Raw genomic sequence first — 114,214 nt, 5'->3', positions numbered from 1 at the left:
GCCCGATAATGGATTTTGGCGGCCACTATATTATCGCTGCGCCACGGCACGAAGTCTGGGCAGCGCTCAACGATACTGCCATGCTCAAGGCCGCCATTCCGGGCTGCCATAAAATCGAATGGTCCAGCGAAAAAACGCTCGATCTGGAGATCAAGGTCAATCTCGGCGTGGTCCACCCCCTGTTCAGGGGCGAATTGAGCCTCTCCAATGTCATGCCGTCGAAAAGCTATACCCTGTCCGGCCGGGGCAAGGGGGGGCTGCTCGGGCTGGCCGAGGGCGCGGCCGATATCGTGCTGAGCGATGCCGATGAGCACAAGACCGACCTGATTTTCACCGCCCGGGGCGGTGCCTCCGGCCAGATCATGAGACTGGGCAAGGCCATTATCGGCAATTCCGCCCAGAAGGTCATCGATGGTTTCTTCGAGCGCTTCGCTGCCGCCATGGGCGCTCAGGGTCACGCCCCTGCCGCTGGATTAACACATCCCTAACCACGCCCCGATCTGCCGCAAAACCATCACAATCGGCCGTCGTTTTCCGGGTTACTGAGAGTCTAACAAAGCCCCTCAAATACCAGCCAAATTGCAGCCATGACCGCCCCCACTCGTGATACGCTCGCTCTGTTCGCCATTGCCGCGCTTGCCGTGCTGGCGGTCCTTTATGCCGATCTCAACTTGGCCGACCTCTTCGCTTCCCTGCTGAGCCCTGGCTAGGGGCGCGTTCCGGCAGGCGGAATCACCCACGCCGCCTAGCCTGTGGACTATGCGCCCAAATTTTGACCAATCGGAAAAAATTGCCTTTTTCCCTCTTGCGGGCGCCTCATTTGCACGATTGTATCCCTTTTAGCGCACAGGGATTGTCCGTTGGCTGCAAGCGCCTTCGCTCATGTGCGATACAGGGAGACTATTCATGAAATTCAACATGTTCACCAAGGCCCTTGCAGGCGGTGTCGCGCTGAGCGCCATGCTGACCGGCGCCGCGCTGGCCGATCCGGCCGTGATCTACGATCTGGGCGGCAAGTTCGATAAGTCCTTCAACGAAGCCGCTTATAATGGTGCCGAGGCCTGGAAGGCCGAAACCGGCGGTTCCTTCCTCGATCTCGAACTGCAGAACGACGCCCAGCGCGAACAGGCCCTGCGCCGCTTCGCCGGTCAGGGTGCCAATCCCATCGTCATGGCAGGCTTCTCCTGGACCGCTGCGCTCACCGCCGTTGCTTCTGAATTCCCCGATACCAATTTCGTCGTGATCGATACCGTCGTGGAAGCACCCAATGTGCAGTCGATCATTTTCGATGAGCACACTGGTTCCTACCTCGTCGGCGTGCTCGCTGCCCTCAAGTCCGAAACCGGCACTGTTGGTTTCGTCGGTGGCATGGACGTTCCGCTGATCCACAAATTCTATTGCGGTTATGCCCAGGGCGCCAAGGCTGCCAATCCCGACGTCAAGCTGATCGAAAACTATACCGGCACCACTCCCGCCGCCTGGAATGACCCGGTTACCGCCGGCGAATTGGCCAAGGCTGGCGTCGATGCCGGCGCCGACGTGATCTTCGCCGCCGCTGGTGGTTCGGGTCTGGGCGTGCTGCAGGCGATGAAGGATGCCGGCAAGTTCTCCATCGGCGTCGACAGTAATCAGAACTATCTGCAGCCCGGCTCGGTGCTGACCTCCATGGTCAAGCGCGTCGACGTTGCCGTCAAGAATGCGCTGACGGAAGCAGCCGACGACGCCACCTTCAAGCCCGGCCTCACGGTTCTGGGCCTGGCCCAGGATGGTGTCGGCTATTCGGTCGACGACAACAACAAGGCCCTGCTGACCCCCGAAATGATCGCCGCTGCCGAAGACTACAAGGCCAAGATCATTGCCGGCGAGATCACGGTCCACGACTACACCACCGACTCGACCTGCCCGCTCTAAGCGACGCTGGATGAGTGAGGACCACATGAACCCGCAGCGGCCGGAAACGGCCGCTGCATCGGCACCAGCCAATGGCTGGGCGATCGAGCTTGAAAAGATCAACAAGCGATTTGGCGCGGTTCACGCCAATAAGGACATCGATCTATCCGTCGCCCGCGGCACCATCCACGGCATCGTGGGAGAAAACGGCGCCGGCAAGTCCACGCTGATGTCCATTCTCTATGGCTTCTACACCGCCGATAGCGGCACCATCCGCGTCAACGGCCAGGTGCAGGCCATTACCGATTCCAGTCATGCGCTGTCGCTGGGCATCGGCATGGTGCACCAGCATTTCATGCTGGTCGACAATTTCTCCGTGCTCGAAAACATCGTGCTCGGCGCCGAGGATTCCGGCTTCCTCAAGCCAAGCCTGGATCGCGCCCGCAAGGAGCTCGAACGGCTCGAGCATGAATACGACCTCGAGGTCGATCCCGACGCCATTATCGAGGATATCTCGGTAGGCCAGCAGCAGCGCGTCGAAATCCTCAAAGCCCTTTATCGCGGCGCTGAAACGCTGATCCTCGACGAACCCACGGGCGTCCTCACCCCCAAGGAAGCCGACGACCTGTTCCGCGTGCTCCGCACCCTGCGCGAACAGGGCAAGACGGTGATCCTGATCACCCACAAACTCCGCGAAATCATGGCCATTACCGACAATGTGTCGGTCATGCGCCAGGGCCAGATGGTCGCCACCGTCAAGACCAGCGAGACCAGCCCCGAGCAATTGGCCGAACTCATGGTCGGCCGCCGCGTGCTGCTGCGCGTCGAAAAGGGCGAAGCCAAGCCCGGCAAGACCCTGCTTGAAGTGCAGAACCTCGTCGTCAAGGACGATATGGGCATTACCCGCGTCAAGGATGTGAGCTTATCTGTCCGCGCCGGCGAAATCGTCGGCATTGCCGGCGTCTCCGGCAATGGCCAGACTGAATTGCTCGAAGCCGTGTCGGGCATGCGCGACCAGAAATCGGGCAATGTCATCCTCAATGGCAATGCGCTCTCGCTCAAGGGCGATGACGGCGCCGCCCGCGCCCGCGCCGCCGGCCTTGCCCATGTGCCCGAGGATCGCCAGCGCATGGGTCTCGTCACCAATTTCTCCGAATGGGAAAATGCCATTCTGGGCTACCAGAACAGCCCCGATTACGGGCAGGGGCCCTTCCTCGATATATCAGCCGCCAAAAAGCGCGCCGCCGAACATGTCAAACTGTTCGACGTGCGCCCCGCCAATATCAATCTGAAAACCTCGCTGTTTTCCGGCGGCAATCAGCAAAAGATCGTGCTGGCCCGCGAGATGGAGCGCGATCCCGACGTGCTGGTCATCGGCCAGCCCACCCGTGGCGTCGATATCGGTGCCATCGAATTCATCCATAACGAAATCATCAAGATGCGCGACGAGGGCAAGGCCATCCTGCTCGTCTCGGTCGAACTCGACGAAATCCGCTCGCTGGCCGACCGTATCATCGTCATGTTTGACGGCGTCATTGTGGGCGAAGCCGATCCCGCCACCGCCACCGAAGGCGAGCTGGGCCTGATGATGGCCGGCATCCACCATAACGAGGCGGCAAAATCATGAGCGCCCGCAGACCCATTCCCCGCTGGGCCGACGTCGCCCTCTTGCCCGCCATCAATCTGCTGCTGGCGCTGATCGTCTCCGGCCTGGTCGTGCTGTTTGTCGGCGAAAACCCGTTCCACGCCATCCAGGTCATCATTTACGGCGCCTTTGGCTATGGTGAAGGCGTCGGCTACACACTCTATTACGCCACCAATTTCATCTTTACCGGGCTGGCCGTGGCGGTCGCCGCCCATGCGGGCCTGTTCAATATTGGTGGCGATGGCCAGGCCTATGTCGCCGGCCTCGGCGCCGTGGTCGTGGCCTTGGCGCTTGACCAGACCCATTGGCTGCTGGCCATGCCTCTGGCGGTGATCGCGGCTGGTGCCGTGGGTGGTTTCTGGGCTTTCGTGCCCGGTTGGCTGCAAGCCAAGCGCGGCAGCCACGTGGTCATCACCACCATCATGTTCAATTTCATCGCCGCTGCGCTCATGGTCTACATGGTCAATCGCGTGCTCAAGCCCGCCAGCACCATGGCCCCGGAATCGGCCACCATCGCCGTTGGCGGCCGCGTGCCGCAGCTGCGCGAGTTCATGGGCTTTTTTGGTTATTCGCCGGTCAATCTTTCCATAGTCATCGCCATTGCCGCGTTGATCGGGGTCTATATCCTCGTCTGGCACACCAAGTTTGGCTATGCCATGCGCGTCCTGGGGCAAAACCCGACGGCCTCGCGCTATGCCGGCATTTCCAATTCCCGCATGATCATGATCACCATGACCATATCAGGCGCGCTGGCCGGCATGGTGGCCATCAATGAAGTCATGGGCGTACAGAACCGGCTGGTGCTCGATTTCGTCGCCGGCGCCGGTTTTGTCGGTATCGCCGTGGCGCTGATGGGCCGCAATCATCCCATCGGCATTGCGCTGGCCGCCGTGCTGTTCGGCGCGCTCTATCAGGGCGGGCAGGAGCTGCAATTCGTCATTCCCGGCATTACCCGCGAAATGATCGTGGTGATCCAGGCTCTGGTGATCCTGTTCACCGGCGCCATGGAAGGCCTGTTCCGCCCCTCGCTCGAACGCGCTTTCATGTTGTTCTCGCCTGAACAAAAGGCCGCCGCCGTCGCCGCCTCAACCACCAAGACGGAGAGCTGATATGGATCTTGCTGCCATCCTCTCCATTCTCGACGCCACCATCCGCCTCTCTACACCTCTGCTTTTGGCGTGTCTGGCCGGGCTTTATTCCGAGCGCGCGGGCCTGTTCGATATCGGTCTCGAAGGCAAGATGCTGGCCGCCGCCTTTGCTGCTGGCGCCGTTGCCGCCATTACCGGCTCCGCCTGGATCGGGCTTGCCGCCGGCATGGCCGTCTCGCTCTCGACCGCGCTGCTGCAGGGTGTTGCGGCCATCACCCTCAAGGGTAACCAGCTCATTGCCGGCGTCGCCATCAACATGCTGGCCGCCGGCATGACCACCTTTCTGGGCCAGACCTGGTTCTCTCAGGGCGGCCGCACCCCGCCTTTGGGCGAAGGCGGGCGCTTCGTGCCCATCACCCTGCCTTTCGCCAATGAACTGGCCGGCATTCCCATCATCGGCCCGATCTATTACGAGCTGATTTCAGGCCATTATATCCTGGTCTATATCGCCTTCCTCATGGTGGCCGTCACTGCCTATGTGCTCTATCGCACCCGCTTCGGCCTGCGCCTCCGCGCGGTGGGCGAAAGCCCCAAGGCCGTCGATACGGCGGGCATTTCGGTGGTGAAGCTCCGCTATCAGGCGGTGATCATCACCGGCCTGCTCTGCGGCATTGCCGGCGCCTATTTCTCCATCGCCCAGGGTTCCGGCTTCGGCAATAACATGACAGCGGGCAAGGGCTATATCGCGCTCGCCGCGCTGATCTTTGCCAAGTGGAAGCCGGTGCCCGCCATGTTCACCTGCCTGCTCTTCGGGTTCCTGGATGCCCTGCAGATTCGCCTGCAAGGCGCGCGACTGGGCGGGGTGGAAATCCCGGTCCAGGCCATCCAGGCTTTGCCCTATGTGCTGACCGTGATCCTCTTGGCCGGTTTCATCGGCAAGGCCGTGGGGCCCAAGGCCGGCGGCGTCGCCTATACCAAGGAGCGCTGACATGCCCTTACTGCCGGCCGACCGCACCCTGTTCGACGCTGCCGAAGCCGTTCGCGCCAAGGCCTATGCACCCTATTCGAACTTCCATGTCGGCGCCGCCATCCTTGCCGATGACGGCAAGATCTATGCCGGCTGCAATGTCGAAAACGCCGCCTACCCGGTGGGCAATTGCGCCGAACCCAGCGCCATCGCCGCCATGATCGCTGGCGGCGGCAAACGCATCAAGCGCATCTATGTCACCGGCCCCGGTACTGCCCCCGTCACGCCCTGCGGCGGCTGCCGCCAACGCATCCGCGAATTCGCCGATCTCGATGTCGAAGTCATCTCGCACGGCGTCGAAGGCACCCCGCTGGTCATGACGCTAGGCGAACTGCTGCCGCACAGTTTTGGCCCCGAGTTTCTGGGCAAGTGACCGGGCGGCTGATTAATCACTGAGCCCCCTTCTCCCCTTGTGGGAGAAGGTGCCCCGCAGGGGCGGATGAGGGGTCCCTTTCTTTTGGAATTCACACCATGACCAAAGCCTCCAAGACCATCAAGAAAATCGCCGGTGACGAGCCCATCGCTGCCGCCATCGTACTCGGCTCGGGTCTCTCCGCCATTGGCGACCTGCTCGCCGACAAGGTCACCATTCCCTATTCCGAGCTCAAAGGCTTCCCTGGCGGCGGTGTCTCCGGCCATGGCCGCGACCTGCTGATCGGCACCATGGGCGGCAAGCGCGTCGCCATCCTCACCGGCCGCCAGCATTATTACGAACACGGCAATGCCGCCGCCATGCGCCCCGCGCTCGAAGCCATGGCCGAAATCGGCGCCAAAACCTTGCTGCTGACCAATTCGGCCGGTTCCCTCGACGAGCGCTTCCGCCCAGGCGATCTGATGCTGCTGTCTGACCACATCAATTATGCCGGCATGAACCCGCTGATCGGCGAACCCACCGACCGCCGTTTCGTCAATATGGTCGATTGCTACGCCCCCGACCTGCGCGCCAAGGCTTTTGGCCTGGCCGAGCGGCTCGATATCAAGCTCGGCGAAGGCATCTATCTCTGGTATTCTGGTCCCAGCTTCGAAACCGTGGCCGAAATCCAGATGGCCATTCGCCTGGGCGCCAATGCCGTTGGCATGTCCACGGCACCAGAAGTCATTCTCGGGCGCTTCCTGGGGATGAAAGTGTGGGCCTGCTCGTCCATCACCAATATGGGCGCGGGTCTCTCGACCGAAAACATCAGCCATGAGCATACCAAGACCATGGCGGTACAAGGCGCTGAGAAGCTGAAAAAGCTCATACCCGCGCTGGTGGAGGAACTATGAGCCTACGCGTCGTCGATACCCCGGCGCCTCATACGCCGCATAAGCGCAATCCCGGCTACCCACTTGATCTCGATTGGGTTGAGCGCGTCCGCATGAACCGCTCGGCCCTTGAACGCCGCGCCGGCTCCATTGGCGCGCGCCGCACCGTCAAAAAGGATTATCAGCTGGCCTGGCTGCTCAAGGCCATCACGCTGATCGATCTGACCACGCTCAATTCCGACGACACCGACGGCCGCGTCGAGCGCCTCTGCGCCAAGGCACGCCACCCTCTGCGCACCGACATTCTCGAAAAACTCGATATCGGCGGCCTGCGCATCCTGCCCGGCGCGGTCTGCGTCTATCATAGCTTCGTCAAAACCGCGGTGAACGCGCTCGAAGGCACCGGCATCCCCGTCGCCGCCGTTTCCACCGCTTTCCCGCATGGCCTTGCCCCGCTCGAGACCAAGCTCAAGGAGATCGAGCTATCGGTCGCTGACGGCGCCAAGGAAATCGACATCGTCATCGAACGCGGCATGGTCCTGCGGGGCGATTGGCAGGCGCTTTACGATCAGGTCAAAGCCTTCCGCAAGGCCTGCGGCGACGCCCATATCAAAACCATTCTGGGCACCGGCGAACTCGCCACCCAAACCAATATCGCCAAAGCCTCGCTGGTCTGCATGATGGCCGGCGCCGATTTCATCAAGACCTCGACCGGCAAGGAAAAGGTCAACGCAAATCTCGTCACCAGCCTGACCATGATCCGCATGATCCGCTGGTTCGCCGAAGAAACCGGCATCGAAATCGGCTACAAACCCGCCGGCGGTATCGCCACTGCGGGCGACGCGCTGAAATACATGGCGCTGATGAAGGAAGAGCTCGGAACGCGTTACCTTCAACCCCATTTATTCCGCTTCGGCGCTAGCAGTCTGTTAACCGATATAGAGCGCCAGCTGGAACACGGGCTAACCGGACACTACGCAGCGGACTACCGCCAGCCGATGGTTTAGGCGTCGCAGGTAATCCCGCCGCCACGGAATGCAGGCACTCTGAAGGAGGCCAAACATGAACAAGATCGCCCAGATTTTTCAGACACTTGACTATGGCCCGGCCCCCGAAATGCCCGACCAGGCCAACGCCTGGCTCGATAGCCACGGCCGAAAGTTCGGCCATTTCATCGATGGCAAATGGACCAAGCCCGGCAAGACCTTCGCGTCAGACAATCCCGCCAATGGCGAAAAGCTGGCCGACATCACCGAGGGCACAGCCGAAGACATCAACGCCGCCGTCAAAGCCGCCCGCGCCGCCTTCAAGCCCTGGAGCGCTCTCTCCGGCTACGAGCGCGGCAAATATCTCTACGCCATCGCCCGTGCCATCCAGAAGCATTCCCGCCTCTTTGCGGTGCTCGAAACCATGGACAATGGCAAGCCGATCCGCGAAAGCCGCGATGTCGATATCCCATTGGTAGCGCGTCATTTTTATCACCACGCCGGCTGGGCTCAGCACCTCAGTCGCGAATTCCCCGATGCCGTCCCCTATGGCGTCTGCGGTCAGATCATCCCGTGGAATTTTCCGCTGCTCATGCTCGCCTGGAAAATCGCCCCCGCACTCGCCGCCGGCAATACGGTCATCCTCAAACCCGCCGAATTCACCTCGCTGACGGCACTGCTCTTCGCCGAAATCTGCGACCGCGCCGGTCTGCCCAAGGGCGTGGTCAATATTGTGACGGGCCAGGGCGAAACCGGCCAGGCCATCGTCGCCCATGAAGGCATCGACAAGATCGCCTTCACCGGCTCGACCGAAGTCGGCAAAGCCATCCGCGCGGTCACAGCCGGCACCGGCAAGGGCCTCAGCCTCGAACTGGGTGGCAAGTCGCCTTATATCGTCTTTGAAGACGCCGATATCGACAGCGCCATCGAGGGCCTGGTCGACGCCATTTGGTTCAATCAGGGCCAGGTCTGCTGTGCCGGCTCGCGCCTCCTAGTGCAGGAAAGCATTGAGGAGCGTTTCATCGCCAAGCTCAAAACCCGTATGGCCAGCCTGCGGGTCGGCGATCCGCTCGACAAATCCATCGATATCGGCGCCCTGGTCGCCCCGGTGCAGGTCGAACGCATCCGCGATCTGATGAAGCGCGGCGTGGCCGAAGGCGCATTGGTTTACGAGGCCGACGGTCCCGTGCCCGCCAAGGGCTGCTTCCTCAAGCCGGCTCTGGTCACCAATGTTTCCCCCGCCAATACGCTGGTGGCAGAAGAAATCTTCGGGCCGGTGCTGGTCGCCATGAGCTTCCGCACCCCCGAGGAAGCGGTGGCCCTCGCCAACAACACCAAATACGGCCTCGCCGCCACCATCTGGAGCGAGAACATCAATCTCGCCCTCGATATCGCCCCCAAGATCAAGGCTGGCGTGGTCTGGATCAACGGCACCAATAATTTCGACGCCGCAGTCGGCTTCGGCGGCTACAAGGAATCCGGCTTCGGCCGCGAAGGTGGCCGCGAAGGCATGAGTGCCTATTTGAAGCCCGCTTGGATCGCTGAGGTGACTTCAGCCACTCAAGTACCCGGTATGACTGGCCATAAGAAGCCGATAATGCCCGTTCAGGCCCTCCTCGGTGACCACTCCATTGATCGTACTGCAAAGCTTTATATCGGCGGCAAGCAGGCAAGACCGGATAGCGGCTATTCCCGACCGGTCTACAATACGATGTCAGGCGAGCTTGTTGGCGAAGTGGGTGAGGGCAACCGCAAGGATATTCGTAACGCTGTTGAAGCGGCACGCGCGGCAAGCCCCGCATGGAGTGGTCTATCTGCGCATGCTCGTGCCCAGTTGCTCTACTACCTCGCTGAAAATCTCGAATACCGCAAAAACGATGCTTTCACCTCGCTGATGTTGCAGACCGGTCGTGGCGGCGAACTTGAAATGGCGCGATCACTTGAACGACTGTTTGCCTTCGCAGGCTGGGCCGATAAGTATGATGGCGCTGTGCACAATCCGCCCGCAAGGGCGATAGCCGCTGCGATGGTTGAGCCTATCGGTGTTATCGGCATTGTGGCGCCAGATTATCTGCCGCTACTTGGCTCGATTGCCCTTCTGGCCCCAGCCATTGCCATGGGTAACACGGTGGTTCTTGTGCCATCGCAGGTCAGCCCCTTGAGCATGACCGATTTCTATCAGGTCATTGAGACGTCGGACATTCCCGCAGGTGTCATCAATATTGTCACCGGTGACAGCAATACGCTCGCCAAAACCTTGGCCGAACATGACGGCGTTGATGCCATGTGGTTCTTCGGGTCGCATGAGGCCTCCACGATGGTTGAAAAGGCGTCAGCAGGCAATGTGAAGCAAACCTGGACCAGCCGAGGTCTCAACTACGACCTCTCCGATCCACGCTTCGAGGGCGACTATTTCCTCGCCAAGGCGACGCAGGTCAAGAATGTGTGGATTCCATACGGAGCGTGATCGGGCATCGGAGTACCCCCACCTAACCTCCCCCTGATAGGGGGAGGGACGGCCCAGAGCTAAAAACGCGATCCCGCCCCAAGCGTGGAGAGATCCCTCCCTCTATCAGGGGGAGGTTAGGAGGGGGTATCCCCTAAACAAAAAGAGCCATCCATGGTCTTCCTCCCCCAAGAAGTCATCGCCAAAAAGCGCGACGGCCAGGCCCTCTCCGCCGACGAAATCGCCGCCTTCATCCATGGCTTCACCCATGGCAGCGTCTCCCACGCCCAAGCCGCCGCCCTCGCCATGGCCGTCTATTTCAACGACATGACCATGCCCGAACGCGTCGCGCTGACCCTGGCCATGCGCGATAGCGGCACCGTGCTCGATTGGTCCGATCTCGATGGCCCCGTGGCCGACAAACACTCCACCGGCGGCGTCGGCGACAATGTCAGCCTCATGCTCGCGCCGATCCTTGCCGCCATCGGCATTTACGTTCCCATGATCTCGGGCCGAGGCCTGGGCCATACCGGCGGCACGCTCGACAAATTCGACGCCATTCCCGGCTACACCACCAGCCCCGACAACGCCCTGTTCCGCCAGGTCGTGAAGGACGCCGGCTGCGCCATTATCGGCCAAACCGCCGACCTCGCCCCCGCCGACAAGGCCCTCTACGCCATCCGCGACGTCACGGGGACGGTGGAATCCATTTCTCTCATCACCGCCTCCATCCTTTCCAAAAAGCTGGCTGCTGGCCTGGGCGCACTGATCCTCGACGTCAAAACCGGCTCCGGCGCCTTCATGCCCACGCTGAAAAAATCCCGCGATCTGGGCCAAAGCTTGGTCACTGTCGCCAATGGCGCGGGCCTCAAAACGTCAGCACTGATCACCGACATGAACGAGCCGCTCGCTTCTGCCGCCGGCAATGGTCTGGAAGTCCGCAACGCCGTCGACTTTCTCACTGGCAAGCACCAGGACGCCCGCCTGCGCGAAGTCACCCTCGCCCTTTGCGCCGAACTCGCGGCCATGACCGGTATTGCCGAAACCGTCTCCGCCGCCCGCAAGCTGGTGGATGATGCGCTCGACAGCGGCCGCGCCGCCGAGCGCTTCGCCCGCATGGTCACCGCCCTTGGCGGTCCCGCCGATTTCGTTGAGCACATGGACACCCATCTCGCCCCCGCCCCCATCATCCGCGACGTCTTCGCGGCAGGGCAGGGCACTATCGCCGCCATTGACACCAAGGGCGTTGGCATGGCCGTCGTCGCCCTTGGCGGCGGCCGCACCATGCCCAGCGACAGCATCGATCACACTGTCGGCTTCGACCGCCTCCTGGGCCTCGGCGCCCATGCCGACGCACAGACCCCTATCGCCTGCATCCATGCCCACGACGAAGCCTCGGCGGCCGATGCCACCGACCGCCTCAAATCCGCCTATCGCCTCGGCGACGCCGCCCCGCGCCACGATCTCATTGCCGCGCGTCTCGCACCAACGGAGTAAGCCCCATGCCCCGCGCCATTCTGTGCATTCTCGATAGCGTCGGCATTGGCGGCGCACCTGACGCTGCCGCCTATGGCGATACCGGCTCCAATACGTTCGGCCACATCGCCGAACACGCCGCCGCCGGCAAAGCCGACCGCGCTGGCCTGCGCAGCGGCCCGCTCAACGTGCCTAACCTTGATGCGCTTGGCATCGGCGCCGCGATAAAGCTCTCGACCGGCACCCTGCCGCCCAACCTGTCCGCCACGCCCAAAGGCGGCCGTTTCGGCGTCGGCCGCGAAGTCAGCAAAGGCAAGGACACCCCCTCCGGCCATTGGGAAATCGCGGGCGTCCCGGTCCCCTTCGAATGGGGCTATTTTCCCCAGACTGTCCCAACCTTTCCCGATGATCTGATCGCCGACCTGATCGAAAAGGCCGAATTGCCGGGCGTCTTGGGCAATCGTCATGCCTCCGGCACGGAGATCATTGCCGAGCTGGGCGAAGAAAGCATCCGCACCGGCAAGCCCATCGTCTATACCTCGATCGACAGCGTCTTCCAGATCGCGGCGCACGAAACCCATTTCGGCCTCGATCGCTTGTACCGCGTCTGCGAAATCGCCTTCTGGATGACCTCGCCGCTCAAGATCGGCCGCGTCATCGCGCGCCCCTTCATTGGCGAGGATGCAGCCAGCTTCAAGCGCACCGGCAATCGCCGCGATTTCGCCATTGCCCCGCCCGAGCCCACCTTGCTTGACCGCAATAAGGCGGCCGGCCATCAGGTCTTCGCCATCGGCAAGATTTCCGACATCTATGCCGGTCACGGCGTCACCCACAAAATCAAGGGCACCGGCCTGCCGCAGCTCTTCGACAAGACCCTTGAAGCCCTCGAAATGGCGGCCGACCGAGCCTTCGTCATGACCAATTTCGTCGACTTCGACAGCGAATATGGCCATCGCCGCGACGTACCCGGCTATGCCGCGGCCCTCGAATATTTCGATGCCCGCCTGCCCGAATTGATCGCCAAACTCAAGCACGATGATCTCTTGATCCTCACCGCCGACCACGGCAATGATCCGACCTGGCAGGGCACCGACCACACCCGCGAGCAGATCCCGATTCTGCTCTTTTCCCCAAGCGTGTCGCAGGGCGAGATTGGCATTCGCTCTACCTTCGCAGATATTGGCGAAACCATTGCCCACTGGCTCGGTCTGGCGCCCGGGCGGCATGGCAAGAGCTTTCTTTAACCCCCGAGCGTTTCCAGCAAAAGTGGCCACCGGTTTTGCGGTTCGGAAACGCGGCAAGAGCAGGTGATCCCATGAGCAGCGTGACCGTCCTTGATCACCCCCTCATCCAGCACAAGCTGACCATCATGCGGAACAAGGAGACCTCCATAGCGGGGTTCCGCCGCCTGTTGCGCGAAATCGCCCATCTGATGTGCTACGAGGTCACGCGCGATCTCGAGCTGGAGATGATCCCCATCGAGACCCCGATGGCCGAAATGCAGTCGCCTGCCATCAAGGGCAAGAAACTGGTTTTCGCCTCCATCCTGCGCGCCGGCAATGGCCTGCTCGATGGTATGCTCGATCTGGTCCCGGCCGCCCGCGTCGCCCATATCGGCATCTATCGTGATCACGAAACGCTCGAGCCGGTCGAATATTACTTCAAGGCGCCATCCAATCTCGAAGACCGCCTGATCATCGTGGTCGATCCAATGCTGGCCACGGCCAATTCGGCCACCGCCGCCATCGATAAGCTCAAGGAACGCGGCGCCAACAATATCCGCTTCCTCTGCCTGCTCGCCGCCCCCGAAGGCATCAAGCATTTCGGCGAAACCCACCCCGACGTGCCGGTTTTCACCGCCGCCATCGATAGCCATCTCAACGAGAAGGGTTACATCATCCCGGGGCTGGGTGACGCCGGTGATCGGATGTACGGCACGAAATGAACCTTCTTCCCCTCATCCGCCCTGCGGGCACCTTCTCCCGCAAGGGGAGAAGGGAAGGGGCCAAAACTACTTCGCCTTGAGCGGCAGCCCCAGCGCAATCAATTCCTTGCGCAGCATGACCGGGTCCTTGAAGTGGATGCCATGCATGCCGTATTTCCGCGCCGCCACGATATTGGGCTCGCTGTCGTCGATGAAGACGCAGCTTTCTGGCGCCAGGCCATACCGCTCGCAGAACACGCGATAGAGCCGCGGATCGGGTTTCACCAGCCCTTCGAGCCCGGAGACGATCACGCCATCGAATTTTTCGAGGAAGGGCCATTCGCCCAGGCAGCTGACCCATTTCTCCCAGGAGAAATTGGTAATGGCAAAGGTGGGGATTTCCTGCTCGATCAATTCGTCATGGATATCGATCGTGCCCTGGATGAACCCGCCCAGCGTTTCCTTCCAGCGCAGATCGAAGGCCTGGATTTCGCGCCAATATTTGGGGAAGCGGGTGATGAGCTTGGCCACGCCTTCCGAATAGATTTCCCCTGCGTCGAATTCGAGGTTCCAGTCCAGCGTGCAGATATTCTGGTGAAACCACAATGCGTCCTCTTCGCTCTCGAAGAGCTTGCGGAACAGGTACATCGGGTTCCACTCGACGAACACGCCGCCGAGATCGAAAACAGGGACGGGTGCATCGGTCATGGAAATCACCAGGGGAAGGAAGCTGGTTGGCTTGTGCCATGGGCAGCAGGCTCGTGCAACGCCTAGTTCAGGGCGATCGGCTCGCCAAAGCGCGGCATGTAGAAACTCTCGCGATAAAGGTCGATCGCTTGGTCGAAAACCAGCCCGAAAAGTGGCTTATAGCTGTAGCTGGCCTCCGAGACGATGACATAGCTGCCCTTGGCGATATCGGTCATATCCGCGGGTAGGGCATAGGGCTTACCCACCTCATGGCCCGTCGCTACCACGTCGGCGTCGCCGGTCGTATAGGGTCGCGACCACGCTACGCTGGTCGTGCCATCCGCCATTACCTGCACCGAAGTCACGATCTGTTTGAGGCCTGTCGGCATATAGGGCGACATGATGCCCGAGGATGCCTGGAAATAATCCTGCAATGTGGCGCCGGAAATGGTCGCGTTCTCGCGCGCTACCAGATCGCCCAACGCGCCGGCCACCGATTGCACCTTGCGATCCATCGTGATCAGCGCGCTGGCCTCCGTGGTCCCCAGATAGACCACCAGCATGATCGGTACGACCAGCGCAAATTCAACCGCCGCGACGCCAGCCGGTTCTGCCGCAAAACGAGCCAGTAATTGTTTGGTTTTCGTCCAGGCGACGATCATGTGAAGGGCTCGTTGCGGAAGACGGTCACGGCGCCCAAAAGGCGCCGCCCGTCATTGAGGTTGGCGAGCCCCAGGGAGCCGCCGAGGAAGTTGAGATTCAGCAGTACCGGATATTTGTAATAGACCTGCACCAGGACCACGTTCGATCCTTGCCCGGCCTTGTAATCTTCATCTTTGGTCCAGCCGCAATTCTCGTCGCTGCAGGCCCAGTCCACCGGCGCCTCCACCGTTGCGGATTGGAAATTGGACACGACCGACACCTGCACATGAAGCCCCGAGCAATCGGAAAACAGGCCATAAAGCCTGTCGCAGACATTGGTGCGGAATGAGGCGAGCGTGTCGCCGCGCTGCTGGGCCTGTCCCGTCCGGATCATCCGGCTGGCATCCTGCACCGCGCTTTCCAGGATCTGGCCGGACATGAAGACCAGCGAGGTTTCCAGAATGGCCGTCATGATGGCAAAGAACGGCAGCGCCAGCAGGCCGAATTCGATTATGGTCACACCACCCTCATGGCGTGCAAAGGCACGCCAGCGTTTCCCCGGCGACGCTCGGCCGAGCAGTGATGCGATTGACTTGATCATGAGCCCACATGCGGTTAGTCGCCGGCACGCTAAGGACTTTTGCCTAATCCTTTGTTACAGGCGGCCCGCATCGGCCAGCCGTTCTCGCCGAAGGTTAAATTTGGCTTAACGGCTTACTGCGCAGCAGACTGTACGACCTGCGACGAAGCCAGGGTTTGTGCGGTAAAGGAATTGTCGTCACCCAGCATGATGATGGGCTGGCAGGTCGGCGCGCAGGATAGCGTGGTCCGGTTCTGCCCTTGATAGACCGTCATCACCCCCGCCTGCATCTGCTTCACCTCGATCATGGTGTCGGCGATTGGGCTGCCCTGGGCATCGAGCACGATCAGATTGGTTTGCCCATAGCTTTTGCCCGTCAACACCAGGGTCAGCGGGTCCTGGATGGTGACATCGGCTATGCCCGGATTGCCAATGATAACCGTCGCGGCTGGCGAATTGATCCGCAGCACCCGCGCCATATTGACGTTGACATCTATCGGCAGTCCATCGGCGGCGCTGACCCCCGGGCCGACCAGCGACAGGCAGATGGCGGCACAAGCAGCAAGGGACAGACGCATGAAACGATCCGGCTAAATGTAAAGCGACAAAGCCAGCTTCCGCCGGAATGGTGAATTTTTGGCAAACACGGCCGAAGCCCCGGTTTTTCAGGCCGTTCCACCATCCAGTCGGCGTTTCAAATTCGCGTTTAAACTTCATTTAGCAAAGTATTTAAGTAGTTCCTCTCTTTATACTTATCATACGCGGATAGGTAAAAGGCCGAGCGTTTTGTTAAGGCTTTGATTATCATACGAAAATCGGGCCAAAAAACCCCTGCCGGCAGGTCGTCGATTAACGCAATTGCAACAAGTCACCACTAGTTTTTGTCTCATGTTCGATGTGTGACGTGTCGAACGACGGCGTCACCCGATGACGTTATTAAAAGGAGCCTGGGAATGAATATTTTCGCACGTTTCGCCAAGGATGAGTCCGGCGCGACCGCAATCGAATACGGCCTGATCGCCGCACTGATCTCCGTTGCCATCATCGGCGCTGCGACCCTGCTGGGCGGCAGCCTCAGCGAGCTGTTTACGGGCATCTCCACCCGTCTCGACAATGTCGATGTGCCTACTGGCGCAGCTCCGACTACTCCATAAGGATTGTGGCTCGGCGTCGACTTCCGGTGCCGCAGCAAGTGGAAAGGGGAAAGTGCTTGTCGCTTTCCCCTTTTCTTTTTGTCGTTTTTTAACGCCGCCCGTCGCATTGTCTCCACGGCGCATTGGCAGAATGACGCCGTTTTGGGGATGCTCCTATGGCCACGCTTGCATTGCTGTTTTTTCCGCTCGGCATGGCCTTTGCCGCCTCCTCCGATCTTTTGACCATGCGCATTTCCAACAAGCTCGTCCTGCTGCTGGTCGTGGGTTTCTGCATCACGGCCATGGCCGTCAATCTGCCGCTGCAGCAATTTGCCATGCATGTGGTCGCTGCGCTCATCGTGTTGGTAGCCGGCTTTACCTTTTTCGCCCTGCGCTGGGTGGGTGGTGGTGATGCCAAGCTCGCGGCCGCCACCGCGCTCTGGCTCGGCTTCGGGCTCACTCTGCCCTACCTGGTCTATGCAGCCGTTTTGGGCGGCGTGTTGACGCTGCTGATCCTGGCCCTGCGCAGGTTGCCGCTCACGCCATTTCTTGCCCGTTATCGCTGGCTCGAACGGCTCCATGACAGCAAATCGGGCATTCCCTACGGCGTCGCACTCGCAGCAGCGGGCCTGCTGACCTATTCCAATTCGGTCATTTTCGAACGTCTCTCTGCCTGAGAGAGCGCTGCCCGATGCCGGTGCCGTTTCAGTAAATCAAATGACCTATATTCGGCTGAATGTAGTATTCAGCAAATTCATTAAAATTTACATCTTGTTAACTGAACTCGCAAACACCCGGTTAACCAAACTTTGACCCTTTGGGTACACACTCACTAGTGTGGAATTGGGCCAGAATGGCTCCGTCCTAACCGGAGTGTGGCATGAAGCCGGCGCGTCTCATCTTGATCCTTGTGGCTGTGGTTGCCGCCGGGCTAGCCGCATTTCTTGTGACGCGCGGTGGGCGGCCGGCGCCCGAGCAGGTGGTGAGCGAGGTGGTTCGCCCCGAGCCCAAGAGCCAGGTTCTGGTGGCCAAGACCGCCGTTGGTATCGGCGAGCGCCTGACCGCGCAGACCCTGGAATGGCAGGATTGGCCCGAGGGCGCGGTTCGCCCCGAATATGTCACCGCCACCGCCATGCCCGATGCTCCCGCCCAATTGACCGGCGCGGTGGTGCGGTTCGAATTCTTCCCCGGCGAGCCTATCCGTGAGGCCAAGCTGGTGCGGTCCGACCAGGGCTATCTCTCCGCCGTGCTGAGCCAGGGCATGCGCGGGGTTTCAGTGGGCGTTTCGGCCGTCTCCAGCGCCGGCGGCTTCGTCGTGCCCAACGACCATGTCGATGTGGTGCTGACTACCTCCACTGAAATGGGCCAGCAATCCCAGGTCATTTTGTCCAATGTGCGTGTCCTGGCCATCGGCAAGCGCCTGGGCGAAATGGGCGCCACTGGCACCGAGGCCGGGCAGGAAGCAACCGGTTCGCCGACCCCCGTCGTGTTCGACAATTCGACCATAGCAACCCTTGAGCTGTTTCCGCAGCAGGCCGAGATTTTGATCAATGCTGCCACCAGGGGCGAACTCAGCCTGACCCTGCGCTCGGTGGTCGATTTCAACGACAATAGCGTGGCCGATTCGGGCGCCAGCCAGTCCGTCCGGCTGATCCGCTTCGGCAAGGAACAAAGCGTGCGCTCCACGAGCCTCGGCCAGGCCATGCAACAGCCGGTGGCAACCGGCCTCTCCACGCCCGATACGGTTTACACTCCTCCCCTCAATGTGCCGGCCAGCGACCCCGCGCCGCAAGTGTTGCCCCAATAGGGCGAGAGGCAGCCATGCTCACATCCTTTTCCCGCCGGTCTCGCAAGCTCCTTGCCCCAGCCGCCATCATGGCCCTGCTGGCTGGCGCCGCCCCGATCCAGCCAGCCTTCGCCCAGGAAGCGCAGATCACTATCTCTGCGGCGGCCTATGGCGGCATGCGGCAGATGGAGCTCGACCTCAACAAGTCGATCATCGTCGATCTGCCTGCGGGCGTTGCCGAAGTGGTGGTGTCCCAGCCCGCTGTCGCAGCCGCCATCATGCGCACCCGCACCCGCGCTATCGTGCAGGGCATATCGGGCGGCGATACCAATATTTTCTTCCTCGATGATCAGGGCCGCACCATTTCCGTGCTCGATATCCGCGTCATCAAGGAGCCCTCCCAGGTCGGCAATGCCCTGCAGGAGGCGCTGGCCCGCGTCATTCCGGGCTCCAATATCCGCGTTGAATCCGTCACTCTGGGCGATGACACCAATCGCGTCGTGCTCACCGGCACTGTCCTGTCGAGCGACGATCGGCAGCGCGCCCATGACGTGGCGGTACAATTTGCCGGCGACGAAAAAAACGTCGCCAATATCCTCGATATTTCCGGCTCCCAGCAGGTCATGCTGCAGGTCACCGTGGCCGAGGTCTCGCGTGACACCGTCAAGCAGCTCGGCATCAATCTTTCCGGCAGCCTTTCCATCGGCAATTTCAATGCCGGGATTAACAGCAATCAGTCGAACCTGGCCAACGGCATCACGGGTGGCTTCTCGGCGGGCAATGTCTCCCTCTCGGCCGAATTGCGCGCGCTCGAGCAACGTGGCTCGCTCCGCACCCTGGCCGAGCCGGTCCTGACAGCCATTTCGGGCGAACCCGCCGAATTCCTCGCCGGCGGGCAGATTCCCATTCTCTCCGCCATCGATCCGGCCACCAATAACCGCACCTATACGCTCAAGGATTTCGGCGTGAAGCTCAAATTCACGCCCACCATCAAGTCCAGCGGCGTGGTCGGGCTCGAGATCGAAACCGAGGTGTCCGAGGTTGCCGAAACCGGCTTCAATATTGGCGGCGACGTCATTCCAGGCTTCAACAACCGCAGCGCCAAGACGTCCATCGAGCTGCGCCCTGGCCAGACCATCGCCATTGCCGGCATGATCCAGGAAAAGCTGCGCCAGCAGATTTCGGGCCTGCCGGGCCTGGGTGATATTCCGATCCTGGGCGCGCTGTTCCGCTCGCGCGAATTCCAGCGCAGCCAGACCGAGCTGGTCATCATCGTAACGCCCTACCTGGCCGCGCCCATGACCCAGCAGCCCATTCTGCCCACTGACAAGTTTGAAGCCGCCAGCGACGCGGAAGCGATCTTCTTAGGCCGGATGGAGCGCAATTACGGGGTCGGCGGCAATATCGAAATGCGTGGCGGCTTCAACGGTTCTGTCGGCTTCGTGCTGGATTGAGAGTAGTACAATGAGTTTTCTCACCCCCGAAAACCGCAAAAGCGACGAGACCGCGCTCGAAATATCGTCGGGTGCGCGCCTCATTCCGCGGATCACCATCCAGGCCTTCTGCGAACACTCGCAGACGGCCCAATTGGTCGAAAGCGCCATTCATGACCGCCGCATGTCCAAGGTGGCGCTGACCACCCACAATGGCGGCATCGAGGGCGCGGTCGAAACCTATAAGTCCAACCCCACGCCCAATCTGATCGTCGTGGAAACCGCTCTGTCTCCGGCCGAAATCCCGGTGGCGCTGGAGCGGCTGGCCGAAGTCTGCGATGCCTCCACCCGGCTGATTGTGCTGGGCCACGTCAATGACGTGCCGCTTTATCGCGAGCTGATCCGGTCGGGCGTTTCCGAATATATCGTGCTGCCTGCCAGCGCCGCCCAGATCGTTTCTGCCATTACCGATCTCTTCGCCTCCGAAGGCAGCGCCCCTATCGGCCGTACCATCGGTTTTGTTTCGGCCAAGGGTGGGGCAGGTGGGTCCACCGTCGCCCACAATGTCGCCTGGGGCATTGCCACCGCCTTGCGCCAGGACAGTCTCATTCTCGATATGGACCTGGCCTTTGGTACTGCTGGGCTCAATTTCAACCAGGATCCGCCCCATGGCCTGGCTGATGCCGTGCTCGCCAATCAGAAGGTCGACCAGACCATGCTGGACCGGCTGATGAGCAAGGCGGCCAGCCACATCAACCTGCTGACCGCGCCCGTCACGCTCGACCGCACCTATGATTTCGAAGAGCGCGAATTCGAGCAGATCATCGAGCTGAGCCAGAACACCATGCCGGTCGTGGTGCTCGACATTCCTCATGGCTGGAATGCCTGGGTGCGCCATACCCTCGCCACCGTGGACGAAGTCGTCATCGTGGCCGAGCCCGACCTGGCCAATCTGCGCAATGCCAAAAATCTCAGCGACACCATCAAGGCCCTGCGCCCGACCGAGGCCAGGCCGAGCCTGGTGCTCAACAAGGTTGGCATGCCGCGCCGGCCCGAGATCAGCCCGGCCGAATTCGCCGGCTCGGTCGAATGCCAATTGCTCGGCACCATTCCCTTCGATGCTGCCCTGTTCGGTACGGCAGCCAATAATGGGCAGATGATCGCCGAGGTGGCGGCCAGCAACAAGATCAACGACATCTACCGGGCCATCGGCATGCAGGTGACTGGCCGGCAGGTGTCCCATGCCGGGGGCAAGTCAGCCAGCCTGATGAAGCTGCCCTCGTTTCTCAAGAAGCGGGCCTGATCTTTTGCGGTCGGCCGGATAGGACGGACATGTTTGGCAAGCGCACGACATTTGGGGGCAATACGCCGGGCCTGGCCGAAACGCGTCCGGCTCCCGCTGCGCCGCTGCGCCCTGAAACGCCCGCGCCGCGGCGGGGCGTGGATAGCGATGCCATGGCCGCCCGCATGCGCACGTCCGAGGAAGTGCTCGACGTCCGCATGCCGGTCGATACCCAGCGCGACAAGGATTATTTCCAGACCAAGTCTGCCATTTTCAGCGCGCTGATCGATTCCATCGATCTCAGCCAGCTCGCCACCATGGACCAGGACGCGGCGCGCGAGGAAATCCGCGATATCGTCGCCGAGATCATCGCGCTCAAATCCATCATCATGTCGATTTCCGAGCAGGAGGACCTGCTCGAGGACATCTGCAATGACGTTTTGGGCTATGGTCCTCTCGAGCCCCTTTTGGCCCGCGACGACATTGCCGATATCATGGTGAACGGTTCCCAGCGCTGCTACATCGAAGTGGGCGGCCGGGTGAAGCTCACCAATGTCCGCTTCCGCGACGACGCTCACCTGATGAATGTCTGCCAGCGCATCGTCAGCCAGGTCGGCCGCCGCGTCGATGAAAGCTCGCCCATCTGCGATGCCCGCCTGCCCGATGGCTCGCGTGTGAACGTCATCGCGCCTCCGCTCGCCATCGATGGCGCAGCGCTCACCATCCGCAAGTTCAAGAAGGACAAGCTGACGCTGCCTCAGCTCGTCAAATACAATTCCATTTCCACCGAAGGCGCCGAAGTGCTGCGCATCCTGGGCCGGGTGCGCGCCAATGTGCTGATCTCGGGCGGCACCGGTTCGGGCAAGACGACATTGCTCAATTGTCTCACCGCCTTCATCGAAAAGGACGAGCGGGTCATTACCTGCGAAGACTCCGCCGAATTGCAATTGCAGCAACCCCATGTGGTCCGCCTTGAAACCCGCCCGCCCAATCTTGAGGGCGAGGGCGAGATCACCATGCGTGATCTCATCAAGAATTGCCTCCGCATGCGGCCAGAACGCATCATCGTGGGCGAAGTACGCGGCCCCGAGGCCTTCGACCTGCTGCAGGCCATGAATACCGGCCACGATGGCTCCATGGGCACGCTGCATGCCAATAGCCCGCGCGAGGCTCTCTCGCGTCTTGAATCGATGATCACCATGGGTGGCTATTCCCTGCCCAGCCGTACCATCCGCGAAATGATCACCTCATCGATCGACGTCATTGTCCAGGCCGCCCGCCTGCGCGATGGCTCCCGCCGCATCACCCACATCACCGAAGTGCTGGGCATGGAAGGCGATGTGATCGTCACCCAGGACGTTTTCCTCTACGACATCCTGGGCGAGGACCAGAGCGGCATGCTGCTCGGCCGTCATCGTTCGACCGGCATCACCAAGCCGCAATTTGCCGAGCGCGCTCGCTATTTCAACGAGGAAGCCAATCTCGTCGAAGCGCTTGAACGCTCCAATGTCGAGCAGCGCGACCTGTTGGATTCATGACATCATGACCACGCTCCTGCTCATCATTCTGGCCATGGTCGCAGTCGGCGCCGCGGGCCTGGCGCTCGTGCCTTCCGCCCTGGGGGATAGTCGCGCCGACAAGCGCCGCAAGGCCTTCCAGGGGGATTTGCGCGTCAACCGGCTGGAGATCGATGCCGCCCGCAGCCGCGACCAGCGCCGCAAGACGGTGCAGCAGGCGCTCAAGACGCAGACCGATGCGCTCAATGCCAAGAAGCGTATCACGCTGCCCCAATTGCTGTTCCAGGCCGGCATGACGATCAAGCCCGCCGCCTTCATCCGCAACAGCGTCATCATGGGCGTCGTCCTGTTTGCCGTGCTGGTCGTTGTGCAGGTGCCGTTCTATTTCGCCGCCATCTTCGCCGTAGCCGCAGCCTATCTGCTCCCGCGCATGTATGTCGGCCGCAAGCGCCGGAAATATCAGGATGGCTTCCTGGACGAGCTGCCCAACGCCGTCGAAGCCATTGTGCGTGGCGTCAAGACCGGCCTGCCCCTCAATGACTCCATTCGCGTCGTCGCCAAGGATGCCAAGGAGCCGGTGAAATCGGAATTCGGCCGCGTGCTCGATCAGCAGGCTTTCGGCATGTCCATGACCGAGGCGGTGCAGGTCCTGCTCGACCGGGTACCGCTGCCCGAAGTCAATTTCTTCGTGGTCGTGATCACCGTGCAGCAACAGGCGGGCGGCAATCTCAGTGAGGCGCTGGGCAATCTGGCGCGGGTGTTGCGCAACCGCAAGAAGATGAAGCAGAAGGTCAAGGCCATGTCTTCCGAGGCCAAGGCCTCTGCCGGCATTATCGGCTCGCTGCCCTTCGTCGTGGGTATTCTCGTCAGCCTGGTCTCGCCCCGCTATCTCGAGCCGCTGGTCACCACCTCGCTGGGCCACATCTGGCTGGGCGTCGGGGCGCTCATGCTGTCTGCCGGCATTTTTGTCATGAACCGCATGGTCAAGTTCGACTTCTGATCGCCCGGGAGAGCCGCCATGAACATCATTGAGCTTCTGACCCAGCGCGAATCTCTCATCGCCATTCTCGCGGCCATTTCCGCAGCGGCCATCGTCTACACCTTCGGCTCCTCCTTCATCGTCAAATCCGAAATGAAGACGCGCATCCGCCGCGTGGCGCTGGAACGCGAAAAGATGCGCGCCGAGGAAATGGCACGCCTGCGCGGCCTTGCTTCCAATGGCGGGGACGGGCGCGGCTCCATCCGGCGGAGCGGGGAGACCCGCTCCTACATGAAGAAGGTGGTCGAACGCTTCGATCTCAAAAAGGCCTTCCAGGACGATGCGACCGTCGACAAGCTGGCCATGGCCGGCTATCGCGGGCAGGGGCATCTGACCACATTCCTGTTCTCGCGCCTGGCGACCCCGCTGGCAATATTCCTGCTCGCCGCCCTCTACCTGCTGGTGCTGGCGCCCGGCGAGCGTCCGCTTTATCTCAGTCTCGTTTTTGCCATCGGCGCGGGCATCGTGGGTTCCTACCTTCCCGTGCTGCTGCTCAAGAACACCACCACCAAGCGTCAGTTCTCCATCCGCCGCGCCTGGCCCGATTGCCTCGATCTGCTGCTGCTCTGTGTGGAAGCGGGCATGTCGATGGAACACGCCTTCAAGCGCGTCGCCAAGGAGATCGGGCAGCAAAGCGCCGAGCTGGCGGAAGAACTGACCCTGACCACTGCCGAATTGTCATTCCTCGAGGACCGCACCCGCGCCTATGACAATCTGGGGCGCCGCATCGGGCTGGATAATGTGAGATCGGTGATGACCGCCCTGATCCAGGCCGATCGCTACGGTACATCCGTGGGGCAGGCCCTGCGCGTCATGGCCGAGGAAGGCCGCGAAGCCCGCATGATGGAGGCCGAAAAGAAGGCCGCATCCCTGCCGCCCAAGCTGACCGTGCCGCTGATCCTGTTCTTTCTGCCGGTGCTCTTCATCGTGATCATGGCGCCTGCCCTGATCAAGGTTTTCGGACCCGGCGGCGCCGCGGGCGGCTGAGGCTCTGAGCCTTCCACCTAGAGCTTGTGGACGTCGCAGAGCCCACACGCTGACCCTCCCCTCAAGGGGAGGGAGCCGGATCCGGCTCTCCAATAGCCAGAAAAGCTGAATGTCGACTGGTCTTAGCCCTTGGCGATCGCATCCCAGCGGTTTTGCTGGGTCAGCATCGAGCGCATATAGGCCATGTTGCTCTCGACCTGGTCGGGCGGCAATTCGGCGGCGTAGAGGGTTCGGGCTTCATCGAACCTGCCTTGCAGGCCGACGATCAAGGCCAGGTTTTGCCGGATTTTGCTGTTTGCACCCGGCATTTGCGCCGCCCGGCGCAGATGCCGCTCGGCCAGCGCCAGCTCGTTGGTCATGGCATAGGAAAGTCCCAGATTGGCCTCGATGGAGGCCTCGCCCGGCGCCATGGCCAGCGCCTGGCCATAAACCTGGCGCGCCTCCTGGTTGCGCCCCATCTGGTCGAGCGCTGCCCCCTTGACCAGAAGCGCGTTCCAATCCGGCGCGTCCGGGCGGATGACACGTTCGAGCACGCCCAGCGATTGCTCGAACCGGCCGTCCGCCGTCAGCGCTTTGGCATAGGCAATGGCGATATCGGCGTCGTTGGGATAGTGGCTGATGCCCTGTTCGAGTGCCGCAACGGCCTGTGCGCTCTGCCCGGCCGCACGCAGGGCGGCGGCGTAGTGAATGATAGTGGCCTTGTCGCGCGGATTGGCGCGATAGCGCGCCGTCAATTCCACCAATCCCTGCTGCGCCTGCGCGGCCGGAGCCGCTGCATAATCCGGCAATGGTCCATTGCTGCGGGTGGACGCACATGCCGAAATCGTCAGGGCCGCCGCGCCGGCGCACAGCACGACGCGCAAAGGCTTGGTCCGTTGGAACAATGACGACAGCACGACAGGCACTCCCCGGGGCACTCCCGCCACAAGCAATAAATCATTAACCCTAACACCCCGTTAAAGGCCTGTTTCAGCCGTTGTGAGCGACGGGCGCGCCCGCTACAAATGCAGCCGCAAATCGCGCCGGAGCCCGCCATGTCGCAAGTCCAGTCCCTGCCCGTCATCGTTGTCGAAGAGGGGCGGCTTGATGCTGCCAGCCTGGCGCCATCCTGGCATGCCTGGGCCCGGGCCAATGGCTTTGCCGGCCAGCGGGGGCGTCTGCTGGCGCTGCCGGGGGAGGCCGGTGCTGTGGAGGGCTATCTTTTCGGTAGTGGCGAACCGGCGGCCCGCCCGGCATTGATCCTGGGTCTTGCCGGCGCCAATCTGCCGGAGGGCGATTACCATCTCGAGGGCACCTATGGCGACCCGGTCCTGGCCGCCGTGGGGTTCCGCCTCGGCGCCTATCGGTTTGCCCGTTATCGCAAAACCGAACCTGCGCCGCGCCTGGCTGCGCCCGCCGCTGCCGACGCCGCCGAGATCGACCGCCTCGTCGAGGCCGCCGTGCTGGCCCGCGATCTGGTCAATACGCCCAGCAATGATCTGGGGCCCGACGCGTTCGAACAGGTCATTCGCGACTTTGCCTCGGCCCGCGGCATAAGCGTCTCCGCCATTGTCGGCGATGACCTGCTGGCCGCCAATTTCCCCATGATCCATGCCGTCGGCCGTGCCGCCGCGCAACCGCCCCGCCTGCTCGATCTGAGCTGGGGCCGAGAGAGCGATCCCAAAGTAACCCTGGTGGGCAAGGGCGTTACCTTCGATACCGGCGGGCTCGATATCAAGACGGCCACCGGCATGTTGCTGATGAAGAAGGATATGGGCGGCGCCGCCAATGTGCTGGGCCTCGCCCATGCCATCGTCTCGGCGGGCCTCGCCGTGCGGCTGCGCGTGCTCATTCCCATTGTCGAAAACGCCATTGCCGGCGATGCCTTCCGCCCCGGCGATGTGCTGACCTCCCGCAAGGGGCTGACCGTCGAGATCGGCAATACCGATGCCGAAGGCCGCCTGATCCTCGCCGATGCCTTGGCTCTGGCCGATGAGGAAAGCCCCGACCTGCTGATCGATATGGCTACCCTTACCGGCGCCGCCCGCGTGGCCCTGGGTCCCGATCTGCCCGCGCTTTACTCGACCGATGACAGCCTGGCTCGCGACCTTATGGCCGCCGGCCTCCGTGCCGATGACCCGCTCTGGCAGATGCCGCTCTGGTCGCCCTACGATTCCATGATGTCGTCCAAGATCGCCGATGTGAACAATGCCGGCAGCGGCGGCTTTGCCGGTTCCATCACCGCGGCTCTCTTCATGCGGCGTTTCGTGTCGCGGGCTAAGGCCTGGGTCCATCTCGATATCATGGCTTGGGCTCCCGAGGCCCGTCCTGGCCGGCCCCAGGGCGGCACCGACCACGGCATCCGCGCGGTCTATGGGCTGCTCAAGCACCGCTATCCTGCAATTTAGTTGACTTTGACAACCATTTGATTGACGATGTCAACTATCGACATGGAGTCACTCTAATGGCTGAAAAGCCCGACGAAAGCGCGCAGGTCGCCGCTATCCGCACCTTCAACCGGTTCTATACCGGCATTATCGGTTTACTGAACGAGGGCATGCACAAAAGCCCCTATTCGCTGGCCGAGGCGCGGTTGATCCATGAAATTGGCAAGCGCGTCAGCACCACATCGTCCGCTCTTGCTGCCGATCTGGGCATGGATCGCGGCCAGATAAGCCGCCTGGTCTGGCGTCTGGTCGATCAGGGCCTGCTGGCCGTACTCCCCCATAGCGACGATCGCCGCTCCAGCACCCTGGCGCTGACCCCGGATGGTGATGGCCTCTATCGCAACTTCAACGAGATGAGCGACCAGGCGGCAGCCGATCTGCTGGTTCCGCTCGATAGTTTTCTTCGCCGTGATCTGGTGGGCTCGATGCAGCGCATCCAGACCATGCTGGCCGGGCCGGAATCCACCGAACCGCTCATCCTGCGGCCCCATCGGGTCGGCGAATTGGGCTGGCTGGTGCACCGCCAGGGCCTGCTCTACCATCTCGAGCAGGGCTGGAACGGCGAATTCGAGGCGCTGATCGCCCGCATCTATGCCGATTACGAAGCCGCGCCCATCACCCCGCCCAAATCGCTCTGGGTGGCCGAAATGGCCGGGCAGGTGGCCGGCTCGCTCTTCATCGTCCCTTCGGCGGCAGACCCCACAATTGCCCAGCTTCGCATGCTCTATGTCGAGCCGGCTTTCCGCGGTCACGGCATCGGCAAGCGTCTCGTTGATGAAGCCATCCGCTTCTCGCGCGCCTCGGGCTATTCCAGCATCATGCTCTGGACCCAGGATTGCCTGGTCGCCGCCCGCAAGATCTACCAGGGCGCCGGCTTCGTCCTCGAACGCGAAGAGCCGCACCATTCCTTCGGCGCCGATCTCAACGGTCAATATTGGCGGCTGGACCTGAAGCGCTGACGGGTGATCAGCCCTCCGGCATCGGATCCGGCGTTGTCATATCCATCGCTTCGACCACGCTTCCGGTCTCCGCCCCATTCTTGGGAAACAACAGTGGCGCTGCGGCAAAGCCGATAATGGTCAGCGCTACCAGGCCCCAGCCGGCCAGCGCCTTGTGCTTTTCGATGAAGTGATTGGCCGTCGGCCCAAAGAAGTAGAACAGCCCGCAGGGCACGAAATAGCGCGCGGCGCGCCCCACCAGGCCATAAAAGATGAAGGTCCACAGATCGAGCCCGGCCACCCCGCTGGTAATCGTAACCACCTTGTAGGGAATGGGCGAAATCGCCCCGATCAGGATCATCAGCGGGCCATTGTCGTTAAAGCTCTGCATCAGCGAGGCAAAGCCATCGCCGGCGCCGTAAAAGGCGATGATGGCGCGTCCGATCGTGTCGAAGAGGTAGTAGCCCACCGCATAGCCGGCCAGGCCCCCCAACACCGATGTCACCGTGCAGATAGTCGCCAATCGCCAAGCCCGCTTGCGGTCGGCAATGATCATGGGCGCCAGCATGATCTCGGGAAAGATCGGCAAGATGCTGGCTTCAAGAAAGCACAATAGCCCCAGAATGGGTTCGGCTAGCCGGTGTTTGGTCGCCAGTTTCAGGCGGTCGTAGAATTTGAGCTTCTGCGGCTGCTGCGTCGTGGCGTCGCTCATCCGGCCCCCAAGGCTAAAGTCGGTGTCGCAGTGACACTCGATTGTGTCACGTTCAATAAATCCATCAGCCGCAGGGCGCTACGCCAATAACAATCGCGTCAGTAGCCGCGCGCGCGGTCGACGACATTGATCAGCGGCTGGCCCGCCTCGTGTTCGGCGATGATCCGCGTATAATAGGCGACCCCCGCCGTTTCGCTGGAAATTGCCGCGATATGGGGGGTGACGTAGCAGTTCTCGATATCCCAGAGCGGACTCTCGGCGGGCAGCGGTTCGGTCTCGAACACATCAAGGCTTGCCGCGCCCAGCGTGCCATCGGCCAATGCACGCACGATATCGGCTTCCCGCTGATGGCCGCCCCGCGCCGCATTGACGATCGCCGGTCCGCCCTCGAGCCGGCCATGCCGAAGCTTGCCAAAGGTCTCGTAGTTGAGAATGCCCGTGGTTTCGGGCGTCAGCGGCAGCAGGTTGACCAGAATGTCGGTGCCCGCAAGGAAGGCATCGAGCTGATCGGGGCCAACAAAGCCTTCCACGCCCTCGATGGCCTTGGCCGTGCGGCTCCAGCTGCGCAGCGCGAAACCCAACGGCTTGAGGCGGCTGGCAGCATCCTGGCCGAGCACACCCATGCCCATGATGCCCACCGCGGTTTGCGAGGATGCTGGAGGATAGAGCTGGTTCCAGCGCCGCGCCTTCTGATCGGCCCGGAAGCGGCTGTAGAGCCGCTGATGCATGGTCACATGCGCCACCACATAATCGCTCATGCGCTGGCTCAGGTCCTCGTCCACGAACCGCACCACCGGCACATTGGGCAGCTTGGGGTGTTTGAGCAGTGCATCCACGCCCGCGCCCAGCGACAGCACGGCCTTGAGCCTGTCCAATCCGTCAAAGGCGTCGGGCTTGGGCTTCCACACAAAGATGTAGCGGATATCGTTGGGATCGAACGGCTCGCTCTGCCGCACCACGGGGTAGGGCGCCAGCGCCGCGCGCAGCTTTTCCGCCCAGCTTGCCTCGTCGACATCAGACAGGTGCAGCAGCAGCATGGTCAATCGCCCCTTCGGCAAGACAATGCCGCGTCCCGTTGAGGACGCGGCCTGATCATCGGCCCTTGCGAGCCGTCATTGCGGACACTGAGTTCGGCAAACTAGCCGGGAGGCATCAGCGTATTGATCCGGGCCGGTGCATCCGCGGCCGGCTCGGCTTCAGCGGCCGGCGCGGGTTCAGCGGCCGGTGCAGGTTCAGCCGCCGGCGCAGGTTCGGCCGCTGGGGCTGGCTCAGCCGCTGGCGCGGGTTCGGCTGCGGGAGCAGGTTCCGCCGCAGGAGCGGCTTCGGCAGCAGGCGCGGCCTCGGCGGCCGGTGCGGCCTCTTCAGCAGCCGGGAACGGCACCGGATTGGCCGACAGCGTCTGCAGATAGGCCAGGATGTCGGCGCGCTCTTCGGGGGTGCGCACACCGGCAAAGTTCATCTTGGTGCCGGGGGTATATTCCTTGGGATTGGTCAGGAAATGGTTGAGATTCTCATAGGTCCAGGTGTCGCCGGCGTCGTGATGTGCCTTCATGCCATCCGAATAGGAGAAGTCGGCAACCCCGCCTTCGGGGCGTCCCACGATGTCATAGAGGTGCGGGCCGGTCTTGTTGGGGTCACCCTCGCCAAAATTGTGGCAGGACTGGCATTTCTTGACGGCCGCTGCGCCGCGATCGACGCTGGCGCTGGCCAGCAGCGTGCCCAGCGACACAACTGGCTCGGCCGGGCCGGCTTCCGCCGCCGCTTCGGTAGAAACCGGCTCCGGCAGGGCATAGCCCGGGCCCCGGTCTTCGATGGGATGATAGATGGCTTCGGCGACGAGACCGACACCCATGACAAACAACAGGGTGCCCAGAACGGCGCCCATGATCTTGTTAAGTTCGAACGAATTCATTTGGTCTTCCTGCCGGTCCATCCCCTGCGGACGTCTGCTGCGGCCCCGCAACTTTCGATTATCCCACAAGGAAATCGCCTCAACGGCCGGGCCAACGCGCGCGGAAGATAGTCGCAAAGGGGCGTGAGGTGCAACAGGGCAAAGCCCGGTTGCGACAATTCCTCCCCATCATGGTGACCTTGGCCGGGCTGCGGCCGAATTGACACCCGATCCGCCGGGGTTCAAAAGCCTCCCGCCGAGATACCAATGGACCTGTCATGACCAAAAAGATCGCTTTTCAAGGTGAGCCGGGCGCCTTCAGCCACGCTGCCGCCGCCAATGTCTTCCCTCATGACGAGGTCATCGGCTGCGTGACCTTTGAGGAAACCATTGCCGCCGTGCAGACCGGCAAGGCCGATTTCGCTGTGGTTCCGGTAGAAAATTCCCTCTACGGCCGCATCACCGATATTCATCACCTGCTGCCCGAAAGCGGCCTCTTCATCATCGGGGAGACCTATCTTCGCGTTGAGATGAACCTGCTCGGCGTTCCCGGCGCCACGCTGGACGATATCAAGGCCGTGCAATCGCTCTCGGTCGCCCTCGGGCAGTGCCGCAAATTCATCTCCGAACACGGCTTCCGCACCATCAACGCCGTCGATACCGCCGGCTCGGCCCGCGAAGTCGCCCAGAAGGCCGACAAATCGGTGGCCGCCATCGCTTCCCGGTTTGCCGGCGAAATCTATGGCCTCAACGTGCTGGCCTCCAATATCGAGGATGCCGAGCACAACACCACCCGCTTCCTCGTGCTCTCGCGCGAGCAGCAGGAAGCCGCGCCAGGCGATGTCAAAACCACCTTCGTCTTCCGCGTCCGTAACGTGCCCGCCGCGCTCTACAAGGCCATGGGCGGCTTTGCCACCAATTCGATCAACATGACCAAGCTCGAAAGCTACATGGTCGGCGGCGCCTTCACGGCCACCCAGTTCTATGCCGATATCGAGGGCCATCCCTCGGACGTGGGCGTGCAACATGCCTTTGAGGAACTCGGCTTCTTCACCGATTACTTCCGCGTACTTGGCGTCTACCCCAAGAACGAATTGAAGTAGCTTTCTTGGCGGATACCCCCACCTAACCTTCCCCTGATAGGGGGAGGGATCTCTCCACTCTTGGAGTGAGATCGAGTTCCAACCACAAGGGGGTTCCTCCCCCCTATCAGGGGGAGGCTAGGAGGGGGTACTCCAATCCCTCAGCAGACTCGCCGGGCCTCAACCCTGCCCGCGATAATCCTCAATCAACCGCCAGCACCCATCAAACGGCTCAAAACTGAGCACGCCCGGCTCGCCAATCCGTTCCACGATCTCCCCCTGATCGTCCCCGCCTTCCGAATTGCCGTCAAAGCGCACATGCTGCCAGTCCACGGCCCATTGATTGGCCTGGCTCTGGTTGAATTCCATATCCAGATATTCCAGCTCGACATCCGGATTGCTGTCCCAGGCCAGCATCGAGGCGCGGCTGACCCAATAATAATCCATCATTCCGATGGGAAAATCGGCATAGTCCGCGCTCGCCACACTGCTCGTCACCCCGTCCTTCACCACGCTGATTTCCGGCGCGCTATATTTCAGCCGCACCGCATCGGAAATCGCCATGGCGCCCATCAGCGCGTTAAAGTCCTCATCCTTGCAGGCCGCCGCCGCCGTTTCGAGCGCATAAGTATCGGTCTCGCTCAACGCGGCCGGCGCCTCCCCATGGATACGGGCCGCCTGCGCGCTATTCGCCACCAGCCCCAAAACCAGCGCCACGCCAATCGTCACTGCTCTTCTGTCCACGCCATGCTCCCTCGGGCAAATGCTTTGCCACAAGTGATTAGCCGTCCCTTTGCGGCGGGAAAAGGGCTTGCCTGATTGACACCATCCCGCTCGCCGCTATGGTCCGCTCCGAAATGCCAAGAGGATTTGAACTGATGTCGCACGCCGATCTCGCCGCCACTATCGATGCCGCCTTCGAGGCCCGCGCAGAGATCAACTCCGCCACCAAAGGCGAAGTGCGTGATGCCGTCGAGACCGCTCTGGCCCTGCTCGATAGCGGCCAGGCCCGCGTCGCCGAAAAGATCGATGGCCAGTGGCAGGTCAATCAATGGCTCAAAAAGGCCGTGCTGCTCTCCTTCCGCCTCAATGACAACAAGCTCATCGAAGGCGCCCCCGGCGGTTCCTCCTATTGGGATAAGGTGCCCACCAAGTTCGAAGGCTGGGGCGAAAACCGCTTCCGCGAGGCCGGCTTCCGTGCCGTGCCGGGCGCTATCGTCCGCCACTCCGCCCATATCGGCAAGGGCGTCATCCTCATGCCCAGCTTTGTGAATCTCGGCGCCTTCGTCGATGAAAACACCATGGTCGATACCTGGGTTACCGTCGGCTCCTGCGCCCAGATCGGCAAGAATGTCCACATTTCGGGCGGCGTCGGCATTGGCGGCGTGCTTGAGCCGCTTCAGGCCGGCCCCGTCATCATCGAAGACAATTGCTTCATCGGCGCCCGCTCCGAAGTGGTCGAAGGCGTCGTCGTGGGCGAGGGCGCGGTGATCTCCATGGGCGTCTTCATCGGCGCCTCGACCAAAATTGTCGACCGCGCTACCGGCGAAATCCATATCGGCAAGGTGCCGCCGTATTCTGTCGTGGTCTCGGGGAGTCTCCCCGGCAAGCCCCTTCCCAACGGCAATCCCGGCCCCTCGCTCTACTGCGCCGTCATCGTCAAAACCGTCGACGCCCAGACCCGCTCCAAGACCGGCATCAACGACCTGCTGCGCGACTAGGAATCGCGCCCCGCTCTGAACTAGACTATGCGCACCGGGCAACCCGTCCGGGCGCATGATTTCGAGGGGGACATCATGGATTTTCAGGCACTTTACACCATCACGACCGGCCGCGTGTCGCGCAAGACCTGGTGGATCGGCATTCTCATCCTGGGCATTGCCGGCATCGTGCTCACCTTGCTGCTGGGCCTGGTCGGCTTGGGGCCGACCGCGACCAGTGCCGGCTGGGGCTCGCTACTGGTCACTCTGTTGCTGCTCTATCCGAGCTATTGCCTGTCGCTCAAGCGCCGACAGGATCGTGCCAATAATGGCCTTGATCTCAAGATATTGCTTGGCCTGTCGCTGCTGAGTTCGGTGATCCAGACCCTAGGCATTGGCATCACCGCTACCGATATCGGTGGCGGCGTCATGATGCCGTCTCCGGCGCCCTGGCTTTCTGTCCTGTTGCTGGCGCTGGCCGCCTTCGGCATTTACATGCTGGTGCAATTGGGTTTCCTGCGCGGCACTATCGGCCCCAACCAATATGGCGACGACCCGGTGACCAATCCGGCCACCGCCTGATCAGAGGACGGGATTATCTCGTGACTGACATTGCTGCGGACGATCCCGTCCAGCTTCTCAAGGCCCTGATCGCCTGCCCCTCGGTGACACCCGAAGCCGCTGGCGCGCTCGATCTGCTCGATAGCGCGCTCAGCGGCCTGGGTTTCGCCACCACTCGCCTGCTTTTTGAGGGCGACGGCTCCTACCCCGTCGATAATCTCTTCGCCATTCGCGGCACTAGCGGCCGTCGTCTGCTGTTTGCCGGCCATACCGATGTGGTGCCACCCGGCGATCTCTCTGATTGGACTGCCGATCCATTCACGCCGCGCGAAGCCGATGGCAAGCTCTATGGCCGCGGTGCCGCCGATATGAAATCGGGCATTGCCGCCTTCATTGCCGCCGCCGCCGCGATACCCGCGGACGCCGGCACGATCCTGCTCGCCATCACCAATGACGAAGAAGCCGACGCCATCAACGGTACCGACAAACTCGTGGCCTGGGCAAAGGGGCAGGGGCACGCGTTCGATTTCGCCATTGTCGGCGAACCCAGTTCGGCAGCCTTGCTCGGCGACAGCATCAAGATCGGTCGGCGCGGCTCCTTTTCCGGTCTCATCACCGTCGAGGGCATCCAGGGCCACGTCGCCTATCCGCACAAGGCGAACAACCCCCTGCCCACGCTTGCCCGCATTGTCTCCGCGCTCAGTGATGCGCCCATCGACCAGGGCACCGAGCATTTTCCCGCCAGCAATCTCGAAGTCACCACCATCGACGTCGGTAATCCCGTTTCCAACGTCATTCCGGCGCGCGGCACGCTCCGCTTCAACATTCGCTACAACGATCTCTGGACGCCCGATACTCTGGCCGAATGGGTGCGCGACCGTATCGCCAGCGTCGATATTGGCGAGGGCAAGGTGCGCTTCGAGATATCGGGCACGCCTTCACGTTCCTTCCTGTCCCCGCTCAGCGCCGAGGTGGAAACACTCTCTGCCGCCATCCAGGCGGTTACCGGCCGCCGCCCCGAGCTTTCCACAGGTGGCGGCACGTCGGACGCCCGCTTCATCGCCCAATATGGCCCGGTGGTCGAATGTGGACTGGTCGGCCCCTCCATGCACAAGGCCGACGAACACATAGCCCTTGAAGACCTCACTGGCCTCACCGCCATTTATCGCGCCTTCATGACGCGGTTTTTTGCCTCGGGTCCGGCATGAAACTCTGGGCGGCCCTTTCCAGTGCCTTTGCCGGCTGGCGGAAGATTGTGCTTGGTGACGCCGGCTGGCGCGACCATTTCGCCTTTTCCGCCCCTGGGCTGGTCACCGCCATCCTCATCTATTTCTTCTTCGCTTTCCTCGCCATCGCCTTCGCCTCGATGAATATCGGCATGCCCGGCCTGGGCGGCATTGCCAGCGCGCTTATCGTGCAGGGGCTTTCGCTGGCCGCGCTCGCCCTCGCCATCCAGGGCACCAAGGCCGCGCTCAAATCCACCCAGCCCATGCTCGACCTCATGGTCCCCGGAACCTATGCGCTGGTCTTCTATCTCATCGTCGGCGCGTTTCTCTCGCTGATCGGTGGTCCCATCCTGCTGCTGCTCTGGGTGGCGTTGGGCTATCTTCTCTACCGCCTGGCGCGCCTCGCGACGCTCTGGAGTGTCGGTGTGAGCCTTGCCTTTGCAGTTTTGACCGTACTGCTGCTTGTCGCCATGCCAGTGACGCTTTACATGCTGTCCAACCCCGCCGCTTCTCCCATCTAGCCCCGAGACAGCTTTTGGCCCAACCGACCTCGACCTTTCTCGAAGAACTGATGAATGCCGCGCGCGGCTGCTTCGCCCTGCTGGTGGGCAATCGGCAGGCATCCACCTGGTTCGATTTCAGCCAACGCGGCCTTATTGGCAGCCTGATTGCCGCAGTGATCGCCATTGGCCTGGCTGGTTTCGGCCCGGTGCTGATCGGCGTACCCCTGCCCAAGGGCGCCGCCACGCAATCCATCGTTATCAATGGCGTATTGTTCGTTGCCCAGGCCGGCACGGCCTTGCTCGCCCTGCGCCAGATGGGCCGGCAGGATGGCTTCGTGCCCTATCTGGTGGCGTCCAATTGGGTCACCCTGGTCTCGGCGGTGCTCTTGCTGCTGTCCACTCTGCTGGGCCCGCTGGGCGTTGCCATCCTGGCTCTGGTGGTCATTCTGGCGCTGGCGACCTTCATCAATATCGGCCGCTTCATCGTCACCCTGACGCCGATGCAGATCGGTATCCTGTTTGTTTCGCAGGCTGTCGGCGTGTTCCTGGCCCTGGCTGTCGTAGCGATCATCTTCGTGCCGCCCCCGGCCGCCTAGTAATCCACCCGCGTCAGGTAGAGCCCGTCCGATGGCGCCATGGCCCCGCAGCGCTTGCGGTCCCGCGCATCCAGCGCCGCCCGGAAATCGCGCGGTTGCCACTTGCCCTCGCCCACAAGTTTCAGCGAACCGACCATGGACCGCACCTGATGGTGCAGAAAGCTCCGCGCGCTCGCCGTGATCACGATATGCTCCATCTCCCGCCGCACTGCTAAGGCATCCAACGTGCGCAGCGGCGATTTGGCCTGGCATTCCGCCGAACGGAACGTGGTGAAATCATGCGTCCCCAGGATCATTCCTGCGGCATAATCCATCGCGTCGGCATCGAGCGGCATGGGCACGTGCCAGACATGGTTACGCTCGATCACGGGCGGCGCCCGGCGGTTGAGAATGCGGTATTCATAATGCCGCGCCTTGGCCGAAAACCGCGCCTCGAAATCATCCCCCACCGCCTCGGCTTCAATGATCGCCACCGGATCGGGCCGCAAATGATAGTTCAGCGCCTCGCGAATGCGGAACGGGTCCCATGCCTTGCCGAGGTCAAAATGCACCACCTGGCCCAGCCCATGCACCCCCGCATCGGTCCGCCCCGCCGCCTGCGTGGTGACGGCCTCGCCGGAAAACCGCTCAATCGCCTCTTCCAGCGCCTGCTGCACACTTGGCCGACTCGTCTGCCGCTGCCAGCCCGAGAAGGGCGTGCCGTCATATTCCACTGTGAGCTTGTAGCGCGGCATGGCTACTGGACAGTCCCCGGCATAGCCCCAACCCCACGCAAAAACGTCGCCGCATCCATGGCGGACTTGCCCTCGCGTTGCACCTGCACCAGCCGCACCGCCCCACTGCCACAGGCAATGGTCAAATCCCCCAGCACTGCGCCCGGCGCGCCGGACCCCTCCACCAGGCTCGACCGCAACACCTTGACCCGCACCCGCTTGCCGCCCAGCTCTACCTCGAACCACGCCCCCGGAAACGGCGACAGCCCGCGAATATGGTTATGCACTGCCTCGGCAGGCAGCGACCAGTCGATCCGGCTCTCGGCCTTCTCGATCTTTTTGGCATAAGTCACGCCATCTTCCGGCTGCGGCTTGAAATCGAGGCTCCCCCGCTCCAGCGCCGCCAGCGCCCGGCCCATCAGGTCCGCACCCACCCGCATCATCTGGTCGTGCAATTCGCCCGAAGTCATATCCGGCCCGATGGGAATGACCTCGCCCACAGCCACCGCGCCGGTATCGAGCCCCTCATCCATTTGCATCACCATGACGCCGGTCTGGCTATCGCCTGCCATCACCGCCCGCTGGATCGGCGCTGCGCCCCGCCAGCGCGGCAGGAGCGAACCATGCAGGTTCAAACACCCCATGCGTGGTGCCTCAAGGATCGCCTTGGGCAACAGCAGCCCATAGGCCACGACAATTCCAACATCGGCATCATGCAGCGCAAACACGCCCTGCTCATCCAGCCCCTTGAGCGAGCGGGGCGTAAACACCGGAATGCCAAATCCCTCGGCCGCCACATGCACTGCCGATTTGCGCTCTTCCTGCCCGCGCCCCGCCGGCTTGGGTGCCCGCGTATAGACGGCAACCACCTCATGCCCCGACGAAACGATCTCGGTCAGCGTGGGCACGGAAAATTCAGGCGTACCCATGAATACAACGCGCATATGAGGCTCCTTCTTCCCCTCGCCCCTTGTGGGAGAGGGACGATATTTCTGCGTTCAGCAGAAATATCAGGGTGAGGATTTGCTGCCGCAAACGCAGCGCATTGGAGAGATCGCCGACCCCTCATCCGTCTCGCTACGCGAGTCTCCTTCTCCCGCAAGGGGGAAGGAGAAGGCAAAATCAGCCAGCCGCTCGCTTGGCCGCCTTGTCAAATTTCTTGATCACCCGGTCGCGCTTCAGCCGGCTGAGATAATCGATGTAAAGCACGCCATCGAGGTGATCGAGCTCGTGCTGGATGCAGACGGCCAGCTTGCCATCGGCGTCCTTGGTGACGTCCTTGCCATCCAGATCGGTATATTTGACCGTAACCGTGCTCGGCCGTTCCACCTCGTAGAACAGCTCGGGAATGGACAGGCACCCTTCCTCGGTCACCTGCATTTCCTCGCCGAACTTGGTGATTTCGGGATTAATCAGCACCATCGGCGCCGGCTCTTCCCCTTCGCCCGCCAGATCCATCACCACTATGCGCTTCATCACCCCGATCTGGGGCGCGGCCAGCCCGATGCCGGGCGCGTCATACATGGTTTCCAGCATGTCCTTGGCCAGCGTCTTGATCTCGTCATCGACCTCGATAATGGGGTCGGCAACGGCGCGCAGGCGCGCATCGGGAATGACAAGGATCGGGCGGATAGCCATGGGTGAAACGTCCAGCGAAACAGGAATTGCCTTCGATATGGTATTTTCCGCCCCTGGGTCAACTCTGGGGACCGGCTGCGTCTAGAACATTTCGCGAACGAACGAATCGGCTTAAAAGATTTGGATGGATACTCTGCTTTTCACCATCGGTGAGGTGCCTGTCACGGTCGCGCAGGCCGCCATCGGCGCTGGCGCGGTGCTGGCGCTGCTGATTGTCGGCCTGTTACTGGCCGCCATGCGCGCCAGCACCCGGCGGGCCGAAGCAGCCGGCCAATTGGCGGCCGAACAATTGCGCACCAGTTTTCTCGAACAGCTCGCCGACCGCGACGCGCGCATCCAGGCGCTTGATCATCAGGTGCGTGTCGAGCGCGAGCGGGGTGTCGACCAGCTCGACAGGGAGCGCGAGAAAACCGCCGACCTCCTGACCGAAGTTTCGGCCCTCCGCGCCCGCATGGCCGAACAGACCAAGCAGGCTGAGGCCAATTTGGCGCGTTTCCTCGATGCCCGCCAGCAGATGACCGACGAGTTCAAATCCATCGCCGGAGACGTGCTCAAGAGCCATAGCGAGACCTTTACCAGGCAGAACCGCGAGCAGGTTGATGTGCTGCTCAAGCCGCTCAACGAGAAGATCGTCGAGTTCCAGAACAATATGATCAAGGATCGCTCCGCCATGGGCGAGCAGATCCGCGCGCTCTACGAAAGCAACATCCAGATCACTACCGAGGCGAACAACCTCACTCGCGCCCTCAAGGGTAATTCACAGTCGCAGGGCGCCTGGGGCGAGATGATCCTCTCCACCATCCTCGAACGCTCGGGCCTGCGCGAGGGCGAGCAATTCGTCACCCAGCAGAGCCATACCGGCGAGGACGGTTCGCGCGTGCGCACCGATGTTGAGGTGCTGATGCCCAATAATGACCGGTTGGTCATCGATTCCAAGGTCTCGCTCACCGCCTTCGAGGCCTATACCTCAAGCGAGGACGACACCCGCCAACAGCATTTGCAGGCCCATATCGCCTCCATCCGCGGCCATATCCGCACGCTGGGCGACAAGACCTATCAGCGGCACGCCGGCAGCAAGATGGACTTCGTGATGATGTTCGTGCCCATCGAATCGGCCCTCGCAGCCGCGTTGCAAAAGGAACCGGGCCTGGTCGAAGAGGGCATGAGGTGTGGTGTCATGCTGACGACGCCGACCACGCTGATGACCGTGCTGCGCACCGTGCGCAATGTCTGGGATATCGAAAAGCGCCACCAGAATGCCGAGGAAATCGCCTCGCGCGCCGGTTCGCTCTACGACAAGGTCGTGGGGTTCCTTGCCACCATGGACAAGATGGGCACCCATATCGACCGCGCCCAGCAAAGCTTTGCCGATGCCAAGGGGCAATTGTCTGGCAAGGGCAGCGTTGTGCGCCAGGTCGAAATGCTGCGCGAACTGGGCGCGAAATCCAGTAAGCAACTCCCCGCCGGCTGGGATGGCGGCGCTGAAGATGTGCGGGTCCTGCGGCTGGTGGGCGAGGAGCCCGGCGACCTCTCCTGAGCCGATCGAACCTCTCGCCACTTCCCGCGTTGTACAGCCACGCAGCTGATCAACATGGGAGACGACAATGGCTCAGCATCATGACCATCACGGCACCATGGTGCCGCAGGAAACCAATTTCGATAACGCCGACCAGCCGGGCATTGCCCAGCCCTATAGCCAGAGTGAAATCGAGGATTTGCTTTATGGCGACGATCGCCCCGCCATGGAGCGCCTGGCCCGCTTGCGCGAAATGCGCGACGAGGCCGCCATTCGCGAGAGCGGTGATTGGGGCGATCAGGACCCGGCGGCCATGCTGGACGAACTCGATCGCGCCATCGACGAATTGAGCGCGACCATCGCCAATGCCGACGACACCAGCGACTATGCCGACCTGGATGCCCCGCTCGATCGCGACGACCGGCTCGACATGCTCTCACCTGATGACGAAGATGCCCGCCATGCGATCGAAGGTGATGATGAGGAGGGATTCTTCGAGGACGACGATGTCGGCCCTGTAGAGGAGAACCCCTGGGATGGCAGCGACGAATTCCATCCGGAAAAGGATCTGCACTGACCGCTGCGGCGGCCTGTAACAATTGCGCGATGGTCATGCCCGTAACCATCGCGCGGCTCTATCCTGCCTCGGCAAACAGGAGGAGGATAGCATGACCGATCGCGACCCCGCCGAGCAGCCCCAGATCACCCAGGAAATGATCGCGCTGTTCGATGACTATACCCATCTCTCCCTCGACCGCCGCAAGTTCATGGACAATCTGGCCAAGCTGGCCGGCTCTATGGCCGCCGCTACTGCCGCCGCCGGCCTCATGGCGTCCAATGCCCAGGCGCAGGGCCTCACCGCCGAAACCGACGATCGTCTCACCATTTCCGACATCACCTATGCCGGCGCCGATGGCGAGATGAAGGGCTATCTGGCCCGCCCCAAGGAGGGCGGTCCCTTCGGCGCCGTCATCGTCATCCACGAAAACCGCGGTCTTAACCCCCACATCAAGGATGTGACGCGCCGTGTGGCTCTGGAAGGGTTCATCGCGCTGGCCCCCGACTATCTGTCCGATCAGGGCGGCACGCCGGCCAATGAGGACGACGCCCGCGCCCTTTTCGGCAATCTCGATCCCGCAGCGGTCGCCGCCGATGGTGTCGCCACTATTGCCTATCTCAAGACCCTGGACGGCGCGAATGGCAAGGTGGGCGCCATGGGCTTCTGCTGGGGCGGCGGCACCGTCAATGCGCTCGCCGTCGCCTCGCCCGATCTCGCCGCCGGCGTCGCCTATTATGGCGGCCAGCCGGCTGCGGCCGATGTGCCCAAGATCAAGGCGCGGTTGCTCCTGCATTATGCCGGGCTCGACGACCGCATCAATGCAGGCATCCCGGCCTATGAGGAAGCCCTCAAGGCCGCGGGCACCGACTACGAACTCTTCGTCTATGACGGCGTCAACCACGCCTTCAACAACGAAACCAGCGCCGCCCGCTACGACAAAGCCGCCGCCGACCTGGCCTGGTCGCGGACGATTGGGCTGTTCAAGGAGGCTTTGGCCTAAAAGGGGTGCAGCCTCCAACTCACCCCACCCACTGCACCAGCACCTCCCCCTTGATGGGGAAGGCCGGGAGGGGGTGACGGGAGCCACAATATTGGGCTCAGCCTCTCGAAGCGGCGATGGTCGAGCCGGCCCTTTGCTCTAGATCTCAGTCCGCGCCCGGAGCGCCTGGCTCAACGTGCCTTCATCGAGATAATCGAGCTCCCCGCCCACCGGCACGCCATGGGCGAGGCGCGTTACCTTGGCGCCCGATCCAGCCAGCCTATCGGTAATGTAATGGGCCGTGGTCTGCCCCTCGACTGTGGCATTGACGGCCAATACGATCTCGCGGAATTCATGCGCCCGCCCCAGCAGCGCCTCGATCGAGATGTCCTCCGGACCCACCCCGTCGAGCGGCGACAATACCCCGCCCAGCACGTGATATTTGACCGCGCCCACGCCCGCGCGCTCCAGCGCCCAGAGGTCGGCCACATCCTCCACCACGATCAGCATGCCACTGTCATTGCGGCGCGGATCGGCGCAGATCGAGCAGGGGCTCATCGTATCGATATTGCCGCAAACCTCGCAGCTACGCACCGCTTCCACCGCCCGGTCGAGCGCGGCCGAAAGCGGGATCATCAGCTGCTCTTTCTTCTTGACCAGCTGCAACACCGCCCGCCGCGCCGACCGCGGCCCCAGCCCCGGCAACCGCGCCAGCAACTGGATCAATTGTTCAATCTCAGGTCCGCCGGAGGCCATTTTTTTTTTGTCACCACTGAGCGTACTTCCCTCGCCCCTTGTGGGAGAGGGACAGAAATTCTGCGTTCAGCAGAATTTCAGGGTGAGAGGTACTGCGCCCACCCATGCTTGAATGCTTGTGGACGCAACCCCTCATCCGGCGCTGCGCGCCACCTTCTCCCGCAAAGGGAGAAGGAAAACCTAAAACGGAAACTTCATCCCCGGCGGAATCGGCAGCCCTGCCGTCACCTCGGACATCTTCTTCTGCATTTCCGCTTCGCTCTTGGCCTTGGCGTCGTTATGCGCCGCCACGATCAGGTCCTCGAGCACCTCGACATCGTCCTCCTTGAACAGGCTCGGATCGATCTTGAGGCCCTTGAGCTCACCCTTGCCCGATAGCGAGACCACGACCAGCCCGCCGCCCGAGCGGCCTTCGACGACGAGCTCGGCAAGCTCGGCCTGCATGGCCTCCATCTTGCCTTTCATCTCGCTGGCGGCCTTCATCATGCCCATGATGTCTTTCATTCGTCGTCCTCTTCAGGTGGGGGCGGGGGCAGGTCGGGCGTCGCCGCAAGCGCGTCTTCGCGCAGCTTGACATTAACCACCTTGGCCCCGGGAAATGTTTCGAGAATTGCCTGCACCAGCGGATCGTCATGGGCCGCGGCATGCGCCGCCTCCACCCGCTTGGCCTGTTCCTGCTTGATGGTCAGCCCTTCGGGCGGCTTGCTCGAAACGGTGATCAGCCAGCGCTCGCCGGTCCAGGCCTGCAGCCGCGCCGAAAGCGTCGCGATGATGCCGGGATCGGCCCCATCGGCCAGCGCCACCTCGATCCGTCCCTGCTCGAACGAAATCGGCCGCATCGAGCCTTCCAGCGCCATGCGCACGATAATGTCGCGCTTGGCGCCGGCCAGGGCTATGAGGTCCTTGTAGCTGCCGACATTCGCCAGCGCCGGCTGCACCAATGGCTGGGGGGCCACCTGCGGCTGCAGCATTGCCTGCGGCTGGGTCTGTGGTGCGATGGCTTCCGTGCGCACCAATTGCGGCGCCTCGACCCGCAGTGCCGATGGCCCGCCACCCGAGGGGCCGCGCGGCATCATCCCATTGCCTTGCGGCAGGGCAGGGGCTGGCGCCGGCTGGTTGCTGAGCTTGGCGATCAGGTCGTCGGGGCTCGGCAGGTCGGCAGCATAAGCCAGCCGGATCAGCGCCATTTCGGCGGCCTGCAGGCCATTATTGGCCCGCGCCACCTCGTCATGTCCCTTGAACAGGATCTGCCAGGCTCGCGTCAGCGCGCGCATCGAAAGCTTGCCGGCAAATTCGGCGCCGCGCACTCGCTCGTCCGGTGTCAGCGACACATCGTCGGCGGCCGCCGGTACCACCTTGATGCGGGTGACCAGATGGGTGAAGTCGCAGAGGTCGGCAATCAGCGTTTGCGGATCAGCGCCCATGTCGTAAAGCGCGCGCATCGTATCGATCGCCTCGCCGATACGCCCGCCCAGCAATTGCTCGAACAGATCGATAATGCGCGCCCGGTCGCCCAGCCCCAGCATGGCCTTGACCGTGGCCGCGCTCACCGTCCCGTTGCCATGAGCAATCGCCTGGTCGAGCAAAGAGAGGTTATCGCGCGCCGAGCCTTCGCCCGCCCGCACGATCATCGCCAGCGCCTCGGGCTCAAAGCTGATGCCCTCCTGCGCCAGGATGGATTCCAGGTACCCCGTCATGATCTCGGGCGTGATCCGCCTGAGATCGAACCGCTGGCAGCGGCTCAAAATCGTCACCGGCACCTTGCGGATTTCGGTAGTGGCGAAGATGAACTTCACATAGGGCGGCGGCTCTTCCAGCGTCTTCAGCAGCCCGTTAAAGGCGGCTGTGGAGAGCATATGCACCTCGTCGATCACATAGACCTTGTAGGGTGCCGAGGCCGGCGCATATTTCACCGAGTCGATGATTTCGCGGATATCGTTGATGCCGGTATTGCTGGCCGCGTCCATCTCGATGACGTCGACATGCCGCCCCTCGATAATGGCGCGGCAATGCTCGCCTTCGACGCTTAGATCGAGCGTGGGATGGGGGCCGCTGGCATCTTCATAATTGAACGCCCGCGCCAGGATGCGCGCCGTCGTGGTCTTGCCCACGCCGCGCACGCCGGTCAGGATAAAGGCATGGTGGATGCGGTTTTGCGCAAAGGCATTGCCCAGCGTCTGCACCATGGCGTCCTGGCCGACCAGGGTGGTGAAGTCGCGCGGGCGATATTTGCGGGCGAGCACGAGATAGGGCGATGTCGGAGCGTCAGCCATCCAGCCCTTCCATGCGCTGCGTCGTGAGGAATCTGCCTTGGGTCATCCACCCATCATAGGCATGGAGCGTTTCCAGCAAAAGTGGCTAGCGGCCCGGCTTTTTGGAAACGCCACAAGAAACGAAGTAGGAGGCTGGCAACGACCCGTGAAGGTCTCGTTGGGGCTGCTTCCTTCCGGACCTGACCCGGTTGGCGAGGAACACGTCCGCGCCAACCTCCCAGAGCGCTATATGCGAATAAAATGGGGCCTTGGCAAGGCCTCACCCATTCTGTTGATAAGCCCGTGGCGGATGCACCAGCGTCACCAGCACCACCGAGATCAGCATCAGCAGATACCACGAGCCCAGCTTGCTCCGGCTTACCAGCGACCAGCCATCGGCCTGGTCGGGGTAGATCCAGGCCCGTGACCAGGTGCCGATATTCTCCCCGATCCAGATGAACAGCGCGACCAGCAGGAACGCCAGTAGCATGGGCATGCGATGGCGGAAGCGGAATACCCGGTAATGCATGGAACTGCGGAAATAGAGCAGGCCCACCAGGGCGAACAGCACCCAGCGGAAATCGAAGATGAAGTGGTGCGAAAAGAAGTTGATATAGATGGCCAGCGCCAGCAACACAGTCGCCCAGACGGGCGGGTAGTAGGAAAACCGGATATCAAAAATCCGTTGGATGCGCGCCATATAGGAGCCGACACAGGCATACATGAAGCCCGAAAATAGCGGCACTCCGCCGATCCGGAACAGCGCCTCCTCGGGATAGATCCACGATCCTGCCGCCGTCTTGAACAATTCCATGCCGGTTCCCACCACATGGAAAATCAGGATTACCTTGGCCTCGCTCAGCGTTTCGAGCCGGAAGGCCAGCATGCCGATCTGGATCAACAGCGCCACGAGGAACCAGGCGTCATAGCGCGCCAGCCCGATATCGGGCCACCACAGCCGCGTGACCAGGATCATCCCCAGCATCAGCCCGCCAAACAGGCACGCCCAGGCCTGTTTCAGCCCGAACACCAGGAATTCCACCGCCCCATCGGCCAGAGGCCCACGCGGTAGCCGCGCCAGCACGCCATGGGCCGCCGCATCGATCCGCGCTTCCAGACTCGTAAATCGCGCCAAGCCTTCCGCCCCTCGCTACCTAGCAAGGGCCAGTCTATGCCTCATCAAAGCGCGCGCAATTGTGGCGCGGGCCTATTGCCTGGGGTCGTAGCCTTTCGGCGTCACCGCCAGCGGCGGCGTGAAGCTCCTGGCAATCTGCGCCCAGTCGACGAATTTGAAATTGGTCGAAGCCACTTCGCCATCGAGCCCGTTGAGGTCCCCGGCATAGCCATCCTGGGTGACGAAAAGTCCATTCTCGAAACCCGGCAGCCCCACCGACAGCACATCGGCGCCGTCGCTTTCCTGCACCGCATCCATGTCGCCTGATGCCGCCACGCGGAACGAACCGAGCAGTTCGAGCGTGTCGCCGATAGCGAAGGCGGCAAAGCTGTCGTCATAGGGCGCGTCGGCCACGCCCCCTTCGCCATGGGCGCCGCCCTGGCTCGAGGCCAGCAAATATTTGACCCCATCGGCCCCGTAATAGATGGTCAGCCCTTCGACATCGCGCGAAATAACGCTGTCGGGATTGTTGAACGCGCTCTTGGACGAGCCGCGTGTGGCATAGACCAGTTCCGGCTCGCCCCCACTCACCGGCACTTGCCAGATGCCCACATCTTCCTGGCCCGCATAGATGATGCCGGTGGTCCGGTCGATCACTGTGCCTTCAAATTGCGGGCTGAAATCGAGCAGCGCATCGTCCTCGTTTTCGTTGAACAGGTCCTGCCCGTTCTGCGTCGCTGGGGCGCGGAAATCGTGGTCCAGTTCGGCATGCACGCCATCGGCGGTTGCCACCAGCTTGAACACGCCCACGGTCGGCTGATGCCGCTGCGTACCCACCACCCATACCGTGCCGCTGGCCTTGTCGTTCCAGGCCGCCAGGCCATAGACGGTGTTCTGGTCATCCACCGGGTTGTCCTCGGTCTCGGCTTGGTCGGGCAGATAGCGCGTGGGGAAGGCGCGCAGCGCTGCCGGGTCGGTGATTTCGCTCAGCGGCTCGGTCGCATCGGCATCGATACGATAGATGCGGATGATATCGAGCCCGCGATCGGCCCCCACAATGATATCGGCATCGCTGCCATCGGCCAGCTTGAAGCCATAGACCACATCGACATTGTTGATGCGCCCATCCTCGGCCGGCAACACGGTCTGCCTGAGCGCGCCGTCAAGGCCATAGACGCGGATACCGCCATTCTTGACGGCGGTGACCACAAAGCTGCGCGAGGGATCTTTGGGGTGCACATAGATCGCCGGATCATCCGCATCGGCATCGGCATCCGCCTCGGTCAATACCGGCGTCTGCAGCACCGGCGTTACCTCGGCCACGCTCCAGTCCTGCGCCATTGCGGGCGTCAGCGTCAGCAGCAAAATCGAGCACAGCAATGCGGTCAGCGTCTTCATGTCGGTCTCCCTGGCGCCACCGCGCCGTTCGGCCTGCAGTGATGCTCCGGCAATATTGCGCGCCGATGACAAGTCCGTGCGCGGCCAGCTTGCGCTTTACCCATTTGCCCGAGCGGGGTAATCCGGTCGCAATCGAATCGGACGTCACCTGCCGGAGCCCTTATGGCCAAACGCCGCCCCACACCCCTGCGCACCTCCGGACAGGACGTCGCCGCCTCGAGACGCGCCCCGCAGACGCCGCAAACCCAGTCGCCGGCGTTTCGGCTCGCCTTTGCCGACGACGATTTCCTCACCGCCGAGGAAACCCGCGGCATCCGCTTCCAGCTCGAATATCAAAAGACCGAGCAGCGCCTGCACGAGCACGGCGTCAATTCGACCGTCGTTCTGTTTGGCGGCGCGCGCATTCCCGAGCCGGGCAAGCCCGCCTGGGCCGCCAAGAACGAAACGCAGAAGAAAAACCTCGAACTGGCCTCGCGCTATTACGACGAGGCGCGCCGTCTCGCCCAATTGGCGTCCATGGCGTCCAAAAATCTCGATGGCAAGGAATTCGTCGTCGTCACCGGCGGTGGTCCCGGCGTCATGGAAGCGGGCAATCGCGGCGCGGCCGATCTCGGGGCTCAGACCATCGGGCTCAATATCGTCCTGCCGCACGAACAGGCCCCCAATATCTTCGTCACGCCTGAGCTCAGCTTCAATTTCCATTATTTCGCCACGCGCAAAATCCACTTCCTGCTGCGCGCCAAGGTGGTCGCCATCTTCCCCGGCGGCTTCGGCACGCTGGATGAGTTTTTCGAAACCCTCACCCTGATCCAGACTGGCCGCATGGAACGCATTCCCCTGCTGCTGTTCGGTGCCGAATTCTGGAGCAAGGTCATCAATTTCGAAGCCCTGGCCGAAGCCGGCACCATTGCTCCCACCGATCCCGAACTCTTCACAGTGGTCGATACGGCCCAGCAGGGCTGGGACGTGGTGCGGGCCTTTTATGACCTGCCGGATCTGGGACCGGCGCCGGGCTGGAAATAGATCGGCGCTCGCATTCCAGCCCTGCCCACCCGGCCATTGCCACCCCCGCAACGGCAATGTCACACTCCTCCGCTAGGGCATACGTATACATCAAAGCGGGGCAGGGGCTTGGAGCACTATAATCTCGTCGTCATCGGCAGCGGTCCGGCCGGCCGGCGCGCCGCCATTCAGGCGGCCAAGCTGGGCAAGTCCGTGCTGGTGGTGGAAAATCGCCTGCGCCTGGGCGGGGTTTCGGTGCATACCGGCACCATTCCGTCCAAGACCCTGCGCGAAACCGTGCTCAACCTTTCCGGCTGGCGCGAGCGCGGCTTTTATGGTCTGGCCTATCGGGTCAAGAAGGATATCGAGGGCAAGGACCTCGGCGCCCGCCTGCGCATGACCCTCGATTACGAGATCGAGGTGCTCGAGCACCAGTTTGCCCGTAATGGCGTGCGCACCTTTGGCGGCATGGCGAAGTTCACCGACGCCAACCATGTCACCGTCATCGACCATGCCGGGGAAGATCACACTTTCGGCTTCGATTTTGCCGTCATCGCCGTGGGCACCGCGCCTTATCGCCCGGCCAATATTCCCTTCAACGATCATTCGGTACTCGATAGCGACAGCCTGGTCTATGAGCCGCGTGTGCCCCGCAGCCTCACCGTGGTCGGCGCCGGCGTCATCGGCATGGAATATGCCACTATCTTCTCGGCGCTCGACGTCCCCGTCACGCTGATCGAGCCCAAGGAGAACTATCTCGATTTCATCGATCGTGAGATCATCGAGGAATTCACCCACGACCTGCGCAAACGCGGCATGACCATTCGCCTGGGCGCCAAGGTCGACAAGGTCGAACTCGACGAACAAGGTTGGGCCATCGCCATCCTCACCGATGGCCGCCGCGTTCGCTCCGACATGCTGCTCTATGCCGCCGGCCGCGTCGGCGCCACGGCCGATCTGGGGCTGCAAGCCTGTGGCGTCGTCCCCGACGAGCGCGGCCGCCTCAAGGTCGATCCAGCAACCTTCCAGACCGAAGTGCCCAATATCTACGCCGCTGGCGACGTCATCGGCTTTCCCTCGCTCGCCTCTACCTCCATGGAGCAGGGCCGTATCGCCGCCCTCCACGCCTTCGGCGCCTCCATGCCGCCGGCCCCGCAATTTTTCCCCTACGGCATCTATGCCGTGCCCGAGATTTCGACCGTCGGCCTCACCGAACAGCAGGTCCGGGCCGCCGGCACATCCTACGAATGCGGCGTCGCCCGTTTCCGCGAGACTTCGCGCGGCCACATTATGGGCCTGCAATCGGGCATGATGAAAATGATCTTTGCGCTCGATACCCGCAAATTGCTGGGTGTCCATATCGTGGGCGAGGGCGCGACCGAGCTGATCCATATCGGCCAGGCGGTGCTCAATCTGGGCGGCACGCTCGACTATTTCGTCGAGAATACCTTCAATTACCCAACCCTCGCCGAAGCCTACAAGATCGCCGCCCTCGACGCCTGGAACCGCATGCCCAGGACGACGCCGATCGCGCCTTTGGGGGAGTAGCGGGCACTCTCATCTCCGGGCGGCCAACCCCTAGCGCTGCTCCCAACTCCGCCATAAGCTCCGCCAGCAACGGGGGATGCCGCCATGCCTGAACAATTCGATGCCATCATCATCGGAGCCGGTCAGTCCGGCCCATTCCTCGCCGCCCGGCTCGCCGGCAAGGGCCTCAAGACCGCCCTGGTTGAGCGGGAGCATCTGGGCGGGACCTGCGTCAACGATGGTTGCACGCCAACCAAAACCCTGGTCGCCAGCGCCCGCGCCGCCTGGAGCGCGCGGCACGCCAAGGACTTTGGCGTGGTGGTCAAAGGCCCGGTCACCGTCGATATGAAAGCAGTCAAGGCACGCAAGGACAAGGTGGTGGGCGCCTCGGTCAAGGGCCTTACCGATTGGCTGGCAAGCCTGCCAACGCTCGAATATATCAAGGGTTCAGGCCGCTTCGCTGCGGCCAATGAGGTCGAGGTCAACGGCCGCCGCCTCACCGCGCCGCAAATCTTCATCAATACCGGCGCCACCGCGGCCATTCCCGATTGGCCGGGCCTCGCCAAAGTGCCCTACCTCACTAATACCACCATGATGGATCTCGATGTTCTGCCGAGCCATCTGTTCATCGCCGGCGCCAGCTATATCGGGCTCGAATTCGCACAAATGTATGCCCGCTTCGGCGCCAAGGTCACCGTTATCGAGCGCGGGCCGCGCCCCGCCACCCGGGAGGACGAGGATATTTCCGCCGCCATCCGCCAAATCGTCGAGGCCGATGGGGTCACGTTCCTCTTCAATACCACCGTCCAGGCGGTGGCCAAGGCCGGCAATGGTGCGCTGCTGTCGCTCGATACGGGCGGGCGTCTCTCTTCGGTCGAGGCCAGCCATCTGCTGATCGCGCTGGGCCGCACGCCCAATACGGCCGATCTCAACCTTGCTGCCGCCGGTATCGAAACCGACAAGCGCGGCTATATTCCGGTCGACGATCACCTGCGCACCAAAGTACCCGGCATCTGGGCCATGGGCGACGTTAATGGCCGCGGCGCCTTCACCCACACCTCCTACAATGATTTCGAAATCGTCGCCGACAATGTGCTCGATGGCGGCGACCGGTCCATTGCCAATCGTATCCCCGTCTACGGCCTCTTCATCGACCCGCCCTTGGGCCGGGCGGGCATCACCGAAACCGAAGCCCGCAAGCTGGGCCGCAAGGTGCTGATATCAACCATGCCCATGGCCCGCGTCAGCCGGGCCAAGGAGCGCGGTGAAACCCAGGGCCTGATGAAGGTGCTGGTCGATGCCGAAACCGAAAAGGTCCTCGGCGCCTCCATTCTGGGCATTGGCGGCGACGAAATCGTCCATTCCCTGCTGCAATTGATGGCCGGTGACCTCAGCTACAAGACCATGATGAACACCGTGCACATCCATCCCACGGTGACCGAACTGATACCGACATTACTGGCCGATCTGAAGCCGCTGGAATAGGGCAGGGAACACCCCCACCTAACGGGCTACGCCTCGAGCCGCGTCGTCACAAAGTCCCGCTCGGCCGCCAGCCCATGCCATTCGCCCGGAATTTCGCTATCGAAGATCAGCGTATAAGGACCCTTATATCCCGCCTCCTCGGCCGCCGCGATGCAAAGCCCGTAATCGGCTTCGTCCAGATCGCCGTCGATGAAGCCGGCCTTGGCGTGGCACAGTTCGGCCCGCCCGAAAATCGATTGCAGATCGGCATATTTGCTGGGGCCGGTCCAATTGCCCATATCGGCGAGCAGCCCGATCCGGCCATCGAGCTTGTCGAGCAGGTAATGCACATGGGCCGGCTCGGCCAACAGGTCGAACCAGTTCTCCGTGACCAGCCTGACGCTTGAACCGGCATTGCCATCGGCCAATGCGGTCAACGCTTTGACCGAGCGGTCCAGCGCATCGCGCGTCGGCTTCTGCTTGCCGGCGATGATGCGGGCATGCTGGGCGCCCAGCTCATTGGCCGTTTCGATCCAGCTGGCGATCCACTTGGTGTCGCGCGCACCATGTTCGGGGTGGCTGATGTCACCGGCATCGATGAGCAGGGTTTGCAGCGTCACCCCGGAAACCTTGAGCTGGTCGCGCAATTCGCCGAGATAGACGGCGTCGCGGCTGCGCAGGTGGAACGAGACCAGTTCGAGCCGGTGATAGCCATGATTGGCCATTGCCGAAGGCAGGCCGAGCAGCGATTCCTCCCCCTCGCCGTAACGCTGATCCTCCGGGCCGATTGCCGTCGTGGTGAGGTCATGCGGATAGACGCTGCCCAGCAGGCGATGCAGCGACCAGGTGGAAACGGCGATGCGGTCGGCGATGGAAGTCATGAGTCTCGTCCTGTTCTTGTTGGCTGGCAGACTGCAACGCGCCGGTGACGTCATCAAGGCCTTCTAGACTTTGTAGATGCGTTCCGCATTGCGATGGAACAAGCGTTCCTGCTCGTCCGTGCTGGCGCCGCCGACGATCTCCCGGCTCGCCTCGACCCAGCGGGTCAGCGAGCCATTGGGCGTCACCACGGGATGGTCGGAACCCCAGACCACGCGGTCCCAGCCGAAGCATTCCACGATGTGTTCGACATAGGGCCGCAATGTCGCAACGGTCCAGTCCGGGCCGGAATAGGCAATGATTCCAGAGACTTTGGCGTTGAGGTTGGGCAGTTTTGCAATGGCCTTGATATCGGCCCGCCAGGGATCGAGCCCCGCGCCGGTCACGTCAGGCACCCCGCAATGGTCGAGGATGAAGGAGACATCGGGGGCGCGTTCCACCAGCATTTTGCCAATGCCCAATTGGTCGGCGCGCACGCAGAGGTCAAAGCTCAGATCGTAGTCGGGCAGGTGGCGGATATTCTCGACAAAGAGATCGGATTGGCTGAGATCGTCCGGCGCCTCATGCAATATCCGCCGCACGCCCTTGACATGGGGATGCTCGGACAAGCGTTCGATCTGGTCCACGAAAGCCGGGTTTTCCGGGCGGCAGGCGGCGATGGCGCCCACGATCCGGGGGAGGTCGAGGACGAATTCGGTCTCGGCAAGCATGTCCTTTTCGGCGACATCGACTTCCATATGCAGGGCCGATTCGATCCCCAGCGGCACCGCCTCGGCGAAATAGGAGTCGAGGTGCCAGGCCCGGTTGATGGCGGGGGCACCAGCCAGCCAGGGATAGGAAAACCGGTCGGGATAAACCAGGTGCAGATGGGTATCGAGAATTCGCATAAGGGGGCCTCCTCACCGCCGCTTTGCTGTCACATCGGGCCCGTTCGCGTTAACAGACTGTTAGCATCGCGCGCCGCTTTCGGCCCCCTCGGTTAGCATTATCGGTTTGAGGGCAATGCTCACAGCCCCGCCACCAGATATTGCCCCATGAACCACACCTCGCGGGCCAGGAATGGCATGGTGGTCTGCCAGCTCAGATAGCGGCTGGTGGGCGTCGGGGACGGCTGGGCATTAAGACCCGCCCGGCCCGCGATCAGCATGGCGCGGCGCATATGCAGCGGATCGGAGACGATCAAGACGCTCGCAATCTCCGCCTGGCGCAGGACGGGCGTGGCAAAGGCGAGATTTTCGATCGTGGTGCGGGACTGGTCTTCCTCGACAATGGCCTCGGCCGGAACGCCATTGGCAACCAGCCAATTGCGGCTGGCCTCGGCCTCGCTGAGCTTGTCCTCGGGACTGCGCCCGCCGGTGACCACGATGCGCCCGACTTGTCCTTTGTCGTAAAGCGCCTTGGCATGGCGCAGGCGTTCAACCAGAACCGGGCTCGGCCGGTCCCACAGCACCGCCGCACCCAGCACCAGCGCCGCATCGGCCGGTTGGGTCGAGGACTGGCCGGCATAGCGCCAGATATCGAGCGCCAGCCCGCCGGCCACCACGATGATGAGCAGCGACAGGGCAAAGATCGCACGATAGATGCGGCGGACTAGGCGCATGCTTCCGGTCTCAGGTCAGTGTTCCGGCCCCGTTTGGCACGTTCTCGCCTGACCCGCCATGAGAACGGGGCGGAATGATGGAGGCCCCCGGGTCAAGCCCGAGGGAAGCGATTGTGGGTGGGGTGGATAATCAGCAAGCCCCGGTAGATGGGCGCCCTACGCCCACTCGCCCTTACGCATCACCGGCTCGCTGCTGCCGTCGGCGTGGATGCCGTCGATGTCGATCTTGTCCGAGCCGATCATCCAGTCGATATGGATGTTGGACGTATTGCCGCCCTGGGCGAAGATCTGTTCCTGGGTCAGCTCCTTGCCGCCCACGAAGCAATCGGCGTAGCACTGGCCCATGGCGATGTGGCTGGAGGCGTTTTCGTCGTAGAGCGTGTTGTAGAACAGCAAGCCTGAAGCGGAGATCGGGGAGGAATGGGGCACCAGCGCCACTTCGCCGAGGCGGCGGGCGCCTTCATCGGTGTCGAGCACGCGATTGAAGATATCCTGCCCCTTGCTCGCCTTGAGTTCCACCAGCTTGCCGCCCTCGAAGCGCGCCTGGATATCCTCGATCAGCGTGCCATTGTGGCTGAGCGGCTTGGTGGAGCTGACAGTCCCCTCAACGCGCAGCCGGTGGGGCGTGGTGAAGACTTCTTCGGTCGGGATATTCGGGTTGCAGGTAATGCCGTTCTTGGCTTCCGAGGCGCCGCCCTTCCAGCGGTGGCCATCGGCAAGGCCAATGGTCAGATCGGTGCCGGGGCCGGAATATTTGAGAGAGGCGAAGTTCTTACCGTTGAGCCAGGTCCAGCGCTGCTTGAGATTGGCATTGTGCTCCTTCCAGGCCGCGATCGGATCGTCCACATCGACGCGCGAAGCCTTGAAGATGGCGTCGGCCAGCTTGCCGACCGCGACCTCTTCGCTGTCATTGGGGAACATCAGCTTGGCCCAGGCCGCATTGGGGTAGGACACGATATTCCAGTTAATATCGAAACCGGTGATGAGCTGCAGCGCGGGCTTATAGGCGGCCGAATTGGCGCGATTGGCGCGAGAGACCTTGTCGGGGTCCTGGCCAGACAGCATCATCGGATTGTCGCCCGAAATGGCGAGGCGCGCGGTATTGGCCTTGAAGGCCTCGGCCATGCCCGAATAGAGCCAGCCGGCGCCTTTGTCGAAGCTCTTGTCATTGGCGTATTTGTAGCGGGCGAGGGTGGCTTCCTCATCCGAATAGATGGTGGTGACCAATCCGGCGCCGGCCTTATAGGCATGCTCGGTGATGCGGCGGACCAGCGGGGCCGCGCTCATGGGCGCAGTCATCAGCAGGTCCTGGCCCTCGGCCAATTGCAGGCCGACCTTGATGGCGACCTGGGCGAGTTTGTCGAGCTTGACGGGATCGATGGGATTGGCGGGAGTGGTCATTGGGCGTCAGCCTCTTGGTTTTGAATCGCTGGGGCCGACCCTAGCGCTGGTTGATGGCCGATGTCAGCCGAATTGGGAAAATTTTGGGTAGGGGGCTTGCGGTAGCGTCATCGGTTCCTGCCTCCCTCCCCCTTGAGGGGAGGGCCGGGGAGGGGGTGGTTTTGTGGATCACTGACGGACCCCCACCCTCGGTCCCTCCCCTCAAGGGGGAGGGAGGCGACGGAGCCGAGACACCGGGCTCTCATCCACCCTCCCCACAACGGGGAGGGTGCAGATCGGGGGGTCTCTATGACCAAATGGTAATGTGCCCGCCCTTGTGACTTTACGCGGCGCCGACCATTTAAGTGCGCCTGCCAACAATTGAATCGGACTCCGCCCTGATGACCACCGCCATGCCCTCCCGCCGCCGCGGCCTGATGCTGGTCAATCCCAGATCCCGCCGGGGTGCCACGGGACTGGACCCGGTCATCGCCCGGCTTGAGGCGGGCGGCATCGATGTGGTGGTGGAGCGCTTCGAGACGCCCGAGGAAGTCTCGGCCGATATCGCCCGGCGCCGGCACGAGGCGGACCTGGTCATCGTCTGCGGCGGCGACGGCACCATCAATTCGGCGGCCAAGGGCGTGCTCGCCACCGGCCTGCCCATGGGAATATTGCCCATGGGCACGGCCAACGACCTGGCGCGGACGCTCGAAATTCCCGACGATCTGCTGCGGGCCGCCGATATCATCGTCAGCGGGCAGCAGCGCCGGATCGACCTGGGGGAAGTCAATGGCCACCCATTTTTCAATGTTGCCAGCCTGGGGCTGAGCGCCGACCTGGCGCGGGGGTTGACGCCCGAGGCCAAGAAGCGCTGGGGCAAGCTGGGCTATGGGCTGGGGGCGCTTCGCGTACTGGCCGCGGCCCGCCCGTTCCGGGCGCAGATCATTGGCGATGATGGCGCGGCGGTGACGGTCAAGACGCTGCAGATAGCGGTGGGCAACGGCGTCCATTATGGCGGCGGCACCGTGATCCACGAGGACGCCACTATCGAGGATGGACATCTCGATCTCTATAGTCTCGAACTCGGCAATGTCTGGAAGTTCGGGCTGATGCTGGGGGCGTTCCGGCGCGGCCAGCATGGCGCCTGGGACGAGGTGCGGACCTCCAAGAGCACCGAATTCGACATCCGCACGCGCGAGCCGCGCGAGATCAATACCGATGGCGACATCGTCACCCAAACGCCGGCGCATTTCATCATCCGGCCGGGTGCGGTGACGGTGTTTGCGCCTTAGGTTTTGGGTGGTTTGAGAGAGCGTCAATCAGCCCCCTATCCCTCCCACCCACAATGTCATCCCGGCGCAGGCCGGGATCCATGTCCGTGGTGCTCCGCGTGCATCCAGGGTCAGGATGACCTTCAGCATGGATTCCGGCCTGCGCCGGAATGACCCGGTGGAAGAGAACGGGCACGGCGCCGTCGAACCGCGCGGCCCAGCGTTGCCAAAAAACCTCACTGCTGCTTTTGCCAAAAAACCGGGTTGGCAAAGCCGAACGCTTTGGCTAGTAATCGTCCACCGCTTCAGATCACAAACAAGGGAGGCGTAGCGTGACAGCACCGTTTATTACGCCCTCCCATGGCATGCGCCGTTAGGTCCATGCCATCCGCGGCCCGCCGATAAGGCCAGCCGCCCGCGGTTTTTCCATCGCAGCCATTTCTGATCTGACGGGAAATAGTGTCCCGTTCCCGGCTGTGCCTTTCATGACTTTCACATAAGGGCCGGCGCGATTGGCGTCCGGGTCAACACCATGAGTCGCAAGAAACTCGATTTCCGCGCCGACGCATTCCGCAATGTGCTCGGCTTCACTTTCCGTCATTGGGCCAAGCAACCCCTGCGGGCGGCTGGCATTGCCCTGCTCGTGCTGGCGGCCACGCTGGCCGAGGCCTTCAGCCCGATTTTCGCCGGGCGGCTGGTCGACGCCGTTGCCTCGGGCAGCGGGCAGGACGAGGCCTTCTGGACCCAGGCGCTGAGCGCGTTCTGGATCATGGCCTCGCTTTATCTGGCCTCGGTCATCCTGCGCCAATTCGTCTTTTTCAGCCTGATCCGCTTCACGCTGCAGATGATGAATGACGTGATTTCCAACGCCTTCCATCGGGTGCAGCGGTTTTCCTCCGATTGGCACGCCAATAGCTTTGCCGGCTCGACGGTGCGCAAGATCACGCGTGGCTCGGGCGCGCTCGACCTGCTAAATGACGTGCTGCTGGTGGCGCTCTGGCCTTCGCTGGTCATGCTGATCGGCGCTACGGTGATCCTGGGCGCGGCCTGGCCGGTCATGGGGCTGGTGGTGGGACTGGGCTCGCTGATCTATGTGGCGGTGACGGTGTGGCTCTCGATGAGTTTTGTCGCGCCCGCCGGCGCCCTCGCCAATGCCTGGGACACCAGGATGGGCGGCGCTTTGGCCGATGCGGTCAGCTGCAATGCGGTGGTCAAGGCCTTTGGCGCCGAACAGCGCGAAGAGACCATCCTGGCCCGTGTCGTGGGCAAATGGCGCAAGCGCACGGCCCGTGTCTGGCGGCGCGGCACGCTCAATGGCGGCATGCAGGGCCTGATGATGGCCGTGATGCAGACCGCCATTCTGGGCACCGCGCTGCTGCTGTGGCAGCAGGGGGCGGCGAGCCCGGGCGATATCACGTTCGTTCTGACCATGTTCTTCGTGCTGCAGGGGCACCTGCGCGATGTGGGCCAGCATATCCGCAACCTGCAGCGCTCGGTCAACGACATGGAAGAGCTGGTCGCGCTCGACAAACAGCCCTTCGGCATTGCCGACAAGCCGGGCTCGGGCAGGATCGCCATTGGCGCGGGCGCTATCGCCTTCGACAATGTGACCTTCCGCTATGGCTCGCACGCCACCCCGCTCTACCGCGATTTCTCGGTGAAGATTGCGCCGGGCGAGCGGGTCGGGCTGGTGGGGCATTCGGGCTCGGGCAAGACGACCTTCGTCAAGCTGATCCAGCGGCTGCATGACGTCAATGACGGGGCCATCACCATCGATGGCACCAATATTGCCGATGTGCAGCAATCGAGCCTGCGCGGCCAGATCGCCATCGTGCAGCAGGAGCCCATCCTGTTCCACCGCACCCTGGCCGAAAACATCGCCTATGGCCGGCCCGGCGCCTCGCGTGCCGAGATCGAGCTGGCGGCGCAACAGGCCAATGCCCATGACTTCATTCTCGATCTGCCCAAGGGCTACGAGACCATGGTGGGCGAGCGCGGCGTCAAGCTCTCGGGTGGCGAGCGGCAGCGTGTCGCCATCGCCCGGGCGTTCCTGGCCGATGCACCCATCCTGATCCTGGACGAGGCCACGTCGAGCCTCGACAGCGAGAGCGAAGTGCAGATCCAGGAGGCGATGGAACGGCTGATGGTCGGTCGCACGACATTGGTGATTGCCCACCGGCTGTCGACGGTGCGGGCGCTCGACCGGCTGCTGGTGTTCGACAAGGGTAAAATTGTCGAGGAAGGCGATCATGCCCGGCTGATCACGCTCAAGGGCGGCATCTATCGCCGGCTGTTCGAGCGACAGGCGCTGGAACTGACCAAGGGGCTGAACGTGGCCTGATAGCAGAACGCCGGGGTGAGAGCCCCGGCGTTTTTTGTGGGGATACCCCCACCTAACCTCCCCCTGATAGGGGGAGGGATCTCTCCACTCTTGGGGCTGGGTCGAGGTTTAGCCACAAGGCGGTTCCTCCCCCTATCAGGGGGAGGCTAGGAGGGGGTACTCCGATGCCCGCCTCACACCACAGCCAAATCCACCTCAAACCCCTTCCGGCTCACCTCGCTATAGGGGCAGATGACATGGGCGCGCTTGACGATGTCTTCCACCTTGGCCTTGTCGAGGCCCGGCACGTCCACCTTGAGCGCGGCCTGGATCCAGAAGCCTTCGCCATCATCGCGGTCGCGGAAGCTGACTTCGGCGGTGACCTTGGCGTCCTCGGGAATGGTGTCGCCGCTCTTGCGGGCCGCCGCCTTCATGGCGCCCAGGAAACAGGCCGAATAGCCCACGGCAAAGAGCTGCTCGGGATTGGTGCCGCGCGCGCCATCCCCGCCGATCTCCTTGGGCGTTGTGAGGGTCACGTCCAGCACGCCATCATCGGTCCGGCCATGGCCCGATCGGCCCCCGGTTGAGGTGGCCCTGGCGGTGTACATGATCTTGGTCATCGAGAATCTCCTTGGCTGCTTTGCCCGCCCCTGCGGCAGGGTCTCGCGAGGGGAGAACGCCCAAGCGGCGGAATGGTGGCGGAACCATATCCGGGTTTTGCCACATGCCGATGAAGCCCGACGTGGTACCTTCTACCGCTTTTTCCGCATCGCCTCGCTCAGCCGGTCGCCAAGCGAACCCAGCGAGTTCGACGGCTGCTGCGGCGGCCGCTGCTGGTTCCGCACCGGCTTGTCCCGCGGCATGTCGCGAGGCGCGCTGGCATCGATCTCGCGGCGCATGGTGAGCCCGATGCGCTTGCGGGCGACATCGACTTCGACGACGCGCACCTTGACCACGTCGCCGGCCTTGACCACCGTGTGAGGATCTCTAACGAATTTGTCGGCCAATTGGGACACATGCACCAGCCCGTCCTGATGCACCCCGATATCCACGAACGCCCCGAAGGCGGCGACATTGGTCACTGTGCCTTCGAGCTGCATGCCGGGTTTCAGATGCTTGATGTCATCCACCCCCTCGGCAAAGGTCGCCGTCTTGAAGGCGGGACGGGGGTCGCGGCCGGGCTTTTCCAGCTCGAGGAAAATGTCGCGCACCGTGGGCAGGCCGAAGCGGTCATCGACGAAGCGGGTGGGATCGAGCCCGGCCAAAGCCGCTTTGTCACCCATGAGGCTGCGCAGATCGCGGCCACAGGCGGCAACGATCTTGCGGGCCACGCCATAGGCCTCGGGGTGAACCGAGGAGGCGTCGAGCGGCTCGGCGCCATTGCTGATGCGCAAAAAGCCCGCGCATTGCTCGAAAGTGCGCTGGCCCAGGCGCGGCACGTCGAGCAGTGCCTTGCGGGTGGGGAAAGGGCCATTGGCGTCGCGATAGCCGACAATGGCCTCGGCCACCGAGGAGCCGAGACCCGAAATTCGTGCCAGGAGGGGCGCTGAGGCGGTGTTGAGATCGACGCCCACCGCGTTCACCGCATCTTCCACCACGCCATCGAGCGAGCGGCTGAGCCGGTATTGGTCCACATCGTGCTGATATTGGCCGACGCCAATGGCCTTGGGCTCGATCTTGACCAGTTCGGCCAAGGGGTCCTGCAGGCGCCGGGCAATGGACACCGCACCCCGCAGCGAGACGTCGAGATTGGGGAATTCGGCAGCCGCCAGCTCCGAGGCCGAATAAACCGAAGCGCCGGCTTCCGAAACGATGACCTTGGTCGGCTTGGGCGCGGGCAGGCGCTCGATCAGGTCCAGCACCAGCTTTTCGGTTTCGCGGCTGCCGGTGCCATTGCCGATGGCGATCAGCTGCACGCCATGCTTGGCAATGAGGTGCTTGAGGGCCGCCTGGGTGCCCATCACATCGTTGCGCGGCGGGAAGGGATAGACCGTTTCGGTATCGAGCACCTTGCCGGTGGCGTCGATCACCGCGACCTTGACCCCGGTGCGGATGCCGGGGTCGAGCCCCATGGTGGCGCGGGCGCCGGCTGGGGCGGCCAGCAGCAAATCCTTGAGGTTGCGGGCAAAGACCGCAATGGCTTCTTCCTCGGCGCGCTCGCGCAATTCCACCATCAGATCGACCGAGAGCGATACGCGCAGCCGCGTGCGCCAGGCCCAGCTGGTGACCTCGCGCAGCCAGGCATCGCCGGCACCGGGGCCTTGCGCATCCAGCGCTGAGATCACCAACCGCTCGACGGGCTTGACCGGATCGGTCACCTCCGCATCCACCTCGATATCAAGGCTCAGCATGTCCTCGTCGCGGCCGCGCATCATGGCCATGGCACGGTGCCCGGCCACCTTGGCCCAGCGCTCGGCATGGTCGAAATAATCCGAGAATTTGGCGCCTGCCTCTTCCTTGCCGGTGACGACACGGGCCCGCAGCATGGCCTTGTCGCGCATATGCCGGCGCAATTGCCCGAGCAGGGCGGCATTTTCTCCGTCAGGCCCTCGATGACGATGTCGCGCGCGCCCTCCAGTGCTTCCTTGGTGCCGGGCACATCGGGGGTGATGTAATTGCCCGCCAGCGCCACGGGATCGGCCCGGCGGTCGACGAGGATCGCTTCGGCCAGCGGGCCAAGACCACGCTCGCGGGCGATTTCAGCCTTGGTGCGGCGCTTGGGCTTATAGGGGAGGTAAAGGTCTTCCAGCTCCGCCTTGGTGGCAACGCCCATGATGGAGGCGGTGAGGGCCGGCGTGAGCTTGCCCTGGTCTTCGATGGATTTGATTATGGTGGCGCGCCGCGCTTCCAGCTCGCGCAGATAGGCCAGCCGTTCGGCCAGAAGGCGCAATTGCGTGTCGTCGAGCCCGCCCGTCACCTCCTTGCGGTAGCGCGCAACGAACGGCACCGTCGCCCCGCCATCCAGCAATTCCACCGCCGCCAGCACCTGCGGCGGCCGCGCCGCGATCTCGGCAGCAATCTGGGTGGCGATACGGGTTTCGAGGTCGGCCATGGGTCTGTTGTGCTCCAAATCGGGGCGCGACCATATCGGGCTTGGGCGGCGGAGCATACCCGAGGGGGCGGGATTTCCTCAGGTCTGGTTGGTGGGGTGGTGGAGTACCAAGGGTAGTGTGTGCTTGGGAACAGCATCTATCACAGTGTCATTCCGGCGGAGGCCGGAATCCATGCTGTGCTCTATCCCCACACTGGATGACGCTGATGGCCTTCAGCATGGATCCCGGCCTGCGCCGGGATGACATCGTGGTTCTAAATGCATCTAGAGAGCGCTGATGCTCCCACGACCCCCCACCCCGACCCTCCCCTCAAGGGGGGAGGGAGGGCAAAAAGCCGATGGACCGCACTTGCCCACTGCGACACTTGCGACCTTGTTCCGCCCCGCCACCCGCGTTACAGCCTTACCACGGGGGAAGCTTTGCATGCCGTTCCGGAAAAGGAGCATAGCGCGGGAAATGGGCGCCGCTTTTGCGGTGGCAGCCATCTATGTGCTGACGTTGCTGGTGCCGCTGCACCAGGCGGCGGGCCTGCAGCGCGACCTGGCCAGCATCGGCTTCGAGGCCGTGCCGGGCTGGTCGATCTGTACCTCGCTGGCCGAGAACAAGGACACCTCCCCGGTCCCGTTCAAATGCGCCGCCTCCGGCATCGCCAAGAACGATTTTGCCGCCGCCGAACCGGCGATAGTGCATGTCGGCATCGTCCGCACGGGCGAGACATTCTTCCATGCGCCGCTGTCTGTCGCTCCGCCCACCTCGCTTGCGCCCCATGCCGCGCAGGCGCGCGCGCCTCCAGCCCTGGCCTGATGCCACCGGCAGCCCGGCTGCCAATCAGACCCATTCATTGCTGGAGATCGTCATGATCCCGATTTTTGCTCGCGCGGCCGCTGCCGTTGCAACTCTTGCCGTCTTTGCCGTCCCCGCCTTCGCCCATGTGACCCTTGAGGTCCAGCAGGCCAAGCTCGGCTCCACCTATAAGGCCGTGATCCGCGTGCCCCATGGCTGCGGCACCGAAGCCACCACGACCCTGCGCATCCAGATCCCCGAGGGCTTCTACAATGTAAAGCCCATGCCCCATGCCGGCTGGACACTCGAAACCGTCACCGGGCCCTATGCGCAGAGCTATGACAATCACGGCACGGCGCTGACCGAGGGCGTCAAGGAAATCGTCTGGTCGGGCGGCAATCTGCCCAATGAATTCTACGACGAATTCGTCTTCCGCGGCACGTTTGCCACCACGCTTGAACCGGGCCAGTTCTACTTCCCCACCATCCAGGAATGCGCCAATGGCGAGGAAGCCTGGATCGACGTGACCGGCGCTGAAGACGCCGAAATGCCCGCACCGAGCCTGGAACTGCTCCCGGCGGATGCCGCAGGGCATTAAGGCCGAAAGCCGCGATTTGATCCCTTCCTTCGGGAGGGTCACGTCTGGGCCCTGTGGCTCTCCTCCACCCCACCCTCAATCCCTCCCCATCAAGGGGAGGGAGGCGCAGACTGATAGCTCTCGGCTCCATAGTCTCCCTCCCCCTTGTGGGGAGGGGACAGGGGTGGGGGTATTCGAGCGCACGATGTGAATGCACCTGCTTCCTGCCAAGGAATCCGCCATGTCCCACAATCGCATCCTTCTCACCCTCACCCTGCTGCTGGCTTTGCTTGTCCCCGCGCAGGCTTGGGCGCATGCGCAATTGCTCTCGACCGATCCGGCGGACAATGTCGTCTTGGAAAGCGCGCCCGAAACGCTCCATCTCCATTTCAACGAGCCCGTCACCCCGCTGGCCATCAGCCTCATTGCTTCCGATGGCGTGGCAACTGAGCTGCTCGCGGCCACCACCGGCGGCGAGACCGTTACGGTGACGCTGCCCGCGGCGGGATATCAGGGGACGCAGGTGCTGAGCTGGCGCGTGGTCTCCACCGACGGACACCCGATCGGCGGCTCGCTGGTTTTTTCCATCGGCACGGTCACCGGCGCATCCGCCGCCGCGGCCAATGACCCTGCCGTTGCCATTGCGCTCTGGGCCGGCAAGGCCGTGCTGTTCATCGCCCTGTTTGCCGGCATTGGCGCGGCGGCGTTTTCGACCCTGGCGCCATTGCCGCTGACGGCGGAAAAGACCGCGATCGTCCTCGCCATTATCGGCCTGCCCGCCGTGGCGCTGACCCTGTGGCTGCAAGGGCTCGACGCACTCGGCCTGCCGCTCCTGTCGAGCGATCCGCGTATTTTGAGCACCGGTTTTGCCACCAGCTACGGCATGACCGCAGCGGCCGCCGGCCTCGGCTTTCTCCTGGCGCTGGTGGCCCTGTGCCTGCCGCGCGGCCGCTGGGCCTCGGGCCTGGCCTGGCTCGCTCTGGTCGTGGCGGCGCTGTCGCTGGCGCTGAGCGGCCATGCCAGCGCGGCCAGCCCGCAATGGCTCACCCGGCCTGCCGTATTCCTCCATATTGCCGGCATCATCTTCTGGATCGGGGCCCTGCTGCCGCTCTGGCTCTTGCTGGCTGAGCGCGGTGCGGCCGCCACCCTGGCGCTGGCGCAATTCTCCCGCTTCATCCCCCTTGCCGTGGCCGCCATCCTGGTTTCAGGCGTGACCCTGGCGGCAATCCAGCTGGGCTGGCCCGGTCCGCACTGGCTGGCGCCCTATGGCCTGATCCTTCTCGCCAAGCTGTGCCTTTTGGCTCTGCTCTTCGCCCTGGCATTGTGGAACCGGATCGGGTTGACCGCACCGGCTCTGGCGGGCGACGCCGTGGCCAGCCGGAGATTGCGGCGCTCCATCGCGCTCGAGGCGCTTCTGGTCGTGATCATTCTGGGTCTCGTGGCCGGCTGGCGCTTCACCCCGCCACCCCGCGCATTGGCCGCAGTCGAAGCCGCCATTCCCGCCGAGCCCATATGGGTCCACATCATGGATGCCAAGACCATGGCCATGGTCTCGATCACCCCGGGCCAGGCCGGGCCGGTGGCGCTCGATATCTGGCTCACCGATGTCGAGGGCGTGCCGATCACCCCGCTCGAAGTTTCGGTGACCCTCTCCGAACCCGATCTGGGCATCGAGCCGTTGAAGCGCGCAGCCAGGGAGGAAGATGGCGCCTGGCTGGTCGAGGGCCTCACCATTCCCGTGTCCGGCACCTGGCGGCTCGAACTGGATATCCGCGCCAGCCGGTTCGAGCTGATCAAGCTGGAAGAGATGGTCGCAATGCCCTGATTGTTGCCGTCCAGCGAGCAAGGCGATCAGACTGTTCGACGAACCGGGGGTGCCCGGGACGCCTCCATGCGCCTATTTCTAGGGTCAATCATTGAAATAGGAGGCCATCGTGATCGATGCCAGCATCCAGACCGATGTTCGGTCCAAGCCCGTCCTGCCCCTCACCACCCGCCTCGGGCCGGTCCATATCGCCGTGACCGACCGGGCCCGCGCCCTTGCCATCTGGCAAGATGTGGTGGGGCTCGATCTCATCGCCGAAAGCGGCAATGAACTCACGCTCGGCGCCGGCGGCAAGCCGCTGATCACGCTCGAAACCGGCGCCTTGCGGCCCAGCCAGCCCCGCAGCATCGGGCTCTATCACGTGGCCATCCATGTGCCACGCCGTGCCGACCTGGCGCAGATGGCGGTGCGCGCGCTGCAACGCAATGTGCGCATTTCGCCCACCGATCACCTGGTGTCCGAGGCCATCTATCTCTGGGATCTCGATGGCAATGGCATCGAAATCACCTTCGAGACCCCCTGGCGCGGCACGCTCAGCGACCCGGAAAAGGGCCATTATGCGACGACCACCGAGGGCAAGCCACATTCGGGCCGCGACCCCATCGACCTCGATGGCCTCCTGGCCGAAATGGGTCCCGAGCCGGTGCTGGAGCCGCGCATGCCGGCCGGCACGCGCATCGGTCATGTCCATGTCCATGTCAACGATCTGCAGAAAGCGATGGCCTTCTATCGCGATGTCATCGGCTTTGCCGGGTTCCTGCTGATCCATTCCTTCGGCATGGGCGATGTCGGGCTCGATTACATGCCCCATACCATCGCCTTCAATATCTGGTCGGGCCCCAATGCGACGCTGCCGCCAGCCGGTTCGGCCGGGCTGCGCTGGTTCACCATCGTCCTGCCCGATGCCGCAACGCTCGAGGGCGTAAAGGCCCGGCTGGCGGCGGCGAATGCACCGGTTTCTGCCATCGATGGCGGCGTCGAAACACAGGACCCCTTCGGCAACCGGATCAAGCTGCTGGTTGGCTGATTTGGGGGGAGAGGTGGCGGCGCCCGCATTGGTCATCGCCCAATCCCACCACCCCACAATCGCTTCCCTCGGGCTTGACCCGAGGGCCTCTCCCAGCACGGCACAAGCGGCGAAAGGTCCTCGGGTTAAGCCCGAGGAAGGCGGCGGTGGGGAGGGTGAATGGTGCCCGCCAAATTCTCTTCAAGACAGGCCAAGACGCCGTTTGGCCTTCCTGCTCCCGAACTAACATGTTAGTCCTCCCGCCAAAGAGGTGGGAGAACTTTCATGCAAGCCGTTATCTGCGCTGCGCCGGGCCAATTAGCGCTGATCGAGATCGAGCCATCGGAGCTCAAGCCGGGCTGGGTCCGCGTCGGCATCAGCCATATCGGCATTTGCGGCACCGATTATCATATCTTCGAGGGCAAGCACCCGTTCCTGCAATATCCCCGCATCATGGGGCATGAATTGAGCGGGGTGGTGCTCGACGCCAATGGCGCCACCGATCTCAGGGCCGGCGACCCGGTGGTGATCAATCCCTATCTCGCCTGCGGGCATTGCCCGGCCTGCCGCGAGGGCAAGAGCAATTGCTGCGAGACGCTGACGGTGATCGGTGTGCATGGCGATGGCGGCATGACCGAAGAGATCGTCATGCCCGCGGACAATCTCTATCCGGCGGGCGATCTCTCCCTGCGCGATGCGGCCATGGTGGAATTTCTCGCCATCGGTGCCCATGCGGTGCGGCGCACCGAGCTCAAGCCCGGCTGGCGGGTCCTGGTGGTGGGCGGCGGCCCGATCGGGCTGGGCGCGGCCTTTTTCGCCCGTATTGCCGGAGCCGACGTGACCATTCTCGACGCCGCTGCCGACAAGCTCGCCGCCGCGCGCGATTTTGGCTTTGGCGCGGTGGCGCTGGAGGATCGCGAGGGCGCGGCGTTCAAATCCGCCATGGGCACGGGCTTTGATGCGGTGTTCGATGCCACCGGGGCCATTCCCGCCATGAACCAGGCGATCCACTATTGCCGCAATGGCGGGGCGCTGACTTTGGTCGGCGTGGTCAAGGGCACGCTCGCCTGGGAAGACCCCGAAATCCACCGGCGAGAGCTGACCATCCGCGCCTCGCGCAATGCCACGCGCGAGGATTTCGAGCATGTCATGACGGCCATCCGCCGCGGCCAGGTACCGACGGGGCTTTTGGCGACCCACGCCACCAGCCTTGCCGAAGTGCCAGAAAATCTGCCCAAATGGGCCCATGATCGCAGCGGACTGATCAAGGCGATCATCACGGTTTAAGGAGATGGCCATGCGCAGCAGCCACGATGTCATCCGGTTCTGGTTCCTCGATCACGGTGAGGACGACTGGTTCGGCGGCAAGCCCGAATTCGATACGGCGCTGGCCGAGAATTTTGCCGAAACCCATGCCCAGGTGGCGCGGGGCGAGGCCTGGACCTGGCGGCGCAGCGCCGAGGGGCGGCTGGCCGAAATCGTGGTGCTCGACCAGTTTTCCCGGCAATTGCATCGCGGCTCGCCCGAAGCCTTCGCCCAGGACAAGATGGCGCTGGTGCTGGCCCAGGAGGCTATCGCGGCCGGGGCCGACCAGGTGGTGCAGCCCGCCTGGCGCAGCTTTTTCTACATGCCCTTCATGCATGCCGAATCCCTGCTGATCCAGGAAGAGGGCATGGGGCTCTTCGCCGCCCTGGGCAATCAGGACCAGCTCGATTTCATGACTGGCCACCGCGACTGCATCGCCCGCTTCGGCCGCTTCCCCTTCCGCAACACGGCGCTGGGGCGGCAGAGCACGGAGGCGGAACTGGCCTATATGAGGGAGCAGGAGGGCAGGGCGTTTTGAGCGGGATACCCGCTACCGCACCAGCTTCGGATCGACCAGCGCGCCCTTCTGTCCGATCACTATCCCGGCTACGCGGTGCGCCGCTTCGGCGGCCTCCTGCAGCGATTTCCCGGCCAGCCGCGCGCTGAGATAAGCCCCATTGAAACTGTCGCCGGCCCCGGTGGCATCCACCACCTTGGCGCCTGGCTTGGGCGCCACTTTGACCTGCTCGCTGGCGGTGGCGATCAGCGCCTCGCCGGCGCCGTCCTTGACCACCACTTCTTCCACGCCCAGTTCGAGATAGCGTTCGGCGGTATCTTCCACCGATTTATCGCCGAAGAGCGGGGCTTCATCGCCATGGGTGGGCAGCACCACATCGCAGAGCGTCGCCGCCGCGGTCAGCACCGAGGCCATGACGCGCGGACTGGTCCACAGCGCCGGGCGCAGATTGGTGTCGAACACCACGCGGGCCCCCGCATCGCGCGCCCTGACAATGGCGCCGAGCAGCCTGCCGCGGGCGCGGGGCGCCAGGATGGCCAGGGTAATGCCCGAGAAATAGACCATGCTGGCGCCCTTGAGTGCGGCATGGAGCGCATCCTTGTCGTCGGCCAGGAGCTTGGCGGCGGACGTGTCGCGCCAATAGGTGAAATGCCGGTCGCCCTTTTCCTGGTGGATCATATAGAGGCCGGGACGGCGGCCGGGCACGGTGCGGATATGGCTGGTGCCGATATCATGATCGCCGAGAAAAGTGCGGATATCGTCGGAATAGCGGTCTTCGCCGAGCCCGGTGAAATAATCGACCGACCAGTCCTTGCCCAGCAGGGCCCGCATATACCAGGCGGTATTGAGCGTATCGCCGGCATAGCCGAGCCGATATTGGCTGTTCTCGCCCCCGCTCATCTCGATCATGCATTCCCCGATGCTGACGAAACGCTGCTGTGCCACCTTTTTACCCTCCATCCGCAATTCGCTTAACCACCACGTCATTCCCGCGCAAGCGGGAATCCATTCTTCTTGGTGCGGCGAAAAAATGGATTCCCGCCTGCGCGGGAATGACGCAGAGAGTGTTTGAATGACACGGCGTCAGCCTTCCATACAAGATGGAAGGCCACTATAGTGCCCCCGATTTTGAGCCGGAGACCCTCATGACGCGCCTCAGCGCCACCAGCCTTGCTGCCATTTCCCCAGATATTGCCCTTCCCGCCTATGATCGCGCTGCGATCACGCCGGGCATTGTCCATCTGGGCATCGGCGCCTTTCACCGCGCGCATATGGCCGTCTATGTCGACGATCTGCTCAAGGACCAGCCCGATTGGGCCATTGTCGGCGCCAGCCTCCGCCGCCCCGATACCAAGGAAGCGCTCGAACCCCAGGACGGGCTCTATACCGTCGCCGTGCGCGACGCCGCCGGCACCCATCCCCGGGTCATCGGCTCCATCCTCAAGGTGCTCGATGCCAATTCCGAGCGCGAAGACCTGCTCGCACTGATGGCGAGCCCACAAATCCGCATCGTCTCGCTGACCGTCACCGAAAAAGGCTATTGCCACGATCCGGCCACCGGCGAGCTCGATCAGCGCCACCCCGATATCGTCCACGACCTGGCCAATCCCACCGCGCCCAAATCGGCCCCTGGCATGCTGGTCGAGGCCCTGGCGCGGCGGCATGCCGCCGGCATCACCCCCTTTGCGGTGATGAGCTGCGATAACCTGCCCTCCAACGGGGCGACGGTGAAACGCATCGTCAGCAAGCTTGCCAGCCTGCGCGATGCGGCGCTGGGCGAATGGGTGGCCGACAAGGTGGCTTTCCCCGGCACCATGGTCGACCGCATCGTACCCTCGACCACCGATGCCGACCGCGAGATCGTAGCCGCGCTGACCGGGGTGGAAGACGCCTGGCCGATCATGACCGAGCCCTTCACCCAATGGGTCATCGAGGACGATTTCCCCGATGGGCGCCCTGCTTTCGAAAAGGCCGGCGCGCAATTGGTGGAAGATGTCGAACCCTTCGAGCGCATGAAGCTGCGCATGCTCAATGGCAGCCATTCGACCATGGCCTATCTCGGCTATCTCGCCGGCCATGAATATGTATCGGACGCCATGGGCGATCCGGCCTTCGTGGCGCTGATCCGCGGGCTGATGACCGAGGAAGTCATGCCCACGCTCGATATGCCAGGCACCGATCTGGGCGCCTATCGTGACCAATTGCTGGAGCGCTTCGCCAATCCCGCGCTCAAGCACCGCATCTGGCAGATTGCCATGGATGGCAGCCAGAAACTGCCCCAGCGCCTGCTCGGCACCATCCGCGACCGGCTCGCCGCCGGCCAGGGCATCGAGCGGCTGTCATTGGGCGTGGCGGCCTGGATGCGCTACGTCATGGGCATTGACGAAAAGGGCGAAAACATCGATGTCCGCGATCCGCTGGCCATCCGCATGATGGCGATTGCCGCTGGCGCGGGGAGCGATCCCGAAGCGCTATTCGAGGGCCTGGTGGGACTGGCCGAAGTCTTCGGCGATGACCTGGCGGACAATGAAGTGTTCGGCGCCGATGTGGTGGAACACCTCGATAGCCTGTTCGACGTGGGCGCGGCCGAGACGGTGCGGGAGGTGGTGGGGTAGGGGCCACAAAGTAGCAGTCGACACCCTCCCCCTTGCGGGGAGTATTTTGCCAAGGCTCACACCACCCACGGTGTCATTCCGGCGAAGGCCGGAATCCACGTCCGCATCTCTCGGCGACCATCTGTGTCTCTGGATGCTTCACAGCATGGATTCCGGCCTTCGCCGGAATGACACCGCGCTTTTGAAAGCATCCAGACGAAACACTGTATTCAGCGGGGAGTCCTAAACCCTTCCCTCCATCGCCCGATCAAAAATCTCCAGCGCCCGCGCCTTGGTCAGCTCCACCGGATTGCCCCCTGCCGTGGGGTCGACAATCGCCATGTCTCCGATCAGCTCGCGCTGGCTTCCATCCACCTTGAACTCGGCCAGGGTATGGGGCACATCGAGCCGCAGGCGCAGGCCGATAATGGCGTGGAGGAACGCTTCGAAGGTCGGCGATAGCCCCAGATAGGCGGCCAGCCGGGCAATTCGGGCCTCGATCGCCGTCTTGTTGACCATCAACACATAGGGCATGAACACCGCATTGGTCATGCCATGATGGGTGTCATAGAGCGCCCCGACCGGATGGCTCAGCGCATGAATGGCGCCCAGCCCCTTCTGGAAGGCGGTGGCGCCCATGGCTGCCGCGCTCATCATATGGCCGCGCGCCTCCACGTCATTGGGGTCGGCCACCACCTTGGGCAGGTTTTCGAACACCAGCCGAATGCCCTCCACCGCAATGCCATCGGCCAGCGGATGATAGCCCGGTGCGCAATAGGCTTCGAGGCAATGGGCCAGCGCATCCATGCCCGTGCCCACGGTGATGAAGCGGGGCATGCCGACCGTCAGTTCGGGATCTGATATCACCACCTTGGGCATCATCAGGGGGTGAAAGATGACCTTTTTGGTATGGGTCGTCTCATCGGTGATGACGCCGGCGCGGCCGACTTCCGAGCCCGTGCCTGCCGTGGTCGGCACCGCGATGATGGGGAAAATGCCCTTGGGATCGGCCCGCGTCCACCAATCGCCAATGTCCTCGAAATCCCACATCGGACGGGTCTGCCCGGCCATGAAGGCGATGACCTTGCCCACATCCAATCCGGAACCGCCGCCAAAGGCGATGACGCCATCATGCCCACCCTCGCGCAGCACCTTGATGCCGGCTTCCACATTGGCGGAGATCGGATTGGGTTTGACATCGGCAAAGACCCCGACCGGAATGCCCGCATCCTTGAGCAATTGGATGGTCTTCTGCGTCACGGGCAGGTTGACCAGCCCGGCATCGGTGACGAGCAGGGGCTTGGTGATGCCGGTGGATTTCAGCACCTCGGGCAATTCGGCAATGCGGCCGGGACCGAATTTGACGGCGGTGGGGTAATTCCAATTGGCTTTGGTCATGACGATGCCTCTTCTCTCACCGGGTCATTCCCGCGAAAGCGGGAACCTCCGTTTTCTTCCTTGGGCCCCAAAACAGAGGTTCCCGCTTTCGCGGGAGTGACCCTGTGGTAGGGCGAAATCCTGCTAAGCCCGCTTCAAATGAAACGACTTGGGCTGGCTGAGGTTCGCATAGCCGATTTCGCTCAAGGCGCCGCCCTTGCCGGTATCCTTCACCCCGGTCCAGACCAGCGCCGGATCGAGATAATCGCAGCGATTGGCAAAGACCGTGCCGGTCTCGATCTTGCCGCCCAGCTTCCCCGCCGCCACCAGGTCCTCGGTCCAGATCGAGGCGGTGAGGCCATAGGGGCTGTCATTCATCAGCGTCACCGCCTCGGCATCGTCGGCCACCTTCATGATGCCGACCACCGGCCCGAAACTCTCCTCGCGCATCACGCTCATCTGGTGGTTGACCCCGGTCAGCACTTCGGGCGCCAGGTAGGGCGAGCCGGCAGCATCAAGGGCGTGCTTCGAATTGAGATGCCGCGCCGCCCCGCCACGTACCGCCTCTTCGGTCTGCTGGCGCACGTGATCGGCAAAGCTGCCGCGCGCCATGGGCCCGACAATAGTCTCTGCCTCAAGCGGATTGCCCAGCGTCCAGCCCCTGGCAGCCTCGATGAAGCGGGCGACGAAATCGTCATGCACCGCGGCATGCACATAGATGCGTTCGACCCCGCAACAGCTCTGTCCGGAATTGAAGAAGGAGCCATCGACCAGGTTCTCGACGGCATGGCCGATATCGGCGTCCTCGCGCACATAGGCGGGGTCCTTGCCGCCCAGTTCCAGCCCCAGCGTGGCGAAAGTGCCGGCGGCCGCCTGCTCGATGCGGCGTCCGCCCTCCACCGAGCCGGTGAAATTGATGTGGTCGATCTGCCCCGAGGCGATCAGCTTTTCCGTATCGGCATGGCCCAGTACCAGGTTCTGGAAAATCCCCTCCGGCAGCCCGGCCCGCCGCGCCGCGGCGGCGAACCGCTCGCCGGCAAGGAGCGTCTGGCTGGCATGTTTGAGAAGGATGGCATTGCCCGCCATCAGGCCCGGCACAATGGAATTGACCGCGGTGAGGAAGGGATAATTCCACGGCGCGATCACCATCACCGTGCCCAGCGGCTCGCGGGTGATATAGCGGGTAAAGCCCTCCTTGCCGGGCTTTTCGGCGGGCGCCAGCGCCTCGGCGGCCAGATCGATCATATAGCGGGCGCGTTCCTCGACGCCCCGCTTTTCTCCGCCGAAACGGATCGGGCGGCCCATCTGCCAGGCCAGTTCCGGCACGATCTCGTCATTCATCGCCAACAGCGCATCGACGAAATGCGAAATGATCTTGCCGCGCTCGGCAATGGTGACCTCCCCCCAACCCAGCCGGGCCGCCTTGGCGCGGGCAACCGCCGCCTCGATCTCGGCTGGGCTTGCCAGCGGGCGCTCGGCATAGATGCTGCCATCGATGGGGGAGATGATTTTGATCGTTTCGGTCATTCTTTGGCCTTTGGTCTTTCCCCGTGGGTGGTCTTGATATCAGGGCGTCCGGGGCGCGGGGGCTCTCAACTCCGCTCGAACCCGCGCTGCAATTCCCAGTCCGTCACGCGGCGATCATATTCGAATTGTTCCCATTCGGCCGTATGCACGTAATGGCCAATGACCTGCTCGCCAAAGGCATCCTTGAGCATTTTGGATTTGCGCAGCGTATCGGTGGCTTCGCGCAGTGTCTTGGGGATTTCGCGCAGTTTCTTGGTCACATAGGCGTCCCCGACAAAGGCGGGTTCGAGTTCGAGCTTGTCCTCGATGCCCTTGATTCCGGCCGCGATCAGCGCGGCAATGGCGAGATAGGGATTGAGATCGGCCCCGCCCATGCGGCATTCGACGCGGATGGCTTTGGAATGCTCGCCGCAAAGCCGGAAGCCGGCCGTGCGATTGTCCGGGCTCCAGATCGCCTTGGTGGGCGCGAAAGTGCCGGCCTGATAGCGCTTGTAGCTATTGATATAGGGCGCGAGGAAATAGGTGATGTCCCGCGCATAGGCCAATTGCCCGGCCATGAACTGGCGCATCACATCGGACATGCCGCGCTCCCCCTTGGCATCGGCAAAAACCGGCTCGCCATCCTTGCCTGCCAGCGACATGTGGATATGGCTCGATGAACCGGCCAGGCCAAAATCCCACTTGGCCATGAAGGTCACGGCCTTGCCCTGGGCATGGGCGATTTCCTTGGTGGCGTTTTTCAGCACCACATGGCGGTCGGCCATGGTCAGCGCATCGGAATATCTGACGTTGATTTCTTCCTGCCCCGGCCCCCATTCGCCCTTGGAGCTTTCCACCGGAATGCCCGAGGCCTGCAAATGCTTGCGCAGGGCGCGCATCACCCCTTCTTCCTTGGTGGTCTGGAAGATGTGGTAGTCCTGAATGTAATCGCCCGCTGTCTGCGCGGTTCGATAGCCCTTCTGGCTGATGGTTCGATAATCCTCGTCGAACAGGTAGAATTCCAGTTCCGTTGCCGCATTGGCACTATAGCCCATGGACGCGAGCCGCTCGACCTGCCCCTTGAGGATGGCGCGCGGCGAATGGGCGATGGGCTCGTGGTGGTGATGGTCGCTGAGATCGCATAGCACGATGGCCGTGCCGTCGAGCCAGCTCGCCTTCATCAGCGTCGAGAGATCAGGCTTCATGACGAAATCGCCATAGCCCTTGGCCCAATTGGCTGCCTGGTAGCCGGGCACCGGCTCCATGTCGATATCGTCGGCCAGCAGGTAATCGCAGCCATGGGTTTCGTCATGGGCGGTGTCGAGGAAATATTCGGCCTGGAAGCGCTTGCCGATCATGCGGCCCTGCATGTCGGGAAAGGCCACCAGCACGGTATCGATCCTGCCTTCGGCGACATCCTTGCGCAGTGCTTCCAGTGAATAGGCCATTGCTTCCCCCTCGCTTGTTTTTTCTCACCACCGCGTCATTCCCGCCTGCGCGGAAATGACGTCGTGGAATGAACAGCGCCCGGGACGGACCCGGGCGCCGTGGCGTCCGGCTTACGCCGGTGCCTTGTGTTCCAGTGCGAATTCTTCTTCCGGCGACATGATCAGCTTGTGCCGGCCGATCAGGGCGAAATAGGCCACGCCCACCGCGCACCACAGCACCACCCAGATCACGCCCTTGAAGAAATTGGGGTCCTGCAATTGGTAGAACAGGGTGATGGCCGCGATGATTATGGTCAGCACCGCGCCGGGAATGCCCACGGGCGAGCGGAAGGGCCGCTCGATATTGGGCAGGTTGCGCCGCAGGATGATGAAGCTCAGCGCCTGCATGATATAGCTCAGCATCGCGCCGAACACGGCCATGTTGAGCAGCACCGAGCCGATAATATCGTCACCCAGCTGGTCCGCGCCATCGCCGCCGCCGCCATTGACGAACCAGATCACCAGCATCACGGCCAGCCCGAGCAGGGCGCCCGCGATCATGGCGATATGGGGGGTCTTGTATTTGTCATGGGTCACCGACAGCGCGGAGGGGAAATAGCCCGCCCGGCTCAGCGAATAGACCTGGCGGCCCTGCGCATACAAAATGGTGTGGAACGAAGCGATCAGCCCGATCAGCGCCACGATGCCGAAAAGCGGCGCGGCGGCGTCGCCATAAATGGCGCGGATACCCTGCAGGGCCGGCTCCAGCGACGTGCCCAGGCTGAAGGCGCCGACACCGGCAATCGAGGGATTGAGCAGCACGATCATGAAGGCGCTGAGCAGCAGTGTGCAGAATCCCAAGAGGATGCCCTTGGGCATGTCGCGTTTGGGATCGACCGATTCCTCGGCGGCCAGCGGCACCTGCTCGATGGCCAGGAACAGCCAGACCGCGAAGGGCAGGGTGGCCAGCACGCCTTGCCAGCCAAAGGGGAACCACGAGCCATTGCCTTCCGGCAGCTCGGTTGCCGCGCCATCCGGGCCCACCCCGATATTGAGCGCCCAGCGCGAGAAATCGATATTGGGGAAGGCGCTGAACCAGAAGAAGACCAGGCCCGCCAGCGAGATCAGCGTCACCACCAGCGTAACCTTGTAGCTGAGGGCCACGCCATAAATGTTGAGCGCCAGGAAGATGGCGAAGAACACGATCCACAATATGGGATAATAGGCCGTGTCCAGCCCGGTGATCGAGCCGAAATAGCCCGAGATGAAGGTGCAGATCACCGCCGGGGTGAGCACATATTCGACATTTTCAAACAGGCCCGTGATGAACCCGCCCCAGGGGCCCATCGAGGTGCGCGCGAAGGAATAGGCGGCCCCGGTATGGGGCAGGGCCGGGCTCATTTCGGCGATGGAGGAAACCAGGCCCAGATACATGATGGCGATAATGGCCGCGGCCACGACCATGCCGCCCCAGCCGCCGGTCATGAAGCCGAAATTCCAGCCCGAGAAATGTCCCGAAATCACTGCGCCGACACCCAGCGCCCATAGCGACCAGATGCCCGCGTAACGCTGCAGACCGCGTTTTGCGAAATATTCCTTGTCTCGCGTCGCATAAGCGACGCTTCCGACCTTTCTTGTCTCAGCCATAATCACGTCCCCTGATTGTTAGCCCCGGTAAAGAATGCCTTAGAGTGCCATCGCCTCTTTCCGCTGTAATCGTGCGGCCTCAAGACAACGGGCCAGCCGGCCGGCCCAAAGGGCCACTCCGGCGGGTTCGAGAATTTCGTCATTGCGGATTTCGATCATACTGGCGTCGAGCCCCCGCCCGTCGCCATGCTTTTCCAGCGTCAGCGTGACGCCATTGAGCGCCGCATAGGGCTCGTTCCAGCCGATATTGAGGTCCGCAGCCTCCTCCTCGAGCGCCTCGAGCAGCGCCTTGGTATAGTGCGTATCCACCCCATGGATCAGCCCGATCGGCCAAGGGCGGCTGACGCCATGATAGACCGGTGTAAAGGAATGCATGCAGACCAGCACGCTATCCTGCCCGGCATGGCGGCGCGCTTCGAGCAGGGTTTCGATCGCGGTGTGATAGGGTCGGTGGAAGCTGTCGATGCGATATTGCCGCTCGGCCGCGTCGAGATTTTCATTGGCCGCGATCCGCGTCGCCTCCGAGAGCGTCCAGATCAGGTCCGGCGCGTCCAGGTCCCGGTTGCAATCGATGATAAGGCGGGAAACCGTGGAATAGACCAGCGGCGCATCAAGGCTTTCCGACAGCGCCCGGCTCACCGCCAGCGCCCCTGGGTCCCAGGCGATGTGGCTGACCCGCTCGGCATGGCTGAGGCCCAGATCGCCATATTTGGCCGGTAGCCGATTGGAGGCATGATCGCACACGATGACGAAGGGCGATCGCCCTCGCGCATTGAGCACCTGCACCGGTTTTTCTGCGCTAACGTCCACTTTCCCTCTACGCGTGGCCGGTTAACTTCTGTATCAGTTGTTCCGTAATTGCAAAAACTGTCAATACTGAAACCAGAATTTCAGAATGGGAGGGCAAGTATGGAGGGGAAAAGCGTTGCCGCGCGCATCCATGACGCCATCCACCGGCTGACCCCGGCCGAAAAGCGTGCCGCCCGCGGCCTGCTGGGCGCCTATCCCACATTGGGTCTGGCACCCGTGGCCGAATTCGGCAGCCAGGCTGGCGCCAGTCCCGCCACCGTGCTGCGCTTCGTCTCCCAATTGGGCTATAAATCCTATCCCGATTTCCAGCGCGCCTTGCGCGAGGAATTGGAGGAACGGGCCAAGTCGCCGCTGCAACGCGCTCATGCCGCCATGGCCGGAACGGGCGGCGACGACAATTTCCTCGGCCGCTTTACCGCCCAGGCCGCCGATAATCTGCGCGGTACGGCCGAGTTGATCCCGCCATCGGAATTCGAGGCGGTCTGCCAGCGCATCGCCGAGGCCAAGGGGCAATGCTATCTGGGCGGCGGGCGCTTCACCGATTTCCTCGCCGGCTATATGGAAGCCCATTTGCGGCTGATCCGTCCCGGCATGCGGCGCTTGGACGGCCGCCCGGCCACCCGCGCGGACCAGATGATCGATGTCCGCCCCGGCGACACCGCCGTCATTTTCGACGTGCGGCGCTACGATCCGAGCCTGCTCGAAGCGGCCGCCGACCTGGCGGCCCGCCGCGCCCAGATCATCCTTATCACCGATGAATGGATGAGCCCGGTATCCCGCTATGCCAAGCTGGTCCTGCCTTGTCGCACGGCGCTGGATCGGACATGGGACGCCAATGGCTCGTTGTTCACGCTGGTCGAGGCGATCATTGCCCGGACCACGGAACTGGCCTGGCCGATGGCGAGTAAACGGATTGGGTCGATTGAGCCGGGTGGGGTGCCGTAAGGGGCCCCGATCCGCCCCGCCACAGCGTCATTCCCGCGCAGGCGGGAATCCACTCTTTCTACTCCTGGATGCAAGAAGAATGGATTCCCGCCTGCGCGGGAATGACGTCGCGGAAAAGGCATGGGGCTCGCGCAGGCAAAACCTATCGGCCTCACTCACTCTTCTTCAGCTTCAAAAACGCATCCGCGCTGAGCCTGATCTTGGGGTCGATCTCCCCGATCGCCTTGCCGCTCTTGCCCTGGTAGTCCAGGGCGTCGAGCACCGTGCGGATGACATTGATCCGTCCCCGCCGCTTGTCATTGGCGCGGATCACCGTCCAGGGCGCGTGCTTGCTGTCGGTTCGCGTGAGCATCATGTCGCGCGCTGCCGTATAGGCATCCCACTTGCCCAGGGCTTGCAGATCAATGGGCGAGAGCTTCCACACCTTGAGCGGGTCGTGCCGGCGGTCATGGAACCGCTTGAGCTGCATTTCCCGACCGATGGAAAGCCAGAATTTGAACAGGTGTATGCCATCCCGGGTGAGGCGCTTTTCGAATTCCGGCGCTTCCTCCAAAAAGGTTTCGGTCTGTTCGGGCGTGCAGAACCCCATCACCGGTTCCACCCCGGCTCTATTATACCAGGAGCGGTCGAACAGCACCGTCTCGCCCGCCGCCGGCAGCCAATCGACATAGCGCTGGAAATACCATTGCGTACGCTCCCGGTCATTGGGCTTGGGGAGCGCGGCGATGAGATTGTGGCGCGGGTTGAGATTTTCGAGATAGGTCTTGATCGTGCCGCCCTTGCCGGCCGCATCGCGCCCCTCGAAGACCAGCATGACGCGCTCGCCGCTGGTCTGCAGATGGCTCTGCAGCAGCACGAGCTGCTTTTGCAGCGCATACATCTCGGCTTCATAGATCTTGCTGTCGAGCTTATCGTCATAAGGATAGCCGCCCGAACGCATGGCGTGCTTTTCAATGGCCTTGGGCAGGTCGGGATCTTCAATATCGAAGCCCTCGAAGGGATCGCTCATGGTTGTCGCTCCGTTGTCACCTTGAACGTGCTATGAAGCCGCCCTTGAGTGCAAGGGCCACGATGGAACCCTTGATTCGGCATTGGCGCAAAATGGACGAACCGACCGCATCCCCGCCTACCTCTGTTCTGACCCAAATCCTGGCGCGGCTCAGCGCGCAATCGGGCCTTTTGGCGGGCATTTTCGGCGTCTTTTTTGCTTTGGTGCTGTTCGGCTGGCTGCATATCCTGCCCGCAATCGTGGCTTTCCTGGCGGTGGTTGCCGCCATGGCCTTTTTGCCTGTGGGCATCGTTACGGTCACCAAGACCGTGCCGGCACCGATCCCTGCTTCCCTGACGCCGGCCAGCGAGCAAATTCCGGTCACCGCCTTTGCCGATGCCTTGACCGATCCCTGTTTCGTGCTCGACCGGCGCGCCGTGGTGGTCCATGCCAATGCGGCCGCGCGCCGGCAATATACAACCGTCTTGCCGGGCAACCCCATCACCTTCTCGCTGCGCAATCCCGAACTGGTGCAGGCCATCGATACGGTGATCCGCACCGGCAATACCAAGACCATCGAGCTGCACGAAACCCTGCCCTCGGAAACCTGGGACCGGGTGATCGTCGCCCCGCTGCGGCGTGAAGGCGCCGAATGGTCTGCCGATGACGGCCGCCAATTGGTGGTGACCATGCAGAGCCTGACTGAGCTCAAGCGGGTCGATGCGCTGCGCAGCGATTTCATCGCCAATGCCAGCCACGAATTGCGCACCCCGCTGGCCTCGCTTCTGGGCTTTATCGACACCCTTTTGGGCCCGGCGGCCAAGGATGCGGCGGCGCGGGAAAAATTCCTGGGCATCATGCGCGGCCAGGCCGAACGCATGAGCAAGCTGATCGACGACCTGCTGAGCCTCTCGCGCATCGAAATGCACCAGCATGTGCGCCCCACCGGCACCATCGATCTCACCGGCCTCTTGCGCGAAGTGCGCGAGGGCCTGATGACCCAGGCCAAGGCCGCCGAGCTCGATATCGTGCTGAGCCTGCCTGAAGGGGCCGCCATCACCACGGGCGATCGTTCCCAGCTCTATGAAGTGTTCGAAAACCTGCTCGACAATGCCATCAAATATGGCTCGGACGGCAAGACCATCGAAGTCAGCCTCGCTCCGGCCGGGCGTCCGGGCTTCCAGCACATGGTGACGATCATCGACCACGGGCCCGGCGTCGCCCCAGAATATGTGCCCCGCCTCACCGAGCGCTTCTACCGCATCGATGCCGATGTCAGCCGGAAGAAAAAGGGTACCGGGCTCGGGCTCGCCATCGTCAAGCACATCGTCAACCGCCACCGTGGCCAATTGGTGATCCGCAGCAAGCTGGGCGAAGGTATGCGCGTGGACGTGCTGCTGCCCTAGGGCGGGACGGGGCTCCCGGTACCCCCTCCTAACCTCCCCCTGATAGGGGGAGGGACGGGCCGGCGGCTAAAACTCGATCCAGCCCCAAGAGTGGAGCGGTCCCGCCCCCTATCAGGGGGAGGTTAGGAGGGGGTATCGCGTGCGAGTGCAAGCAGCCCAAACAAAAAGGGCGCCCCCTGGCGCCCTCATCATGTTCCGCTCTTGCGCAGTGATCAGCGGCGTTTCTTGTCTACCTGGTGATAGGCCCGGCGCGAGTGGAATTCGCAATAGGGGCCGGTTTCGAGGCTATGCTGGCCGCAGAAATAGAAGTCCTTGGTCAGCGGGTCGCCGATCGGCCACTTGCAGGTATGCTCGTTGAGCTGCAGCAGGCTCAGCCGCTTGTCTTCGGGAATGAAGAGTTCGGCGGCGGCCGGCGCCACATAGAGGTCGGCTTCGATCTCGGGGCTCGCCGCCAGTGCGGTCGCGCCGATGCTTTGCGGGCGCGGCATGCTGGGACGGGCCTTGGCAGCCCCACCCATCATGCCCGAGGACAGGCCGGCCGAAGGGCTGGCCACGCGGCGCGGAGCCGGACGCGGCGCCGGACGGGCGCGCGGCGCGGTATTGGTGGGCTTGGCCCGGGCCGAAAGCTTGAGGCGGTGCACCTTGCCGATGACAGCATTACGGGTAACGCCCTGGCCCAGTTCCCCGGCAATCTGGCTGGCGCTAAGGCCTTCCATCCAGAGCTTCTTCAAAGTCTCGACGCGCTCGTCAGTCCAGCCCGCCGCTTGTGCTCCTGAATCTATCGTCAAAACAGAATCCTTCATTGCGCTGCCAAAATGGGTATTGGCAACCGTAAAATCTAGCGGTCGTATGTTAGGCGGGTCCGCCACACGAGATATCGTGTCCCCAACGAGTGGGAGATTACGCTATCGGCGGAATCGGGATCAAGAGTCGGGGAAGGATATCCCCGAAAAATCATTGGTTAAAATCGCCTTAACGATCCTTGAGTCAAATCAGGCACTTGGCCCTGGAACATTGACTTATCTGGCAAAAACGGCCTAACTCTGGCCTCGTAAACGCGCTGCGCAACGAGCGCGTTTTTGATTTTTGTGGCGCTATTGCCACGCTCCCGCCAATTGCTTGCACCAGAAGGAATGACCACCATGTCTGCGCTCTACGGCACCTATGCCCGGTCCGAACTCGCTTTCGAGCGGGGCGAAGGCATGCGCCTGTATGACCAGCATGGCCGAGACTATCTCGATTTCCATTCCGGCGTGGCGGTCAATGCCCTGGGCCATGGCGATGCTCATCTGGTCAGCGCCCTCAAATCGGCGGCCGACAAGGTCTGGCACACGGCCAATACCTTCACCATTCCGGAGCAGGAACGGCTGGGCCAGCGGCTGGTCGAGGCCACATTCGCCGACTCGGTCTTTTTCACCAATTCGGGTGCCGAAGCCATCGAATGCGCCATCAAGACGGCGCGGCATTATTTCTGGGCCAAGGGCCAGGCCGATCGCTATGAGATCATCGCCTTCACCGGCTCCTTCCATGGCCGGACCCTGGGCACCATCGCTGCCGGCGGCAATCCCGATTATCTCGAAGGCTTCGGCCCTCCGGCGCCCGGTTTCAAGCATGCCAAGCCCGGCGATCTCGAGGCCGTCAAAGCGCTGATCACGCCCCAGACCTGCGCCATCCTCATCGAGCCGGTGCAGGGCGAGGGCGGCGTCACCGCCATGACCCCTGAATTCATGCAGGGCCTGCGCAAGCTCTGCGATGAGCATGACATGCTGCTGGTGCTCGATGAAGTCCAATGCGGTTATGGCCGCACCGGGCATTTCTTCGCCTTCGAATGGGCCGGCATCACCCCCGATATCGTGGCGGTGGCCAAGGCCATTGGCGGCGGCTTCCCGCTCGGCGCGTGCCTGGCCAAGGGGGATGTCGCTGCGTCCATGGTGCCCGGCACCCATGGCTCGACCTATGGTGGCAACCCGCTGGCTTCGGCCATCGGCAATGCCGTGCTCGACCGCGTCCTGGCGCCCGGCTTCATCGATCATGTCAACCAGATGGGCCAGAAACTCGCCTGGCACCTGCAGCAGCTGGCCCAGCGCTATCCCGATTACGTGCTCGAATTGCGCGGCAAGGGCCTGCTCGCCGGCATCAAGATCACCCCGCCGGTGCGCGATTTCGTGACCCGGCTGCGCGACGACCACCGGCTGCTGACCATTGGCGCGGGCGACAATGTGTTGCGTCTTCTGCCCCCGCTCATCGTCACCGAAGCCGAGATCGAGGAAGCCGTCGACAAGATCGCCGCGGCCTTCGAAGGCATCGAGGCCGAAACGGCGTCCATTCCGGCGGTTGGCTGATATGACATCCGACGTGTGGCACTATAGCCGCCGACGACGCGGTCTGTTCCCTCCTCCCTGACGGGACGGAGCGTATTCGACCGAGCAGAAGCTCAAGGCATTAGCGTCACAAAGGAACCCGGCCCATGACGACGACCGGCACACCAAACCATTTTCTCTCCATCGACGATTTCACCTATCCCGAACTGCGCGGCATGCTTGATGTCGCTACCTCCCTCAAGGGGCGCCTTAGGGAAGGCGACCGGCCGCAATTGCTCAAGGACAAGGTCCTGGCGATGATTTTCGAACGCCAGTCCACGCGCACCCGCGTCAGCTTTGACGTGGGCATGCGCCAGCTGGGCGGAGAGACCATCATGCTTTCCGGCCAGGAAATGCAGCTCAGCCGCGAGGAAACCCTGTCCGACACCGCCAAGGTGCTCAGCCGCTATGTCGATGCCATCATGATCCGCATCCTCAGCCATGCCGATCTGCTGGACCTGGCGGAAGCTGCCACCGTGCCGGTCATCAATGGCCTGACGCGCCGCGCCCATCCTTGCCAGATCATGGCCGACCTCATGACCTTCGAAGAGCATCGCGGGCCCATCAACGGCGCCAAGGTCGCCTGGGTGGGCGACAGCAATAATGTGCTCCATTCCTGGGTCAATGCGGCCGAACTGTTCCAGTGCCACCTGACTATTGCCACACCCGAGGAATACAGCCCCGAAAAGGACCTGATGGACGATATCCGCCGGGCCGGCGACTATGTGAAGCTGATCGAGGACCCGCGCGAGGCGGTCGAGGGCGCCGATCTGGTCATCACCGATACCTGGGTGTCGATGGGCGACGTGGATATCGCCGAACGCCGCCGGGTCTTGAAACCCTACCAGGTCAACACCAATTTGATGGCGCTGGCGGACAAGAACGCTCTTTTCATGCACGACCTGCCCGCCCATCGCGGGGACGAGGTGACCGACGAGGTAATCGATGGTCCCCAATCGGTCGTGTGGGATGAAGCTGAAAACCGCCTGCATGCCCAAAAAGCCATCCTGTGCTGGGCCTTCGGGGTCGAAACCAACTAAACTGCTTCGATCTTCTGATTGGGACGGCCTGCAAATGGCAGTCTTCTGCGCTTCCGGTGCTCACGTACTTATGTACGCTCCGCTCCGGTTCTCGAAGACCGCCATTTTCGTCTCGTCCCAACCAGAAGCTCATCGCAGTTGCGGTGCCATCAACCACATTGGGGATATTGGCCGCGCCGGTGGAACGTTTCGCCTTGAGGGTTTAGCCTCAAGAAAGCCAAAAGAATGACGACGGATACGACTGCTATGACCGAGAACCTGATGAATGCCCTGGGGCTCGACCGGCCGGAAACCGGCGATGATGCCGTCGTGCCCTTTACCCTGGACAAGCTCGATACCCGCGGCCGTGCCGTGCGGCTGGGCGATGCGCTCGACACCATACTATCCCGCCACAATTATCCCGCCCCCGTCGCCCGCCTGCTCGGCGAGGCCGTGGTGCTGGCCGGGCTGATCGGCTCCTCGCTCAAATTCGAGGGGCGCTTCATCATGCAGACCCAGACCGATGGGCCGGTCAACCTGATCGTGGTCGATTTCGACGCGCCCGACGGGCTGCGTGGCTATGCCCGCTTCGATCACGACGCCCTGGTCAAGGCGGCCGAGGAAGGCCGCACCAAGCCTGCCGAACTGCTCGGCAAGGGGCACCTGGCCATGACCATCGACCAGGGTCCCCATACCGAACGCTATCAGGGCATTGTCGCGCTCGAGGGCAATTCCCTCGAGGAAGTGGCCCATACCTATTTCATGCAGTCCGAGCAAATCCCTACCATGGTCCGCCTGGCGGTGGCCGAGTTCCAGCAGAAGGGCGATCATCGTCCCCATTGGCGGGCCGGCGGCGTGCTCATCCAGCATCTGCCCGAACATGGCCTCTCCATGATGGCGGACCTGCCCGGCGACGGCAATTTCGACAATCCCGAAACCGCCGATCCCGATTTCGAGGAAGCCGATGGCTGGAGCGAGGCCAAGGCCATGCTGACAACGCTCGAAGATGTGGAACTGGCCGATCCGGACCTGTCGCCCGAACGCCTGCTGTTCCGTCTCTATCACGAGACTGGCGTGCGCGTGTTCTCGCCTTTGCCGATGGTCGAGCGCTGCACCTGCTCGGCCGATCGCATCGAAGACATGCTGGCCACCAGCTTTACCGCCGAGGACCGCGAGGAAATGGCGGTGGATGGCGAAATCGAAGTGGTCTGCGAGTTCTGCTCGACCGCCTATCACTTCAACCCGCACCAGTTCGAGCAGAAGCACTGAGCTAGTGCTGCCGCTTTGCGGCCCGTAAATCGCTTTACCCAACGGCCGCCCCTCGGGTGGCCGTTTCTTTTGGCGCAGCAAGGACTTGGCCACTTTTCCCGGGTTGCCTAACGCGCCGGATTTGGCCACTATCCGCCCCGACGAGAACCGGGCAAAGGGGGCTGTGCCAGGTGAGCGAGACGTATTTGGTATATCTGTGGCGGCGTTTCAGCAGGGGGAGCCGGGTCAGGATGATCTGACCCCATGTCGCCCGCCCAAAGCCTGATCCGCGCCATTCTGGCCGAGACCTGCCCGGACGACGCCACCGCGCTCGCCGTGCTCGGCGCCGCCATCGAGCGCGAGGTCGATCCGCTGCGCTATTGCGTGGCCAGCCTTGGTGTGAACGAGGCCCTGGCCATGGAGCGCGCGGCGCGCTGGGCCGGCTTTGCCTTCTATGATGGGATGCCCAGTCACCTCAAGGGACAAACCACCCCGACCCGGCTGGAAGCGCTGGGCGAGGTCAAGATGTTCCGCGCCGTCCTCTACGACCGGGAAATCGCCTTCAGCGCCCCCGACTTTTTCGGGCTACTGCGCCTCCAGGCGCGCGGAACGGAAAACCCCGATCTCGCCCGGCGCCTCTGCCTCGTGCCGGATAGCGCCCTGCGCGATTACCTGGCCCGCGCTGCCGCGCCCGCTCTGGTCGACGGCGCCCGCCAGACCCTGGCCAAACACTGGCCCTATGCCGCTGCGCAACTGGAACTGACCGTGCCGGCGCGCAACGGCTTTGTCGCCTTCGTGCTGATCCTGCTCTGCCTCGTGCTGCTGGCGCCCCATTCCGATCAGGCCTGGCTGCTGCCGTTATGGGCGATTTTCCTGTTGGGTCCGGCCATTATAAGGGTCGCCGCGCTCATAACGCCCAATCCGCGCCGGCCATCTTCCGCGGAGCAGCCGGACGATGCCGAATTGCCGGTCTATAGCGTGCTCGTGCCCCTGCGCGATGAGGCGCACATGGTGCCCCAGCTTTTCGAAGCGCTTGGCGCTCTCCGCTATCCGCCTGAAAAGCTCGATATTAAATTCGTGGTCGAGGATTGCTCGGCAACGACGCTGGAGGCGGTGCGGCAGCGGCTCGGCGATCCGCGCTTTTCCCTGCTGGCCGTGCCCGATGCCCTGCCGCGCACCAAGCCCAAGGCGCTCGATTTCGCCCTGCCGCTATGCCGGGGCGAATTCGTCGTGGTCTACGACGCCGAAGATACCCCTGAGCCCGACCAATTGTGGATGATTGCCCGGCGCTTCCGCGATGCGCCACAAACCCAATGCATCCAGGCGCAATTGGTGATCGACAATGGCCGCGAAAACTGGCTCGCCGGCATGTTCGCGGCCGAATATGCCGGGCTCTTCACCGTGCTGCTGCCGGCGCTGGCACGCTGGGATCTGGTCATGCCGCTGGGCGGCACGTCCAACCATTTCCGCCTTGCCACCCTGCGCGCCATGGGCGGCTGGGATGCGTTCAATGTCACCGAAGATGCCGATCTGGGCGTCCGGCTGGCCCGGCGCGGTCACCGCGTCGAGGTCATGGCGCTGGCAACGCTGGAAGAGGCCCCCGTCACCCTTGGGGCCTGGCTGGGCCAGCGCACCCGCTGGATGAAGGGTTGGATGCAGACCCTGATCGTCCATAACCGCCGCCCGCGGCAGCTCCTGGCCGATCTGGGCTGGCGGCGGCTCATTGTGTTTGAGACGCTGGTTCTGGGCATGATCCTGGCGCCGCTCCTGCATAGCGGGCTGGTCCTGCTGCTGCTCGCCCGGCTGGCCGTTGGCGAGCCGCTCATGGATAGCGACGGGCTCTGGTCCCAGGCGTGCCTGCTTGCCGTGGCGCTGGGCCTTGGCTCCGCCGTGCTGCTCAATATTGCCGGCACCCTCCGCCAGGGGCAATTGCCGCTATTGGCGCTTCAGTTGACGCTACCGGCCTATTGGCTGCTCTCCGCCTGGGCGGCAGTGCGCGCATTGTTCGAATTGACCGGCCAGCCCTTCAAATGGGCCAAGACCCCCCATCGCAGCGTCCAACGGCGGCCGGCGACGCGGGAACGTTCTGCTGCGGATTAGGGGGCGTTTGCCCGATGGCGTCAGGGTTTCGCACCATCTCCATACCCCACAATCGCCTCCCTCGGGCCCGACCCGAGGGCCTTTCTCAACCCGGCACAGGCGGCGAGTGGCCCTCGGGTCAAGCCCGAGGGAAGCGACGGTGGGTGGGAGAGGAGGGGAGGCGCCACGCCGGCAGTTACCGCCAACCGAACCCATCCCATTTCGCGAATATGGTCTACGAGACGATAATTTTTCCCGTTTTGCATTCCGGAGAAAAGCTCAGCCCTCGCAAAACACGACTGAGCTGATAGGGTTTATATGGGAACTTAACTCAGGAGGAGCCCATGCGGGCCACCACATTCCGGGCGACCAAAATTCTGGCCTATGCCGCGCTGGCTGCTTCGCTCACGCTGGGCTTCGCGGTAACGGCGCATGCGCAGGACCGCACCTTGATCAATGTGAGCTACGATCCGACGCGGGAGCTCTACCAGCAGTTTAATCAGGCCTTTATCGCCCATTGGCAGGAAACCAAGGGCGAGACTGTGGCCGTCCAGACCACCCATGGCGGCTCGGGCGCCCAGGCCCGCACCGTCATCGATGGCCTTGAGGCCGACGTGGTCACCCTGGCGCTGGAAAGCGACATCAACGCCATTGCCGATGCCAATCCGGCCCTGATCCCGGAAAACTGGCGCGGCACCTTCGAGAACAACAACGCCCCCTATACCTCGACCATCGTCTTCCTGGTCCGCAAGGGCAATCCCAAGGGCCTCAACGACTGGGGCGACCTGATCAAGGATGGCGTCGAAGTCATCACCCCCAATCCCAAGACCTCGGGCGGCGCCCGCTGGAACCTGCTGGCGGGCTGGGCCTGGGCCAAGGCGCAGCCGGGCGGGAGCGAGGAGACCGCCAAGGCCTATATCACCGAGCTCTATAAGCATGTCCCCGTGCTCGATACCGGGGCCCGTGGCTCAACCACCACCTTCGTGCAGCGCGGCATTGGCGACGTGCTGCTGGCCTGGGAGAACGAAGCCTATCTCGCCCTTGAAGAACTGGGTCCGGACGCCTTCGACATCGTGACGCCTTCGGTCTCGATCCTGGCCGAACCGCCGGTGGCTCTGGTGGTGGGCAATGCGGAAAAGAAGGGCAATACCGACCTGGCCACGGCTTACCTCGAATATCTCTATTCGGACGAGGGCCAGGCCATTGCTGCGGCCAATTACTACCGCCCGTTCAAGCCCGAGGCTGCTGCTCCCGAGGACATTGCCCGCTTTGGCGAAGTGAACCTGGTCACCATCGAAGACTTCGGCGGCTGGCGCAAAGCCCAACCCGAATTCTTCGGCGATGGCGGCGTCTTCGATCAGATCTATTCCGGCCCGACCCAATAATGACCAATCCGGCCCGCCGCGGCGGGCCGGACCTTCTGCCCAATCGAGACCACCGACCAGGCCACAGGTCCGCTGGAACGGACCGCAACTCAGGAGTGACGACGATGGTGCATTTCTTTGGAATTCTGAACCCCGAATTCGGCCCCCGCGTCGCGGCGGCCGATGCTCCGCTCAAGGCCGGTTTCTTTGGCGGCGCACCCGAGCCGAGCCTGCCCAGCCGGGCCGAGATGGATGCCGATTTCCTCGCCGGCAAGCGGCCCGAACCGGCCGACGAGCCCGACGATGAAGAATTGCGCTTCGTGCGCTTCTGCCTGCCGCCCCATCTCTGAGGCTGGTTCATGTCCGTGACCACGCTGATCGTGCCGGGCCTGCATGGCTCGGACGGCGAGCATTGGCAGGCCCATTGGCGCCGCGATCATCCCCATGCCGTGCTGGTCGAACAGGCCGATTGGTCCAATCCCGAGGCGGATCGCTGGCTGGCTACGCTCGAAGCGGCCGTTGCCGCCCATCCCCACGCCTTGATCATCGCCCATAGCCTGGGCAGCGTCTTGACCGCGCGGCTGGCCCGCAGCCGGGTGGCGCCGCTCGTGGGGGCGGCCCTATTGGTAGCCCCGGCCGATATCAACCGGACGGCGGGCCTTCACAAACGATCCTACGAATTCGGCATCATGCCGCGCGATTCCCTGCCATTTCCCGCGCTGGTGGTGGCCAGCCGGGACGACATCTACATGCCTTTTGACAAGGTGCGTGCTCTTGCCACGGCCTGGGGCAGCCCATTGCACGATCTGGGTTATGCCGGTCATATCAATATCGTCAGCGGTTTCGGCCGCTGGCCGGCCGGCTACGCGCTGGCTGCGGGTCTGGTCAATTGTCCGGATGCGGCGACCGCCTGAATTTTCGTGGGAGGGGGCGAATGAGCAATCACCTGAACGGCCGGCCATCGGTGACCATTATCGGGGGCGGCGCCAGCGGCGTGCTGCTGGCCGCCCATCTGCTGCGCGACCCCGAAACCGATATCCGCGTGACGCTGGTGGAGCGGCGCGGCGAATTCGGCCAGGGCGTCGCCTATTCGGCCAGCCAGCGCGACCACAAGGTCAATGTGCCTGCCCGCGGCATGAGCGCCTTTGCGGACGATCCCGAGCATTTCTGGCGCTGGTTGCAGACCCGCGGCTATCCGGCGGCGCGGGGCTCCTGGGTCTTCGTGCCGCGCCGGCTCTATGGCGCCTATCTCGAAGATGTGCTGCGCCAGGCTGGGCAATCCAAACTCGGCCGGCTGATCGTGCTATCCGAGGAAGTCGTGGCGGTCCATGAAGGCAAGAACGGCGTCGAAACCGTCCTCGCCAATGGCACGAGCCTGATCAGCCGCACGGCTGTTCTGGCTGTCGGCCATGAGACCCAACCCGCTCGCGGCAAGGGCATTGCCGTGCGCGTCGGCTCCGACCGCGACACGCCCCTCGACCCCGATGCCGCCGTCATCATCCTGGGCTCGGGCCTCAGCATGGTGGATGCCTGGCTGTCCCTGGCCGATGCCGATCATCAGGGCACCATTACCGTGGTGTCGCGCAATGGCCTCTTGCCCAAGGGGCATCGCGAACTGGCGCCCATCAGCATGGACGCCGCCGACGTGCCCTTTGGCAGCGGGCTGCCCTATTTCCTGCGCTGGTTCCGCGAACTGGCCGACGATATCGAGCGCCAGGGCGGCGATTGGCGCAGCCTGGTCGATGGCCTGCGCCCCTATAACCAGCGCATCTGGCAAAGCTGGTCCACCCATACCAGGCGCCAATTCCTGCGCCACTTACGCCCCTGGTGGAATATCCACCGCCACCGCCTGCCGCCCGAATTGCATGAACGTATGGATAGGGCAGTGGCCCGCGGCCAGGTGCAATTGGTGGCTGGGGAATTCCTCGATCTCGAACGGCGGGGGAACGGCGTGCGCGCCTATGTCCGCCCGCGCGGCACCAAGCAGCGCCAGGCCATGGACGTCGCCCGCGTCTATGATTGCGGCGGCGTCAGCGTCGACGTCTCGGCCAGTTCCAATCCCGTGGTGCGTGATTTGGTGGCCAATGGCCTGGCCCGGCCCGATGTGCTTCATATCGGGCTCGACGTGGACGAGCATTGTGCCGTTGTCGATGCCGATGGCCGGCCCTCCCGGCACCTGCTCGCCGTCGGCCCGTTGACCCGCGGTCGCTTCTTCGAAATCGAGGCCGTGCCCGATATCCGAGTGCAATGCGCCGGGATTGCGAGGCAGATCCTGGCGCAGCATTAACAAAGAGGACCCCGCGGGGCCCGGTGGAGGCGGCATCTAACTTGACGAGATAAGTCATAATATATAGCACCCATCCCTAGTGACGGAAGGAGTGCGTTAGTGACCACGATGTTTCATGAGGCGATGGTCATGGCCCGGCAGGACCTATCCCCGGGCATGCTGCGGCTGACCTTTGGCGGCCCGGGCCTGGCGGCCTGGAAAACCACCGGCATTGGCGATGAATATCTGCGCCTCTTCTTCCCCAACGAAAAAACCGGCAAGCTGCACCTGCCCCATATCGACGAGACCGGGCGCTGGACCTATCCCGATGGGCAGGATGCCATTCGCTGCTCGACCTATACGATCCGCCGCCACGATGCCGCTGCCGGCCAGGTCGATATCGATTTCGTCATCCATGAAGGCGGCCTTGCCAGCGAATGGGCGCAGCGCGCCCAGCTGGGCGAAGTGATCACCATCAACAATCCGCGCGGTCTCTATACCCCGCCATCCGATACCACCTGGCAATTGCTGGTGGCCGACGCCACCGGCCTGCCGGCCCTGTCGCGCCTCCTGGAACAGACCCCGGCCCATATCGAAACGCGTGTCTTTGTCGAAGTGGCCGAAGCCGGCCACGAACTGCCCCTGCCGCGCCATCCCAAGGCGACGGTGACCTGGCTCCATGGCAGCGGCAATGGTGTCGCGCCCAGCCGGCTTGAAGATGTGGTGCGCGCCGTGCCCATGCCCAAGGCGCCTGGCTATCTCTGGGTGGCGGGCGAGCAGAAGGCCGTCCGCGCCATCCGCAAATATGCCCGCAAGGAACTGGGTCTGCCGCCTGAGCGCTACGAACTGGTCGCCTATTGGATCCACGAGGGAGAAGACTGGGAAGCCCGCTTCGCCGCGCTCGATCCCGCCCTCAAGGCCAGCATCGACGCCGCCTGGCATTCCGGCCGCGACCGCGAGGAAGTGCGCGACGAATATGAGGCCACGCTGGAAAAGCACGGGCTTTAGGGTGCTCGATTACCCCCAAATCCTCCCGGCCCGCATCACCCCATCGCCAAACCGGAACCCATCCGCCCGGTCCGCTGCCAGCAGCAGTGGACCGTCGAGATCGCACCAATCGGCATATTCGGCCAACAATGCCGCCGGGGCCATGGCGAGCGAGGTGGAGACCATGCACCCCACCATGATCTTGAGATGCTTGGCCTTGGCCGCCCGCACCAGATCAAGCGCCTCGGTCAACCCGCCGGTTTTGTCGAGCTTCACATTGACCGCATCATAGCGCCCCACCAGCCGCTCGAGCGTCGCAAGCCCATGGATGCTCTCATCGGCACAGATCGGCACCGGATGCTCGATTTTCCCCAAAGCCGCATCGTCGCCAGCGGGCAGGGGCTGTTCCACCAGCTCGATGCCCTGATCGCGGCAGGCGGCAAGATTGGCCGCCAGATCATCCGGCGTCCAGGCCTCATTGGCATCGACCACCAGCCGCGTCTGCGGCACCGCCTCGCGCACCGCCGCCAACCGCTCGCGATCTCCCGCGCCACCCAGCTTCAGCTTGAGCAGGGGATAGGTGCTCGCCGCCCGCGCCGCCGCGGCCATGGCCTCGGGTGTCCCGAGGCTGATCGTATAGGCGGTGACGATGCTGTCGGGCGGCATAAGGCCCGCCAGTTCCGCTACGCTGATCCCGGCCAGCTTGGCCTCCAGCTCCCAGAAAGCGCAATCCACGGCATTGCGCGCTGCACCCGGCGGCAACGCCTTTTGCAGTCCCGCCCGGTCGAGTCCGCCGGCAATGGCCGGCGCCAGCGCCGCAATGGCGGCAACAGTCTTGGCCACGTTCTCGCCATAACGCGCATAGGGCACGCATTCGCCCTGCCCGGTAACCCCGTTCCGCGTCAGCGTCACCCGCACCACTTCGGCAACGGTCTTGGAGCCGCGCGAAATGGTGAAGCTGCCGGCAATGGCAAACTGCTCGGCAAAGACTTCGAGCTTCGTCATCTCAACTCGCCTTGCGCAGGCGTGGATCGAGCGTGTCGCGCAGCGCATCGCCCAAAAGGTTGAACCCGAACGACAGAAAGAGGATGGCAAAACCCGCAAACACCGCCGGCCAGGGTGCCAGCAGCAGGAAATTGCGGCCCTCCGACAGCATCAGCCCCAGCGAGGGGATGGGCGGCTGCGAGCCCAGGCCCAGGAAGGAGAGCGAAGCTTCCACCAGAATGGCCGCCGACAGCAGCAGACTGGTTTGCACCAATACGACCGAACTCAGGTTCGGTAGCAGGTGCAGGAAGATGATGCGGAAATCCGAAGCCCCGATCGCCTTGGCGCCGTTGACATATTCGCTCTCGCAAATGACCAGCGCCGGGCCCCGCAGCAGCCGGGCAAAGATCGGCGCATAGACAATGGCGATGGCAATGGCCGCGCTCCAGGCGCTGGGTCCCAGAATAGCGATGACGGCAATGGCCAAGAGCATGATGGGAAAGGCGAAGAGGACATCCATGAAGCGCATGATGATGCGGTCGAACCAGCCGCGATAATAGGCCGCCAGCATGCCCAGCGTCCCGCCCACCACCAGCGCCAGCACCACGGCGGTGACGCAGGTGAGCAGCGACGCCCGATAGCCATAGACAATGCGCGAGAGCACATCGCGCCCCAATTGATCCGTGCCCAGAAAGTTTAGGAGGTTCGGCCCCTTCATGCGCTGCACGATGACCTGGGCATAGGGGTCCTGCAGGCCCAGAAGGGGCGCGAAGATGGCGCCCAGCACCTGTAGCGCCACCACGATGACGGCAAAGGACAGGAGCTTGTTGTTGCGGATCTGCTCGATCATTTCGACACGCGGGGGTCGATCACCGCATAGAGCAGGTCGACCAGGAAATTGACGATGACGAAGCTGGCGGTCAGCACCAGGATGGAGGCCTGCACCAGTGGATAATTGCGCTCGGAAATCGCCCCCAGCACCAGCCGTCCCAGCCCGGGAATGGCAAAAACCTGTTCGATGACGATGGCCCCGCCCAAAAGATACCCCGCCGAAACGCCGACACTGGTGATGAAGGGGATCAGCGCATTGCGTAGCGCGTGCTTATAGATGATGCGCCGCCGGTCGGCGCCCTTGGCCCGGGCGGTGCGGATATAATCCTGGCTCAAGGCATCGAGCATGGCCGAGCGCACCAGCCGCGACAGGTTCGCCAGCATGGGCAGAGAGAGCGCGATCACCGGCAGCACCATGCGTTGCAGATTGCCCAGCGGGTTCTCGGTGAACGGCACATAGCCCAGCGCCTGCACCCCCGGCAAAAACTTGGCGACCAGAAAGATCGAGACGATCCCCAGCCAGAAGGAGGGAATGGTGAGCCCGGCAATGGCCCCGATGCGCACGGCCACTTCCGAAGCCTTGCCGCGTGCCTGCGCCATGAAGGCACCCAGCGGAATAGAGAGGCCGGCACCCACCAGGATGGAAAGCAGCGTCAATTCGATGGTCGGCCACATATTGGCGGCGATTTCTTCGAGCACCGGCCGCCCGGTCCAGATCGAGGTGCCGAAATCGCCGCGCAGAATGCCCCAGATCCATTGGCCATATTGCTGGGGCAGCGGCAGGTCGAGCCCCAGCCGGCTGCGCAGGGCGGCGACACGCTCGGGTGTCACCTCGGTATTGGCGCCCAGCATGATGGTCACGGCATCGCCCGGGATCAGGCGGATCATCAGGAAAACGACGATCGAGATGCCGAACAACACGACCGCAAGGTCGATCAGCCGGCCGATCCAGAAGCGTTGCGCCATATTTTTGGAACCTGAGGAAGAAGGCCGGCGCCGCTGGGGCGCCGGCTTGAGGGACTATTCCGCCTTCGATGTATTGACCAGGCTCGTCAGCCGGCCATTCGGGAAGATTTCAAACCCTTCCACCCCATTGGCAACGGCAGTGTAGAGCGTGCCATAGGCGATATGGGCGGCCGGGCCTTCACAGGCGAGCTTGGCCTGCACCTGGTCATAGATGGCCTTGCGCGCTGCCGGATCGGTCTCGGCACGGCCTTCGTCGAGCCAGGTGTCGATTTCCGGGTCTTCATATTTGAACACATTGGTCGAGCCGCCGCCGCGGAAGGTGCGGTAGAAATATTCGTCCGGATCGGGGCTGCCGCCATTGGCCGAGACGAAGGTGTCGAATTCCGAATTCTTCCAGGATTGGACGAAATCGCCGATTTCCTGGGTGATGAGTTCGACTTCGATGCCCCCGGCCGCCAATTGCTGCTGCACCACCTGGGCGATGTCGCGCGTATCCTGGCGCGGCAGCACATTCATGGTGAGCTTGAGCGGCGTGGTGACGCCAGCCTCGGCCAGCAGCGCCTTGGCGCCTTCCACGTCCTGCGTGTAGCAGGCGAAAGTGGAGGGATCGACGGCCCAATTGACCAGGGCCGGCGAGAGCGGACCGGCCGGAACGCCCGAGCCGAACAGGGCCGCGTCGATAATTTCCTGCCGGTTGAGCAGCATATTGACTGCCGTGCGCACCTTGGGATCGGTGAAGGGCTCGCGGCTCGCATTCATGCCCAATAGCGTATAGGCGATGTCGCGGGTTTCCTGCACGGTGACATTGGGCTGGCCCTGCAATTGCAGGGCGGTGGCCGGATCGATGCCGGGCAGCAGGTCATATTCGCCGCTCGTCACGCCCACCTGGCGGGTCGCCGATTCCGGCACGAAGTTGAACTTGACGCCATCGAGCTTGGGCAGGCCATCGAGGTAATAATCCTCGTTCTTGGTCAGCCCGATAAAGCCATTGGGCTGCCATTCGGCAAACTTGAACGGCCCGGTGCCGATCGGGGTCTGCTGCAGGCCCTCGACATTGGTTTCGACCTCCGCCGGCACGATGGCAATGCCCGAAAGCGAGGTCAGGATCGGCGCAAAAGGCGCATCCAGCGTGAATTTGACGGTCGTCGGATCGACCACTTCGATGCCGGTGATCGGGGTCACGCGGCTAGCCAGAGGAGAGGCGACGGCCTCCGATTGCACGCGGCGGATCGAGGCGGCCACGTCTTCGGCATCCATGTCCGAGCCGTCATGGAATTTGACGCCGGCACGCAGCTTGAACGTGTAGGTCAGCCCGTCTTCCGAGATCTCCCAGCTTTCGGCCAGGCCCGGCACCACGGCCAGGTCCTTGTCGATGGCGGTCAGCCCCTCATAGATATTGGACTGCACGATCACCACCGAATTGAAGGCGGTGATCAGATGCGGGTCGAGCCCGGCCGGCGATGAATCGATGGCCACATTCAGCGTGGCGGCCGAAGCCGCACCCGTCAGCAGCGTGGTGGCCAGCAGCGCGGCCAGGGTCTTTCTCAACGACATTGTTCCCTCCAGAAGACAATGATGACGCGATTGGTACTTAAAATCTAAGTCCAATATAAAACCAGTCTGGACTTTTGTGACGCTATGGTACTAACTCGTCAAGCGCTAGTAAGCGCGCAGAGGCGTAAATCGCTGCAGATTTTGCATTCGACTTTCGGCGGAGTGGCCATGCCGGCAGAGGCGCTGCTGACCATTGAGGATTTGCGGATTTCCGCCGGTGGCCGTCCCGTCATCGAAGGCGTGTCACTTGAGATCAAGGCCGGCGAAATGCTGGGCCTGGTCGGAGAATCGGGCTGCGGCAAATCGGTGACCGCTCTCTCCATCATGCGCCTCCTGGCCGAGCCGCCCATGCGCATCGATGGCGGCTCCATCCGCTATGACGGACAGGATATCCTGGCGCTGGACGAGCACGCACTGGAAAAGCTGCGCGGCGACCGCATCGCCATGATCTTCCAGGAGCCGATGACCAGCCTCAACCCGGTCTTTACCGTGGGCGACCAGATTTCCGAAGTCGTGCTGCTGCATCGCGATGTGTTGCGCGAAGCCGCCAATGCCCGCGCCGTGGAATTGCTGACCCGGGTCGGCATTCCCGCTCCGGCCGCAGCCATGCTCCGCTATCCGCACCAGCTTTCGGGCGGCCAGCGCCAGCGCGTCATGATCGCCATGGCGCTCGCCTGCGACCCCAGCCTGCTGGTTGCCGATGAGCCGACAACCGCGCTCGACGTGACCGTCCAGGCGCAAATTCTTGATCTCATTGACGACCTGCGCCGCGAAACCGGCATGGCCGTGCTGCTGATCACCCATGATCTCGGCGTCGTCTCGCAATATTGCGACCGCGTCGCGGTCATGTATGGCGGGCGCGTGGTCGAACAGGCCCCCTCGGCCGAACTTTTCGCCCATCCGCGCCATCGCTATACCCAAGCCCTGCTGGCCACCATCCCGGCTTCTAATCCGCCCGGCGCGCGGCTTCCCGCCATTTCCGGCACCGTGCCGCCACCCGGCAAGCGCCCCAATGGCTGCACCTTCCATCCGCGCTGCCACGCAAGTGTTGCGCGCTGTTCGGTGGACAGGCCCGATCTCGTTGGCGACACTCACCTGATCCGCTGCTGGAATCCGGCCTCATGAGCCTGCTCGAACTCGACAATCTCTCCAAGACCTACCCCGGCGGGGTCCGTGCGGTCTCGGAAGTCTCGCTCACCATCGAGGCCGGCGAAGTGCTTGGTGTCGTGGGGGAATCGGGCTGCGGCAAGTCCACGCTCGGCCGCACGCTCCTGCGGCTGATCGAACCCAGTGGTGGCTCCATCCATTTCCAGGGCCGCGATCTCACCAGCCTCAGCCGCCACGATATGAAGGCGGTGCGCCGCGACCTGCAGGTGATCTTCCAGGACCCCTTCGGCTCGCTCAATCCCCGCCACAGCGTGGGCTACATCATCGCCGAGCCGCTCATCGTCCATGGCGTGGGCGATAAGGCCTCGCGCGCCAAACGCGTCGCCGAACTGCTCGCCATTGTCGGCCTGCCCGAGGATGCCGCCAGCCGCTATCCGCACGAATTTTCCGGCGGCCAGCGCCAGCGCATCGCCATCGCCCGCGCTTTGGCGCTCGAACCCAAACTGCTGGTGGCCGACGAAGCCGTCTCCGCCCTCGACGTCTCGATCCAGAGCCAGATCATCAATCTGATCGCCGAATTGCGCCAGAAAATGAACCTGGCCATTCTCTTTATCAGCCATGACCTGTCGGTCATCCGCCATGTCAGCGACCGCATCGCGGTCATGTATCTGGGCCGCATCGTCGAGACCGGGCCGACCGAAACCATCATGACCGCGCCAAAGCACCCATACACGCAGGCGCTGCTTTCCGCCGTGCCGCGGCCGGGCGTCACGCGGGCCGATCGCGTCGTGCTCAAGGGCGAATTACCCGATCCGGCCAATCCCCCCGCCGGTTGCGCCTTTCACACTCGCTGCCCCAGGGTCATGGATATCTGCCACACCAAACGGCCCGTGCTCGCCTCCCCCGGTGGCACTCTTGCCGGAGAAGTTGCATGCCACCTCTATCCGCATTGAAATTCGACCGCGCCTTCGCGCCCCTTGAAGCCGCCATCGCTGCTGGCCGCATTCCCGGCGGCGTGCTCGGCGTCATCGAAGCCGATGGCACTAAGCAGGTCCGCCATATCGGCAAGGCCCAGACCGTCCCCACCGAGCGTCCGATGACCGAACACACCTGGTTCGATCTGGCCTCGCTCACCAAAGTTCTCTTCACCACCCCGGCCATTCTGGCCCTCGCCGATGCCGGCACCATCGATCTCGATGCGCCGCTGACGACCGTCCTGCCCGATCTCCGGCACTACAATCCCGACGCCTGGGAGCGGAAAATCACCTTCCGCCAATGCCTGGGCCATCAGACCCCATTCCCGGCGGTCGAGCCCATTTATACCTACGGCCGCGACCCCGATTTGCTGCGCACCTTCATCCTGCAGCGCGAATGGCGGGCCGGTCCCTCGGTCTATTCCGACATCAATTTCATCCTGCTCGGCTTCGTCCTCGAACGCCTGAACAAGAAATGGATCCGTGAGCTCGATGCCGGCCCCGGTTTTGCCTGGTCCGCCAATCCCCAGGACGCTGCCGCCACCGAAGACTGTTATTGGCGTCATCGCGTGCTGGTAGGCGAGGTGCATGACGACAATTGCTCCGCCCTTGAAGGTGCCGGGCATGCCGGGCTCTTCGGCACCGTCCATTCCGTGCTCGATTTCGCCAGGGGCCTGCTCGACGGCACCGGCGCCTCGGCCCAATCCATCGCCCTCATGCGCCAGCCCGTGCGCGGCAACCGCACTCATGGCTGGGAAAAGCCTTATATCGGCTGGTCCGGCGGCGAATTGTGCAGCCCCGAGACTATCGGCCATACCGGCTTCACGGGCACGGGCCTCTGGATCGATTTTGCCGCCGGCCGCGCCTGGACCCTGCTGACCAATCGCGTCCACCCCACCCGCCATTTCGATAGCGGCATCTTCGCCCTCCGCCGCGCCGTCGGCGACGCCATCAACGGGAACTAAAACATGCAACCCATCTGGGCCATCGGGCTGATGACCGGCACCGTGCTCGACGGCAATATCGACATTGCCCTGTTGCGCACCGACGGCGAAACCATCTCCGAATTCGGCGCTTACACCCTGGCCCCCTATGGGCAAGACCTGCGCGCGCTATTGGTCGAAACACTCGATACCGCTCGCAAATGGAACTTTGCCGAGCAAGACCCCGCCATCTTCGCCAAGGCCGAAAAAGCCCTGACCGAAGCCCAGTCCAATGCGGTGCGCGATTTCGTCGCCGCGCAGGGCCTGAGCATGGCCGATATCGGCATTGTCGGTTTCCACGGCCAAAGCGTGCTGCATCGCGCGCCCCAGCTCGGCCGCATCGGCGCTACCCGCCAGCTTGGCAATGGCGCGCTCATGGCGGAGATGCTCGGCACCAAAGTCGCCTATGATTTCCGTAGCGCCGACGTCGCCGCCGGCGGGCAGGGGGCTCCGCTCTCGGCCATCTATCACGCCGCGCTCCTGCGTGGCCTCAAGGCTAATGGTGATACGGCCGTGCTCAATCTGGGCGGCGTCGCCAACATCACCTGGTGGGATGGTGACGACCTCGTCATCGCCTTCGATACCGGCCCGGCCAATGCCCCAATCAACGATTTCGTCGGTGCTCTCGGGCTGGGCGATATGGATCGCGATGGCAAATTGGCCCTGGCCGGCACGGTCGACGAGGCGCGCCTCGCAGGGCTCCTGGAGCATCCCTATCTTCGAGCCGCCTATCCCAAATCGCTGGACCGTTTCGACTTCACCGCCGACATGGCCAAGGGCGAAACAGCGGAAAATGGCGCGGCTCTCCTCACCGCCTTCACCACCTCCGCCGTCGGTAAGGGGCTAGACCTGCTGCCCCGCCGCCCCAGGAGGATCATCGTGTGTGGTGGCGGCAGGCGCAATCCCGCCATCATGGCCATGCTGCCCGCGCGGGCCGGCGTCGAGGTCATCCCCGCCGAAACAGTAGGCTGGCGCGGCGACGCCATCGAAGCCGAATGTTTTGCGTTTCTGGCCGTGCGGGTATTGCGCGGCCTGCCGATCAGTTTCCCGACCACAACTGGTGCGCCGGCTCCGATGACCGGCGGGAGGCTGGCGGGGTAACTTCGGTAAATCTCATGGCGGGAATGGATTCCCGCCTGCGCGGGAATGACGCCGTGGTTGGTACTGGTCTTTAAGCCACCACCGGCTTCTGCGACGTCCGCGCACTCACCGCACACGCGGCAATGATCAGCGCCCCACCGACATAAAGCTCGGCCCCCGGCACTTCGGCAAAGAACAGCCAGCCGAACACCGCCGCCCAGATCAGCCCGGTATAGTCGAGCACGGCAAATACCGAGACCGGCACGCGCTTGAGCCCGTTGATCAGCAGCAGGAACCCGCCGGCGCCCAAGAGGCCGATCAGCACGGCCTGGCCCGCCACAATCCCCGTGGGCACTACGAAATTGCTCGCCGCCAGCGGCAGGGTTAAGCCGGCCGCCACCACCGACTGGGCCAGCGTAATCGCGGCCGCGCTCTCATCGCCCGAATGGTGTTTCAGCAGCACCAAAGTCAGCGCATAGCAAAGCGGCGCCAGGATCGCCGCGCCCCAGGCAAAAATATCGGCCGATCCGCCCGTTACCGCATCCCCGCCGCCAAAAACGATAATGGCCGAACCGATCCCGCCCAGCACCAGCGCAATCACCGGCTGCAACCGTACCGGCTCGCGCAGCGCCAGCATGCCCAGCCCCGTCACATAGACCGGCGCGGTCATGGCCAGGGCGGCCGCGATGGCGAGCGGCAAATGGCTCACCGCATAAAAGAACATGAAGGCGGTGACGGTGAACAGCGCTCCGCGCAGGATATGGCGGCCCAGGTTCGCCCGCTTGGGCCAGGCCCCGCGGCTCAGCCATATCCACAGCACCAGCCAGATCGCTGCGCCGAGAAATCGCACGAAGACGATCTCGAATGTCGGCAGATGCGCGCCCAGTGCCTTGGCCGTGGCATCCATGCTGCACAGCACGACAATGCCCGCGGCGCCAAGCCCGATGCCGCTAAGGGGAGTGTTCATGCACGCAATGCTTTCATGAGAAAGGAACGGGTGCGGCCCTGCGGGAAGTCATTGAGCACGCCGAAAATTTCATAGCCTGCTTTGCGATAGGTCCGCAACGCCACCGGACTGAACGTGTCGATATAGGCGCCATGGCAGCCCCGGTGCAGCGCTTCGGCCTCGGCGGCCACCAGCAATTGCCCGGCAATGCCCTTGCCGCGATGCGCCTCGTCGATCCACAGCCATTGCGTATAAAGCCAGCCCCAGGCGGTGTAGCCCGATAGCCCGGCGGTAACGGCATCGCCATCGCGCAGGAGCACGGCGATGGCCCGGCGGTCGGAGGGGCCTACATCGGCGCGGTTGAACGCGGTGAGTTCATCCCCAATCCGGGCAATTGCCGGGTCGGTGGCGTCATCCGTGATATGAAAATCCATTGGCCCGTCCTCCATCCCGTGCCCCCACAATGTCATTCCCGCGCAGGCGGGAACCTCCGTTTTTCCTGACCGCTTTGACCTGATCTCGCCGCAAGAGTGGAGAGATCCCTCCCCCTTTTCAGGGGGAGGCTAGGAGGGGGTATCTTCGACACCCCCGGTTTTTGATGGGGATACCCCCACCTAACCTCCCCCTGATAGGGGGAGGGACCGTTCTGTGCCGGTTATGCGATCCAGCCTCTATTCCAGCGCCTTCCGCAAATTCCCCCCGGCCGCATCGATCAGCTTGCCTGCCGCCAGCAGGTCCACCTTTTTTTCCAGCATCACCGTGGCCAGCTTGATGCTACCATCGGCAATATCCAGTGTTTCCCGTGCGGTGGCGTAATCCGCCCCGGTCAGTGTCGCCACCATCTTGGCGGCCCGGTCCACCAGCTTCACGTTGGTCGGCTTCATCTCCACCATCAGGCCGCGATAGACAAAGCCCAGCTTGATCATCACGCCGGTCGAAATGCAGTTGAGCGCCGCCTTCTGCGCCGTGCCGGCCTTCATCCGGGTCGAACCGGCGAGGAACTCGCTACCGGTCTGCAGCAACACGGCAATATCGGCCACTTCCCCCAGCTTGCCGCCGGGATTGTTGAAGATACCAATCGCCAGCGCTCCCACCTGGCGCGCATGCACCAACCCGGCAATGGCATAGGGCGTGCGCCCGCTGGCCGCCAGCGCGATCACCACGTCATTGGGCCCGACATTGACGCCATCGAGATCGGTCCGGGCCAGCTCTTCGCTGTCCTCTGCCCCTTCGGCCGCCAGCGTCAGCGCAGTCGAGCCACCGGCCATCAGCGAGAGCGCGCGTTCATAAGGCCAGTTGAAGGTGGGCGGCAATTCGGCAGCGTCTTGCGTCGCAATCCGGCCCGATGTGCCCGCGCCCATATAGATGAGCCGGCCACCCTTGGCGAGGCGCTCGGCGCCCCGGTCAATGGCTTCGGCCAGCGCCGGCGCCGCGGCCTGTACCGCGGCAATGGCGGCGAACTGCCCCTCGACAATGCCAAGCACCAGGTCATTGCTGCCCCAATCCTCGATGCCGGAAAAGCGCGGGGAAGCGGATTCGGTGGTGCTCATGGAATAACCTTTTTGTCGGAACGCCGTTCGGCTGTGCATAGTCCGGCGATTTTTGCTTTACACATTTCACCGGCTGGTGAATGATATTGGTATTGAATTGGCTTTCAAGTGGTCTTGTGTGGACCGGGTGAGGATATATGGCACGGTTGTCGCTGCGCGGCATCAAAAAGCGCTTCAAGGCAACCGAGGTCCTGCATGGCATCGATCTCGATATCGGCGACCGCGAATTCGTTGTTTTCGTTGGCCCGTCCGGCTGCGGCAAGTCCACTTTGCTGCGCCTGATCGCGGGGCTCGACCCGATCAGCGATGGTGAATTCACCCTCAATGAAAAGCGCATGAACGATGTGCCGCCCTCCAAGCGCGGCATCGCCATGGTGTTCCAGTCCTATGCACTCTATCCGCATATGGACGTCTACGAGAACATGGCCTTCGGCGCTCGTCTGATGGGGCTCGACAAGCCCGAGGTTGAAGCCCGCATTGCCGAGGCCGCACGCATGCTGCGCCTCAATGAGCTTTTGCAGCGCAAGCCGCGCGAACTCTCGGGCGGCCAGCGCCAGCGCGTCGCCATCGGCCGGGCCCTGGTGCGCAAGCCCGAAGTCTTCCTGCTCGACGAGCCCCTCTCCAATCTCGACGCCGCCCTGCGCTCCGAGGTGCGGCTCGAAATCGCCAAGCTGCACCGCGATATCGGTGGCACCACCATTTACGTCACCCACGACCAGGTCGAGGCCATGACCCTGGCCGACAAGATCGTGGTGATGAATCTGGGCCGCATCGAGCAGGTCGGCAGCCCGCGCGAATTGTTCGAAACTCCGGCCAATACCTTCGTCGCCACCTTTATCGGCTCGCCCAAAATGGCGCTGATCGATGTTGCCGCCGATGGCACGAGGGCCGCCATTGCCGGCGGCGGCGCGGTGACCATTCCGCTGCCCGCCGGAGAAAAGAGTTTCAAGCTGGGCGTCCGGCCCGATGCGCTCACGCTGACGCGCGGGGCAGCCGAGGGCTTCTCGGCCAGCGTGGTCTATGCCGAATATCTGGGCGACAACGCCTATGTCTATGCGCGCCTCGCCGATGGCACGCTGGTCAGTGTGCGCACCGAGCCCAACGATCTTTATGCGCCGGACGAGGCGGTGACCCTCGCGGTCGACCCCGCCCAGCTGCACTATTTTTCCGCGGCCGATGGCCAGCGGCTGACGGTTTAGGGAACGACGTTTTCAAGGAGGAAACCATGAACAAGACTGCAATCCGCCTCACTGCGGGCCTGGGAGCACTGCTCGTTGCACTGCCCGCCATGGCCCAGGACCTGACCTTCTGGAGCTGGCGCCAGGAAGACCGCGCGCAGTATGAGCAGTTCATCGACACGTTCGAGGCTGCCAATCCGGGCATCACGGTCACTTTCGAAACCTTCGAAGCGGCCAATTACAACACCATTCTGTCCACGGCCCTGGCCGGCGGCACCGGCCCCGACCTGATGATGGTGCGCGCCTATGGCGGCCTCGAAAACGTGGCTTCGGCCGGCTATCTCGAGCCGCTCTCGGCCGAGACCATTCCGGCTCTGTCGGACTTTGCCGCGACTGCGCTCCAGGCCGAGACCATGCGGAGCGACCAGAAGCTCTATGCCGTGCCCTTCGCCAGCCAGACCCAGCTGGTCATCTACAATAAGGGCATTTTCGACGCCAATGGCATCACCGAGCCCCAGACCTGGGACGAGCTGGTCGCCGCCTCCAAAAAGCTCAAGGACGCCGGGGTAATGCCCTTCGCCAACGGCACCGCGACCGCCTGGCAGAACGAAACCATCGTTTTCGATCTGACCTCGTCCATCATGGGCAAGGGCTTTTACGATGACCTGATCGCCGGCAAGGCCGATTTCACCGATGCCCGCTTCGTTGAAGCCCTGACCGATCTCAAGGCCATCACCGAATATTTCCCCGATGGCTTTATTGGCCTCGACTACCCCTCGGCCCAGCAGCTGTTCAGCTCGGGCATGGCGGCCATGTTTGCCGGCGGTTCCTATGAACTGGCAACCTTTGCCACCCAGAACCCCGATATCGAACTGGGCGTCTTCGCCGCCCCCGGCAAGACCGCCGAGGACGAAAAGCTGGTCGGCCTCTATTACGATGGCGGCTATGCGGCCAATGCCAATGGCGCCAACAAGGAAGCCGCGCTCAAGTTCCTGAACTTCGTTGCCAGCCAGGAATTCGGCCAGGCTTTCGCCAATAGCCTCAACAACATCTCGACCATTCCGGGCGTCACCTTCGACAATCCTCTGCTGGCCGAAGTTGCCGAGCTCAACAAGTCGTCCATCCCCTATCTGATGCTGGTCCACTTCCGCTATGGCGAGCCCTCCGGCTCGGTCCTGCTGCAGACCGAAGTACAGAAGCTCCTGGCCGGCCAGACCACGCCGGAAGCCGCCGGCAAAGCCATCACCGACGGCCTCGCCGCCTGGTACGAGCCGTTCAAGAAGTAAGCGGCAGTCTTGCCCCTGGTGTGGAGGTCCATGTGCATCGCACGGACCTCCACACCACCCACGGCGTCATTCCCGCGCAGGCGGGAATCCACTCTGTCCTGCGCCGGGCGATGTCTAAACAAGAATAGATTCCCGCCTGCGCGGGAATGACGTGGTGAAAAACACCGGAGCAGCGCGATATCGCGCCATCCGAAGCGCGAAAGACCCCAATGCCCCAATTACGGATGACTGGACGAGGCCTCTGGATCACGGTGCTGCTGGTGCCGCCGCTTGCCTTTGTCGCCCTGTTCATCGTCTATCCGATCGTGGCGGCTTTCGCTTACGCCTTTTTCGACTGGAATGGCCTGCTGCGCGGCGAATTCACCGGCCTGGCCAATTTCCACACCGTGCTGTTCGTCGAGCCCTATGCCGGCTGGACGCGCAATGCCTTCGCCCACAACGTCATCGTGTTTTTCGCCCTGATGGTGCTGCAGAACGGCGTCGGGTTCCTGCTCGCCTATGCGCTGTGGCGCGAATTGCCCGGCGCCCGTTTCCACCGCGTCGCGGTATTCCTCCCGGTGGTGCTCTCCACCATTATCGTGGGCTATCTCTTCAAGCTCTTCCTTCACCCGCTCTTTGGCGTGGTCAATATCAGCCTGCGCGGCATGGGCCTGGGCTTCATCGCCCAGCCTTGGCTCGGCCAGGATTCCACCGCGCTTTGGGCGCTGATCATCGCCAACGCCTGGCACATGGTGGGCTTCCCCACCCTGGTTTTTCTCGCCGGCATGCAGCGCATTCCCACCGAAATGCTCGATGCCGTGCGCATGGAAACCGAGAGCGAATGGGTCAAGGTCACCAAGATCGTCTGGCCGCTCGTCGCCCCCAGCGCCACCATCGTCTTCACCCTGCTCTTCGTGGGCGCCTTCAACTGGTTCGAGCTGCCCTACATCATGGCCGGGCTCGATGGCTCGCCCTATGGCTCCACCGACGTTTTGGGTCTTTATTTCTACCGCACCGCCTTCGGGAACGTCTCTTCCGGCCAGCAGGATTTTGGTCTCGGTAGCGCGCTGGCTGTGCTGATCTTCATCTTCATCGCGGCCATTGCCAGCGTCATCACCGTGCGGCTGCGGGCCCGGGAGATCCAGATTTGAGTACCGCCACGACAATCAATTACGACCGCCGGGGCCTCCTCGGCACCTTGGGCCGCGACGGGCTGCTTCAGATCATCCTGGTGGCCAATACCATCATCATGCTGATGCCCATCGTCATCATGGTGTTCTCGGCCTTCAAGACCACGCCGCAGATTTTCCAGTCGCCCTTCGGCATTCCCGATTTCGGCAATGTCGCCAATTTCGTGAAAATCTGGACGCAAACCAATTTCCTGCGCTACCTGCTCAATTCGTTCCTGGTCACCGGCGCATCCATGGCGCTGATCCTGACGCTGGGCACCATGGCGGCCTATGCCATTGCGCGCTACGAATTCTGGGGCGCCGGCTTCATCCTGATGTTTTTCCTGGCGGGGCTCACCCTGCCGCTCAAGCTCGCCATCATTCCGCTCTTCATGCTGATGCGCGATCTCGGCATTCTCAACAATCAGCTCAGCCTGATCTTCGTCTATACGGCCATGGGCCTGCCCACCACGGTCTTCATCCTCACCGGCTTCATCCGCACCTTGCCCAGCGAACTCGAAGATGCCGCCCGCATGGATGGGGCCAGCGAAGCGCGCATCATGTGGTCCATCATGCTGCCTCTGGTGCGCCCGGCCATGGTCATTGCCGGCATCCAGAATGTCGTGCCGATCTGGAACGACTTCTTCTTCCCGCTGGTCTTCATCCAGCGCGATAATCTGAAAACGCTGCCCCAGGGCCTCACCACCTTCATGGGCGAATATACCACCGATTGGGGCGTGCTGTTCTCCGGCCTTACCCTTTCGGCCGCGCCGATCATCATCATCTATATCGTGCTGTCCAAGCAGTTCATTTCCGGCATGACCTCGGGAGCCGTCAAATGAAGCTGGTCAAGGGCTCGCTGATCGTCTCCTGCCAGGCGCGGGCCGATAATCCCCTCCATGGCCCCATATTCATGGGCGCCATGGCCCTGGCCGCCCGCGATGGCGGGGCGCTGGGCATCCGCGCCAATGGCGCTGCCGATGTGGCGGCGGTCAAGGCGGCAGGTCTCCCAGTCATCGGCATCGACAAGGTGTTTTCCGCAGACGTGCCGGTCTATATCACGCCCTCCATTGCCGCTGCCGACCGGCTGGCCGCGGCCGGCGCCGATATCATCGCGCTGGACTGCACCCAGCGCCCCCGCCATGGCGATGCGCCCGGCGAAATCATCCGGCATATTCGCGACACCCTTGGCCTTGAAGCCTTTGCCGATATCTCGACCCTGGAAGAAGGCCTGCTGGCCGCCGAACTGGGCGCGACCTACATTTCCACCACGCTTTCGGGCTATACCGAATATACCCAGCCCAAGCCCGACCTGCCCGATTTCGCGCTGATCGAGGCCCTGGCCAGCCGCATCAGCGTGCCCGTAGTCGCCGAAGGTCGTTTCAATACGCCAGAATTGGCTCGCCGCGCCCTTGATGCCGGCGCTTATGCTGTGGTGGTGGGCACCATGATCACCAATCCCCGCGAAATCACCAAGGCCTTCGCTAAGGCCGTCGGAACATCTGTATGAGCTTTCTCGGCGTCGATATCGGCGGCACCGCCTCGCGCTTCGTGCTGGCCGATGCCGCCGGAACCATTCTGGCGCGGGGCGCGGCCGGTGGCGCGACGGGCCATATCTTCAATCCCGTCGAACGCGACAAGCTGGTGGCCGTGCTGCAATCCATCGCTGCCGCCCTGCCGCCCGGCACCACGCTCGTTTCCGCATGCCTGGGCATTACCGGCCTCGGCGACAAGATCCGCGACGAAGCCGCCACATTGATCGGCAGCCACCTCGCGCTCCCCGCCGCCGCCATACGCCTCACCGACGATATGGAACTGGCCTATCGCGCCGCCTTTGCGCCCGGCGCGGGGCATCTGATTTCCGCCGGCACCGGCTCCATCGGCCTGCACGTTGCCATTGATGGGCGGATCATCCGCGTCGGGGGCAGGGGGCTTCTCATCGACGATGGCGGCTCGGGCACCTGGATCGCCTTGACTGCGCTCGACCGCCTCTATCGCGGCATCGACGAAACTGGCTCCACCGCCGGGGCCCAAATCCTGGCCGACGAACTCTTTGCGGCCATGGGCGGCGATGACTGGGATGCCACCCGCGCCTATGTCTATGGCAGCGACCGCGGCCGCATCGGCGCCCTGGCCCAGGCCGTGGCCCGCGCCGCCGACCAGGGCGATGCGCTGGCGCTCGATATTCTCACTCAGGCCGGTGCCGAACTGGCCCGACTCGGCCGCGCCCTGGTGCAGCGTGCCGGACACAGGCCCATCGGCTATGTCGGCGGCATTATCGATCTGCACCCAGCCATCCGCACCAGCCTCGCCGCCGCTCTCCCCGGCGAAACCCTGCTCTATCCCAGGCTCGATGCCGCCGCCTTCGCGGCGCAGTGGGCGCGCGGTTGAAAACCATTGCCCAAGCATCGCCCTTTGCCCCAGAGCGTTTCCAGGAAAAGTGGTGACCACTTTTCCGGTTCGGAAAACGCGTCAAAATGAAGGATTGGAGCATTTCATCGTTTCAACGAAACGGTGGAATGCTCTAAGGGTGGGCCTTCCGTAAACCGGGATTCCCGCATCATGACCGGCAAACCTTACATCGTCGATGAACTGATCTCCGCCAAGGCCATCGCCGCCCGGGTCGAGGGCCTCGCCCGCGAGATATCGGCCTATTACGCCGATACCGACAAGCTCGTCGTCGTCGGCCTGCTGCGCGGCTCCTTCATCTTCATCGCCGATCTGGTGCGCGAGTTGGACCTACCCGTCGAGGTGGATTTCATGGAAGCCTCCTCCTATGGCAATTCCACTGAATCCAGCCGCGAAGTGCGCATCCTCAAGGACCTGCGCGGTGAGATCGAAGGCCGCGACGTGCTGGTGGTCGAGGACATTGTCGATACCGGCCACACATTGCGCCACGTCCTCGACATCCTGGGCACCCGCCACCCCCGCCGTATCGAAGTCTGTGCCCTGCTCAACAAGCCCTCGCGTCGCGAAACCGATGTGAAGGCCCGCTGGGTCGGCTTCGATATTCCCGACCGCTTCGTCGTCGGCTACGGCATCGATTATGCTCAGCGCAACCGCAACCTGCCCCATATCGGGGCGGTGAGGTTTACGGAATAGGAGTTTGTTAGGGGATACCCCCTCCTAGCCTCCCCCTGATAGGGGGAGGGACCGTTCTGTGTTTGTGACTCGATCCGGCCTAAAGAGTGGAGAGATCCCTCCCCCTATCAGGGGGAGGCTAGGAGGGGGTACTTCGATGCTCCCGAGTACCCGGCCCTACGGCGTCGCCATCATCTGGCGTCTTGGCCGCCGTTCATTCCACGCCAGCATCAACCCCGCCGCCACCACCAGCAGCGCGCCGTAATACACCGCCTGCGCCGGCTCCTCGCGCCAGAACAGATAGCCGAACACAAAGCTCCAGATCAGCGCCGAATATTCCACCGTTCCCAGCACACTTGCCGGCACCAGCCGTGCGGCATCCACCAGCACATATTGCGCCGTGCCGCCCACCAGGCCCGTAGCCACGACGATGGCGATCTCGGTCGGCGTCATGCCCTGCCAGAAGGGCAGCGACACCGCGCCCATCGCCAGCACATAGAACAGGTTCAGCGAAAAAATCTGCACCAGCGAACTCTCGGTCTTGGAGATCGTCCGCATCAGGATCATCGCCACGGCCCAGCACAAAGCCGCCGCCAGCACCATGATAGCCGGCAGGCTGAGCCCGAACCCGGCCGGGTTACACGCCACGATCACCCCGAAAAACCCGATGGCCGCCGCGCCCACCCGGGCCAGCGTCAACTGCTCCTTGAGAAAGATCACCGCCAGGATCGTGGTCAGCACCGGCGCGAAATAATAGAGCGTCGTCATCTCGGCCAGCTGCAGATGGCGCCCGGCCGAATAATACATGCACCACGCCGCCAGCGTCAGCACGGCTCGCAGCAGCATCATGGATTTATTGGACGAGGCGATCAGCCCTCGCACCAGCTTGGCCCTGCCAAACACCAGGCAAAGCGCGACGATGACAACGCTGCGCATGAACAGGATCTGCACCACCGGCAGGTCATAAATGACGCCCTTGACCAGCGCGTCATGCACGGCAAACAGCGAATAGGCAAAAGTCCCCAACGCCATGCCCTTGAGGGAAGCGACGTCGGCGGCACGGGGGATGGATGAGGCGGACACGGGGGTGAACTCTAAAGCTCGGCTGCCGCATCTAGCTGGATTTCAGGCAGGCCAGCAAGAGGGCTTTTGGGGCTTGGTGCGGGCTCCCCTACTTCGTCCACATCCCCCGCATCTGTGCCCCGATATCGACCCGCGCCGGGCCCGGCGACAGGCCCTCGATCCGTGCCGGTGTCACCGCCGGCCACAGCACATCATCGAACAGCACCGTCATCGCCCGCGGAATGAACCGCGTCCGCTGCGCATAGATATGGCGGTCGCCATATTGGCTCTGCTGGGTCACGTAAAACCGCTGCGGCGTGATCACATGCAGCTCGTCCTTGGCCCGCGTCATCGCCACATAAAGCAGCCGCCGCTCCTCTTCCAGCTCATGGGTCGAGCCGGTCCCCAGGTCCGAGGGAATGCAGCCATCCACAGCATTGAGCACATGGACCGCCTTCCATTCCTGCCCCTTGGCCGAATGGATGGTGGAGAGGATCAGGTAATCCTCGTCCCGGCTGGGCACGCCCGACTGGTCCGAGGTCGCATCGGGCGGATCAAGCGTCAACTCGGTCAAAAATCGCTCGCGGCTCGGATAGCCGGCGGCGATCTGTTCGAGCTGGATGATATCGGCCACCCGCACGGCCGCATCCTCATAGCTCTGTTCCATCAGCGGCTCATACCAGAGCCGTGCACAGCCCAGTTCCAGCGGCCAGCTGGCCTCCCGCCGCACCAATCGGCCCACCAGTTCCACCAGCCCGGCCCAGCCCTCGGAAGCCCGCAGCGGTACCGGCAATTCTGCCAATACCTTGACCGGCTGCACTGCCTCATGCATCGCGTCCAGCACCTTGCCCGCCGAAGCCGGCCCGATCCCCGGCAGCAATTGCAGCACGCGGAACCCCGCCACCCGGTCGCGCGGATTTTCCACCCAGCGCAGAATGGCCAGCAGATCCTTGATATGGGCGGCATCCAGAAATTTGAGCCCGCCAAACTTCACGAACGGAATATTGCGCCGCGTCAGCTCGATTTCGAGCGGCCCCGAATGGCTCGACGTTCGGAACAGCACCGCCTGCTGCGTCAGCGCGGTGCCGCCCTCGCGTGCCTCCAAAATCTTGTGCACCACATAGCGCGCCTGGTCGGCCTCATCCTTCACCGTCACCAATTGCGGCTTGGCGTCGGACTGCCGCTCGGTCCACAAATTCTTGGTGAAGCGCTCGCTGGCCAATTCGATCACCGCATTCGCCGCCGTCAGGATCGGCTGCGTCGAGCGATAATTGCGGTCCAGCGTCACGATATCGGCCGGTGGGGAAAACGTCGCCGGAAAATCGAGAATATTGCGCACCGTCGCCGCGCGGAACGAATAGATCGATTGCGCGTCATCCCCCACCACGGTCAGCCCATGCCCCTGGGGTTTGAGCGCCAGCAGCACCGACGATTGCAGGCGATTGGTGTCCTGATATTCATCCACCAGCACATGGTCGAACCGCCCCGAAACCTCGGCGGCAATCGCGGGCTCGACCATCATCCCGGCCCAATAGAGCAGCAGGTCATCGTAATCGAGCACGTTCTGGCTCTGCTTGGCCTCGACATAGCCGGCAAACAGAGTGCGCAATTGCTCGCCCCACATGGCGCACCAGGGGAACACGGTTTTCAGCACCTCATCGAGATCGCCCTGCGCATTGACCACCCGAGAATAGATGGCCAGGCACGTCCCCTTGGTTGGAAACCGGCTCTTGGCATCGGAGAGCCCCAGTTCGTGCCGCACCAGATTCATCAGGTCAGCCGAATCCTCGCGGTCATGGATGGTGAACGCCGGATCGAGCCCGATCTGGCCGGCATGCTCCCGCAACAGCCTCGCCCCGATGCCGTGAAACGTCCCCGCCCAGCTCAAGGCATCGGTCAGCGCCCCCGACGATGTCCCCAATACCTTGCCGGCAATCCGCTCCACCCGCCGGCTCATCTCGCTGGCCGCCCGGCGTGAAAAGGTCATCAGCAAAATCCGCCTGGGGTCGGCGCCATTGACCACGAGGTGCGCTACCCGATGGGCCAGCGTATTGGTCTTGCCCGATCCGGCCCCCGCGATCACCAGCAGGGGCGGGGGATTGGCCTGGCCCACGCCATGCTCCACCGCCCGGCGCTGTTCGGCGTTGAGGGTATCGAGATAGGCGGTGGAAGGGATCGAATCGCTCAGGGCAAGCATGGCTGCACGATGCCATCTTTCCCCTTTTGTTCCAATATCAGCCGAGCATCTGCCGCATTGAGAGGGTGATTTCGGCATGCTGATAGGGTTTGGCGAAGAAGAGGCTGCCATCGGGCAGGTCGTCCGCCGCCACTGGCCGCTGCCCCGAGGTCACGATGATATGCACCGGCGGCCAGCGGTCGCGCACCGCTGCGGCGAGTTTTAGCCCATCCATGCTGCCGGGCATGTCGATATCGGTGAAAATCAGCCGCACGCTGGGATCGCGCTCAAGAATAGCAATGGCCTGGTCTGCATTGGCCGCCTCGAGCACTCGAAATCCCTCGTCGGTCAGATGGGCCACGATGCTCATGCTGACCAGCGGTTCGTCCTCGACGACCAATATGGTGATATCAGCTGAGGGCATGCCCCAGGCTCCAAAAAACAACGAGCCAACCCCGCGAACCCGCTCCAAGGCAACGGTGCACCGGGCTTTTCGATCCGCTCCCACTCATCACAAACAGTGGATAAGTCCGATTGTGATCGCATCTGTCCCGGCAAAAATGACTAGTTCCTATGCAAAATGGAGATATTGCGCTCGTTTTAGGCAGAGGCATAACTAGCCCCGATGTCCAATGCTGCCTTGTCCATTCTGATTATCGATGAGAACCGCATCCGTGCCTCCATCATCGAGAGCGGCCTGCGTGAGGCTGGGCATACTCGCGTCACCGTCATTCACGACGTCAACGAAGTCGCGCGCACCATAGAGGCGTCCTCGCCCGATGTGGTCGTTGTCGATCTCGAAAATCCGCAACGCGACATGCTCGAGCATTTCTTCTCGCTGTCGCGCGCCATCCAGCGGCCCATCGCCATGTTCGTCGATCGCTCCGATGGCGCCATGATCGAAAAGGCCGTCGAGGCCGGCGTCTCCGCCTATGTGGTCGATGGCCTCAAGAAGGAGCGGGTCAAGTCCATCCTCGATATGGCCATTTCCCGTTTCAATGCCTTTTCCCGGCTGACGCGCGAATTGGAGCAGGCCCGCAGCGAGCTGGAAGACCGCAGGATTCTCGATCAGGCCAAGGGCATTCTGATGAAAACCCGCGGCCTCAGCGAAGCCGATGCCTACGCCCTTTTGCGCTCCACCGCCATGAACCAGAACCGCCGCATGGTCGATATCGCCCAAAGCCTGGTGACCGCGGCGAGCCTTTTGGGTCCCTAGGAGCAATCATGTCCACCACCCAACTCACCGCCGGCTTCCTGCCCCTGCTCGACAGTATCCTTCTGGTACTGGCGCGGGAAAAAGGCTTTGCCGAGGATGAGGGGCTGGACCTCACCCTGTTCCGCGAAACCAGCTGGGCCAATATCCGCGACCGCGCCGCGCTCGGCCATTTCGACATCGCTCAGAT

At 63.0% G+C, this 114,214-nt stretch carries 108 protein-coding genes, 1 other RNA gene and 1 pseudogene (1 of these 110 cut by a window edge); 68 read left to right on the top strand and 42 right to left on the bottom strand.

The annotated features are described in order from the left end of the window. The first annotated feature begins 8 nt into the window (after positions 1-8). The 13 genes from QQL79_RS15175 to upp all read left to right on the top strand — a co-directional run bounded on the left by QQL79_RS15175 (position 9) and on the right by upp (position 13,748). Complete coding sequence (locus QQL79_RS15175) at positions 9-488, top strand: SRPBCC family protein (RefSeq protein WP_284392275.1); 480 nt, start codon at positions 9-11, stop codon at positions 486-488. 99 nt (positions 489-587) lie between these two features. Further along, positions 588-710 (top strand): hypothetical protein, encoded by a 123-nt coding sequence (locus tag QQL79_RS15170; protein ID WP_284392273.1) that lies wholly within the window; start codon positions 588-590, stop codon positions 708-710. A gap of 196 nt (positions 711-906) precedes the next feature. After that, entirely contained in the window at positions 907-1,911 is a 1,005-nt protein-coding gene (locus QQL79_RS15165) for a BMP family lipoprotein (RefSeq protein ID WP_370461227.1), read from the top strand. Positions 1,912-1,936: 25 nt separating this feature from the next. After that, positions 1,937-3,517 carry an ABC transporter ATP-binding protein gene (locus tag QQL79_RS15160; RefSeq protein WP_284392896.1) on the top strand — a complete coding sequence of 527 codons (1,581 nt, stop codon included), beginning with the start codon at positions 1,937-1,939 and terminating at the stop codon, positions 3,515-3,517. Then, entirely contained in the window at positions 3,511-4,644 is a 1,134-nt protein-coding gene (locus QQL79_RS15155) for an ABC transporter permease (RefSeq protein ID WP_370461255.1), read from the top strand. Before QQL79_RS15160 ends, QQL79_RS15155 begins: the two co-directional genes overlap by 7 nt. A gap of 1 nt (position 4,645) precedes the next feature. Further along, on the top strand, positions 4,646-5,611 hold the full coding sequence (locus QQL79_RS15150) for an ABC transporter permease (protein ID WP_284392270.1): 966 nt from the start codon (positions 4,646-4,648) through the stop codon (positions 5,609-5,611). Between the two features lies 1 nt (position 5,612). Next, positions 5,613-6,023 carry a cytidine deaminase gene (locus tag QQL79_RS15145; RefSeq protein ID WP_284392268.1) on the top strand — a complete coding sequence of 137 codons (411 nt, stop codon included), beginning with the start codon at positions 5,613-5,615 and terminating at the stop codon, positions 6,021-6,023. A gap of 98 nt (positions 6,024-6,121) precedes the next feature. Next, positions 6,122-6,916, top strand: a complete 795-nt coding sequence (locus QQL79_RS15140) for a purine-nucleoside phosphorylase (RefSeq protein WP_284392266.1) — start codon at positions 6,122-6,124, stop codon at positions 6,914-6,916. Next, positions 6,913-7,902 (top strand): deoxyribose-phosphate aldolase, encoded by a 990-nt coding sequence (deoC, locus tag QQL79_RS15135; RefSeq protein WP_284392261.1) that lies wholly within the window; start codon positions 6,913-6,915, stop codon positions 7,900-7,902. Before QQL79_RS15140 ends, deoC begins: the two co-directional genes overlap by 4 nt. Positions 7,903-7,957: 55 nt before the next feature. Beyond that, positions 7,958-10,348, top strand: a complete 2,391-nt coding sequence (locus QQL79_RS15130; RefSeq protein ID WP_284392259.1) for an aldehyde dehydrogenase family protein — start codon at positions 7,958-7,960, stop codon at positions 10,346-10,348. 153 nt (positions 10,349-10,501) lie between these two features. Next, positions 10,502-11,824, top strand: a complete 1,323-nt coding sequence (deoA, locus tag QQL79_RS15125; RefSeq protein WP_284392257.1) for a thymidine phosphorylase — start codon at positions 10,502-10,504, stop codon at positions 11,822-11,824. A 5-nt stretch (positions 11,825-11,829) separates the two neighbouring features. Then, complete coding sequence (locus QQL79_RS15120) at positions 11,830-13,047, top strand: phosphopentomutase (RefSeq protein WP_284392256.1); 1,218 nt, start codon at positions 11,830-11,832, stop codon at positions 13,045-13,047. 71 nt (positions 13,048-13,118) lie between these two features. Further along, positions 13,119-13,748: a uracil phosphoribosyltransferase gene (gene upp, locus QQL79_RS15115; RefSeq protein WP_284392255.1), complete on the top strand. Its 630-nt coding sequence runs from the start codon at positions 13,119-13,121 to the stop codon at positions 13,746-13,748. Positions 13,749-13,814: 66 nt separating this feature from the next. On the opposite strand, the gene QQL79_RS15110 is transcribed toward upp, so the two are convergent. The 4 genes from QQL79_RS15110 to QQL79_RS15095 all read right to left on the bottom strand — a co-directional run bounded on the left by QQL79_RS15110 (position 13,815) and on the right by QQL79_RS15095 (position 16,214). Then, positions 13,815-14,435 (bottom strand): HAD family hydrolase, encoded by a 621-nt coding sequence (locus QQL79_RS15110; RefSeq protein ID WP_284392254.1) that lies wholly within the window; start codon positions 14,433-14,435, stop codon positions 13,815-13,817. Positions 14,436-14,497: 62 nt separating this feature from the next. Beyond that, on the bottom strand, positions 14,498-15,076 hold the full coding sequence (locus QQL79_RS15105; RefSeq protein ID WP_284392253.1) for a TadE/TadG family type IV pilus assembly protein: 579 nt from the start codon (positions 15,074-15,076) through the stop codon (positions 14,498-14,500). Then, a complete protein-coding gene (locus tag QQL79_RS15100; RefSeq protein ID WP_284392251.1) occupies positions 15,073-15,576 on the bottom strand; it encodes a TadE/TadG family type IV pilus assembly protein in 504 nt (167 codons plus the stop codon). Before QQL79_RS15100 ends, QQL79_RS15105 begins: the two co-directional genes overlap by 4 nt. A 194-nt stretch (positions 15,577-15,770) precedes the next feature. Beyond that, the gene (locus QQL79_RS15095) at positions 15,771-16,214 is read right to left on the bottom strand and encodes a pilus assembly protein N-terminal domain-containing protein (protein WP_284392250.1); all 444 of its coding nucleotides are present in this window, start codon (positions 16,212-16,214) and stop codon (positions 15,771-15,773) included. A gap of 375 nt (positions 16,215-16,589) precedes the next feature. Here QQL79_RS15095 and QQL79_RS15090 point away from each other — a divergent pair, with 375 nt between their 5' ends. The 8 genes from QQL79_RS15090 (at position 16,590) to QQL79_RS15055 (ending at position 24,813) form a co-directional block, all read left to right on the top strand. Then, complete coding sequence (locus tag QQL79_RS15090) at positions 16,590-16,790, top strand: Flp family type IVb pilin (RefSeq protein WP_284392248.1); 201 nt, start codon at positions 16,590-16,592, stop codon at positions 16,788-16,790. A 155-nt stretch (positions 16,791-16,945) separates the two neighbouring features. After that, a complete protein-coding gene (locus tag QQL79_RS15085) occupies positions 16,946-17,446 on the top strand; it encodes an A24 family peptidase (protein ID WP_284392246.1) in 501 nt (166 codons plus the stop codon). A gap of 203 nt (positions 17,447-17,649) precedes the next feature. Further along, positions 17,650-18,576, top strand: a complete 927-nt coding sequence (gene cpaB / locus QQL79_RS15080; protein ID WP_284392244.1) for a Flp pilus assembly protein CpaB — start codon at positions 17,650-17,652, stop codon at positions 18,574-18,576. Positions 18,577-18,590: 14 nt separating this feature from the next. Continuing rightward, positions 18,591-20,009, top strand: coding sequence for a type II and III secretion system protein family protein (locus QQL79_RS15075; RefSeq protein ID WP_284392242.1), 1,419 nt, complete (start codon positions 18,591-18,593; stop codon positions 20,007-20,009). Between the two features lie 10 nt (positions 20,010-20,019). Beyond that, positions 20,020-21,291, top strand: a complete 1,272-nt coding sequence (locus tag QQL79_RS15070) for a CpaE/TadZ family protein (protein ID WP_284392240.1) — start codon at positions 20,020-20,022, stop codon at positions 21,289-21,291. A 29-nt stretch (positions 21,292-21,320) separates the two neighbouring features. Then, a complete protein-coding gene (locus QQL79_RS15065; RefSeq protein ID WP_284392238.1) occupies positions 21,321-22,808 on the top strand; it encodes a TadA family conjugal transfer-associated ATPase in 1,488 nt (495 codons plus the stop codon). A gap of 4 nt (positions 22,809-22,812) precedes the next feature. Further along, positions 22,813-23,787 (top strand): type II secretion system F family protein, encoded by a 975-nt coding sequence (locus QQL79_RS15060; RefSeq protein ID WP_284392236.1) that lies wholly within the window; start codon positions 22,813-22,815, stop codon positions 23,785-23,787. An 18-nt stretch (positions 23,788-23,805) separates the two neighbouring features. Next, positions 23,806-24,813, top strand: coding sequence for a type II secretion system F family protein (locus QQL79_RS15055; RefSeq protein WP_284392234.1), 1,008 nt, complete (start codon positions 23,806-23,808; stop codon positions 24,811-24,813). A 122-nt stretch (positions 24,814-24,935) separates the two neighbouring features. Here the strand turns inward: QQL79_RS15055 and QQL79_RS15050 are convergent, their stop codons facing one another. Further along, complete coding sequence (locus QQL79_RS15050) at positions 24,936-25,709, bottom strand: tetratricopeptide repeat protein (RefSeq protein WP_284392233.1); 774 nt, start codon at positions 25,707-25,709, stop codon at positions 24,936-24,938. A 138-nt stretch (positions 25,710-25,847) separates the two neighbouring features. Between QQL79_RS15050 and QQL79_RS15045 the strand changes: the two genes are divergently transcribed. Then, on the top strand, positions 25,848-27,200 hold the full coding sequence (locus QQL79_RS15045; RefSeq protein ID WP_284392231.1) for a leucyl aminopeptidase family protein: 1,353 nt from the start codon (positions 25,848-25,850) through the stop codon (positions 27,198-27,200). Between the two features lie 56 nt (positions 27,201-27,256). Next, positions 27,257-28,198, top strand: a complete 942-nt coding sequence (locus QQL79_RS15040; RefSeq protein ID WP_284392229.1) for a bifunctional helix-turn-helix transcriptional regulator/GNAT family N-acetyltransferase — start codon at positions 27,257-27,259, stop codon at positions 28,196-28,198. 7 nt (positions 28,199-28,205) lie between these two features. Here the strand turns inward: QQL79_RS15040 and QQL79_RS15035 are convergent, their stop codons facing one another. From QQL79_RS15035 to QQL79_RS15025, 3 genes are all read right to left on the bottom strand, one after another. After that, positions 28,206-28,889, bottom strand: a complete 684-nt coding sequence (locus tag QQL79_RS15035) for a YqaA family protein (protein ID WP_284392227.1) — start codon at positions 28,887-28,889, stop codon at positions 28,206-28,208. Positions 28,890-28,987: 98 nt separating this feature from the next. Next, entirely contained in the window at positions 28,988-29,926 is a 939-nt protein-coding gene (locus QQL79_RS15030) for a 2-hydroxyacid dehydrogenase (protein WP_284392225.1), read from the bottom strand. A 101-nt stretch (positions 29,927-30,027) separates the two neighbouring features. Beyond that, a complete protein-coding gene (locus tag QQL79_RS15025; RefSeq protein WP_284392223.1) occupies positions 30,028-30,801 on the bottom strand; it encodes a c-type cytochrome in 774 nt (257 codons plus the stop codon). Positions 30,802-31,058: 257 nt separating this feature from the next. On the opposite strand from QQL79_RS15025, the gene QQL79_RS15020 reads away from it, so the two are divergent. Beyond that, entirely contained in the window at positions 31,059-31,883 is an 825-nt protein-coding gene (locus QQL79_RS15020) for a prephenate dehydratase (protein WP_284392222.1), read from the top strand. 159 nt (positions 31,884-32,042) lie between these two features. Here QQL79_RS15020 and QQL79_RS15015 read toward each other — a convergent pair whose 3' ends face one another. Next, positions 32,043-32,606, bottom strand: a complete 564-nt coding sequence (locus QQL79_RS15015) for a hypothetical protein (RefSeq protein ID WP_284392220.1) — start codon at positions 32,604-32,606, stop codon at positions 32,043-32,045. Between the two features lie 134 nt (positions 32,607-32,740). Between QQL79_RS15015 and dapD the strand changes: the two genes are divergently transcribed. The 5 genes from dapD to QQL79_RS14990 all read left to right on the top strand — a co-directional run bounded on the left by dapD (position 32,741) and on the right by QQL79_RS14990 (position 36,448). Further along, positions 32,741-33,583, top strand: coding sequence for a 2,3,4,5-tetrahydropyridine-2,6-dicarboxylate N-succinyltransferase (dapD, locus tag QQL79_RS15010; protein WP_284392219.1), 843 nt, complete (start codon positions 32,741-32,743; stop codon positions 33,581-33,583). A 75-nt stretch (positions 33,584-33,658) separates the two neighbouring features. Continuing rightward, entirely contained in the window at positions 33,659-34,144 is a 486-nt protein-coding gene (locus tag QQL79_RS15005) for a DUF805 domain-containing protein (RefSeq protein ID WP_284392217.1), read from the top strand. A 20-nt stretch (positions 34,145-34,164) separates the two neighbouring features. Next, complete coding sequence (dapE, locus tag QQL79_RS15000) at positions 34,165-35,331, top strand: succinyl-diaminopimelate desuccinylase (RefSeq protein WP_348523182.1); 1,167 nt, start codon at positions 34,165-34,167, stop codon at positions 35,329-35,331. Next, the gene (locus QQL79_RS14995) at positions 35,328-35,870 is read left to right on the top strand and encodes a hypothetical protein (protein ID WP_284392215.1); all 543 of its coding nucleotides are present in this window, start codon (positions 35,328-35,330) and stop codon (positions 35,868-35,870) included. Before dapE ends, QQL79_RS14995 begins: the two co-directional genes overlap by 4 nt. Before the next feature lie 14 nt (positions 35,871-35,884). Then, a complete protein-coding gene (locus QQL79_RS14990; protein WP_284392213.1) occupies positions 35,885-36,448 on the top strand; it encodes a hypothetical protein in 564 nt (187 codons plus the stop codon). Here the strand turns inward: QQL79_RS14990 and truA are convergent. The 3 genes from truA to def form a co-directional block, all read right to left on the bottom strand. Next, a complete protein-coding gene (gene truA, locus QQL79_RS14985) occupies positions 36,445-37,182 on the bottom strand; it encodes a tRNA pseudouridine(38-40) synthase TruA (protein ID WP_284392211.1) in 738 nt (245 codons plus the stop codon). The two genes, QQL79_RS14990 and truA, sit on opposite strands and share 4 nt — an antisense overlap. Positions 37,183-37,184: 2 nt before the next feature. Beyond that, positions 37,185-38,105 (bottom strand): methionyl-tRNA formyltransferase, encoded by a 921-nt coding sequence (fmt, locus tag QQL79_RS14980; RefSeq protein ID WP_284392209.1) that lies wholly within the window; start codon positions 38,103-38,105, stop codon positions 37,185-37,187. A gap of 178 nt (positions 38,106-38,283) precedes the next feature. Continuing rightward, complete coding sequence (gene def / locus QQL79_RS14975) at positions 38,284-38,799, bottom strand: peptide deformylase (RefSeq protein WP_284392207.1); 516 nt, start codon at positions 38,797-38,799, stop codon at positions 38,284-38,286. 124 nt (positions 38,800-38,923) lie between these two features. Here def and QQL79_RS14970 point away from each other — a divergent pair, with 124 nt between their 5' ends. The 3 genes from QQL79_RS14970 (at position 38,924) to QQL79_RS14960 (ending at position 41,874) form a co-directional block, all read left to right on the top strand. Further along, positions 38,924-40,336 (top strand): DNA recombination protein RmuC, encoded by a 1,413-nt coding sequence (locus QQL79_RS14970; RefSeq protein ID WP_284392205.1) that lies wholly within the window; start codon positions 38,924-38,926, stop codon positions 40,334-40,336. 67 nt (positions 40,337-40,403) lie between these two features. Then, a complete protein-coding gene (locus QQL79_RS14965) occupies positions 40,404-40,892 on the top strand; it encodes a hypothetical protein (protein WP_284392203.1) in 489 nt (162 codons plus the stop codon). 91 nt (positions 40,893-40,983) lie between these two features. Next, entirely contained in the window at positions 40,984-41,874 is an 891-nt protein-coding gene (locus tag QQL79_RS14960; RefSeq protein WP_284392201.1) for a dienelactone hydrolase family protein, read from the top strand. A gap of 138 nt (positions 41,875-42,012) precedes the next feature. On the opposite strand, the gene recR is transcribed toward QQL79_RS14960, so the two are convergent. From recR to QQL79_RS14930, 6 genes are all read right to left on the bottom strand, one after another. Next, positions 42,013-42,609 carry a recombination mediator RecR gene (recR, locus tag QQL79_RS14955; protein ID WP_284392199.1) on the bottom strand — a complete coding sequence of 199 codons (597 nt, stop codon included), beginning with the start codon at positions 42,607-42,609 and terminating at the stop codon, positions 42,013-42,015. Between the two features lie 180 nt (positions 42,610-42,789). Beyond that, positions 42,790-43,113, bottom strand: a complete 324-nt coding sequence (locus QQL79_RS14950) for a YbaB/EbfC family nucleoid-associated protein (protein ID WP_284392196.1) — start codon at positions 43,111-43,113, stop codon at positions 42,790-42,792. After that, the gene (locus tag QQL79_RS14945) at positions 43,110-44,882 is read right to left on the bottom strand and encodes a DNA polymerase III subunit gamma/tau (protein ID WP_284392194.1); all 1,773 of its coding nucleotides are present in this window, start codon (positions 44,880-44,882) and stop codon (positions 43,110-43,112) included. The genes QQL79_RS14950 and QQL79_RS14945 overlap by 4 nt, the downstream gene beginning before the upstream one ends. Positions 44,883-45,004: 122 nt before the next feature. Beyond that, an RNA gene (gene ffs, locus QQL79_RS14940) (signal recognition particle sRNA small type) lies at positions 45,005-45,102 on the bottom strand. Between the two features lie 39 nt (positions 45,103-45,141). Continuing rightward, positions 45,142-45,996 carry a DUF817 domain-containing protein gene (locus QQL79_RS14935; protein WP_284392193.1) on the bottom strand — a complete coding sequence of 285 codons (855 nt, stop codon included), beginning with the start codon at positions 45,994-45,996 and terminating at the stop codon, positions 45,142-45,144. Positions 45,997-46,068: 72 nt separating this feature from the next. Next, a complete protein-coding gene (locus QQL79_RS14930; protein ID WP_284392191.1) occupies positions 46,069-47,373 on the bottom strand; it encodes a phytase in 1,305 nt (434 codons plus the stop codon). Between the two features lie 162 nt (positions 47,374-47,535). On the opposite strand from QQL79_RS14930, the gene QQL79_RS14925 reads away from it, so the two are divergent. From QQL79_RS14925 to QQL79_RS14915, 3 genes are all read left to right on the top strand, one after another. Next, on the top strand, positions 47,536-48,396 hold the full coding sequence (locus QQL79_RS14925; RefSeq protein WP_284392189.1) for an LOG family protein: 861 nt from the start codon (positions 47,536-47,538) through the stop codon (positions 48,394-48,396). A 108-nt stretch (positions 48,397-48,504) separates the two neighbouring features. After that, entirely contained in the window at positions 48,505-49,923 is a 1,419-nt protein-coding gene (gene sthA / locus QQL79_RS14920) for a Si-specific NAD(P)(+) transhydrogenase (RefSeq protein ID WP_284392187.1), read from the top strand. 84 nt (positions 49,924-50,007) lie between these two features. Further along, positions 50,008-51,387 carry an FAD-containing oxidoreductase gene (locus QQL79_RS14915; RefSeq protein WP_284392185.1) on the top strand — a complete coding sequence of 460 codons (1,380 nt, stop codon included), beginning with the start codon at positions 50,008-50,010 and terminating at the stop codon, positions 51,385-51,387. A 26-nt stretch (positions 51,388-51,413) separates the two neighbouring features. On the opposite strand, the gene QQL79_RS14910 is transcribed toward QQL79_RS14915, so the two are convergent. The 4 genes from QQL79_RS14910 to QQL79_RS14895 form a co-directional block, all read right to left on the bottom strand. Continuing rightward, positions 51,414-52,247: a sugar phosphate isomerase/epimerase family protein gene (locus tag QQL79_RS14910; RefSeq protein ID WP_284392183.1), complete on the bottom strand. Its 834-nt coding sequence runs from the start codon at positions 52,245-52,247 to the stop codon at positions 51,414-51,416. A 63-nt stretch (positions 52,248-52,310) separates the two neighbouring features. Next, the gene (locus QQL79_RS14905) at positions 52,311-53,132 is read right to left on the bottom strand and encodes an amidohydrolase family protein (protein WP_284392182.1); all 822 of its coding nucleotides are present in this window, start codon (positions 53,130-53,132) and stop codon (positions 52,311-52,313) included. A gap of 119 nt (positions 53,133-53,251) precedes the next feature. Continuing rightward, entirely contained in the window at positions 53,252-53,845 is a 594-nt protein-coding gene (locus tag QQL79_RS14900) for a YdcF family protein (RefSeq protein ID WP_284392181.1), read from the bottom strand. A 156-nt stretch (positions 53,846-54,001) separates the two neighbouring features. Next, positions 54,002-55,246, bottom strand: a complete 1,245-nt coding sequence (locus QQL79_RS14895; protein ID WP_284392178.1) for an aminopeptidase — start codon at positions 55,244-55,246, stop codon at positions 54,002-54,004. 380 nt (positions 55,247-55,626) lie between these two features. On the opposite strand from QQL79_RS14895, the gene QQL79_RS14890 reads away from it, so the two are divergent. Both QQL79_RS14890 and QQL79_RS14885 read left to right on the top strand, forming a co-directional pair. Continuing rightward, the gene (locus tag QQL79_RS14890) at positions 55,627-56,517 is read left to right on the top strand and encodes a lipid kinase (RefSeq protein ID WP_284392177.1); all 891 of its coding nucleotides are present in this window, start codon (positions 55,627-55,629) and stop codon (positions 56,515-56,517) included. Between the two features lie 511 nt (positions 56,518-57,028). Continuing rightward, positions 57,029-58,837 carry an ABC transporter ATP-binding protein gene (locus QQL79_RS14885; protein WP_284392176.1) on the top strand — a complete coding sequence of 603 codons (1,809 nt, stop codon included), beginning with the start codon at positions 57,029-57,031 and terminating at the stop codon, positions 58,835-58,837. Between the two features lie 173 nt (positions 58,838-59,010). Here QQL79_RS14885 and QQL79_RS14880 read toward each other — a convergent pair whose 3' ends face one another. Together QQL79_RS14880 and QQL79_RS14875 are read right to left on the bottom strand one after the other, a co-directional pair. Beyond that, positions 59,011-59,436, bottom strand: coding sequence for an organic hydroperoxide resistance protein (locus QQL79_RS14880; RefSeq protein ID WP_113123971.1), 426 nt, complete (start codon positions 59,434-59,436; stop codon positions 59,011-59,013). Between the two features lie 132 nt (positions 59,437-59,568). Then, positions 59,569-61,868 (bottom strand): annotated as a pseudogene (locus tag QQL79_RS14875) (Tex family protein). 457 nt (positions 61,869-62,325) lie between these two features. Here QQL79_RS14875 and QQL79_RS14870 point away from each other — a divergent pair. The 6 genes from QQL79_RS14870 to QQL79_RS14845 all read left to right on the top strand — a co-directional run bounded on the left by QQL79_RS14870 (position 62,326) and on the right by QQL79_RS14845 (position 67,903). Continuing rightward, positions 62,326-62,673: a hypothetical protein gene (locus QQL79_RS14870; protein WP_284392173.1), complete on the top strand. Its 348-nt coding sequence runs from the start codon at positions 62,326-62,328 to the stop codon at positions 62,671-62,673. Between the two features lie 52 nt (positions 62,674-62,725). Further along, positions 62,726-63,250, top strand: coding sequence for a YcnI family copper-binding membrane protein (locus QQL79_RS14865; protein ID WP_284392171.1), 525 nt, complete (start codon positions 62,726-62,728; stop codon positions 63,248-63,250). A gap of 220 nt (positions 63,251-63,470) precedes the next feature. Next, a complete protein-coding gene (locus tag QQL79_RS14860) occupies positions 63,471-65,054 on the top strand; it encodes a copper resistance CopC/CopD family protein (RefSeq protein ID WP_284392169.1) in 1,584 nt (527 codons plus the stop codon). 109 nt (positions 65,055-65,163) lie between these two features. Next, complete coding sequence (locus tag QQL79_RS14855) at positions 65,164-66,081, top strand: VOC family protein (RefSeq protein ID WP_284392168.1); 918 nt, start codon at positions 65,164-65,166, stop codon at positions 66,079-66,081. A 264-nt stretch (positions 66,082-66,345) separates the two neighbouring features. Next, a complete protein-coding gene (locus tag QQL79_RS14850; protein WP_284392167.1) occupies positions 66,346-67,347 on the top strand; it encodes a zinc-binding alcohol dehydrogenase family protein in 1,002 nt (333 codons plus the stop codon). Positions 67,348-67,357: 10 nt separating this feature from the next. Further along, positions 67,358-67,903 (top strand): DUF924 family protein, encoded by a 546-nt coding sequence (locus tag QQL79_RS14845; RefSeq protein WP_284392165.1) that lies wholly within the window; start codon positions 67,358-67,360, stop codon positions 67,901-67,903. Between the two features lie 12 nt (positions 67,904-67,915). Here the strand turns inward: QQL79_RS14845 and QQL79_RS14840 are convergent, their stop codons facing one another. Then, positions 67,916-68,827 (bottom strand): sugar kinase, encoded by a 912-nt coding sequence (locus tag QQL79_RS14840; protein ID WP_284392163.1) that lies wholly within the window; start codon positions 68,825-68,827, stop codon positions 67,916-67,918. 200 nt (positions 68,828-69,027) lie between these two features. On the opposite strand from QQL79_RS14840, the gene QQL79_RS14835 reads away from it, so the two are divergent. Next, entirely contained in the window at positions 69,028-70,497 is a 1,470-nt protein-coding gene (locus QQL79_RS14835) for a mannitol dehydrogenase family protein (protein WP_284392161.1), read from the top strand. Between the two features lie 222 nt (positions 70,498-70,719). On the opposite strand, the gene QQL79_RS14830 is transcribed toward QQL79_RS14835, so the two are convergent. The 5 genes from QQL79_RS14830 to QQL79_RS14810 all read right to left on the bottom strand — a co-directional run bounded on the left by QQL79_RS14830 (position 70,720) and on the right by QQL79_RS14810 (position 77,243). Continuing rightward, positions 70,720-71,880, bottom strand: coding sequence for an iron-containing alcohol dehydrogenase (locus QQL79_RS14830; protein WP_370461254.1), 1,161 nt, complete (start codon positions 71,878-71,880; stop codon positions 70,720-70,722). Between the two features lie 117 nt (positions 71,881-71,997). Next, the gene (locus QQL79_RS14825) at positions 71,998-73,380 is read right to left on the bottom strand and encodes an aldehyde dehydrogenase family protein (protein WP_284392158.1); all 1,383 of its coding nucleotides are present in this window, start codon (positions 73,378-73,380) and stop codon (positions 71,998-72,000) included. A gap of 65 nt (positions 73,381-73,445) precedes the next feature. Then, the gene (locus QQL79_RS14820) at positions 73,446-74,807 is read right to left on the bottom strand and encodes a glutamine synthetase family protein (RefSeq protein WP_284392157.1); all 1,362 of its coding nucleotides are present in this window, start codon (positions 74,805-74,807) and stop codon (positions 73,446-73,448) included. Positions 74,808-74,918: 111 nt separating this feature from the next. Next, on the bottom strand, positions 74,919-76,433 hold the full coding sequence (locus QQL79_RS14815; RefSeq protein WP_284392156.1) for an amino acid permease: 1,515 nt from the start codon (positions 76,431-76,433) through the stop codon (positions 74,919-74,921). A 39-nt stretch (positions 76,434-76,472) separates the two neighbouring features. Continuing rightward, positions 76,473-77,243 carry an N-formylglutamate amidohydrolase gene (locus QQL79_RS14810; protein WP_284392154.1) on the bottom strand — a complete coding sequence of 257 codons (771 nt, stop codon included), beginning with the start codon at positions 77,241-77,243 and terminating at the stop codon, positions 76,473-76,475. Between the two features lie 99 nt (positions 77,244-77,342). Between QQL79_RS14810 and QQL79_RS14805 the strand changes: the two genes are divergently transcribed. Next, a complete protein-coding gene (locus tag QQL79_RS14805) occupies positions 77,343-78,188 on the top strand; it encodes a MurR/RpiR family transcriptional regulator (protein WP_284392152.1) in 846 nt (281 codons plus the stop codon). A 151-nt stretch (positions 78,189-78,339) separates the two neighbouring features. Here the strand turns inward: QQL79_RS14805 and ppk2 are convergent, their stop codons facing one another. Further along, positions 78,340-79,197: a polyphosphate kinase 2 gene (gene ppk2, locus QQL79_RS14800; RefSeq protein WP_284392150.1), complete on the bottom strand. Its 858-nt coding sequence runs from the start codon at positions 79,195-79,197 to the stop codon at positions 78,340-78,342. 92 nt (positions 79,198-79,289) lie between these two features. On the opposite strand from ppk2, the gene QQL79_RS14795 reads away from it, so the two are divergent. After that, complete coding sequence (locus QQL79_RS14795) at positions 79,290-80,582, top strand: sensor histidine kinase (RefSeq protein WP_284392147.1); 1,293 nt, start codon at positions 79,290-79,292, stop codon at positions 80,580-80,582. Positions 80,583-80,794: 212 nt separating this feature from the next. Here the strand turns inward: QQL79_RS14795 and QQL79_RS14790 are convergent, their stop codons facing one another. After that, positions 80,795-81,385: a GcrA family cell cycle regulator gene (locus tag QQL79_RS14790; protein WP_370461223.1), complete on the bottom strand. Its 591-nt coding sequence runs from the start codon at positions 81,383-81,385 to the stop codon at positions 80,795-80,797. A 330-nt stretch (positions 81,386-81,715) separates the two neighbouring features. On the opposite strand from QQL79_RS14790, the gene QQL79_RS14785 reads away from it, so the two are divergent. From QQL79_RS14785 to QQL79_RS14745, 9 genes are all read left to right on the top strand, one after another. Then, positions 81,716-82,924, top strand: a complete 1,209-nt coding sequence (locus tag QQL79_RS14785) for an aspartate aminotransferase family protein (protein WP_284392142.1) — start codon at positions 81,716-81,718, stop codon at positions 82,922-82,924. A 125-nt stretch (positions 82,925-83,049) separates the two neighbouring features. Then, positions 83,050-83,982 carry an ornithine carbamoyltransferase gene (gene argF / locus QQL79_RS14780; RefSeq protein ID WP_284392139.1) on the top strand — a complete coding sequence of 311 codons (933 nt, stop codon included), beginning with the start codon at positions 83,050-83,052 and terminating at the stop codon, positions 83,980-83,982. 225 nt (positions 83,983-84,207) lie between these two features. Beyond that, entirely contained in the window at positions 84,208-85,230 is a 1,023-nt protein-coding gene (locus QQL79_RS14775; RefSeq protein WP_370461222.1) for an Hsp33 family molecular chaperone, read from the top strand. A gap of 243 nt (positions 85,231-85,473) precedes the next feature. Next, positions 85,474-87,309, top strand: coding sequence for a glycosyltransferase family 2 protein (locus QQL79_RS14770; protein WP_284392136.1), 1,836 nt, complete (start codon positions 85,474-85,476; stop codon positions 87,307-87,309). Between the two features lie 323 nt (positions 87,310-87,632). Further along, positions 87,633-88,673: a sulfate ABC transporter substrate-binding protein gene (locus QQL79_RS14765; RefSeq protein WP_284392133.1), complete on the top strand. Its 1,041-nt coding sequence runs from the start codon at positions 87,633-87,635 to the stop codon at positions 88,671-88,673. A 104-nt stretch (positions 88,674-88,777) separates the two neighbouring features. Beyond that, positions 88,778-89,002 carry a hypothetical protein gene (locus QQL79_RS14760; RefSeq protein WP_284392131.1) on the top strand — a complete coding sequence of 75 codons (225 nt, stop codon included), beginning with the start codon at positions 88,778-88,780 and terminating at the stop codon, positions 89,000-89,002. Between the two features lie 9 nt (positions 89,003-89,011). Next, positions 89,012-89,566 (top strand): RBBP9/YdeN family alpha/beta hydrolase, encoded by a 555-nt coding sequence (locus QQL79_RS14755; RefSeq protein ID WP_284392130.1) that lies wholly within the window; start codon positions 89,012-89,014, stop codon positions 89,564-89,566. Between the two features lie 20 nt (positions 89,567-89,586). Beyond that, positions 89,587-90,939 (top strand): FAD/NAD(P)-binding protein, encoded by a 1,353-nt coding sequence (locus tag QQL79_RS14750; protein WP_284392128.1) that lies wholly within the window; start codon positions 89,587-89,589, stop codon positions 90,937-90,939. A gap of 108 nt (positions 90,940-91,047) precedes the next feature. Next, positions 91,048-91,926 carry a siderophore-interacting protein gene (locus tag QQL79_RS14745; RefSeq protein WP_284392891.1) on the top strand — a complete coding sequence of 293 codons (879 nt, stop codon included), beginning with the start codon at positions 91,048-91,050 and terminating at the stop codon, positions 91,924-91,926. 9 nt (positions 91,927-91,935) lie between these two features. Here the strand turns inward: QQL79_RS14745 and dgcA are convergent, their stop codons facing one another. The 4 genes from dgcA to QQL79_RS14725 are packed head-to-tail and all read right to left on the bottom strand — an operon-like array spanning position 91,936 to position 96,240. Then, on the bottom strand, positions 91,936-92,910 hold the full coding sequence (gene dgcA, locus QQL79_RS14740) for an N-acetyl-D-Glu racemase DgcA (protein ID WP_284392125.1): 975 nt from the start codon (positions 92,908-92,910) through the stop codon (positions 91,936-91,938). Between the two features lies 1 nt (position 92,911). After that, complete coding sequence (locus tag QQL79_RS14735; RefSeq protein WP_284392121.1) at positions 92,912-93,739, bottom strand: ABC transporter permease; 828 nt, start codon at positions 93,737-93,739, stop codon at positions 92,912-92,914. Then, the gene (locus tag QQL79_RS14730) at positions 93,736-94,686 is read right to left on the bottom strand and encodes an ABC transporter permease (protein WP_284392119.1); all 951 of its coding nucleotides are present in this window, start codon (positions 94,684-94,686) and stop codon (positions 93,736-93,738) included. Before QQL79_RS14730 ends, QQL79_RS14735 begins: the two co-directional genes overlap by 4 nt. A gap of 54 nt (positions 94,687-94,740) precedes the next feature. Continuing rightward, a complete protein-coding gene (locus QQL79_RS14725; RefSeq protein ID WP_284392118.1) occupies positions 94,741-96,240 on the bottom strand; it encodes an ABC transporter substrate-binding protein in 1,500 nt (499 codons plus the stop codon). Positions 96,241-96,408: 168 nt separating this feature from the next. Here QQL79_RS14725 and QQL79_RS14720 point away from each other — a divergent pair, with 168 nt between their 5' ends. From QQL79_RS14720 to QQL79_RS14705, 4 genes are read left to right on the top strand one after another with little or no spacing between them, the layout of a single operon-like run. After that, positions 96,409-97,365, top strand: a complete 957-nt coding sequence (locus QQL79_RS14720; protein ID WP_284392116.1) for an ABC transporter ATP-binding protein — start codon at positions 96,409-96,411, stop codon at positions 97,363-97,365. Further along, on the top strand, positions 97,362-98,300 hold the full coding sequence (locus QQL79_RS14715) for an ABC transporter ATP-binding protein (RefSeq protein ID WP_284392114.1): 939 nt from the start codon (positions 97,362-97,364) through the stop codon (positions 98,298-98,300). The genes QQL79_RS14720 and QQL79_RS14715 overlap by 4 nt, the downstream gene beginning before the upstream one ends. Further along, positions 98,279-99,286 carry a serine hydrolase domain-containing protein gene (locus QQL79_RS14710; protein WP_284392112.1) on the top strand — a complete coding sequence of 336 codons (1,008 nt, stop codon included), beginning with the start codon at positions 98,279-98,281 and terminating at the stop codon, positions 99,284-99,286. Before QQL79_RS14715 ends, QQL79_RS14710 begins: the two co-directional genes overlap by 22 nt. Positions 99,287-99,289: 3 nt before the next feature. After that, a complete protein-coding gene (locus QQL79_RS14705; protein ID WP_284392110.1) occupies positions 99,290-100,405 on the top strand; it encodes an anhydro-N-acetylmuramic acid kinase in 1,116 nt (371 codons plus the stop codon). A 70-nt stretch (positions 100,406-100,475) separates the two neighbouring features. Here the strand turns inward: QQL79_RS14705 and QQL79_RS14700 are convergent, their stop codons facing one another. The 3 genes from QQL79_RS14700 to QQL79_RS14690 all read right to left on the bottom strand — a co-directional run bounded on the left by QQL79_RS14700 (position 100,476) and on the right by QQL79_RS14690 (position 102,880). Further along, positions 100,476-101,351, bottom strand: a complete 876-nt coding sequence (locus QQL79_RS14700) for a DMT family transporter (protein WP_284392108.1) — start codon at positions 101,349-101,351, stop codon at positions 100,476-100,478. After that, positions 101,348-101,764, bottom strand: coding sequence for a GNAT family N-acetyltransferase (locus tag QQL79_RS14695; protein WP_284392106.1), 417 nt, complete (start codon positions 101,762-101,764; stop codon positions 101,348-101,350). The genes QQL79_RS14700 and QQL79_RS14695 overlap by 4 nt, the downstream gene beginning before the upstream one ends. 237 nt (positions 101,765-102,001) lie before the next feature. Continuing rightward, positions 102,002-102,880 carry an N-acetylmuramic acid 6-phosphate etherase gene (locus QQL79_RS14690; protein WP_284392104.1) on the bottom strand — a complete coding sequence of 293 codons (879 nt, stop codon included), beginning with the start codon at positions 102,878-102,880 and terminating at the stop codon, positions 102,002-102,004. 137 nt (positions 102,881-103,017) lie between these two features. Here QQL79_RS14690 and QQL79_RS14685 point away from each other — a divergent pair, with 137 nt between their 5' ends. From QQL79_RS14685 to hpt, 7 genes are all read left to right on the top strand, one after another. After that, positions 103,018-104,079, top strand: coding sequence for an ABC transporter ATP-binding protein (locus QQL79_RS14685; RefSeq protein WP_284392102.1), 1,062 nt, complete (start codon positions 103,018-103,020; stop codon positions 104,077-104,079). A gap of 26 nt (positions 104,080-104,105) precedes the next feature. After that, complete coding sequence (locus QQL79_RS14680) at positions 104,106-105,344, top strand: extracellular solute-binding protein (RefSeq protein ID WP_284392100.1); 1,239 nt, start codon at positions 104,106-104,108, stop codon at positions 105,342-105,344. A 209-nt stretch (positions 105,345-105,553) separates the two neighbouring features. Next, positions 105,554-106,474: a carbohydrate ABC transporter permease gene (locus QQL79_RS14675; RefSeq protein ID WP_284392098.1), complete on the top strand. Its 921-nt coding sequence runs from the start codon at positions 105,554-105,556 to the stop codon at positions 106,472-106,474. Then, entirely contained in the window at positions 106,471-107,334 is an 864-nt protein-coding gene (locus tag QQL79_RS14670; protein ID WP_284392097.1) for a carbohydrate ABC transporter permease, read from the top strand. Before QQL79_RS14675 ends, QQL79_RS14670 begins: the two co-directional genes overlap by 4 nt. Further along, on the top strand, positions 107,331-108,002 hold the full coding sequence (locus tag QQL79_RS14665; RefSeq protein WP_284392096.1) for an N-acetylmannosamine-6-phosphate 2-epimerase: 672 nt from the start codon (positions 107,331-107,333) through the stop codon (positions 108,000-108,002). Before QQL79_RS14670 ends, QQL79_RS14665 begins: the two co-directional genes overlap by 4 nt. Then, a complete protein-coding gene (locus QQL79_RS14660; RefSeq protein WP_284392095.1) occupies positions 107,999-108,883 on the top strand; it encodes an N-acetylglucosamine kinase in 885 nt (294 codons plus the stop codon). The genes QQL79_RS14665 and QQL79_RS14660 overlap by 4 nt, the downstream gene beginning before the upstream one ends. Positions 108,884-109,054: 171 nt before the next feature. Then, the gene (hpt, locus tag QQL79_RS14655; protein ID WP_284392094.1) at positions 109,055-109,594 is read left to right on the top strand and encodes a hypoxanthine phosphoribosyltransferase; all 540 of its coding nucleotides are present in this window, start codon (positions 109,055-109,057) and stop codon (positions 109,592-109,594) included. A gap of 156 nt (positions 109,595-109,750) precedes the next feature. Here the strand turns inward: hpt and QQL79_RS14650 are convergent, their stop codons facing one another. From QQL79_RS14650 to QQL79_RS14640, 3 genes are all read right to left on the bottom strand, one after another. Next, complete coding sequence (locus QQL79_RS14650; RefSeq protein ID WP_284392092.1) at positions 109,751-110,656, bottom strand: DMT family transporter; 906 nt, start codon at positions 110,654-110,656, stop codon at positions 109,751-109,753. A gap of 88 nt (positions 110,657-110,744) precedes the next feature. Next, a complete protein-coding gene (locus QQL79_RS14645; protein ID WP_284392090.1) occupies positions 110,745-112,832 on the bottom strand; it encodes an ATP-dependent helicase in 2,088 nt (695 codons plus the stop codon). A gap of 37 nt (positions 112,833-112,869) precedes the next feature. Next, a complete protein-coding gene (locus tag QQL79_RS14640) occupies positions 112,870-113,235 on the bottom strand; it encodes a response regulator (protein WP_284392088.1) in 366 nt (121 codons plus the stop codon). Between the two features lie 201 nt (positions 113,236-113,436). On the opposite strand from QQL79_RS14640, the gene QQL79_RS14635 reads away from it, so the two are divergent. Both QQL79_RS14635 and QQL79_RS14630 read left to right on the top strand, forming a co-directional pair. After that, positions 113,437-114,027, top strand: a complete 591-nt coding sequence (locus QQL79_RS14635) for an ANTAR domain-containing response regulator (RefSeq protein ID WP_284392087.1) — start codon at positions 113,437-113,439, stop codon at positions 114,025-114,027. An 8-nt stretch (positions 114,028-114,035) separates the two neighbouring features. Beyond that, a protein-coding gene (locus tag QQL79_RS14630; RefSeq protein ID WP_284392085.1) for a CmpA/NrtA family ABC transporter substrate-binding protein crosses the window boundary here: on the top strand, positions 114,036-114,214 show its start. It continues 1,036 nt past the right edge of the window; the window shows 179 of its 1,215 coding nt (coding positions 1-179); its start codon is at positions 114,036-114,038; its stop codon lies beyond the right edge, outside the window.

It is taken from the genome of Devosia yakushimensis, assembly GCF_030159855.1.
Taxonomy (GTDB): domain Bacteria; phylum Pseudomonadota; class Alphaproteobacteria; order Rhizobiales; family Devosiaceae; genus Devosia; species Devosia yakushimensis.
This window is presented reverse-complemented; position numbering and strand designations above follow the sequence as displayed.

Excerpts from the sequence above, each read along its gene's own strand:
- QQL79_RS15175 (WP_284392275.1), top strand. The coding sequence starts at position 9 with ATGGATTTTGGCGGCCACTATATTATCGCTGCGCCACGGCACGAAGTC.
- QQL79_RS15170 (WP_284392273.1), top strand. The coding sequence starts at position 588 with ATGACCGCCCCCACTCGTGATACGCTCGCTCTGTTCGCCATTGCCGCG.
- QQL79_RS15165 (WP_370461227.1), top strand. The coding sequence starts at position 907 with ATGAAATTCAACATGTTCACCAAGGCCCTTGCAGGCGGTGTCGCGCTG.
- QQL79_RS15160 (WP_284392896.1), top strand. The coding sequence starts at position 1,937 with ATGAACCCGCAGCGGCCGGAAACGGCCGCTGCATCGGCACCAGCCAAT.
- QQL79_RS15150 (WP_284392270.1), top strand. The coding sequence starts at position 4,646 with ATGGATCTTGCTGCCATCCTCTCCATTCTCGACGCCACCATCCGCCTC.
- QQL79_RS15145 (WP_284392268.1), top strand. The coding sequence starts at position 5,613 with ATGCCCTTACTGCCGGCCGACCGCACCCTGTTCGACGCTGCCGAAGCC.
- QQL79_RS15140 (WP_284392266.1), top strand. The coding sequence starts at position 6,122 with ATGACCAAAGCCTCCAAGACCATCAAGAAAATCGCCGGTGACGAGCCC.
- deoC (WP_284392261.1), top strand. The coding sequence starts at position 6,913 with ATGAGCCTACGCGTCGTCGATACCCCGGCGCCTCATACGCCGCATAAG.
- QQL79_RS15130 (WP_284392259.1), top strand. The coding sequence starts at position 7,958 with ATGAACAAGATCGCCCAGATTTTTCAGACACTTGACTATGGCCCGGCC.
- deoA (WP_284392257.1), top strand. The coding sequence starts at position 10,502 with ATGGTCTTCCTCCCCCAAGAAGTCATCGCCAAAAAGCGCGACGGCCAG.
- QQL79_RS15120 (WP_284392256.1), top strand. The coding sequence starts at position 11,830 with ATGCCCCGCGCCATTCTGTGCATTCTCGATAGCGTCGGCATTGGCGGC.
- upp (WP_284392255.1), top strand. The coding sequence starts at position 13,119 with ATGAGCAGCGTGACCGTCCTTGATCACCCCCTCATCCAGCACAAGCTG.
- QQL79_RS15110 (WP_284392254.1), bottom strand. The coding sequence starts at position 14,435 with ATGACCGATGCACCCGTCCCTGTTTTCGATCTCGGCGGCGTGTTCGTC.
- QQL79_RS15105 (WP_284392253.1), bottom strand. The coding sequence starts at position 15,076 with ATGATCGTCGCCTGGACGAAAACCAAACAATTACTGGCTCGTTTTGCG.
- QQL79_RS15095 (WP_284392250.1), bottom strand. The coding sequence starts at position 16,214 with ATGCGTCTGTCCCTTGCTGCTTGTGCCGCCATCTGCCTGTCGCTGGTC.
- QQL79_RS15090 (WP_284392248.1), top strand. The coding sequence starts at position 16,590 with ATGAATATTTTCGCACGTTTCGCCAAGGATGAGTCCGGCGCGACCGCA.
- QQL79_RS15085 (WP_284392246.1), top strand. The coding sequence starts at position 16,946 with ATGGCCACGCTTGCATTGCTGTTTTTTCCGCTCGGCATGGCCTTTGCC.
- cpaB (WP_284392244.1), top strand. The coding sequence starts at position 17,650 with ATGAAGCCGGCGCGTCTCATCTTGATCCTTGTGGCTGTGGTTGCCGCC.
- QQL79_RS15075 (WP_284392242.1), top strand. The coding sequence starts at position 18,591 with ATGCTCACATCCTTTTCCCGCCGGTCTCGCAAGCTCCTTGCCCCAGCC.
- QQL79_RS15070 (WP_284392240.1), top strand. The coding sequence starts at position 20,020 with ATGAGTTTTCTCACCCCCGAAAACCGCAAAAGCGACGAGACCGCGCTC.
- QQL79_RS15065 (WP_284392238.1), top strand. The coding sequence starts at position 21,321 with ATGTTTGGCAAGCGCACGACATTTGGGGGCAATACGCCGGGCCTGGCC.
- QQL79_RS15060 (WP_284392236.1), top strand. The coding sequence starts at position 22,813 with ATGACCACGCTCCTGCTCATCATTCTGGCCATGGTCGCAGTCGGCGCC.
- QQL79_RS15055 (WP_284392234.1), top strand. The coding sequence starts at position 23,806 with ATGAACATCATTGAGCTTCTGACCCAGCGCGAATCTCTCATCGCCATT.
- QQL79_RS15045 (WP_284392231.1), top strand. The coding sequence starts at position 25,848 with ATGTCGCAAGTCCAGTCCCTGCCCGTCATCGTTGTCGAAGAGGGGCGG.
- QQL79_RS15040 (WP_284392229.1), top strand. The coding sequence starts at position 27,257 with ATGGCTGAAAAGCCCGACGAAAGCGCGCAGGTCGCCGCTATCCGCACC.
- QQL79_RS15035 (WP_284392227.1), bottom strand. The coding sequence starts at position 28,889 with ATGAGCGACGCCACGACGCAGCAGCCGCAGAAGCTCAAATTCTACGAC.
- QQL79_RS15030 (WP_284392225.1), bottom strand. The coding sequence starts at position 29,926 with ATGCTGCTGCTGCACCTGTCTGATGTCGACGAGGCAAGCTGGGCGGAA.
- QQL79_RS15025 (WP_284392223.1), bottom strand. The coding sequence starts at position 30,801 with ATGAATTCGTTCGAACTTAACAAGATCATGGGCGCCGTTCTGGGCACC.
- QQL79_RS15020 (WP_284392222.1), top strand. The coding sequence starts at position 31,059 with ATGACCAAAAAGATCGCTTTTCAAGGTGAGCCGGGCGCCTTCAGCCAC.
- dapD (WP_284392219.1), top strand. The coding sequence starts at position 32,741 with ATGTCGCACGCCGATCTCGCCGCCACTATCGATGCCGCCTTCGAGGCC.
- QQL79_RS15005 (WP_284392217.1), top strand. The coding sequence starts at position 33,659 with ATGGATTTTCAGGCACTTTACACCATCACGACCGGCCGCGTGTCGCGC.
- QQL79_RS14995 (WP_284392215.1), top strand. The coding sequence starts at position 35,328 with ATGAAACTCTGGGCGGCCCTTTCCAGTGCCTTTGCCGGCTGGCGGAAG.
- truA (WP_284392211.1), bottom strand. The coding sequence starts at position 37,182 with ATGCCGCGCTACAAGCTCACAGTGGAATATGACGGCACGCCCTTCTCG.
- fmt (WP_284392209.1), bottom strand. The coding sequence starts at position 38,105 with ATGCGCGTTGTATTCATGGGTACGCCTGAATTTTCCGTGCCCACGCTG.
- def (WP_284392207.1), bottom strand. The coding sequence starts at position 38,799 with ATGGCTATCCGCCCGATCCTTGTCATTCCCGATGCGCGCCTGCGCGCC.
- QQL79_RS14970 (WP_284392205.1), top strand. The coding sequence starts at position 38,924 with ATGGATACTCTGCTTTTCACCATCGGTGAGGTGCCTGTCACGGTCGCG.
- QQL79_RS14965 (WP_284392203.1), top strand. The coding sequence starts at position 40,404 with ATGGCTCAGCATCATGACCATCACGGCACCATGGTGCCGCAGGAAACC.
- QQL79_RS14960 (WP_284392201.1), top strand. The coding sequence starts at position 40,984 with ATGACCGATCGCGACCCCGCCGAGCAGCCCCAGATCACCCAGGAAATG.
- recR (WP_284392199.1), bottom strand. The coding sequence starts at position 42,609 with ATGGCCTCCGGCGGACCTGAGATTGAACAATTGATCCAGTTGCTGGCG.
- QQL79_RS14950 (WP_284392196.1), bottom strand. The coding sequence starts at position 43,113 with ATGAAAGACATCATGGGCATGATGAAGGCCGCCAGCGAGATGAAAGGC.
- QQL79_RS14945 (WP_284392194.1), bottom strand. The coding sequence starts at position 44,882 with ATGGCTGACGCTCCGACATCGCCCTATCTCGTGCTCGCCCGCAAATAT.
- QQL79_RS14930 (WP_284392191.1), bottom strand. The coding sequence starts at position 47,373 with ATGAAGACGCTGACCGCATTGCTGTGCTCGATTTTGCTGCTGACGCTG.
- QQL79_RS14925 (WP_284392189.1), top strand. The coding sequence starts at position 47,536 with ATGGCCAAACGCCGCCCCACACCCCTGCGCACCTCCGGACAGGACGTC.
- QQL79_RS14915 (WP_284392185.1), top strand. The coding sequence starts at position 50,008 with ATGCCTGAACAATTCGATGCCATCATCATCGGAGCCGGTCAGTCCGGC.
- QQL79_RS14910 (WP_284392183.1), bottom strand. The coding sequence starts at position 52,247 with ATGACTTCCATCGCCGACCGCATCGCCGTTTCCACCTGGTCGCTGCAT.
- QQL79_RS14905 (WP_284392182.1), bottom strand. The coding sequence starts at position 53,132 with ATGCGAATTCTCGATACCCATCTGCACCTGGTTTATCCCGACCGGTTT.
- QQL79_RS14900 (WP_284392181.1), bottom strand. The coding sequence starts at position 53,845 with ATGCGCCTAGTCCGCCGCATCTATCGTGCGATCTTTGCCCTGTCGCTG.
- QQL79_RS14895 (WP_284392178.1), bottom strand. The coding sequence starts at position 55,246 with ATGACCACTCCCGCCAATCCCATCGATCCCGTCAAGCTCGACAAACTC.
- QQL79_RS14890 (WP_284392177.1), top strand. The coding sequence starts at position 55,627 with ATGACCACCGCCATGCCCTCCCGCCGCCGCGGCCTGATGCTGGTCAAT.
- QQL79_RS14885 (WP_284392176.1), top strand. The coding sequence starts at position 57,029 with ATGAGTCGCAAGAAACTCGATTTCCGCGCCGACGCATTCCGCAATGTG.
- QQL79_RS14880 (WP_113123971.1), bottom strand. The coding sequence starts at position 59,436 with ATGACCAAGATCATGTACACCGCCAGGGCCACCTCAACCGGGGGCCGA.
- QQL79_RS14870 (WP_284392173.1), top strand. The coding sequence starts at position 62,326 with ATGGGCGCCGCTTTTGCGGTGGCAGCCATCTATGTGCTGACGTTGCTG.
- QQL79_RS14865 (WP_284392171.1), top strand. The coding sequence starts at position 62,726 with ATGATCCCGATTTTTGCTCGCGCGGCCGCTGCCGTTGCAACTCTTGCC.
- QQL79_RS14860 (WP_284392169.1), top strand. The coding sequence starts at position 63,471 with ATGTCCCACAATCGCATCCTTCTCACCCTCACCCTGCTGCTGGCTTTG.
- QQL79_RS14850 (WP_284392167.1), top strand. The coding sequence starts at position 66,346 with ATGCAAGCCGTTATCTGCGCTGCGCCGGGCCAATTAGCGCTGATCGAG.
- QQL79_RS14845 (WP_284392165.1), top strand. The coding sequence starts at position 67,358 with ATGCGCAGCAGCCACGATGTCATCCGGTTCTGGTTCCTCGATCACGGT.
- QQL79_RS14835 (WP_284392161.1), top strand. The coding sequence starts at position 69,028 with ATGACGCGCCTCAGCGCCACCAGCCTTGCTGCCATTTCCCCAGATATT.
- QQL79_RS14825 (WP_284392158.1), bottom strand. The coding sequence starts at position 73,380 with ATGACCGAAACGATCAAAATCATCTCCCCCATCGATGGCAGCATCTAT.
- QQL79_RS14820 (WP_284392157.1), bottom strand. The coding sequence starts at position 74,807 with ATGGCCTATTCACTGGAAGCACTGCGCAAGGATGTCGCCGAAGGCAGG.
- QQL79_RS14815 (WP_284392156.1), bottom strand. The coding sequence starts at position 76,433 with ATGGCTGAGACAAGAAAGGTCGGAAGCGTCGCTTATGCGACGCGAGAC.
- QQL79_RS14805 (WP_284392152.1), top strand. The coding sequence starts at position 77,343 with ATGGAGGGGAAAAGCGTTGCCGCGCGCATCCATGACGCCATCCACCGG.
- ppk2 (WP_284392150.1), bottom strand. The coding sequence starts at position 79,197 with ATGAGCGATCCCTTCGAGGGCTTCGATATTGAAGATCCCGACCTGCCC.
- QQL79_RS14795 (WP_284392147.1), top strand. The coding sequence starts at position 79,290 with ATGGACGAACCGACCGCATCCCCGCCTACCTCTGTTCTGACCCAAATC.
- QQL79_RS14790 (WP_370461223.1), bottom strand. The coding sequence starts at position 81,385 with ATGAAGGATTCTGTTTTGACGATAGATTCAGGAGCACAAGCGGCGGGC.
- QQL79_RS14785 (WP_284392142.1), top strand. The coding sequence starts at position 81,716 with ATGACCACCATGTCTGCGCTCTACGGCACCTATGCCCGGTCCGAACTC.
- argF (WP_284392139.1), top strand. The coding sequence starts at position 83,050 with ATGACGACGACCGGCACACCAAACCATTTTCTCTCCATCGACGATTTC.
- QQL79_RS14775 (WP_370461222.1), top strand. The coding sequence starts at position 84,208 with ATGACGACGGATACGACTGCTATGACCGAGAACCTGATGAATGCCCTG.
- QQL79_RS14770 (WP_284392136.1), top strand. The coding sequence starts at position 85,474 with ATGTCGCCCGCCCAAAGCCTGATCCGCGCCATTCTGGCCGAGACCTGC.
- QQL79_RS14765 (WP_284392133.1), top strand. The coding sequence starts at position 87,633 with ATGCGGGCCACCACATTCCGGGCGACCAAAATTCTGGCCTATGCCGCG.
- QQL79_RS14760 (WP_284392131.1), top strand. The coding sequence starts at position 88,778 with ATGGTGCATTTCTTTGGAATTCTGAACCCCGAATTCGGCCCCCGCGTC.
- QQL79_RS14755 (WP_284392130.1), top strand. The coding sequence starts at position 89,012 with ATGTCCGTGACCACGCTGATCGTGCCGGGCCTGCATGGCTCGGACGGC.
- QQL79_RS14750 (WP_284392128.1), top strand. The coding sequence starts at position 89,587 with ATGAGCAATCACCTGAACGGCCGGCCATCGGTGACCATTATCGGGGGC.
- QQL79_RS14745 (WP_284392891.1), top strand. The coding sequence starts at position 91,048 with ATGTTTCATGAGGCGATGGTCATGGCCCGGCAGGACCTATCCCCGGGC.
- dgcA (WP_284392125.1), bottom strand. The coding sequence starts at position 92,910 with ATGACGAAGCTCGAAGTCTTTGCCGAGCAGTTTGCCATTGCCGGCAGC.
- QQL79_RS14735 (WP_284392121.1), bottom strand. The coding sequence starts at position 93,739 with ATGATCGAGCAGATCCGCAACAACAAGCTCCTGTCCTTTGCCGTCATC.
- QQL79_RS14730 (WP_284392119.1), bottom strand. The coding sequence starts at position 94,686 with ATGGCGCAACGCTTCTGGATCGGCCGGCTGATCGACCTTGCGGTCGTG.
- QQL79_RS14725 (WP_284392118.1), bottom strand. The coding sequence starts at position 96,240 with ATGTCGTTGAGAAAGACCCTGGCCGCGCTGCTGGCCACCACGCTGCTG.
- QQL79_RS14720 (WP_284392116.1), top strand. The coding sequence starts at position 96,409 with ATGCCGGCAGAGGCGCTGCTGACCATTGAGGATTTGCGGATTTCCGCC.
- QQL79_RS14715 (WP_284392114.1), top strand. The coding sequence starts at position 97,362 with ATGAGCCTGCTCGAACTCGACAATCTCTCCAAGACCTACCCCGGCGGG.
- QQL79_RS14710 (WP_284392112.1), top strand. The coding sequence starts at position 98,279 with ATGCCACCTCTATCCGCATTGAAATTCGACCGCGCCTTCGCGCCCCTT.
- QQL79_RS14705 (WP_284392110.1), top strand. The coding sequence starts at position 99,290 with ATGCAACCCATCTGGGCCATCGGGCTGATGACCGGCACCGTGCTCGAC.
- QQL79_RS14700 (WP_284392108.1), bottom strand. The coding sequence starts at position 101,351 with ATGAACACTCCCCTTAGCGGCATCGGGCTTGGCGCCGCGGGCATTGTC.
- QQL79_RS14695 (WP_284392106.1), bottom strand. The coding sequence starts at position 101,764 with ATGGATTTTCATATCACGGATGACGCCACCGACCCGGCAATTGCCCGG.
- QQL79_RS14690 (WP_284392104.1), bottom strand. The coding sequence starts at position 102,880 with ATGAGCACCACCGAATCCGCTTCCCCGCGCTTTTCCGGCATCGAGGAT.
- QQL79_RS14685 (WP_284392102.1), top strand. The coding sequence starts at position 103,018 with ATGGCACGGTTGTCGCTGCGCGGCATCAAAAAGCGCTTCAAGGCAACC.
- QQL79_RS14680 (WP_284392100.1), top strand. The coding sequence starts at position 104,106 with ATGAACAAGACTGCAATCCGCCTCACTGCGGGCCTGGGAGCACTGCTC.
- QQL79_RS14675 (WP_284392098.1), top strand. The coding sequence starts at position 105,554 with ATGCCCCAATTACGGATGACTGGACGAGGCCTCTGGATCACGGTGCTG.
- QQL79_RS14665 (WP_284392096.1), top strand. The coding sequence starts at position 107,331 with ATGAAGCTGGTCAAGGGCTCGCTGATCGTCTCCTGCCAGGCGCGGGCC.
- QQL79_RS14660 (WP_284392095.1), top strand. The coding sequence starts at position 107,999 with ATGAGCTTTCTCGGCGTCGATATCGGCGGCACCGCCTCGCGCTTCGTG.
- hpt (WP_284392094.1), top strand. The coding sequence starts at position 109,055 with ATGACCGGCAAACCTTACATCGTCGATGAACTGATCTCCGCCAAGGCC.
- QQL79_RS14645 (WP_284392090.1), bottom strand. The coding sequence starts at position 112,832 with ATGCTTGCCCTGAGCGATTCGATCCCTTCCACCGCCTATCTCGATACC.
- QQL79_RS14640 (WP_284392088.1), bottom strand. The coding sequence starts at position 113,235 with ATGCCCTCAGCTGATATCACCATATTGGTCGTCGAGGACGAACCGCTG.
- QQL79_RS14635 (WP_284392087.1), top strand. The coding sequence starts at position 113,437 with ATGTCCAATGCTGCCTTGTCCATTCTGATTATCGATGAGAACCGCATC.